The organism is Cupriavidus sp. 30B13, from assembly GCF_049059565.2.
In the GTDB taxonomy this organism is placed as follows: domain Bacteria; phylum Pseudomonadota; class Gammaproteobacteria; order Burkholderiales; family Burkholderiaceae; genus Cupriavidus.
On the sequence record NZ_CP188223.1, the window covers coordinates 836,426 to 947,462 of the forward strand.

The 111,037-nt window shown below is 69.3% G+C and carries 103 protein-coding genes, 1 tRNA gene and 2 pseudogenes (2 of these 106 cut by a window edge); 37 read left to right on the forward strand and 69 right to left on the reverse strand.

All coding sequences use genetic code 11. The features are described from left to right. The 14 genes from ruvB to ACKI2N_RS04020 all read right to left on the reverse strand — a co-directional run. A protein-coding gene (gene ruvB, locus ACKI2N_RS03955) for a Holliday junction branch migration DNA helicase RuvB (RefSeq protein WP_420995963.1) crosses the window boundary here: on the reverse strand, window positions 1–248 show its 5' end (the start). The gene continues 808 nt to the left of window position 1, outside the view; only the first 248 of its 1,056 coding nucleotides appear in the window; the start codon lies at window positions 246–248; its stop codon lies off the left edge, out of view. Window positions 249–350: 102 nt separating this feature from the next. After that, on the reverse strand, window positions 351–932 hold the full coding sequence (ruvA, locus tag ACKI2N_RS03960; RefSeq protein WP_420995965.1) for a Holliday junction branch migration protein RuvA: 582 nt from the start codon (window positions 930–932) through the stop codon (window positions 351–353). Between the two features lie 57 nt (window positions 933–989). Then, on the reverse strand, window positions 990–2,198 hold the full coding sequence (locus ACKI2N_RS03965; RefSeq protein WP_420995967.1) for a glycerophosphodiester phosphodiesterase: 1,209 nt from the start codon (window positions 2,196–2,198) through the stop codon (window positions 990–992). 72 nt (window positions 2,199–2,270) lie between these two features. Next, window positions 2,271–2,816: a crossover junction endodeoxyribonuclease RuvC gene (gene ruvC / locus ACKI2N_RS03970; RefSeq protein WP_420995968.1), complete on the reverse strand. Its 546-nt coding sequence runs from the start codon at window positions 2,814–2,816 to the stop codon at window positions 2,271–2,273. 802 nt (window positions 2,817–3,618) lie between these two features. Continuing rightward, window positions 3,619–5,193: a bifunctional phosphoribosylaminoimidazolecarboxamide formyltransferase/IMP cyclohydrolase gene (gene purH / locus ACKI2N_RS03975; protein ID WP_420995969.1), complete on the reverse strand. Its 1,575-nt coding sequence runs from the start codon at window positions 5,191–5,193 to the stop codon at window positions 3,619–3,621. A 16-nt stretch (window positions 5,194–5,209) separates the two neighbouring features. Further along, window positions 5,210–5,443, reverse strand: coding sequence for a Fis family transcriptional regulator (locus ACKI2N_RS03980; RefSeq protein WP_017225335.1), 234 nt, complete (start codon window positions 5,441–5,443; stop codon window positions 5,210–5,212). Beyond that, on the reverse strand, window positions 5,440–6,531 hold the full coding sequence (dusB, locus tag ACKI2N_RS03985) for a tRNA dihydrouridine synthase DusB (RefSeq protein ID WP_420995970.1): 1,092 nt from the start codon (window positions 6,529–6,531) through the stop codon (window positions 5,440–5,442). Before dusB ends, ACKI2N_RS03980 begins: the two co-directional genes overlap by 4 nt. Before the next feature lie 197 nt (window positions 6,532–6,728). Next, window positions 6,729–7,970, reverse strand: a complete 1,242-nt coding sequence (locus ACKI2N_RS03990) for a UbiH/UbiF/VisC/COQ6 family ubiquinone biosynthesis hydroxylase (protein WP_420995971.1) — start codon at window positions 7,968–7,970, stop codon at window positions 6,729–6,731. After that, on the reverse strand, window positions 7,951–8,430 hold the full coding sequence (locus ACKI2N_RS03995) for a hypothetical protein (RefSeq protein WP_420995972.1): 480 nt from the start codon (window positions 8,428–8,430) through the stop codon (window positions 7,951–7,953). Before ACKI2N_RS03995 ends, ACKI2N_RS03990 begins: the two co-directional genes overlap by 20 nt. After that, a complete protein-coding gene (locus ACKI2N_RS04000; protein WP_420995973.1) occupies window positions 8,427–9,809 on the reverse strand; it encodes an aminopeptidase P N-terminal domain-containing protein in 1,383 nt (460 codons plus the stop codon). Before ACKI2N_RS04000 ends, ACKI2N_RS03995 begins: the two co-directional genes overlap by 4 nt. Before the next feature lie 63 nt (window positions 9,810–9,872). Continuing rightward, window positions 9,873–10,613, reverse strand: a complete 741-nt coding sequence (murU, locus tag ACKI2N_RS04005) for an N-acetylmuramate alpha-1-phosphate uridylyltransferase MurU (RefSeq protein WP_420995974.1) — start codon at window positions 10,611–10,613, stop codon at window positions 9,873–9,875. Between the two features lie 83 nt (window positions 10,614–10,696). Then, complete coding sequence (locus ACKI2N_RS04010; protein WP_420995975.1) at window positions 10,697–11,035, reverse strand: AzlD domain-containing protein; 339 nt, start codon at window positions 11,033–11,035, stop codon at window positions 10,697–10,699. Window positions 11,036–11,045: 10 nt separating this feature from the next. Then, window positions 11,046–11,828: an AzlC family ABC transporter permease gene (locus ACKI2N_RS04015; RefSeq protein ID WP_420995976.1), complete on the reverse strand. Its 783-nt coding sequence runs from the start codon at window positions 11,826–11,828 to the stop codon at window positions 11,046–11,048. Then, a complete protein-coding gene (locus ACKI2N_RS04020) occupies window positions 11,828–12,862 on the reverse strand; it encodes an aminoglycoside phosphotransferase family protein (protein WP_420995977.1) in 1,035 nt (344 codons plus the stop codon). The genes ACKI2N_RS04015 and ACKI2N_RS04020 overlap by 1 nt, the downstream gene beginning before the upstream one ends. 155 nt (window positions 12,863–13,017) lie before the next feature. On the opposite strand from ACKI2N_RS04020, the gene ACKI2N_RS04025 reads away from it, so the two are divergent. From ACKI2N_RS04025 to trpS, 5 genes are all read left to right on the forward strand, one after another. Continuing rightward, window positions 13,018–15,426 carry an LPS-assembly protein LptD gene (locus ACKI2N_RS04025; protein WP_420995978.1) on the forward strand — a complete coding sequence of 803 codons (2,409 nt, stop codon included), beginning with the start codon at window positions 13,018–13,020 and terminating at the stop codon, window positions 15,424–15,426. A gap of 9 nt (window positions 15,427–15,435) precedes the next feature. Then, the gene (locus tag ACKI2N_RS04030; RefSeq protein ID WP_420996013.1) at window positions 15,436–16,938 is read left to right on the forward strand and encodes a peptidylprolyl isomerase; all 1,503 of its coding nucleotides are present in this window, start codon (window positions 15,436–15,438) and stop codon (window positions 16,936–16,938) included. 41 nt (window positions 16,939–16,979) lie between these two features. After that, a complete protein-coding gene (pdxA, locus tag ACKI2N_RS04035; protein WP_420996014.1) occupies window positions 16,980–18,026 on the forward strand; it encodes a 4-hydroxythreonine-4-phosphate dehydrogenase PdxA in 1,047 nt (348 codons plus the stop codon). A gap of 27 nt (window positions 18,027–18,053) precedes the next feature. Continuing rightward, window positions 18,054–18,875: a 16S rRNA (adenine(1518)-N(6)/adenine(1519)-N(6))-dimethyltransferase RsmA gene (gene rsmA, locus ACKI2N_RS04040; protein WP_420995979.1), complete on the forward strand. Its 822-nt coding sequence runs from the start codon at window positions 18,054–18,056 to the stop codon at window positions 18,873–18,875. A gap of 152 nt (window positions 18,876–19,027) precedes the next feature. Further along, window positions 19,028–20,050, forward strand: a complete 1,023-nt coding sequence (gene trpS, locus ACKI2N_RS04045) for a tryptophan--tRNA ligase (RefSeq protein WP_420995980.1) — start codon at window positions 19,028–19,030, stop codon at window positions 20,048–20,050. A gap of 20 nt (window positions 20,051–20,070) precedes the next feature. Here the strand turns inward: trpS and ACKI2N_RS04050 are convergent, their stop codons facing one another. The 9 genes and pseudogenes from ACKI2N_RS04050 to ACKI2N_RS04090 form a co-directional block, all read right to left on the reverse strand. Beyond that, window positions 20,071–20,925 carry a DMT family transporter gene (locus ACKI2N_RS04050; protein ID WP_420996015.1) on the reverse strand — a complete coding sequence of 285 codons (855 nt, stop codon included), beginning with the start codon at window positions 20,923–20,925 and terminating at the stop codon, window positions 20,071–20,073. Between the two features lie 55 nt (window positions 20,926–20,980). Further along, entirely contained in the window at window positions 20,981–21,388 is a 408-nt protein-coding gene (gene gloA / locus ACKI2N_RS04055; RefSeq protein ID WP_029044337.1) for a lactoylglutathione lyase, read from the reverse strand. 226 nt (window positions 21,389–21,614) lie between these two features. Then, window positions 21,615–25,118 (reverse strand): ImcF-related family protein, encoded by a 3,504-nt coding sequence (locus ACKI2N_RS04060; protein ID WP_420995981.1) that lies wholly within the window; start codon window positions 25,116–25,118, stop codon window positions 21,615–21,617. A gap of 77 nt (window positions 25,119–25,195) precedes the next feature. Continuing rightward, window positions 25,196–25,483: a PAAR domain-containing protein gene (locus ACKI2N_RS04065; protein WP_081651641.1), complete on the reverse strand. Its 288-nt coding sequence runs from the start codon at window positions 25,481–25,483 to the stop codon at window positions 25,196–25,198. 97 nt (window positions 25,484–25,580) lie between these two features. Next, a complete protein-coding gene (locus ACKI2N_RS04070) occupies window positions 25,581–26,846 on the reverse strand; it encodes a hypothetical protein (RefSeq protein ID WP_420995982.1) in 1,266 nt (421 codons plus the stop codon). 257 nt (window positions 26,847–27,103) lie between these two features. Further along, window positions 27,104–28,003 (reverse strand): T6SS immunity protein Tli4 family protein, encoded by a 900-nt coding sequence (locus tag ACKI2N_RS04075; RefSeq protein WP_420995983.1) that lies wholly within the window; start codon window positions 28,001–28,003, stop codon window positions 27,104–27,106. Between the two features lie 323 nt (window positions 28,004–28,326). Continuing rightward, a complete protein-coding gene (locus tag ACKI2N_RS04080; RefSeq protein WP_420995984.1) occupies window positions 28,327–29,226 on the reverse strand; it encodes a T6SS immunity protein Tli4 family protein in 900 nt (299 codons plus the stop codon). Then, window positions 29,223–29,921, reverse strand: coding sequence for a hypothetical protein (locus tag ACKI2N_RS04085; protein ID WP_420995985.1), 699 nt, complete (start codon window positions 29,919–29,921; stop codon window positions 29,223–29,225). The genes ACKI2N_RS04080 and ACKI2N_RS04085 overlap by 4 nt, the downstream gene beginning before the upstream one ends. 25 nt (window positions 29,922–29,946) lie before the next feature. Further along, a pseudogene (locus ACKI2N_RS04090) lies at window positions 29,947–30,510 on the reverse strand (contractile injection system protein, VgrG/Pvc8 family); the annotation flags it as partial. A 152-nt stretch (window positions 30,511–30,662) separates the two neighbouring features. On the opposite strand from ACKI2N_RS04090, the gene ACKI2N_RS04095 reads away from it, so the two are divergent. Further along, complete coding sequence (locus ACKI2N_RS04095) at window positions 30,663–30,995, forward strand: hypothetical protein (RefSeq protein ID WP_420995986.1); 333 nt, start codon at window positions 30,663–30,665, stop codon at window positions 30,993–30,995. Between the two features lie 80 nt (window positions 30,996–31,075). Here the strand turns inward: ACKI2N_RS04095 and ACKI2N_RS04100 are convergent, their stop codons facing one another. The 13 genes from ACKI2N_RS04100 to ACKI2N_RS04160 form a co-directional block, all read right to left on the reverse strand. Then, the gene (locus ACKI2N_RS04100; protein WP_420995987.1) at window positions 31,076–31,948 is read right to left on the reverse strand and encodes a M48 family metallopeptidase; all 873 of its coding nucleotides are present in this window, start codon (window positions 31,946–31,948) and stop codon (window positions 31,076–31,078) included. Then, the gene (locus ACKI2N_RS04105) at window positions 31,945–32,697 is read right to left on the reverse strand and encodes a lysophospholipid acyltransferase family protein (protein WP_420995988.1); all 753 of its coding nucleotides are present in this window, start codon (window positions 32,695–32,697) and stop codon (window positions 31,945–31,947) included. The genes ACKI2N_RS04100 and ACKI2N_RS04105 overlap by 4 nt, the downstream gene beginning before the upstream one ends. 33 nt (window positions 32,698–32,730) lie before the next feature. Beyond that, window positions 32,731–33,309 carry a D-glycero-beta-D-manno-heptose 1,7-bisphosphate 7-phosphatase gene (gene gmhB, locus ACKI2N_RS04110; protein WP_420995989.1) on the reverse strand — a complete coding sequence of 193 codons (579 nt, stop codon included), beginning with the start codon at window positions 33,307–33,309 and terminating at the stop codon, window positions 32,731–32,733. Between the two features lie 27 nt (window positions 33,310–33,336). Next, entirely contained in the window at window positions 33,337–35,469 is a 2,133-nt protein-coding gene (gene glyS, locus ACKI2N_RS04115; protein WP_420995990.1) for a glycine--tRNA ligase subunit beta, read from the reverse strand. Window positions 35,470–35,505: 36 nt separating this feature from the next. Beyond that, window positions 35,506–36,150: a hypothetical protein gene (locus ACKI2N_RS04120; RefSeq protein ID WP_420995991.1), complete on the reverse strand. Its 645-nt coding sequence runs from the start codon at window positions 36,148–36,150 to the stop codon at window positions 35,506–35,508. Beyond that, the gene (gene glyQ / locus ACKI2N_RS04125; RefSeq protein WP_420995992.1) at window positions 36,147–37,106 is read right to left on the reverse strand and encodes a glycine--tRNA ligase subunit alpha; all 960 of its coding nucleotides are present in this window, start codon (window positions 37,104–37,106) and stop codon (window positions 36,147–36,149) included. The genes ACKI2N_RS04120 and glyQ overlap by 4 nt, the downstream gene beginning before the upstream one ends. 507 nt (window positions 37,107–37,613) lie before the next feature. Then, a complete protein-coding gene (gene lnt, locus ACKI2N_RS04130) occupies window positions 37,614–39,203 on the reverse strand; it encodes an apolipoprotein N-acyltransferase (RefSeq protein WP_420995993.1) in 1,590 nt (529 codons plus the stop codon). Beyond that, the gene (locus ACKI2N_RS04135) at window positions 39,200–40,072 is read right to left on the reverse strand and encodes an HlyC/CorC family transporter (RefSeq protein WP_420995994.1); all 873 of its coding nucleotides are present in this window, start codon (window positions 40,070–40,072) and stop codon (window positions 39,200–39,202) included. The genes lnt and ACKI2N_RS04135 overlap by 4 nt, the downstream gene beginning before the upstream one ends. Before the next feature lie 119 nt (window positions 40,073–40,191). Then, complete coding sequence (gene ybeY / locus ACKI2N_RS04140) at window positions 40,192–40,953, reverse strand: rRNA maturation RNase YbeY (RefSeq protein WP_420995995.1); 762 nt, start codon at window positions 40,951–40,953, stop codon at window positions 40,192–40,194. Window positions 40,954–40,957: 4 nt separating this feature from the next. After that, window positions 40,958–41,956, reverse strand: coding sequence for a PhoH family protein (locus ACKI2N_RS04145; RefSeq protein ID WP_420995996.1), 999 nt, complete (start codon window positions 41,954–41,956; stop codon window positions 40,958–40,960). 76 nt (window positions 41,957–42,032) lie between these two features. After that, window positions 42,033–43,385 (reverse strand): tRNA (N6-isopentenyl adenosine(37)-C2)-methylthiotransferase MiaB, encoded by a 1,353-nt coding sequence (gene miaB / locus ACKI2N_RS04150; RefSeq protein WP_420995997.1) that lies wholly within the window; start codon window positions 43,383–43,385, stop codon window positions 42,033–42,035. 93 nt (window positions 43,386–43,478) lie between these two features. Further along, complete coding sequence (locus ACKI2N_RS04155) at window positions 43,479–43,877, reverse strand: hypothetical protein (protein ID WP_420995998.1); 399 nt, start codon at window positions 43,875–43,877, stop codon at window positions 43,479–43,481. Window positions 43,878–43,985: 108 nt separating this feature from the next. Continuing rightward, on the reverse strand, window positions 43,986–45,674 hold the full coding sequence (locus ACKI2N_RS04160; RefSeq protein ID WP_420995999.1) for a ClcB-like voltage-gated chloride channel protein: 1,689 nt from the start codon (window positions 45,672–45,674) through the stop codon (window positions 43,986–43,988). Window positions 45,675–46,036: 362 nt separating this feature from the next. Here ACKI2N_RS04160 and ACKI2N_RS04165 point away from each other — a divergent pair, with 362 nt between their 5' ends. Together ACKI2N_RS04165 and ACKI2N_RS04170 are read left to right on the forward strand one after the other, a co-directional pair. Then, window positions 46,037–47,644, forward strand: a complete 1,608-nt coding sequence (locus ACKI2N_RS04165) for a DEAD/DEAH box helicase (protein ID WP_420996000.1) — start codon at window positions 46,037–46,039, stop codon at window positions 47,642–47,644. A gap of 22 nt (window positions 47,645–47,666) precedes the next feature. Further along, on the forward strand, window positions 47,667–48,719 hold the full coding sequence (locus ACKI2N_RS04170; RefSeq protein WP_420996001.1) for a serine/threonine protein kinase: 1,053 nt from the start codon (window positions 47,667–47,669) through the stop codon (window positions 48,717–48,719). Between the two features lie 52 nt (window positions 48,720–48,771). Here ACKI2N_RS04170 and ACKI2N_RS04175 read toward each other — a convergent pair whose 3' ends face one another. Continuing rightward, window positions 48,772–49,209, reverse strand: coding sequence for a universal stress protein (locus tag ACKI2N_RS04175; protein WP_420996002.1), 438 nt, complete (start codon window positions 49,207–49,209; stop codon window positions 48,772–48,774). A 335-nt stretch (window positions 49,210–49,544) separates the two neighbouring features. On the opposite strand from ACKI2N_RS04175, the gene ACKI2N_RS04180 reads away from it, so the two are divergent. Next, complete coding sequence (locus tag ACKI2N_RS04180; protein ID WP_420996003.1) at window positions 49,545–49,694, forward strand: hypothetical protein; 150 nt, start codon at window positions 49,545–49,547, stop codon at window positions 49,692–49,694. A gap of 105 nt (window positions 49,695–49,799) precedes the next feature. Next, window positions 49,800–50,223, forward strand: a pseudogene (locus ACKI2N_RS04185) (carboxymuconolactone decarboxylase family protein). 169 nt (window positions 50,224–50,392) lie between these two features. Here the strand turns inward: ACKI2N_RS04185 and ACKI2N_RS04190 are convergent. From ACKI2N_RS04190 to ACKI2N_RS04200, 3 genes are all read right to left on the reverse strand, one after another. Further along, window positions 50,393–50,623: a hypothetical protein gene (locus ACKI2N_RS04190; protein ID WP_420996004.1), complete on the reverse strand. Its 231-nt coding sequence runs from the start codon at window positions 50,621–50,623 to the stop codon at window positions 50,393–50,395. A gap of 208 nt (window positions 50,624–50,831) precedes the next feature. Further along, window positions 50,832–51,200: a hypothetical protein gene (locus ACKI2N_RS04195; RefSeq protein WP_420996005.1), complete on the reverse strand. Its 369-nt coding sequence runs from the start codon at window positions 51,198–51,200 to the stop codon at window positions 50,832–50,834. Between the two features lie 131 nt (window positions 51,201–51,331). Continuing rightward, window positions 51,332–52,243, reverse strand: a complete 912-nt coding sequence (locus ACKI2N_RS04200; protein WP_420996006.1) for a DMT family transporter — start codon at window positions 52,241–52,243, stop codon at window positions 51,332–51,334. Window positions 52,244–52,425: 182 nt separating this feature from the next. Between ACKI2N_RS04200 and ACKI2N_RS04205 the strand changes: the two genes are divergently transcribed. After that, window positions 52,426–52,896: an Lrp/AsnC family transcriptional regulator gene (locus ACKI2N_RS04205; RefSeq protein ID WP_029044072.1), complete on the forward strand. Its 471-nt coding sequence runs from the start codon at window positions 52,426–52,428 to the stop codon at window positions 52,894–52,896. A gap of 123 nt (window positions 52,897–53,019) precedes the next feature. Here the strand turns inward: ACKI2N_RS04205 and mdcH are convergent, their stop codons facing one another. From mdcH to mdcA, 7 genes are read right to left on the reverse strand one after another with little or no spacing between them, the layout of a single operon-like run. After that, a complete protein-coding gene (mdcH, locus tag ACKI2N_RS04210; protein WP_420996007.1) occupies window positions 53,020–53,964 on the reverse strand; it encodes a malonate decarboxylase subunit epsilon in 945 nt (314 codons plus the stop codon). Further along, entirely contained in the window at window positions 53,961–54,653 is a 693-nt protein-coding gene (locus tag ACKI2N_RS04215) for a malonate decarboxylase holo-ACP synthase (RefSeq protein WP_426990460.1), read from the reverse strand. Before ACKI2N_RS04215 ends, mdcH begins: the two co-directional genes overlap by 4 nt. Further along, on the reverse strand, window positions 54,646–55,497 hold the full coding sequence (gene mdcE, locus ACKI2N_RS04220) for a biotin-independent malonate decarboxylase subunit gamma (protein ID WP_420998506.1): 852 nt from the start codon (window positions 55,495–55,497) through the stop codon (window positions 54,646–54,648). Before mdcE ends, ACKI2N_RS04215 begins: the two co-directional genes overlap by 8 nt. Further along, entirely contained in the window at window positions 55,494–56,345 is an 852-nt protein-coding gene (locus ACKI2N_RS04225; protein ID WP_420998507.1) for a biotin-independent malonate decarboxylase subunit beta, read from the reverse strand. The genes mdcE and ACKI2N_RS04225 overlap by 4 nt, the downstream gene beginning before the upstream one ends. Continuing rightward, on the reverse strand, window positions 56,342–56,680 hold the full coding sequence (locus tag ACKI2N_RS04230; RefSeq protein ID WP_426990462.1) for a malonate decarboxylase subunit delta: 339 nt from the start codon (window positions 56,678–56,680) through the stop codon (window positions 56,342–56,344). Before ACKI2N_RS04230 ends, ACKI2N_RS04225 begins: the two co-directional genes overlap by 4 nt. Then, window positions 56,681–57,628, reverse strand: a complete 948-nt coding sequence (locus ACKI2N_RS04235; RefSeq protein WP_420998509.1) for a triphosphoribosyl-dephospho-CoA synthase — start codon at window positions 57,626–57,628, stop codon at window positions 56,681–56,683. After that, on the reverse strand, window positions 57,628–59,286 hold the full coding sequence (gene mdcA / locus ACKI2N_RS04240) for a malonate decarboxylase subunit alpha (RefSeq protein WP_420998511.1): 1,659 nt from the start codon (window positions 59,284–59,286) through the stop codon (window positions 57,628–57,630). Before mdcA ends, ACKI2N_RS04235 begins: the two co-directional genes overlap by 1 nt. Before the next feature lie 389 nt (window positions 59,287–59,675). Here mdcA and madL point away from each other — a divergent pair, with 389 nt between their 5' ends. Both madL and madM read left to right on the forward strand, forming a co-directional pair. Then, the gene (gene madL / locus ACKI2N_RS04245) at window positions 59,676–60,080 is read left to right on the forward strand and encodes a malonate transporter subunit MadL (protein ID WP_420998512.1); all 405 of its coding nucleotides are present in this window, start codon (window positions 59,676–59,678) and stop codon (window positions 60,078–60,080) included. Window positions 60,081–60,090: 10 nt separating this feature from the next. Next, the gene (gene madM / locus ACKI2N_RS04250; RefSeq protein WP_420998513.1) at window positions 60,091–60,867 is read left to right on the forward strand and encodes a malonate transporter subunit MadM; all 777 of its coding nucleotides are present in this window, start codon (window positions 60,091–60,093) and stop codon (window positions 60,865–60,867) included. Window positions 60,868–60,877: 10 nt separating this feature from the next. Here the strand turns inward: madM and ACKI2N_RS04255 are convergent, their stop codons facing one another. The 3 genes from ACKI2N_RS04255 to ACKI2N_RS04265 form a co-directional block, all read right to left on the reverse strand. Continuing rightward, window positions 60,878–61,351 carry a DUF302 domain-containing protein gene (locus ACKI2N_RS04255; protein ID WP_420998514.1) on the reverse strand — a complete coding sequence of 158 codons (474 nt, stop codon included), beginning with the start codon at window positions 61,349–61,351 and terminating at the stop codon, window positions 60,878–60,880. Between the two features lie 3 nt (window positions 61,352–61,354). Then, the gene (locus ACKI2N_RS04260) at window positions 61,355–62,275 is read right to left on the reverse strand and encodes a LysR family transcriptional regulator (protein WP_420998516.1); all 921 of its coding nucleotides are present in this window, start codon (window positions 62,273–62,275) and stop codon (window positions 61,355–61,357) included. 110 nt (window positions 62,276–62,385) lie between these two features. Beyond that, window positions 62,386–63,564: a thiolase family protein gene (locus ACKI2N_RS04265; protein WP_420998517.1), complete on the reverse strand. Its 1,179-nt coding sequence runs from the start codon at window positions 63,562–63,564 to the stop codon at window positions 62,386–62,388. Between the two features lie 187 nt (window positions 63,565–63,751). Between ACKI2N_RS04265 and ACKI2N_RS04270 the strand changes: the two genes are divergently transcribed. After that, window positions 63,752–64,549 carry an IclR family transcriptional regulator gene (locus ACKI2N_RS04270; protein ID WP_420998519.1) on the forward strand — a complete coding sequence of 266 codons (798 nt, stop codon included), beginning with the start codon at window positions 63,752–63,754 and terminating at the stop codon, window positions 64,547–64,549. A gap of 230 nt (window positions 64,550–64,779) precedes the next feature. On the opposite strand, the gene ACKI2N_RS04275 is transcribed toward ACKI2N_RS04270, so the two are convergent. After that, window positions 64,780–65,577 carry a crotonase/enoyl-CoA hydratase family protein gene (locus ACKI2N_RS04275; RefSeq protein WP_420998520.1) on the reverse strand — a complete coding sequence of 266 codons (798 nt, stop codon included), beginning with the start codon at window positions 65,575–65,577 and terminating at the stop codon, window positions 64,780–64,782. A gap of 253 nt (window positions 65,578–65,830) precedes the next feature. Here ACKI2N_RS04275 and ACKI2N_RS04280 point away from each other — a divergent pair, with 253 nt between their 5' ends. From ACKI2N_RS04280 to ACKI2N_RS04310, 7 genes are all read left to right on the forward strand, one after another. After that, window positions 65,831–66,316, forward strand: coding sequence for a MarR family winged helix-turn-helix transcriptional regulator (locus ACKI2N_RS04280; protein WP_426990467.1), 486 nt, complete (start codon window positions 65,831–65,833; stop codon window positions 66,314–66,316). A gap of 5 nt (window positions 66,317–66,321) precedes the next feature. Beyond that, window positions 66,322–68,397: an FUSC family protein gene (locus ACKI2N_RS04285; RefSeq protein WP_420997768.1), complete on the forward strand. Its 2,076-nt coding sequence runs from the start codon at window positions 66,322–66,324 to the stop codon at window positions 68,395–68,397. Window positions 68,398–68,452: 55 nt separating this feature from the next. After that, window positions 68,453–68,662: a DUF1656 domain-containing protein gene (locus ACKI2N_RS04290; protein ID WP_420997698.1), complete on the forward strand. Its 210-nt coding sequence runs from the start codon at window positions 68,453–68,455 to the stop codon at window positions 68,660–68,662. Continuing rightward, window positions 68,659–69,606, forward strand: a complete 948-nt coding sequence (locus tag ACKI2N_RS04295) for an efflux RND transporter periplasmic adaptor subunit (protein WP_420997699.1) — start codon at window positions 68,659–68,661, stop codon at window positions 69,604–69,606. Before ACKI2N_RS04290 ends, ACKI2N_RS04295 begins: the two co-directional genes overlap by 4 nt. After that, complete coding sequence (locus ACKI2N_RS04300) at window positions 69,603–71,057, forward strand: efflux transporter outer membrane subunit (protein ID WP_420997700.1); 1,455 nt, start codon at window positions 69,603–69,605, stop codon at window positions 71,055–71,057. The genes ACKI2N_RS04295 and ACKI2N_RS04300 overlap by 4 nt, the downstream gene beginning before the upstream one ends. Window positions 71,058–71,113: 56 nt before the next feature. After that, window positions 71,114–71,947 (forward strand): MetQ/NlpA family ABC transporter substrate-binding protein, encoded by an 834-nt coding sequence (locus ACKI2N_RS04305; protein WP_420997701.1) that lies wholly within the window; start codon window positions 71,114–71,116, stop codon window positions 71,945–71,947. A 176-nt stretch (window positions 71,948–72,123) separates the two neighbouring features. Continuing rightward, the gene (locus ACKI2N_RS04310; RefSeq protein WP_420997702.1) at window positions 72,124–72,711 is read left to right on the forward strand and encodes a DsbC family protein; all 588 of its coding nucleotides are present in this window, start codon (window positions 72,124–72,126) and stop codon (window positions 72,709–72,711) included. A gap of 44 nt (window positions 72,712–72,755) precedes the next feature. On the opposite strand, the gene ACKI2N_RS04315 is transcribed toward ACKI2N_RS04310, so the two are convergent. Both ACKI2N_RS04315 and ACKI2N_RS04320 read right to left on the reverse strand, forming a co-directional pair. Further along, the gene (locus ACKI2N_RS04315) at window positions 72,756–73,403 is read right to left on the reverse strand and encodes a hypothetical protein (protein ID WP_420997703.1); all 648 of its coding nucleotides are present in this window, start codon (window positions 73,401–73,403) and stop codon (window positions 72,756–72,758) included. 216 nt (window positions 73,404–73,619) lie between these two features. Continuing rightward, window positions 73,620–75,035: a PLP-dependent aminotransferase family protein gene (locus ACKI2N_RS04320; protein ID WP_420997704.1), complete on the reverse strand. Its 1,416-nt coding sequence runs from the start codon at window positions 75,033–75,035 to the stop codon at window positions 73,620–73,622. Between the two features lie 206 nt (window positions 75,036–75,241). Here ACKI2N_RS04320 and cyoA point away from each other — a divergent pair, with 206 nt between their 5' ends. The 8 genes from cyoA to ACKI2N_RS04360 all read left to right on the forward strand — a co-directional run bounded on the left by cyoA (window position 75,242) and on the right by ACKI2N_RS04360 (window position 84,331). Continuing rightward, complete coding sequence (gene cyoA / locus ACKI2N_RS04325; RefSeq protein WP_420997705.1) at window positions 75,242–76,315, forward strand: ubiquinol oxidase subunit II; 1,074 nt, start codon at window positions 75,242–75,244, stop codon at window positions 76,313–76,315. A gap of 3 nt (window positions 76,316–76,318) precedes the next feature. Continuing rightward, window positions 76,319–78,295 (forward strand): cytochrome o ubiquinol oxidase subunit I, encoded by a 1,977-nt coding sequence (cyoB, locus tag ACKI2N_RS04330; RefSeq protein ID WP_420997706.1) that lies wholly within the window; start codon window positions 76,319–76,321, stop codon window positions 78,293–78,295. A 3-nt stretch (window positions 78,296–78,298) separates the two neighbouring features. Beyond that, entirely contained in the window at window positions 78,299–78,922 is a 624-nt protein-coding gene (gene cyoC / locus ACKI2N_RS04335; protein ID WP_420997707.1) for a cytochrome o ubiquinol oxidase subunit III, read from the forward strand. Further along, window positions 78,919–79,293, forward strand: a complete 375-nt coding sequence (cyoD, locus tag ACKI2N_RS04340; RefSeq protein WP_420997708.1) for a cytochrome o ubiquinol oxidase subunit IV — start codon at window positions 78,919–78,921, stop codon at window positions 79,291–79,293. Before cyoC ends, cyoD begins: the two co-directional genes overlap by 4 nt. 216 nt (window positions 79,294–79,509) lie before the next feature. Next, the gene (locus tag ACKI2N_RS04345) at window positions 79,510–80,475 is read left to right on the forward strand and encodes a tripartite tricarboxylate transporter substrate binding protein (protein ID WP_420997769.1); all 966 of its coding nucleotides are present in this window, start codon (window positions 79,510–79,512) and stop codon (window positions 80,473–80,475) included. Window positions 80,476–80,498: 23 nt separating this feature from the next. Then, window positions 80,499–81,299 carry an enoyl-CoA hydratase/isomerase family protein gene (locus tag ACKI2N_RS04350; protein WP_420997709.1) on the forward strand — a complete coding sequence of 267 codons (801 nt, stop codon included), beginning with the start codon at window positions 80,499–80,501 and terminating at the stop codon, window positions 81,297–81,299. 4 nt (window positions 81,300–81,303) lie between these two features. After that, entirely contained in the window at window positions 81,304–83,433 is a 2,130-nt protein-coding gene (locus tag ACKI2N_RS04355; protein WP_420997710.1) for an acetate--CoA ligase family protein, read from the forward strand. 94 nt (window positions 83,434–83,527) lie between these two features. Further along, entirely contained in the window at window positions 83,528–84,331 is an 804-nt protein-coding gene (locus ACKI2N_RS04360; protein ID WP_420997711.1) for an IclR family transcriptional regulator, read from the forward strand. Between the two features lie 15 nt (window positions 84,332–84,346). Here ACKI2N_RS04360 and ACKI2N_RS04365 read toward each other — a convergent pair whose 3' ends face one another. The 3 genes from ACKI2N_RS04365 to ACKI2N_RS04375 form a co-directional block, all read right to left on the reverse strand. Next, a complete protein-coding gene (locus ACKI2N_RS04365; RefSeq protein WP_420997712.1) occupies window positions 84,347–85,081 on the reverse strand; it encodes a cysteine hydrolase family protein in 735 nt (244 codons plus the stop codon). Window positions 85,082–85,208: 127 nt separating this feature from the next. Further along, window positions 85,209–85,799, reverse strand: coding sequence for a TetR family transcriptional regulator C-terminal domain-containing protein (locus tag ACKI2N_RS04370; protein WP_420997713.1), 591 nt, complete (start codon window positions 85,797–85,799; stop codon window positions 85,209–85,211). A 119-nt stretch (window positions 85,800–85,918) separates the two neighbouring features. After that, window positions 85,919–86,212, reverse strand: a complete 294-nt coding sequence (locus tag ACKI2N_RS04375) for a hypothetical protein (protein WP_420997714.1) — start codon at window positions 86,210–86,212, stop codon at window positions 85,919–85,921. Between the two features lie 242 nt (window positions 86,213–86,454). On the opposite strand from ACKI2N_RS04375, the gene ACKI2N_RS04380 reads away from it, so the two are divergent. Further along, the gene (locus tag ACKI2N_RS04380; protein WP_420997715.1) at window positions 86,455–87,063 is read left to right on the forward strand and encodes a response regulator transcription factor; all 609 of its coding nucleotides are present in this window, start codon (window positions 86,455–86,457) and stop codon (window positions 87,061–87,063) included. 59 nt (window positions 87,064–87,122) lie between these two features. Here ACKI2N_RS04380 and ACKI2N_RS04385 read toward each other — a convergent pair whose 3' ends face one another. Both ACKI2N_RS04385 and ACKI2N_RS04390 read right to left on the reverse strand, forming a co-directional pair. Continuing rightward, window positions 87,123–89,168 carry a diguanylate cyclase domain-containing protein gene (locus tag ACKI2N_RS04385; protein ID WP_426990475.1) on the reverse strand — a complete coding sequence of 682 codons (2,046 nt, stop codon included), beginning with the start codon at window positions 89,166–89,168 and terminating at the stop codon, window positions 87,123–87,125. Continuing rightward, window positions 89,165–89,332, reverse strand: coding sequence for a hypothetical protein (locus tag ACKI2N_RS04390; protein ID WP_420997717.1), 168 nt, complete (start codon window positions 89,330–89,332; stop codon window positions 89,165–89,167). Before ACKI2N_RS04390 ends, ACKI2N_RS04385 begins: the two co-directional genes overlap by 4 nt. Before the next feature lie 479 nt (window positions 89,333–89,811). On the opposite strand from ACKI2N_RS04390, the gene ACKI2N_RS04395 reads away from it, so the two are divergent. From ACKI2N_RS04395 to ACKI2N_RS04405, 3 genes are all read left to right on the forward strand, one after another. Continuing rightward, window positions 89,812–93,126 (forward strand): response regulator, encoded by a 3,315-nt coding sequence (locus ACKI2N_RS04395; RefSeq protein ID WP_420997718.1) that lies wholly within the window; start codon window positions 89,812–89,814, stop codon window positions 93,124–93,126. Between the two features lie 180 nt (window positions 93,127–93,306). Beyond that, on the forward strand, window positions 93,307–94,494 hold the full coding sequence (locus ACKI2N_RS04400) for an HD-GYP domain-containing protein (protein WP_420997719.1): 1,188 nt from the start codon (window positions 93,307–93,309) through the stop codon (window positions 94,492–94,494). Window positions 94,495–94,503: 9 nt separating this feature from the next. Then, a complete protein-coding gene (locus ACKI2N_RS04405) occupies window positions 94,504–95,118 on the forward strand; it encodes a response regulator transcription factor (protein WP_420997720.1) in 615 nt (204 codons plus the stop codon). Window positions 95,119–95,642: 524 nt separating this feature from the next. Here the strand turns inward: ACKI2N_RS04405 and ACKI2N_RS04410 are convergent. Then, entirely contained in the window at window positions 95,643–98,024 is a 2,382-nt protein-coding gene (locus tag ACKI2N_RS04410; protein ID WP_420997721.1) for a PAS domain S-box protein, read from the reverse strand. A 437-nt stretch (window positions 98,025–98,461) separates the two neighbouring features. Here ACKI2N_RS04410 and ACKI2N_RS04415 point away from each other — a divergent pair, with 437 nt between their 5' ends. Further along, a complete protein-coding gene (locus tag ACKI2N_RS04415) occupies window positions 98,462–98,815 on the forward strand; it encodes a hypothetical protein (protein WP_420997722.1) in 354 nt (117 codons plus the stop codon). A 78-nt stretch (window positions 98,816–98,893) separates the two neighbouring features. On the opposite strand, the gene ACKI2N_RS04420 is transcribed toward ACKI2N_RS04415, so the two are convergent. From ACKI2N_RS04420 to ACKI2N_RS04465, 10 genes are all read right to left on the reverse strand, one after another. Continuing rightward, the gene (locus tag ACKI2N_RS04420; RefSeq protein WP_420997770.1) at window positions 98,894–100,123 is read right to left on the reverse strand and encodes a DUF2252 family protein; all 1,230 of its coding nucleotides are present in this window, start codon (window positions 100,121–100,123) and stop codon (window positions 98,894–98,896) included. Window positions 100,124–100,384: 261 nt separating this feature from the next. Then, on the reverse strand, window positions 100,385–100,852 hold the full coding sequence (locus ACKI2N_RS04425) for a hemerythrin domain-containing protein (protein WP_420997723.1): 468 nt from the start codon (window positions 100,850–100,852) through the stop codon (window positions 100,385–100,387). After that, window positions 100,794–101,339 carry a low affinity iron permease family protein gene (locus tag ACKI2N_RS04430; RefSeq protein ID WP_420997771.1) on the reverse strand — a complete coding sequence of 182 codons (546 nt, stop codon included), beginning with the start codon at window positions 101,337–101,339 and terminating at the stop codon, window positions 100,794–100,796. The genes ACKI2N_RS04425 and ACKI2N_RS04430 overlap by 59 nt, the downstream gene beginning before the upstream one ends. A 301-nt stretch (window positions 101,340–101,640) precedes the next feature. Then, the gene (locus tag ACKI2N_RS04435) at window positions 101,641–101,904 is read right to left on the reverse strand and encodes a hypothetical protein (RefSeq protein ID WP_420997724.1); all 264 of its coding nucleotides are present in this window, start codon (window positions 101,902–101,904) and stop codon (window positions 101,641–101,643) included. A 135-nt stretch (window positions 101,905–102,039) separates the two neighbouring features. Beyond that, on the reverse strand, window positions 102,040–102,852 hold the full coding sequence (locus ACKI2N_RS04440; RefSeq protein ID WP_420997725.1) for a hypothetical protein: 813 nt from the start codon (window positions 102,850–102,852) through the stop codon (window positions 102,040–102,042). 360 nt (window positions 102,853–103,212) lie between these two features. Further along, window positions 103,213–103,289, reverse strand: a tRNA-Met gene (locus ACKI2N_RS04445). 191 nt (window positions 103,290–103,480) lie between these two features. Further along, a complete protein-coding gene (locus ACKI2N_RS04450) occupies window positions 103,481–105,181 on the reverse strand; it encodes an MFS transporter (RefSeq protein ID WP_420997726.1) in 1,701 nt (566 codons plus the stop codon). 257 nt (window positions 105,182–105,438) lie between these two features. Further along, window positions 105,439–105,798 carry a DUF4212 domain-containing protein gene (locus tag ACKI2N_RS04455; protein ID WP_420997727.1) on the reverse strand — a complete coding sequence of 120 codons (360 nt, stop codon included), beginning with the start codon at window positions 105,796–105,798 and terminating at the stop codon, window positions 105,439–105,441. Further along, a complete protein-coding gene (locus ACKI2N_RS04460; RefSeq protein ID WP_420997728.1) occupies window positions 105,795–107,387 on the reverse strand; it encodes a sensor histidine kinase N-terminal domain-containing protein in 1,593 nt (530 codons plus the stop codon). Before ACKI2N_RS04460 ends, ACKI2N_RS04455 begins: the two co-directional genes overlap by 4 nt. Before the next feature lie 88 nt (window positions 107,388–107,475). After that, entirely contained in the window at window positions 107,476–108,162 is a 687-nt protein-coding gene (locus ACKI2N_RS04465) for a response regulator (RefSeq protein WP_420997729.1), read from the reverse strand. A 309-nt stretch (window positions 108,163–108,471) separates the two neighbouring features. On the opposite strand from ACKI2N_RS04465, the gene recA reads away from it, so the two are divergent. The 3 genes from recA to ACKI2N_RS04480 all read left to right on the forward strand — a co-directional run. After that, on the forward strand, window positions 108,472–109,539 hold the full coding sequence (gene recA / locus ACKI2N_RS04470) for a recombinase RecA (protein ID WP_420997730.1): 1,068 nt from the start codon (window positions 108,472–108,474) through the stop codon (window positions 109,537–109,539). Between the two features lie 116 nt (window positions 109,540–109,655). Continuing rightward, window positions 109,656–110,123 (forward strand): recombination regulator RecX, encoded by a 468-nt coding sequence (gene recX, locus ACKI2N_RS04475; RefSeq protein ID WP_420997731.1) that lies wholly within the window; start codon window positions 109,656–109,658, stop codon window positions 110,121–110,123. Window positions 110,124–110,484: 361 nt separating this feature from the next. Next, window positions 110,485–111,037 carry the 5' portion of a DUF2889 domain-containing protein gene (locus ACKI2N_RS04480; protein ID WP_420997732.1) on the forward strand. Its footprint extends 122 nt past the window's final position, so only the first 553 of its 675 coding nucleotides appear in the window; the start codon lies at window positions 110,485–110,487; the stop codon falls past the right edge of the window.

Sequence of the window (111,037 nt, forward strand, 5' to 3'; positions counted from 1 at the left end):
TGCGCCAGCGTGGTCTTGCCCAGCCCCGGCGGCCCGAACAGCAGCACGTGGTCGAGCGCCTCGCGGCGGTTGCGCGCGGCGTGCATGAAGATGTCGAGCTGGCCGCGCACCTTTTCCTGGCCGACGTATTCGTCGAGCAGCTTGGGGCGCAGCGCCCGCTCGAAGGCCTCCTCGTTGGGGGAGGCGGTGGTGGGGGCGATCACGCGGTCGCTGCCGCGGTCGGGGACCAGCTTGTCGGTTTCGATCATGGATGTGCTACGGACGAAGTGGCTCGATTGTAGCCCCTGCGGGCCGGGCGCCCGGTGCTTTGCCGGGGCCGCTCAGCGCCTGCCGGGGTCCGCCGCGGCCGCTCAGCCCTTGGAGAGCGACTTCAGCGCCAGCTTGATGCCGTCCGACACGCCGGTGCCGGCCGGCACCTGCTTGATGGCCAGCGCGGCTTCCTTCTCCGAGTAGCCCAGCGCCAGCAGCGCGTTGAGGATGTCGACGGCGTTGTCGTGCACCGGCGCGCTGCCGGGCGCATGGCCGAGCTCGGCGCCGAGCTTGCCCTTGAGCTCGAGCAGCAGGCGCTCGGCCGTCTTCTTGCCGATGCCCGGCACGCGCGTCAGGCGCCCGGCCTCCTGCAGCGTGATGGCCTGCGCCAGCTCGCCGACCGACATCCCCGACAGCACGGCCAGCGCCATGCGCGCGCCGATGCCGGTGATCTTGATCAGCTCGCGGAAGGCATTGCGCTCGGTGGCGGTGCCGAAGCCGTACAGCAGGTGCGCGTCCTCGCGCACGATCTGCTGGGTCAGCAGCGTGACCGGATGGCCCACCGCGGGCAGGTTGTAGAACGTGCTCATCGGCACGTCGATCTCGTAGCCGACGCCGTGGCAGTCGACCAGCAGGTGCGGGGGATTCTTCTCGATGAGGGTGCCGGCGATGCGTCCGATCATGGTGTCTGGTGTGTGCGGCGAAAGCGAAAGTGGCCGCCAGTGTAGCCGAGCGGCCGGCTAGCGTCCCTGCGTGTCGACGGCGCGGCGGCCCAGCGCCGGGTCGTCGGTGAAGAAGCCGTCGATGCCGGCGGCCAGGAAGGCCTGCACCTCCCGCACCATGCCGCCCGAGCTGCGCGCGGCATCGTCGCCGCCCGTGCGCAGGTTGCGCGGCAGGAAGCTGTTTTCCGGGCGGAAGGTATAGGGATGCACCAGCAGCCCGGCGGCATGGGCGTTGCGCACCAGGGCGGAAGGCGTGCCGAGGTTGCCGTTGGCGTCGCGCGGCACCACGCTGGACTTCTCCGGCGCGATGCCGCCGGCATAGCTGGCCACCTCGCGCAGGCCGATGGGCGTCATCATGTCGGCGTAGGTGCGGGTGTCGCCGGCCAGGCGCCAGTCGGCGGGCCGGCCGCGGGCGCTGCCCATCAGCTGCACCAGCTTCACGTTCGGCATGCCGGCGCCCAGGCGCTGGCGCAGCTCGCGCAGGTTGCCGCTCTCGAACGACTGCACGTACACCGGCGCGCTGCGCGTATAGGGGTGCGCGCGCAGCGTGGCCACCAGCTTTTCCTCCAGCGGCAGGCCGATGCCGCGGAAATAGCTCGGATGCTTGGTCTCCGGGTACAGCGCGATCACGCGCCCGCCGCGCTGCGCGGCCTTGGCCACCAGCTCGATGACTTCGTCGAAGGTGGGGATCTCGAACTGGTCGTCGTACTGCGCGTTGGCGCGGCGCAGCTGCGGGATGCGCTCGCGCGCGCGCAGCGTCTTCAGTTCGGCCAGCGTGAAGTCCTCGGTGAACCAGCCGTCCAGGCGCTCGCCGTCGATCACCTTGATGCGCTTGCGGCTGGCGAACTGGGGCAATGCCGAGACATTGGTGGTGGCGCCGATCTCGTTCTCGTGGCGGGCCACCAGCACGCCGTCGCGCGTCATCACCAGGTCCGGCTCGACCGCGTCGGCGCCATCCTCGATGGCGCGCGCGTAGGAGGCCAGCGTATGTTCCGGGCGCAAGGCGCTGGCGCCGCGATGCCCGATCACCAGGGCCTTGGGCGCGGCCGGCGCCGGTGCCGGCGGTGCGGCGGGAGCCGGCGCCGTGGCCACCGGCGGCGGCGCGGCGCAACCGGCCAGGATCGCCGCGGCCAGCGCTGGCAGCAGCGCGGCCAGGGAGGGCCGGCGCGGATGGTGCGCACGCCAGGAAGCGCGAAGGAAACGGACGTCGGCGGGCAGGCGGAACATGGGCATCCTCGGGCAGGCAACCGCCCGATTGTAAGCGGTCCCGGGGGCGGCGGCCTTGCGCGGCCCGCTTGATCAGCCGACCAGCCGGCCGCGCCGCACGCGCATGCCCTTGCGCACCAGTTCGGGCGCGAGGCCCGTGAGCGCGCCCAGGGTATTGCTGCCGTTGGCGTGGCAGATCGCCACGCCGAGCGCGTCGGCCGCGTCCGAGCTGGGCCGGCCGTTCAGGCTCAGCAGGCGCATCACCATTTCCTGCACCTGCTCCTTGTTGGCGCGGCCGTAGCCGACCACCGCCACCTTGAGCTGCAGCGCGGTGTACTCGAACACCGGCAGGCCCTGGCCCACCAGCCCGCAGATCGCCGCGCCGCGCGCCTGGCCCAGCAGCAGCGTGGATTGCGGGTTGACGTTGACGAACACCTTCTCGATCGCGGCGCAGTCCGGCGCATAGGTGCGCGCCACCTCGCTGATGCCGTCGAACAGCGTCTTGAGGCGCGACGGCAGGTCGCTCTCGCCATCGCTCTTGATGGTGCCGGAGGCGATGTAGCTGAGCTTGCTGCCGTGCTTTTCGAGCACGCCGAAGCCGGTGGTGCGGAGGCCGGGGTCGATGCCGAGGATACGCATGGGATTTGGGGTGTCTGCTTGCGATCTGGCCGCGTGGCTTGGAGAGGGTGTCAGTATGACATTGCTTTGTGAGGTTGCGCCGGGGTGGTCAGGTGGGCGGCGGCTATGCCGTGTGGCTTGGTCACTCAGGATTTGCCGGCGGCGTTGGCGGTTGAACCCAACGGCCATATGACATCCCCGCTGCGCGGGGCTGCCAGTCACTTTCTTTTGTCTGAAAAGAAAGTAACCAAAGAAAGCAGACTCCTGGGCGGAGGGCCAGACCCTTGGCACGGTGCCCGTGTTTTGGTGGCGGCAGGGCGTGGATGTGGTTCTTGAGCTGGCATCTGCCGTTACCGGCTCAAGCGGCCACGACATAGCATCCCCGTGTTTTCGTGGTGGGCGCGGTGGCCCAGGGCGCGGGTGTCGGCGGGTACTCTCGTGCCGGAGCCACCGCGCCCATCACGAAACCAGCACCGTCCCTATGCCGTGTGCATGCGCCCCGGTCGCGGCAGCAGCCTGAAGGGCCTGGGCCGACGCCATCATGCAGCGCCACCACGAATCGAACACCATCCGCAATGCCGTAGGCGAGCAACCTGGTAGCGTCAGCAGTCTCATCGAAGCCAACGCCCGCACCACGAAACCACTACCAGATATAAGGTCTGAGCGCCCGGCCCCCCTGCAAGGGGTCTGCTTTCTTTGGTTACTTTCTTTTCAGACAAAAGAAAGTGACTGGCAGCCCCGCGCAGCGGGGATGTCATATGGCCGTTGGGTTCAAACGCCAACGCGGCCAAAAAAAAACCGCCCGTCGCTCAAATCAGGCCAATCAATGCCTGAAATGCCGAGTCCCAGTCAACACCATCGCGATATTCCTCTCGTCCGCGGCCGCGATCACTTCGTCGTCCCGCACCGAACCACCCGGCTGGATCACGCACGAAGCGCCCGCGTCCACCACCACGTCGAGGCCGTCGCGGAACGGGAAGAAGGCGTCCGACGCCACCGCCGAGCCGGCCAGCGTCAGGCCGGCGTTCTGCGCCTTGATGCTGGCGATGCGCGCCGAATCCACGCGGCTCATCTGGCCGGCGCCGACGCCCAGCGTCATGCCGCCGCCGCAGAACACGATGGCGTTGGACTTGACGAACTTGGCCACGCGCCAGGCGAACATCAGGTCGTCCATTTCCTTCGGGGTGGGATGGCGCTTGGTCACCACGCGCAGTTCTTCGCGCTGCACGTTCCTGGCGTCCGGGCCCTGCACCAGCAGGCCGCCGCCGACGCGCTTGAAGTCATACTGGTTCACGCCCTTGCCGAGCGGGATTTCCAGCAGGCGCACGTTCTGCTTGGCGGCGAACACCGCGCGCGCGCCGGCCGTGAACGACGGCGCGATCAGCACTTCGACGAACTGCTTGGCCACCGCCTGGGCGGCGGCTTCGTCCAGCTCGGCGTTGAAGGCGATGATGCCGCCGAAGGCCGAGGTCGAGTCGGTCTTGAAGGCCTTCTCGTAGGCTTCCAGCGCGCTGGCGCCCACCGCCACGCCGCACGGGTTGGCGTGCTTGATGATGACGCAGGCGGCGCCGTAGGCGGCGTCGAACGACTTGACGCATTCCCAGGCGGCGTCGGCGTCGGCGATGTTGTTGTACGACAGTTCCTTGCCCTGCAGCTGCGCGTAGTTGGCCAGCGCGCCGTCGAACGGCTTGAGGTCGCGGTAGAACGCGGCCGACTGGTGCGGGTTCTCGCCGTAGCGCATTTCCTGCACCTTCTCGAAGGCGAGGTTGAGCGTCTGCGGGTAGGCGCTGCGGGCCTGGTGCGACTTGTCGGCGCCGAGGCTGGTCAGGTAGTTGGTGATCGCGCCGTCGTACTGCGCGGTGTGCGCGAACACCTTGGTGGCCAGGCGGAAGTTGGTGTCGTAGCCCACGCTGTTGGCGTTGGCGCGCATTTCGGCCAGCACCGGCGCGTAGTCGGCCGGGTCCACCACCACGGTGACGTCGCGGTGGTTCTTGGCCGCCGAGCGCAGCATGGTGGGGCCGCCGATGTCGATGTTCTCGATCGCGTCCGGCAGCGTGCAGTCGTCCTTGGCCACGGTCTGCTGGAACGGATACAGGTTGACCACCAGCAGGTCGATGGTGGGGATGTCGTGCTCGGCCAGCGCCGCCATGTGCTCGGGCAGGTCGCGGCGCGCCAGGATGCCGCCATGCACCTTGGGGTGCAGCGTCTTGACGCGGCCGTCGAGCATTTCGGGGAAGCCGGTGTAGTCGGCCACTTCCGTGACCGGCAGGCCGGCTTCGGCGAGCAGCTTGGCGGTGCCGCCGGTGGAGAGCAGCGCCACGCCCAGCGCGTTGAGCTCGCGGGCAAAGTCGACGATGCCGGTCTTGTCGGATACGGAGAGGAGGGCTTGCTTGATCATGGCTGTGGGGAACGCTTCAAAGTAAACCGTGCTGCTGCAGTTTCTTGCGCAGCGTATTGCGATTGATGCCCAGGTAGGCGGCGGCGAGCGACTGGTTGCGCTCGGCGCGCGCCATCACTGCCTCCAGCAGCGGCCGTTCGACGGCCTCGAGCACCATGTTGTACATGTTCGACGGCTCTTCGCCGTCCAGGTCGCGGAAATAGGCACTCAGGCTGTCCCGAATGCACTGGTCGATAGCGTTGCGGCTCATGCGGCAAGCAACTCCCCGTTCTTGTTGTTGTTCGACTCGTTGCGGTCGTCTTGGTCTGCGCCCGGGCCGGCCGCGCCTTCGTCCACGTAGACCAGGCGGTCCGACAACAGCGCCTGCTCGTCGAAAAAGGCATTGACGGCGGCGAGCTGCGCGGTGCTGCTGTCGAGCGTGTTCATGCGGTGGCGGAACAGGTTGGCCCCGGCGAGTCCGCGCGTGTACCAGGCGATGTGCTTGCGCGCGGTGCGCACGCCGGTGAACTCGCCGTAGAAATCGTAATGGTCTTCGAGGTGCGCGTTCATGATCGCGCGGATCTCGGCCACCTCCGGCGGCGGCAGCAGCGCGCCGGTGGCGAGATAGTGCCCGATCTCGCGGAACAGCCAGGGCCGGCCCTGCGCCGCGCGGCCGATCATGATGGCGTCGGCGCCGGTCACGGCCAGCACGTGCTTCGCTTTCTGCGGCGAGTCGATGTCGCCGTTGGCGACCACCGGGATCGAGACCGACGCCTTGACCGCGGCGATGGTCTCGTACTCGGCCTCGCCCTTGTAGAGGTCGGCGCGCGTGCGGCCGTGCACGGTCAGCATGCTGATGCCGGCGTCCTGCGCGAGGTGCGCCACGCGCAGCGCGTTGCGGTTCTGGCGGTCCCAGCCGGTGCGGATCTTGAGCGTGACGGGCACGCGCGGATCGACCTCGGCCACGGCGGCGACCACCGCGCGGACGATGCGCGCCACCAGCGGCTCGTTCTGCAGCAGGGCCGAGCCGGCGGCCACGTTGCACACCTTCTTGGCCGGGCAGCCCATGTTGATGTCGATGATCTGCGCGCCGCGCTCTACGTTGTAGCGCGCCGCCTCGGCCATCATCGCCGGCTCGGCGCCGGCGATCTGCACCGCGATCGGCTCGACCTCGCCCGTGTGATTGGCGCGGCGCATGGTCTTCTCGCTCTTCCACAACTGCGCATTGGAAGCGACCATTTCCGACACCGCGTAGCCCGCGCCCAGCCGCTTGCAGAGCTGGCGGAAGGGACGGTCCGTCACGCCGGCCATGGGCGCGACGAACAGGTTGTTGCGGAGCTGGTGCGGTCCGATTTGCACGATAGAGACTGGCGCGGGCCGGCAAGGCAGCCCGCAACGAGGCAAAAATGAAAATGGCATGCCCTGCCGAAACAATGCTCGGCGGCTTCCAGGGGCATGTGCGAGGGCAGGATTTTACCGCCAAACCGGGCGGGTTGCTTAAGTTTTGAGCAAATAATCGCAAGGGCGGGGCGCGCCCGGCATGGCCCCGGGCGGCGCTACCGCCGCATCCCGTACATCATCTGCCGCGCCAGCGCGTCCTTGAGCGGCCCGATGCAGGCCAGCGCCGCCAGCGAGGCGCCGCGCGCATGCGCGGCCAGCGGGTAGGACACGCTGAACAGCCGCGGCAGCAGGTCGGTCACGCCGATGGTCACGGCGCGGTCCAGCCGCTGCTGCCGGGCGAATGCCTGCAAGGCCTGCGGGCTGCAGTCCGCGCGCAGCGCGGCGCCCAGCGCGAACGCATCGCGCAGCCCCAGGTTCAGGCCCTGGCCGGCCACCGGATGCAGCGTCTGCGCCGCATTGCCGACCGCCACCACGCGGCCGTCCACCGTCACCTGCGCGGCATGGAGCCCGAGCGGGAAGGCATGGCGCTTGCCGAGCGCGGTGAAGCGGCCCATGCGCGTGCCGAACGCCTGTTCCAGCTCGGCGAGGAATTCGGCGTCGGGCAGGGCGAGGCGGCGCGCCGCCTGTTCCGGCGGGCAGCACCACACCAGCGCGTAGCCCGGCTCGCCGTGCTGCTCTTCGTAGGGCAGCAGCGCCAGCGGGCCTTCTTCGGTAAAGCGCTCCCAGGCCCAGCCCGGCTGCGGGCGCGAGCAGATCACGTGGGCGATGATGGCGGTCTGGCCGTAGTCGCGCCGGAACACCGGGGTTCCCCGCGCGCCCTGCACGGCCTTGTCGGCCTGCTGGTGGAACAGGCCGCCCTCGGCCTGCACCGCCAGGCGCGCGGCGAAGGCGGCTGGCTGCTGCTCGTGCGCGTGGCCGCTCAGGCGGACCAGCCCGGCGGGATCGCCATGCTGCCCGATGTGGTCGATGCGGGTGTCGTAGGCGCGCACGAGGCGCGCCGCGCCGCCGGGGACGGACTGCGCGGCCGCGGCCAGCGCGCGCTCGAGCGCGCCGCACAATTCGCCGTAGCGCACCACGTAGCCGAGCGCCGGCACGGCGTAGTCGTCGCGATGCAGGCGCACATGGCCGAAGCGGCCGCGCTGCGACACGTGGATGTGTTCGATCGGCGTCACCGCGCGCGGCCAGGCGCCGATCTGCTCGAGCAACTGGCGGCTGCCGTGCGAGAGCGCGATGGCGCGCGGGTCGCGCGCCGCGCGCGCCGGCGTGGCGGCATCGATCAGCGCCACCCGCCAGGGGCTGGTGCGCAGCAGCAGGCAGGCCAGCGCCAGGCCGACCGGGCCGGCGCCGACGATGGCGATATCCGCGTCCATGGCGCCGTCAGTGCTGGCCGGGTTCATGCGTGCCGCCTGCCTCGCCGGCATCGTCCGCGGCCGGCCCGGCCTGGGCGCCGCGCTTCCACAGGTTGGCGTCGGTGCGGTGCTTGCCGGCCGCGGCGTCGCGCAGCGCGTTGTCGAGCTTGGGCTGGCTGAAGCCGGGCAGCGCCTGCAGGCGCTCCACCAGCGCGGCGTGGTTGACCGCGTTCATCGGCACCACGCAGCCTTGCGGCGCGCCCTCGGCGGCGTCGCCGACCAGGATCAGCCAGGCATTGCCGGCCCACGGTTCGCGGTCGGAGACCCGCACCACCACGCGCTCCAGCGCGTCCCACTCGACTTCCTCGCGCTGGCCGTCGGGACGGTGCACCACCACGCGGTCATCGTAGAGATTGATCACGAACGGTTGCGACGGATCGTAGCTGCGCGCGCGCGGGGCGTGGGCGCGGCTGCCGCCGGGCAGGACCTTGCGCAGCCAGCCGATCATCGCGCACCTCCCGCCTCGCTCATGAGCGCTTCGATTTCGTCGGCCTTGACCGGCACGCCGCGCGTGATCAGCTCGCAGCCGCCGGCGGTGACCACCGCGTCGTCCTCGATGCGGATGCCGATGTGCCAGAAGCGCTCGGGCACGTCCGGCGCCGGGCGCACGTAGATGCCGGGCTCCACGGTCAGCACCATGCCGGGCTCGAGCGGGCGCCACGGGCGCTCGCCTTCGGCCGGCGCGGCGCCCGGCACGCGGTATTCGCCGACGTCGTGCACGTCCATGCCCATCCAGTGGCCGGTGCGGTGCATGTAGAACTGACGGTAGGCGCCGCTGGCCAGCACGTCGTCGACGCTGCCGCAGCGGCCGGCGTCGAGCAGGCCGGTGTCGAGCATGCCCTGCGCCAGCACGCGCGTGGCGGCATCATGCGGGACGTTGTAGGGCACGCCGGGGCGGGTCTCGGCGATGGCGGCTTCCTGCGCGGCCAGCACCAGGTCGTAGAGCTCGCGCTGGGCCGGCGAGAAGCGGCCCGAGACCGGGAAGGTGCGGGTGATGTCCGAGGCATAGCCGTCGAGCTCGCAGCCGGCGTCGATCAGGCACAGGTCGCCGTCGCGCAGCTCGGCAGGGCCGGCGCGGTAATGCAGCACGCACGCATTGGCGCCGGTGGCGACGATCGAGTTGTAGGCCACGCCTTGCGCGCCCTGGCGGCGGAATTCGTAGAGCAGCTCGGCTTCGAGGTGGTATTCGCGCAAGCCCTGGCGCGAGGCGCGCATGGCGCGCACGTGCGCCTGCGCCGAGATCTCGCCGGCGCGGCGCATCACCGCGAGCTCGCTGGCATCCTTGAACAGGCGCATCTCGTCGAGGATGGTGCGGATGTCGAGCGCCGTCGCCGGCGCGGTCACGCCGGCGCGGCCCTGCATGCGCACGGCGTCGAGCCAGCGGCGCACCTGCATGTCGGTGCGGGCGGCGGCGGCCAGCGGGTAGGCCACCACGGCGTGGTTGGCCAGCAGCGGCGGCAGCAGCGCGTCGATCTCCTCGACCGAGTGCGCCTCGTCGAAGCCGAAGGCGGCCTGCGCGCCCTGCGGGCCGTAGCGGAACCCGTCCCAGATCTCGCGCTCTTCGTGCTTGGGGCGGCAGAACAGGATGCTGCGCTGCGGCCCGGAGGCCGGCGCCACCAGCACCAGCACCGCTTCCGGCTCGGTGAAGCCGGTCAGGTAATAGAAGTAGCTGTCGTGGCGATAGGGATAGTCGCTGTCGCGGTTGCGGATGGCTTCCGGGGCGGTGGGCAGGATCGCCACGCCGCCGCCGGCGGCGCGCAGCTGCTGCAGCACGCGGGCGCGGCGGTCATGACAGGCGGAAAGAAGGGCGGGGTCGGGAGCGGTCATGTGTGTGGCCACGTGGATGTTTGGGGGAAACAGGCTCGATTCTACGCCGCCGCTATCGGCGGGTCAGCGCGGCGGCACCGGCGCCGCGCCGGTCGCGGCGCGCAGGGCGGCGTCCAGGCTGGCGAGCTGGGCCGGGGTGCCGACGTTTTCCCAGGCGCCGTCGAAGCGCTCGCCGCTGGCCAGGCCGGCGGCCACGGCGGCGCGGTAGTACGGCGTCATGGCGACCTTCCGGCCGGGCTCGATGGCGGTAAACAGGCGTGTGTCGTACAGGCCGATATTGCCGAAGGTCAGGCTGGGCGCGCCGGGCGCGCCGGCGGGATGCAGCACGCCATCGGCGCCGAGCGCGAAGTCGCCGCCGGGATGGAACGGCGGGTTGGGCACCATCACCAGGTGCATGCGGGGCTCGGGCGCGCCGGCCATGGCGCGCGCGCGCGGCAGCAGGGCGCGATAGTCGAAGTCGGTGAAGATGTCGCCCGACACCGCCAGGAAGATGTCGCCGCGCGCCGGCGCCGCGCTCAGCAGCGGCAAGGCCCGGGCGATGCCGCCGGCGGTTTCCAGCGCGCTGGCCTCGGCCGAGTAGGCCAGGCGCGCGCCGAAGCGGCTGCCGTCGCCGAGCGCGTCCTCGATCTGCTGTCCCAGCCAGGCGTGGTTGATGACGATGTCGGTGAAGCCGGCGCGCGCCAGCGCCTCGATCTGCCAGACGATCAGCGGCTTGCCGCCGGCCGGCAGCAGCGGCTTGGGGCAGGCGTCGGTCAGCGGGCGCATGCGGTCGCCGCGCCCGGCGGCGAAGATCATGGCTTTCAAGGCAGGCTCCGGTGCTGTCACGGATGTGCGCGCGGATGGGTTCGCGGGGGCATTCACGGGGGCATTCACGGCTACGCTGGCATTCATTGCGGGAGCCGGTGCAGCCACCAGGTCAGCCCGATCAGCGTGGCCATGCCGCCGGCGATGGTCCAGCCGACACTGCGCGTGCGCGCGGCAACCACGATGGCCACCAGGCCGGCCAGCAGCCGCGCATTGTCCAGGGCCAGCGCGAGCTGCCCGTCGCGCATCAGCAGGTCGGGCGCGATCAGCGCCGACAGCATGGCCGCCGGCACGAATTGCAGCGCGGTGCGGAACCACGACGGCAGCCGCACCCGGCCCTCCACGGCGATGAAGGACAGGCGGATCAGAAAAGTGGCGAGGCCGGCGCCAAGGAACACCAGCAGCAAGGTCATCTGGTTCATGGGACACCCCTCATGCGGCCGGCTCCGTGGCGCCGCGCCCGGGCTCGCCGCGGTGATTGCGGCCATTGCGGCCATTGCCGCCGCGCAGCAGCATGCCGGCGGCGATGCCGCCCAGCGCCGCCACCATCAGGCCCAGCTTGTGCGGCATGCCGAAGCAGGCCACCGCCAGCGCGCTGGCCACCAGCGCCGCGGCGGCGTGCGAGCGGTGCCTGATGCCGGGCACGATGATGGCGATGAAGGTCAGCGGCAGGAAGAAATCGAGCGGCCAGTCGCGCGGCACCTGCGTGCCGACCAGCACGCCGGCCAGCGTCGAGACCTGCCAGCTTGCCCACAGCGAGAAGCCCGCGCCGAAGAAGAACCAGTGGCGGTAGCGCCGGTGCGCGCCGTCGTCGGCCAGGCGGCGCGTCATGGCGGCGAACGCCTCGTCGGTCAGCAGGTAGGCCACCAGCGCCTTCCAGCGGCGCGGCAGGTGGGCCAGCGCCGGGGCGACGGTGGCCGAGTAGAGCGCATGGCGCAGGTTGACCATGGCCACCGTGACGGCGATCAGCATGGCGGGCGTGCCGGCCGCCCACAGCTGCGTGAGGATCATCTGCGAGGCGCCCCCGAACACGATCGCGCTCATGGCGCAGGCCAGCCATGCCGGCATGCCGGCGTTCACCGCCAGCACGCCGTAGATCAGGCCGAACGGCACCACGCCGAGCAGCATGGGCGCCAGCGCCCGCACGCCGGCCCACCATTCGCCGCCGCGGGTGATGACGGGCACGGCGGCGGGCGCGCCTTGCGCGGCGGCCATCAGAAGGTGTAGCCGACCGGGCGCTCGACGCCGTCGAGGGCGTCGAACAGGCGTACCAGCTTGCGCAGCTCGTTGTAGCGGCCGGCCACCTGGCGCGCGTACTTCAGCACCAGCGGCAGGTTGGCCAGGTAGCCGTCCTTGCCGTCGCGATGGTACAGGCGGGCGAAGATGCCGAGCACCTTGAGGTGGCGCTGCAGGCCCATCCATTCGAAGTCGCGGTAGAAGTCGCCGAAATCGGCGGCCACCGGCAGGCCGGCCTTGCGGGCGCGCTCCCAGTAGCGGATCAGCCAGTCGAGCTGCTCTTCTTCTTCCCACTCGATATAGGCATCGCGCCACAGCGAGACCGCATCGTAGGTGATGGGGCCGATCACCGCGTCCTGGAAGTCCAGGATGCCGGGATTGCCTTCGCCGTCGAGGACCATCAGGTTGCGCGAGTGGTAGTCGCGGTGCACGTAGACCTGCGCCTGCGCGAGGTTGTTGGCCAGCAGCGCCTGCATCACCTCGGCCAGCCCTTCCTGCTGTGCCGCGGTGAGCGTGGCGCCGAGATGCCTGGCCACGTACCACGCGGGGAACAGGTCGAGTTCGCGCTGCAGCAGCGCCTGGTCGTAGGCGGGCAGCGTGCCGGGGCGGGTGGCCGCCTGGATGCGCACCAGCGCCGCGGCGGCGTCGCCGTAGAGCTGCCGCGCGCTGGCGGCGTCGAGCCGGGACAGGTAGGTGGTGTTGCCCAGGTCGCTCAGCAGCAGGAAGCCTTGCTCCAGGTCCTGCGCCAGCACCTTGGGCACGGTCACGCCGGCGGCGCCGAACAGGGCCGCCACATGGATGAACGGACGGCAGTCTTCCTGCGCGGGCGGCGCATCCATCACGATCACGCTCGGATGGGCCGGGTTGCCGGTGCGGGCGCGGAAGTAGCGGCGGAAGCTGGCGTCGGCCGATGCCGGCACGCACGAGGCGGGGTCGATGGACCAGGCCGGGCCGAGGCCGGACACCCAGAGTTTGAGCTGGTCGAGACGTGGGTCGAGAAGATGCGCTGCCATGCCGGAAAGGGAGAATACGATGCCCCGTATAATACCCGACCAGCACCGGGCCCCGGGGCGGCCCCAGGCGGGCTTCCCTTGCCCTGAAAGCCTGCTCCGGCGGCGGTTGGCGGCCACTGGACCGCCGTCGCCGCTCTGACCCACGACCCGCTCGCATGACCGAACAACGACGATCACCGAACCAGAAGGCAAGCAAGACATCGGCGCGACTGCCCGGCAGCGCTCTGCGCCCGCTCGTGTTGGCCATGGCCGGCTGGTCGGTTTGCGCGCAGGCGCAGACGGTGGGGTCGGCCATCCCGGACCTGCCGGTCGCCGAGCCCGCCGCCGAGCAGGTGCCGGAGGTGCCGCCGGTCTCCGGCGAACTGGTGCCGCGCCTGGCCGAGCCGGGCGGCACCAAGGCCCAGCCGGCGGCCCCCGACGAGAACCCGCCCACGTTCGTCTCGGGCGACCGCATGAACGGCTATAACCAGCGCGGCGTGGAGCTCGAGGGCAATGCCGAGCTGCGCCGCGGGGGCGGCGTGGTCAAGGGCGACAAGCTCACCTACGACCAGGACAGCGACGAGGCCTTCGTGCACGGCAATGCGCGCGTGGCGCGCAGCGGCTCGCTCGCGGTGGGCCCGGAAGCCCGGCTCAAGGTCGAGGCCAACGAAGGCTACATGCTGTCGCCGGACTATTACTTCCGGCAGACCGGCGGCTCCGGCAAGGCCGAGCGCATCGATTTCCTCGACAAGAACCTCAGCACGATCCAGCACGCCACCTACACCACCTGTTCGCCGGACAACGCGGACTGGTATTTCAGCGCGCGCCAGCTCGACATCGACAACGACCGCGAGGTCGGCACCGCCTACGGCGGCGTGCTGCGCTTCTTCGACGTGCCGATCCTGGCCGCGCCGGTGCTCAGCTTCCCGCTCAACAGCGACCGCCACAGCGGTTTCCTGCCGCCGCTGTTCGGCTACAGCTCGACGTCCGGCCTGGACCTGACGGCGCCGTACTATTTCAATATCGCGCCCAACCGCGACCTCACGGTCTTTCCGCGCGTGGTGAGCTCGCGCGGCTTCCAGCTGGGCGAGGACTACCGCTATGTCGGCAACGGCTACAGCGGGCGCATCCGCGGCGAATTCCTGCCGGACGACCAGAAGACCAAGACCAACCGGTGGTCGTACTCGATCCAGCATTCGCAGACGATCGCCACCGGCCTGGCCGCGTATGTGAACGTCAACAAGGTTTCGGACGCGCAGTATCCGAACGACCTGAGCCGCTCGGTGGTGCAGGCCACGCAGCTGCAGTATGTCCAGGAAGGGGGCATTACCTACAACTGGCAGGATTTCTCGCTGCTGGCGCGCGTGCAGAAGTTCCAGACGCTGCCGCCGAGCGGGGCTTCCTACGAGCGCGTGCCGCAGTTGAACGGCAGGTACACGCGCTATGACCTGGGCGGCTTCGACATCCAGGTGGAGACCGACTTCAGCCGCTTCCGCATCCCGGTGTCGGCCGGCAGCGCGCAGCAGCCCGAAGGCGACCGCCTCTTCATCCAGCCGTCGATCAGCTACCCGATCGTGCGGCCCGGCTGGTTCGTCACGCCCAAGGTGTCGTTCAACGCCACCCAGTACCAGATGGAGCCCGGCACGACCGCGCCGGGCACGCCCAACACGCTGAACCGGACCGTGCCGACCTTCAGCGTGGACTCCGGCATGACCTTCGAGCGCGACGCGCCGACCGTGAGCCGGCTGTTCGGCGTCAACTACGTGCAGACGCTGGAGCCGCGCCTGTTCTACGTCTACACGCCGTTCCGCGACCAGAGCCTGTTCCCGCTGTTCGATACGGTGCAGTCGGACTTCGGCTACGGCCAGATCTTCAGCGAGAACCCGTTTACCGGCTATGACCGCATCGCCGACAACAACAAGATCACCGCCGGCGTGACCACGCGCCTGATCGAAGCGGGCACCGGGATCGAGCGTTTCCGCGGTACCATCGCGCAGCGTTTCGACCTGACCGGCCAGCGCGTGCAGATCAGCGGCACGGACCCGGTCGGCAAGGCCGGCTATTCCGACCTGCTGGCGGCGGCCACGGTCCAGCTGTTCCGGGGCTATTATCTCGATACCGGGGTGCAGTACAACCCGGACAGCAACCGTGTGATTTATTCGAATATCGCCTTCTCGTGGCGCCCCGAGGCACGCAAGACCTTCAACATCGGCTACCGCTACCGCCGGCCGACCTCGGTGACCGACGATACCGCCATCGACCAGCTCGAACTGTCGAGCCAGTGGCCGCTCACCCAGCGCACCTACGGCATCGGCCGGGTGGCGTTCGACATGAGCGCGAGCCAGCTCGTCGATGCGCTGGCCGGCGTCGAATATGCGGCGGACTGCTGGGTCGGACGTGTGGTCTACCAGCGTTTCCGCAACACCACGAACGGCTACACCGGACGGATCTTCCTCCAGGTGGAGTTCCGCGGGCTGTCCAAGATCGGCTCCAACCCGCTGGATATACTGCGGCTGAACGTGCCGGGTTATGAGCCCGTCACCGCCAGCCCGGTGATTCCATCCCAGCTCGACCATTACGAATGACGGACCATGATGAAACGTCAAGAAAGCAACGCGTTCTCCAACCTGCCGTCCGGCCTGACCGGCTGGCATAGCCTGCTGCTGAGCGTGCTGCTGGCCGCTTTCGCGCTGCCCGCCGCGGCGCAGCTCAAGGCACCCGGCGCGCAGCGCGCCACCGGCATCTTCATGCCCCAGGCGGGCGCCGGCAGCGCCCCTTCGCCGAGCCAGCCGGCCCTGGGCGTGACGCAGCCCGGCGCCAGCGCCCAGCGTTCGCAACTGGTGGACGAGGTGGTGGCGATCGTCGACAGCAGCGTGATCACCCGGCGCGAGCTGCTGGATCGCGCCGACGAGATCGAAGGGCAGCTGCGCGCGGCCAACCGGCCGGTGCCGGCGCGCGCCGACCTGCTGGGCGAGGTGCTCGAGCGCCTGGTCATGGAGCGCGTGCAGACGCAGGCCGCGCAGGAAGCGGGCATCAAGGTGACCGACCAGGAAGTCGACCGCGCGGTCGAGTCGGTGGCGCAGCAGAACCGCATGAGCGTGACCGACCTGCGCTCGCAGGTCGAGCGCAGCGGCATGACCTGGACCAAGTACCGCGACGAACTGCGCAAGCAGGTGCAGGTGATCCGCCTGCGCGAGCGCGAAGTGGATTCCAAGGTCCAGGTCTACGACGGCGAGATCGACAACTACCTCGCCGCGCGCGGCGGCCAGGGCGCCGCCGCCAGCGGCCCCACCGAATACAACGTCGCCCAGATCCTGGTGCGCGTGCCGGAAGACGCTTCGGACGCCCAGAAGGCCGCGCTGCGCGCCAAGGCGGAGGACCTGCTCAAGCAGGTCCAGGGCGGCGCGGACTTCGCCCAGCTGGCGAAAGCCTCCGACGCCCCGGAAGCGGCCCAGAGCGGCTCGCTCGGCTTTCGCGAGATCGGCCGCCTGCCGGCGCTGTTCGCCAACGCGGTGCTCGACCTCCAGGTGGGCGCGGTGGCGCCGCAGGTGATCGAGAGCGCCAACGGCTTCCACGTGCTCAAGCTGGTGGCCAAGCGCACCGCGCCGGCCGCGGCGCCGAGCCCGGCGGCCAGCGAGCGCATCGCCCAGACCCAGGTGCGCCATATCCTCATCCGTACCGGCCCCAACATGCCGGAGGCCGAGGCGCGCCGCCAGCTGTCCACCCTGCGCGACCGCATCACCCACGGCGGCGACTTCGCCGACGCCGCGCGCCGCTTTTCCCAGGACGGCTCCGCCTCCAACGGCGGCGACCTTGGCTGGGTGTCGCCGGGCGAACTGGTGCCCGAGTTCGAGCAGGCCATGGGCCGGCTGCGCCCGGGCGAGATTTCCGAGCCGGTGGTCAGCCAGTTCGGCGTGCACCTGATCCAGGTTCTCAACCGCCGCGAAACCGAGATCACCCCGGAAAAGCAGCGCGATTTCGCCCGTGCCGAACTGCGCGAGCAGAAGATCCGCGCGGCTTATGAAGATTGGCAGCGCCAGCTGCGCCAGGCGGCCTACGTGGAATACCGCGTCAACCGCCAGCGCTCCGAGAATTGACGGACCGCAGCGCCGCGCGCATCGCCGCCCCCATCGACCCCATGCCCGAGCCGCTCGCGCTAGCCATCACCACCGGGGAACCTGCCGGCATCGGCCCCGACATCACCGTGGGCGCCCTGCTGCAGATGGCCGGCGAGTATCCGCAGGTGCGCTTCCACGTGATCGGCGACGCGCGCCTGCTGGCCGCGCGCGCCGCCGCGCTCGGCGTGGCGCAGGCGTGGGCCCGCCGGCTGGCGGACGGCAGCGTGGCGAGCGCAGACATCGCCCTGTCGGTGCCATGCCAGGCCGGCCGGCTCGACGCCCGCAACGGCGACTATGTGCTGGCCCTGCTGGACCATGCCATCGACGGCTGCATGCCCGGCGCGGACGGCGCCGCGCGCTATGCCGGCATGGTCACGGCGCCGGTGCAGAAGAGCACCATCAACGATGCCGGGGTGCCGTTCACCGGCCATACCGAATACCTCGCCGAACGCGCCGGCGTGCCGCGCGTGGTGATGATGCTGGCCGGACCGCAGCCGGCGCACGCCAACGCCGTGCTGCGCGTGGCGCTGGCCACCACCCACCTGCCGCTGCGCGCGGTGCCCGATGCGCTAGACGTGCCCATGCTGGTGCAGACGCTGGCCATCGTCGACGCCGACCTGCGCCGCCACTTCGGCATCGAGCGCCCGCGCATCCTGGTGACCGGGCTCAATCCCCACGCCGGCGAGAGCGGCCACATGGGCCGCGAAGAGATCGACGTCATCATCCCCGCGCTGGCCGAGGCCACCGATGCCGGCATCGACGCGCGCGGGCCCTATCCGGCCGACACGCTGTTCCAGCCGCGCCATCTCGACGGCGCCGACTGCGTGCTGGCGATGTACCACGACCAGGGGCTGGCGCCCCTCAAGTACGGCACCTTCGGGCACGGCGTCAACATCACGCTGGGCCTGCCCTTCATCCGCACGTCGGTCGACCACGGCACGGCGCTCGACCTGGCCGCCAGCGGCCGCGCCGAGCACGGCAGCATGATCGAGGCGATCCGCAATGCCATCGTCATGGCCGGACACGCGGCCGGCCGCCCGCGCGCCGTGCCGGCGGCAACCCGCTGAGGCCCGACCGGAGCCGACGAGAGAGCTATGCGTTCCAACGTACACCAGGGCCATGTGGCCCGCAAACGATTCGGGCAGAACTTCCTGGTCGATGACGGCATCATCCACGGCATCGTCAGTGCCATCGACCCGCAGCCGGGCGACACCCTGGTCGAGATCGGGCCGGGCCTCGGCGCGCTGACCCAGCCGCTGCTCGAGCGCCTGCCGCAGATGCAGGTGGTCGAGCTGGACCGCGACCTGGTCGAGCGCCTGCGCCGCCGCTACGGCGAGCGCCTGGCCATCCACGCCGGCGACGCGCTGGCCTTCGACTTCGGCAAGCTGCACGAAGCCGGCAAGCCGCTGCGCATCGTCGGCAACCTGCCGTACAACATCTCGAGCCCGCTGCTGTTCCACCTCGCCGCCTTCGCCGACCTCGTGCGCGACCAGCATTTCATGCTGCAGAAGGAAGTGGTGGAGCGCATGGTGGCCGAGCCCGGCAGCAAGGCCTTCGGGCGGCTGTCGATCATGCTGCAGGTGCGCTACCACATGGAGCATGTGCTGGACGTGCCGCCGGCCTCGTTCAACCCGCCGCCCAAGGTCGATTCCGCCGTGGTGCGCATGATCCCGTGGCCGCGCCAGGCGGACGGCCAGCTGCGCTCGCCGTACCCGGCCTGCGACCTGACCGTGCTGGGCGACGTGGTCGCCGCGGCGTTCTCGCAACGGCGCAAGGTGCTGCGCAACACGCTGTCGATGCTGCGCGACCAGGTCGATTTCGATGCGCTGGGCTTCGACCTGAGCCGGCGTGCCGAGGAAGTGCCGGTGGCCGACTATGTCGGGCTGGCGCGCCAGCTCGAGCTGCCTGCCGCGTGAGGCCCGCGGCATCGACCGACAATCGACCGATCTAGCGACCGACATAGCTACCGATACATCCACCGATCCCGACTTCGGCCGCCGCGGCGCCGCCGGCAGGCGCATCTTCCCGCCGGACCGCTGCGCGGCGCCACCACTTCCAAGGAAATGCCATGACTAGCGAAACGCAGGCGCCCACGCGCAAGGTCATCCTCACCGGCGACCGTCCCACCGGCCAGCTCCACCTCGGCCACTACGTCGGCTCGCTCAAGAGCCGCGTGGCGCTGCAGGATTCCCACCAGCAATACCTGCTGCTGGCCGACACCCAGGCCATGACCGACAACGCGCACGATCCCGACAAGGTGCGGCGCAACGTGCTGGAAGTGGCGCTGGACTACCTGGCAGTCGGCATCGATCCGGCCAAGACCACCATCACGGTGCAGTCGCACCTGCCGGCGCTGGCGGAACTGACGCTGATGTACCTGAACTTCGTCACGGTGGCCCGCCTCGAGCGCAACCCGACCATCAAGGAAGAGATCCAGGCGCGCGGCTTCGGGCGCGACATTCCGGCCGGCTTCCTGTGCTACCCGGCCGCGCAGGCCGCCGACATCACCGGCTTCAAGGCCGAGGTGGTGCCGGTGGGCGAGGACCAGGCGCCGCTGATCGAGCAGACCAACGAGATCGTGCGCCGCATCAACCACCAGGTCGGCCGCGACGTGCTGCCCGAAGCCACGGCGCTGATCCCGCGCTTCGGCCGCCTGCCCGGCGTCGACGGCAAGGCCAAGATGAGCAAGTCGCAAGGCAACGCGATCCCGCTCGCGGCCACGCCCGAGCAGATCAAGGAAGCGGTCATGCGCATGTACACGGATCCGAACCACCTCAAGGTGTCCGATCCGGGCCAGGTGGAAGGCAACGTCGTGTTCACCTACCTCGACGCCTTCGACGAGGCGGTGGACGAAGTGGCGGAGCTGAAGGAACACTATCGCCGCGGCGGCCTCGGCGACATGGTGCTCAAGCGCCGGCTCGAGGGCGTGCTGCAGGCGCTGCTGGCGCCGATCCGCGAGCGCCGCGAAGCGCTCGCCAGGGACCCGCAGCACGTGTTCGACATCCTGCGCCACGGCACCGAGCAGGCGCGCGGCATCACCCAGCGCACGCTCGACGAGGTGCGCGACGCGCTCGGGACGTTCCGCTTCTGAGCGGGGCCCGGCGCGCCGCCTCAGGCGCGCCGGTTCACCAGCACGATACCGGCCAGCACCAGCACCGCCGCCGCCGCGAAGCGGATGCCCACCGCATCGTGCATCAGCACCACGCCGAACGCCACGCCGAACAGCGGCGTCAGGAACGAGAACACCGACAGGCGCGAGGCCAGGTACTGGCGCAGCAGCCAGAACCACGTCAGGTAGCTGGCGAAGGCGATCAGCACCGATTGATAGAACAGGCTCGCCAGCACCAGCCCGTCCACCCGGGCCTGCTGGTGCTGGCCGGCGCCCAGCGCCATCGCCAGCAGCATCACCGCCGACACCGCCAGCTGGTAGAGCAGGGTCTTGCTCGGCGCCGCCGCGGCCAGCCTGCTGGCGCGCACCACCACCGTGGTGGCCGCCCACAGGAAACCCGCCAGGATGCCGAGCGCATCGCCGGCCAGGGTGCTGCCGCCATGCGCGGCCGGCGCCGCGATGCCGTCGGCGAACGCCAGCGCCATGCCGCAGAAGGCCAGTCCCACGCCAAGCCATTGCCCGCGGCGCAGCCGCTCGCCGGGCACCGCCACATGCAGGCCGAGCGCCGTGAAGATCGGCGCCGTGTAGAGGAACACCGCCATGCGCGAAGCCGTGGTGTGGCCCAGCCCGACGAAGATGCAGAAAAACTCGCTGCCGAACAGCAGGCCTGCGACCAGCCCCGGCCCCAGCGTGCCGTCGCGCGTCCACAGCGGCACCCGGCGCCACGCGGCGAAGCCGAACACCAGCAAGGCCGCCACCGCCGAACGCACGCCCGCCTGCAGCACCGCGCCCATCAGCGGCGCGGTCACCTTGATCACCACCTGCTGCAGTCCCCAGACCAGGCACAGCAGCACCATCAGGCCGACGGCGGTGCCGTCCAGCGGACGGCGGCTCGGGCTCGGCGCGCTCACCTCAGGGGCGGGCCGCGTCGCGCGTGGAGTGGCGCTCGATCAGCTCGATCTTGTAGCCGTCCGGGTCTTCCACGAAGGCAATCACCGTGGTGCCGCCCTTGACCGGGCCAGCCTCGCGCGTGACCTTGCCGCCGGCCGCGCGGATGCGCTCGCAGGCAGCCGCCGCGTCGTCGGTCTCCAGCGCGACATGGCCGTAGGCCGTGCCCATCTCGTACTTGTCGACGCCGTAGTTATAGGTCAGCTCCAGCACGGCCGTCTCGGACTCGGGGCCGTAGCCGACGAAGGCCAGGCGGTACTTGTATTCGGGGTTGTCGCTCTGGCGCAGCAGCTGCATGCCGAGGATGCGGGTATAGAAGTCGATCGAGCGCTGGAGGTCGCCGACGCGGAGCATGGTGTGGAGGAGACGCATTTTTGGGGGTTTGTTGGTGGGGGAGAGGGCGTATTTTAAACGGGTTAGGGGGAGGGGGTTTGCTGGGGGTACAAAAGAACGAAACCCCATGGGCACCACGCTAGAGATTTTTATTACCGTCCTCCCCAGCCAGTAATTTCCGGGGAATTCGAGCGCTGCCCATTCTTGCTTCCAGGAATCACACGGTGTGATTTCTGGTGGATCCTCGTTGTCTTCCCCGTTCGCCCTACCTGCGCGGGGCCGAGGCGGCACGCGGTACCACCTGCGGTTCACGGCCCACGAAGATGCGCGACGGCAGCACAAAGCCCCGCAGTGCCAGCATCTCCAGCGGTCCCTGGCCGACTTCGGTACGCATCTGATAGCGGATCGGATAGGCCATCTCTGTTTGCGGTGGCAGCCTCGCGGCACGCTCCGTCAGGCTGTCAGCGTCGGCAGCGGTCGGCTCAAGCTCGCTGATTGTCGGCCCCTTGGTGTCGGGCGTGCCTCGCCAGGTCAATTGATAGACGGCGCTGTCCAGCGGCTCGACGTGCGCGCGCTCCAGCATCCGCACGAAGCCAAAGCGGCCGCCGAACTCATAGCTCTTGTTGGTGCCAGCCTTCTCGGTCTGCCATTGCAGCCGCGTGCCCAGATCCTGCAGATTGTTGGCCGGCCAGTTCATCGCCTGCCAGGTCTCGCGCTGGTTGTAGTAGTGCAGCTTCTGGCCATCGACGGTCAGCAGCGTGTCGGTCAGGCCCGGTGTCGGGATTGGCTTGAACTCGAACCGGTACTGCGGCTCGCCTTGCGCCAGCAGGCGGGTGGCGATGCGCTGCAGGGCATTGACCGCCTTGAGGAAGGCCGGATCGAAGGCCAGCGCCTGGCCGCCGGTAGCTGCTGGCACCCATTGATCGCCCTGCAGTTCCAGCACGCCGGCCAACTGCGTGCCGAGAAACGCCCCGATCACGCCGGTCTGCGGGCGCAGGAAGCGCGCCAGTTCCGGCAACGAGGCATCGTTGGCGCTGTCGGCGAACGGATAGCGCCCGGCGAACGATTTGCCCCAGGCCATGGCAATGCCCTGCCGCCAGGCGTCGTTCAGGCTCGCCTGCGCGGGTTGCAGCACGGTTTGCGTGGCCTGCGCGATCGGGCGCACGAACAACGTCTCGCCCATGCCCGCCCACTGGTTGCCCAGGCTCGCGGCGATCAGTTGCGCATAGGCCTGGGTGTCGGCCAGCTCCGAACCCTTGCCCTGAAAGAGCGCCTGCGCCATCTGCCGGGCCTGCGCGTCGGCATCGGCGCTGTTGCTGACCTGCTGCAAGCGCAGGCGCAGCGCCGTCGCGCGGTCGAGAAAACGTTGCAGGCTCAGGTCGCTGCTGCTGCCCGCATTGGCGGCCTGGCCTTGTCCCACCAGCCGCAGCACCGGCCCGAAGGCGGCGCCCAGCGGCCCCGCCGCGTCCGGCTTGATCGCCTCGGGTCCCGCCGCCTTCTTGCCCAGCAAATCCTGGGCCTTGGCCACCAGCGTGTCCGACAGCGAATCCCTGTGCGCGCCGGCGCCGCCCTGGTACTCGAGCGACTTCATCAGCGCGATCACCGGCGACTGGCGCGCATCGGCCATCAGCTTGAGCTGATCGATGGCGGCCGGCAGCGTGGGGGCGGGCTCCCATTGCAGGCTGTTCATGAAGCCCTGCCAGCGGTCTGCATAATCGGCAAAGTACCGCTCGCCCAGCGCAGCCTGCAGGACCTCGGCGGAGCGGCCTTCCGTCGACGATGCCTGGGCCTTGCCGCCGGTCAGCACCCAGTCGCTGGCGACCTCGCTGCGCCTGGCGGCGGCCTCGATCGCGGGAGCGACATAGCCCTCGTAGGCCTGGCGCGTGAAGATGCCGGGCACGATCGCGGTGGCGCGCACCAGCCCGCGGGGATCGGCGCCGGCCGTCAGCGAGACCAGGGTGGCGTCCGGATACTTGTTGCCGCCGTTGTTCGCGAAGGCGTTGAGGATGCCCTGGTAGATGGTGTCCTCGGCGTTGCGCTCCCCGATCACCGCCAGCAGCGTCTGGCGAGCGCCGGCCACCAGCTCCGGGCGGGGTTCGATGCGCCAGTCCGGGTTCGCCTTGAGGTGCTGCGCATAGAACCTGAGCAGGCGTTCGGCGAGGTCCTGCCGCTCGCCCGGCGTGATGCGGGCATCGGTGGACCAGTGTCGTACCAGTCGGGGAGCCAGGAAGGCCGGCTCGGCACGCTCGGGGGTGGCCAGCATCAGGTAGGTCTTGAGTCCTTCGTGGCCGCCCAGCGCCCAGCGGCTGGTCTGCTCATCCAGCGCGTCGGTGCGCATCTGCGCGAGGTCCACCAGCGCCGCCTCGAGGTCCTGCTGGACCGGCGTCGCCAGCAAGCGGCGGCTGGCCTGCGCGTAGGGCTTCCACAGCGCGGCCAGCACCTCACGGTCGCGGTTCAACCCGAAGCGGGCCGCGAGCGGCGCGTGATGCCGGGTGCGGTATTCGTAACGCTCGATCTGCTGCTGCAGGGCAAGCAGTGCGCGCAGGCGTTCGGCGGCATTGGGGGCCGATTGGATGCCGGTCACGGCCCGCCCGGCGACATGCATGTCGCGGCCATTCAGTACGCCAGACACCAGCATGCCGGCACTCCACAGGCCGATGGCCGTCAACGCCAGAGTGGAGAACACCGTGACCGGGTGCCAGCCGATTCGGCGGCCGCGCTGGCGGCGAGCGGCCTCGCCCAGATACTGCCAGAGGGGCAGGCCGGCGCTGGCCTCGTCGTCCGCCTCGGCGACAGCCGGGCCAGGATACGGCGCGAACACGATGCCGCTGAGCGGGAGGTGTCGGCGCTGGTTGCCATGCATTGCTGCGACCCAGCCGGCCAGCGCGGGGCCTCGCGTATCGAGCCGCTGGGACAACGTCCCCATATAGCTGTCGTGGCCGTTCTGGATCAGTTGCTCCACGCTGCGGTCCACGAGTTGGTCGCGCAGAGACTGCAGCGCGTTGCCGATGGCGGTGGCGTCCGCACCGCGCGGCAACTCGCATCCGATCACCGGTGTATCGCGGTTGGTGATCACATCCGTCTGGGCGACATCGAGCAGATAGACCGGGGCAGACCAGTGCAATACCTCGGCGATGCGAGCCAGGCGGAGACCATAGGGCAGGGTACTCCCGCGTGGCTTGGGCAATTGGGCCTCGCCGTCGGTCACGAGGACCACGGCATCGACCGGGCGGCGCCGGCGCAGTTTGTAGAGTTGCCGGAGCCTGGTGGCATCCGGCTGGCCGCTCTCATCCGTCCTGCTCCACAGCAGCACCGCGTCAGGGGTGATCAGCCAGCCTGGCTCGGCAAGATCAGGAAGGAATTTGGCAATGGCATGGTCATCGCCGGTTAGAAGTAGCCAAGGTTGGCGATAGTGCCAGCGAAGACCATATTGCTGCCTCCCTGTCTGACGAAATCGCACCAAAGGGTCCAATGTCACATTCGTTCGACCATCGACGGCAACAATGCTCGCTTGCGTTGTACCAACCATCTCCGACGTTCGGGATCCCAGCCACCTTCTCAGCCCATTCAGTGCGTCCCACCAGCGGCTCACGCGATCAAGCGATGCGAGAATGGCTAGCACGAGCGTGCCAACAGCCACCGCCGATAGCCAATAGCTTCGCGCTTCAGGCGTCTTGATGCCTATGGACTCACCCCATAGCCAGACGGCACCGGCAATCAACAGGGCAAGAACGAGTATCGAGACCAGGTCGATCCGCAGCTTCTTCATTGTTTGGCGAATATCCTCATGCTCGCGTATCGAGCCTATCTGGAATGGTCGACGTGAACGTCACCTGTCCTGTGAACCTAGACATCCATATACGATGAGCGCTGTGACGGCATCAGCCGCGGACTCGGCTCACAGCCACAGACACAAAGGTCATCGCTCAAAGCCGCTTGTCGCGCGTCAGGCCCCGTCATCACCAATCGCGGACCAACGCAAACGATCCGCCCCATCGTCTTGCAGACTGGACACCACACCAGATCATTCTCATAGGCCTGCTCACGGCCGCCCAGCATGTCTCCACCGTCACCGCCCACAACGACTCCACCCAGCGTGGTGAAATCTCCTTTCGTGATGTCGTAACGTCTCACCAAAATCCGCTCCCTATGCATCGTCCTCCGAAACTCTGAAGCGCCAACGAACCAACCGCCTTGGCAGCTTGACCATGGATCACGGCCAAGCCGCTATCTAGACTGGCCCCGTTTCGAGCGATTGCCTTCGAATGACCGCGACATCCACACCGCCCGGCTCGCCGACAAATACAAGCTGGTTTGGAGCGTCGCCGGACAGCGTTCCCGCCGAACACGCGATTGCGAGCCAAGCTGCTGCTGTCCCGGCATGTCCTACGGTCTGATCGAGATCTATGGGCTGTGCGCCGAGTCCCATCTTCATGGCCTCGCTGTGCAGAGCGCCAGCCTTTGCCGCGTCGAGACCGGTCCGCCAGACACCCTTGATGCCCGCAGCCGTGATATCGCCCCATTTAAGAGCATGTGACAAGACGTCGTTCGACTGTTCAAAAGGGCCGTGTACTGGACGATGGAGGTTTGCCTGACGCATCACGGCCAACCTGCTTGCTGGTTCGTCTGGCATGAGCAGGATCGCCACGCCCGCCTCGGCCGCGCCAGCGGGCGGCGTGGCGCTCAGCACCGGATGCAGTTGAATGGCTACGATCAGCCTCGCGTGGCGTTCGCCCTGGCCAGCAATCTCGTCGAGCCAGCCATCGAGAACACGAAGACCGGTCGGCTCAGTCTCTTCGACAATCTCCATGGCTCGAAACCGACGTTCTTGCCAGGCTTTCCGCCAGAGCGCCACATAGTCCTGCCTTCGCAATCCACCCGAGACCCAAAGACAAATGCCCAGACCAGTTTGCAGAGGCAACGCTCGAATTTGTACTGAAAGCTCGTCAAGCAGCTCTGAATACAGCCATCGCGTCACCTCGCAATGGCGCACCTCGTCTCTCTCTTTTCCACCGGGCACAAGCTGTACGCCAGGCACCTCCAGCCAGCGAGCCCTCACCGGATCGCCTTCGCTGGCGATGGGCTCCCGAGTAGCGATCCTGACCGTACCAGCCTGTATGCCGGCCAGTGCGTTCTCATTCCGATCCGACGAGATCCGATGAGCCGCGCCGAGCACCGCCAGCGGACGCGCCGCCATAGCAAAAACGTGCGCGTTGTACCTGCGAATCGCTTCGTTGCGCATCAAAACGTCGAGCTTGCGGCCCTCATGGTGACCATACCGGCGCAGCACTATCCAGGCAGGCAGCCCCAAGGGGAAAAGGGCCAGGGTTAGCCAGAATCTCCATGTGTGCGTCGGCAAATGCTTCGGCCATAACAGGAGAACCGCCAATGCGCCTCCCAGTGCCATGGCAAGGAACGCGATCGCCCATACCACTCGCGACGGCCGCGTGGTCATCTCCGGCTCTTCTGTCGGCAGCAGCGAGAAATCAACAGCCATGTCCTGCTCCGGTCATTCCGTGCCAAACAAGACGAGGGGACGTGCCGCAAGCGCATGCGCGCGGTGACACCTGCCTGCGGCAGCATCGCGGGATTCGTAGCGCTTCTGATGAACTGAAGGGAAAACCTCTTCGCACAAATAGCGCATGGCTTCCGCTACCGAAAGGTGAGAGGGCGAAGCAAGCGAATGCTCCGAAGCCAGCATCGACACCGGCGAGGCTGTCATTGCCAGGAGCATGCGGCGGCGAGAGAACTTGCTCATACGGCCCCCGGGCGCAAACGCAGTGAATCCACTACGGCATCCCACAATTCCAGTGCTTCCTCGTCGCTGGCGAACGATTCCTTGTTGGTGAGGTAAGCGCTCTCGCCGACCTGCAGCGACACATTCAGGTTGGGCTCGGCCAGGGAGTCCGCTTTTCCCGGCGCTTCCCATTTGAAACCGTAGGTTCGCTTACCGTCCTGTGTGCCGGCCACCAGGATTTCATCGGCCTCGATGGGGCCAACCGGACGCGCGCGGTTGCGCAATTGGGTGACACCGGCTACGGTGCCCAGCAGTCCAGCCAGGATGCCGCCGGCACGCTTGCGCAGGCCGGGTTCCACGCTGCGTTGCACATATGAAGTAACCGTCAACGATACATCGGGCTTGCCGGCCAAGCGAATGATCATTGCCCAGCTTTCGAAGTTCAGATCATTGTCTATCAAGATCGCATCGCTTGCCGCATAACCAATGCCAGTTGGAATTTCCCCTGTTGGAATCTCCCGCCATTCTCGGGATAGTTCATCTCGAACGGACAAAGCCGATTCTCGACGACTTGGCGATACGCTCCCCGAGTAAGCCAAGGTTCTGGTTCCGGCCAAGAAATAGGTGTCAAAGCGATACAATATGTCACTCGTTGTCTTGTTCCACGAAATCAATGTGACTGAGCCATTAGCATGCGGTACCCGTTCGATAAACATGCTGCCATGTTTATCGTGCTTTGTTGCTCGCAATGCCTGTTCCCGTCGAGCAATCAGATTGTCAAAATCCCCCCGTGTCTGAATTTCTCGTAATGGTTCAATTCTCACCTCGTTGTACTTATAGCTCTCGACAGTTCGCACATCCGCTGGTAATTCGACCAGATGTCGACCAATCGCACGAGTTTTCCATCCCTCCTTCATGCTGACTCCCTTCTTTGTGCCATTGCATCTGTCAGATAATCTTGATGATCCCAAGCGTCATGGCTATCGGCAGAGGCGAGAAATCAATCGTCATGCAGCGCTCGCAGAGGACAAGAGAATGTGTGAAAAAGCCGCGCGTAGTGGCCACTCACCAGCACCTTCGTGGCGCTTCTGGTGAACTGAAGGGAAAACCTCTTCGCACAAATAGCGCATGGCTTCCCGTACCGAAAAGTTGGAGGGCGAAGCAAGCGAATACCTCGAAGCCAGCATCGACACCGGTGCGGCTGTCATTGCCAGGAGCATGCGGCGGCGAGAGAACTTGCTCATACTGCCCCCGGGCGCAAACGCAGTGAATCCACCACGGCATCCCACAATTCCAGCGCTTCCTCGTCGCTGGCGAACGATTCCTTGTTGGTGAGGTAAGCGCTCTCGCCGACCTGCAGCGACACATTCAGGTTGGGCTCGGCCAGGGAGTCCGCTTTTCCTGGCGCTTCCCATTTGAAACCGTAGGTTCGCTTACCGTCCTGCGTGCCGGCCACCAGGATTTCATCGGCCTCGATGGGGCCAACCGGACGCGCGCGGTTGCGCAATTGGGTGACACCGGCTACGGTGCCCAGCAGTCCAGCCAGGATGCCGCCGGCACGCTTGCGCAGGCCGGGTTCCACGCTGCGTTGCACATATGAAGTAACCGTCAACGACACATCGGGCTTGCCGGCCAATTGAATGACCATCTCCCAGCTTTCGAAGTTCAGATGCTTGTCCACCAAGATCGCATCGCCTGCTGTGTAGCCAATGCCAGTTGGAGTTTCCCCCTCTGCAATCTCATGCCACTTTCGGGATAGATCAGATCGAACGGACAATGCCGATTCGCGGCGGCTTGGCGATACGTCTCCGGAGTACTTCAAGAACACTGATCCCGCAGGGAAATAAGTATCGAAGCGATAGAGAATAGTCGAATCCGGAGCTTCCCATGAAATTAGTGTTACCGAGCCATTGGCATGTGACACGCGTTCGATAAACATGCTGCCATGCTTATCGTGCTTAGCCGCGCGCAATGTCTGCTCTCGCTGAACAACCAGCTCGTCAAAGTCCGCCTGAGTCTGAACATCTGGCAACGGTTCAATCTTCACTTTATTGTACTTATAGCTCTCGATCAGCCTTGCATCACCTGGAACGTTTATCAGATGCCGCCCAATAGCACGGATTTTCCATCCTTCTTTCATGCTGACTCCTTCTTGTGCCACTGCGCCTGCTGGGCGATCTTAATGACGGCGAACATCGTGGAATAGAGCGAGCGCAGATGCTTGTCGCCATAGCTCCCCTGATGGTCGTAGCAAAATTTACTATTTCGCTCCCCCCGATTGCCCTGCCCATGTGCAAAGCTCAATGCAATACCGGCCTTCCTAGGCGCCGCGCCAGAGAGGTCCGGCACAGTACCGTCGCCAGGGCAATCTGGGGTACCAATCGTTAGGCTCAGCCCGCTTGACGTCCTCAACTTGCCATTGCCATCGTCGCCAACGATGTTGATATTGCTCGGCTCATGCGCTCCAATGTCGCCCCCCTCCCAGGCTACCTCTCCCCAAGTGAAGCGGTTCTTGCTCGCCATTACGCCCGTGCCGAACATTCCGCCTTTGTCACTGTCGGCATCGCGCCTCCCTTGGGCGCCGTAGTGAGCAAAGGTCGGCGTCTTGTATCGTTTCTCGATCGCACGGTGGAATACTCGAACGCGCTCAACTGTCCGGCTTAATGCATCTCGCGGAGTACTCTCGTCTGGTATGAATCCATCGTCATCTTGCGCGTTGACCTCCTTTCCCGCCGGATTCATCAACCCCAAATTCGCATCCGGCACCAACCCATACCACGCCGGCGACAGATAGATCTCGCTATCGGGATCGCCATTGATAGGCAGCGGCGTCATGACGTCAGCGCCGGTCTTCTTGGGTGAAATAGCAGTACAAGCCCTCCTGCTCCATCAGCAGCCGGATATAGTCCCAATCCGACATCTGGTACTGCATGCGGAAGGCGTGCGCCGGGTATTTGCGGCGCGTCTTGAAGACGAACTGGTGGCCCTTGAGGTCGTGGCGGCGCAGGATGGCCTCGATGATCTGCGGTGCGGTCTGCTGCTGGTAGATGCGGCTGGCCCGCGTGAGCCGTAGCCGCGCGACCAGCGGCTCGACCACGATTTCGTAGCCGCGGAAATCCCGGGTCTGGCGGGTCTTGGAGAAGCGCGTGATGCAGCCGGCAAACTTGCGCGGCTCGCTGCCGTCGGCGGGATCGATCACGAAGGTTGCGTCTTTGCCGAGATAGCCGGCCCGGTCAAGCTCGAGCGGGTGCGTCAGCTGGATGGTGACGGCATAAGGCTCGCCCATCCGCTCCACCGCTTCGAAGGACACCACCGACAGTGCGGCAACGCTGGCCGTGCCGGGGACTTCCAGAAAATACGCTTGCTGCCCGGTGGTCAGCGCGCGAATGCCGGTTGCTTCGAATTCATCAAGAACTGCCGCCATTGCTGTTCACTCCGTTCTTGCCATGCCATTACGCTTGGTTCTTCGTGCCGGATTGAACGTTTCCCGCTGCAAATGACAAATGACGCGATACGTTGTGTTCGTGGCACGTTATCGCTGCGCCAATCACCAAGTGACAACACAGCAAATCAAGCTTGATGATAGAAGTGACGATCGAGAGAATTCAATCGGAAGAATCTCATTTTCCTGGAGAAAATTCGGAATTCATAATTAAAGGAAATCGAATCTCCAATGAATACCCAATACGCAAAGACGTGCGGGTCGAATGCAGACACATCGGCGATGCCTGTGTATTGACATTTGTTCGCAATGTGTGGCGCGAGAGCGACGCTGCCGCGTTCCTGGTGCAGGGTTGGTTTAGCGGCGCGCAGAGAAAGTGGCCCGCATGGGGCAGATCCCAAGATCGACCTGGCTTGTCATGTATCGCGAGCAGCAAGGCGCGGCGTGCGGGCAGGGCGCTGGTCTGATATGCGGCTGTCGGGGAACCTGGCGCCTTGGCAAGCAGGGCGCACGGCGGGGAGGGGCCAGACGCGCGCGGCCGCGCATCTCAAAAAGTCGGCAACAACTCCGGCGGATGCGCCCGCAACTGCGCCCTCGCATCCCGGAACTCCGGGAAGATCGACGCCACCGTGTCCCAGAACCTCGGGCTGTGATTCATCTCCTTGAGATGCGCCAGTTCGTGCGCCGCCACATAGTCGATCATCGACATCGGGAAATGCATGAGCCGCCAGTTCAGCCGGATCTTGCCGTCCGCGGTACAGCTGCCCCAGCGCGTGGCGGCGGAGGTCAGCGCGAAGGCGCTGTGCCGCACGCCGAGTTTTTCTGCGTAGTGGTCCAGGCGCTGCGCCAGCAGCCGCCGGGCCTGGTGCTGCAGCCAGCCTTGCACGCGGTCCTTGATCTGTTGCTCGTCGGCGTGCGGCGGCAGCGCGAGGTGCAGGACGCGGGTGTCGGCGTCGAACAGCAGGATGCCGGCCGGCGATTCGAGCTGCAGCGTGATGGGCTGGCCAAGGAAGGGCAGGCTGGCGCCTTCGCGCCATTGCACGGTGGGCAGCACGCGGCGGGCTTCGCGGTGGCGCCATTCGCCGAGCTTGTTGAAGATCCAGCGCTGCTTCTCGAAGATGGCGGACTCGATGTCGGCCAGGGTCACCCAGCGCGGCGCGGTGATGGACAGGCCGCGGTCGTCCACGGTGAAGCCGATGGTCCGGCGCGACGAACGCTTGAGCGTGTAGTGCACGCTGCGTTCGCCGACCTGCAGGCGCCGGGCGTTGGGTTGCGGCAGCGGCCAGGGCTGGGCGCTGGGCAGGAGGGGCTGCGCCGGTGTGCATCCGCCCGGCGCCGTGCCCTCGCCCGCGAGGGCGTCGGACAGCGGCAGTTCCATCTGGGAACCAGGGGCGTCGGGGGATTGGCGCAGCAATTTCATGCGGGCTCGCGGCTCCGGTAGCTCTGGGCGTCGATTCTACGCATATCTTGCTCGATCCACGTCTCGACTTCCTGGTTGACCTGGTCGGCGGTCTTGTTGGCCGAGGAAATCGGCTTGCCGACCGAGACCGTGATGGTGCCCGGATACTTCAGGAAGGAGTTGCGCGGCCACAGGCGGCCGGAGTTGACCGCGAGCGGCACCACCCACGCGCCGGTCTCCACCGCGAGGCGCGCGCCGCCGCTCTTGTAGCGGGGCTTTTCCATGCCCGAGGGCGTGCGCGTGCCTTCCGGGAACATGATGATCCAGGCGCCTTCGGCCAGCCGCTCGCGGCCCTGGCGCACGGCCGAGGCGAACGCGCGGGTGCCTTCCTTGCGGTTGATGTGCACCATCTTGAGCATGCCCAGGGCCCAGCCGAAGAACGGCACCATCAGCAGTTCGCGCTTGAACACGAAGCACATCGGCTTGGGCATGGTGGCCACGTAGGCCACGGTTTCCCAGGCCGACTGGTGCTTGGACAGCACCACCACCGGCTTGTCGAGCACGCTGTCGAAGTTCTCGTAGCCTTCGAAGCGGTAGCGGATACCGCAGATCAGCGTGGCGGCGGCGATCACCAGCCGCGGCCAGCCGCGCACGAAGGCGTAGCGGCGGTTGGCGCTCATGAACGGAAAGGCGATGAAGCACGCGCAGGCGTAGGGCGGCGTCAGCACCAGCAGGTACAGCGCGAACAGCAGGGAGCGAAGAAAGATCATCGGTGCGGGAAAGGGCGAAAGGGCGCAGGGGATTCAGGAGGCGGCCAGGCGCGGGGCGCCGTCGCCGGTGAGCAGCCAGCGCGCGAACGCGCGCAGGTCATCGTGGACCAGCGTGCCCGCCGGCAGGCCGCCCTTGGCCAGGGTCTGCTGGCCCTTGCCGGTGAGCACCAGGTGCGGGGCGCAGGCCACCGCCACGCCGGCTTCGAGGTCGCGCAGCGAGTCGCCCACCAGCGGCACGCCCTTGAGTTCCACGCCGAAGCGCTCGGCGAGCTGTTCCAGCATGCCGGGCTTGGGCTTGCGGCAGTCGCAGCCGTCGGCGGCGGTATGCGGGCAGAAGAACACCGCATCGACGCGGCCGCCCAGGTTGGCCAGCGCCTTGTGCATCTTTTCATGCATGGCGTTGAGCGCGCTCATCTCGAACAGGCCGCGGCCGATGCCGGACTGGTTGCTGACGATCACCACGCGGTAGCCGGCCTGGTTGAGCGAGGCGATCGCCTCCAGGCTGCCTTCGATGGCGATCCATTCGTCCGGCGTCTTGATGAACTGGTCGCTGTCGAGGTTGACCACCCCGTCGCGGTCCAGGATGACGAGCTTGGGCGGAGTCTGCGGCATGATGGCCTCCCGGTACGGTGCCGCTGCTTACGCGGCGAGCTTGGAGATGTCGGCCACGCGGTTGGCCAGCACGTGCAGCGAGGCCAGCAGCGCCAGCCGGTTGGCGCGCAGCTGCGCGTCCTCGGCCATCACCATGACGTCGTTGAAGAAGCGGTCCACCGCCTCGCGCAGCTGCGCCAGGTCGCGCAGCGCGGCGGCGAAGTCGCCGCTGGCGAAGGCGGCCTCCACCTGCGGGCGCGCGCTTTCCACGGCGGCATGCAGCGCGCTTTCGGCGGCTTCCTGCAGCAGCGCGGGCTGGACCTGGCCCACCGGCTCGCTGTTCTTGCGCAGGATGTTGGTGATGCGTTTGTTGGCCGCGGCCAGCGCCTCGGCCTGCGGCAGCGCGGCGAAGGTGCGCACGGCTTCCAGGCGCGCCAGGATGTCGTCCAGGCGCTGCGGGCGCTGGCTCACCACCGCTTCCACTTCGTTTGTGGTGTAGCCCTTGTCCTTCAGGTAGCCGCGCAGGCGGTCGTAGAGGAAGTCGGCGATGGCGTCCGGTGCGGGCTTGACCGCGGCGATGCCGGCGAAGGATTGCTGCGCGACCTGCAGCAGCGTGTCCACCGTCAGCGGCAGCGGCGTTTCCACCAGCATGCGCAGGATGCCCAGCGCGTGGCGGCGCAGCGCGAACGGGTCCTTCTCGCCGGTGGGCGACAGGCCGATGCCCCAGATGCCGACCAGCGTCTCGAGCTTGTCGGCCAGCGCCACGGCCAGGCTCACCGGACCGCCCGGCAGCGCGTCGCCGGCAAAGCGCGGGCGGTAGTGTTCGGAGCAGGCCAGCGCCACTTCCTCGGCCTCGCCGTCGTGGCGCGCGTAGTAGGTGCCCATGGTGCCCTGCAGCTCGGGGAACTCGCCCACCATGTCGGTCAGCAGGTCGGCCTTGGCCAGCTCGGCGCCGCGCATGGCGGCCGCCTTGTCCACGGCGATGCCGGCCGCGGCCATCGCGTCGGCGATGTGCCCGGCGATCTGCTGCAGGCGCTGCACGCGGTCGAGCTGCGAGCCGATCTTGTTGTGGTAGACCACGCTGCCCAGCTGCGGCACGCGCGAGGCCAGGGTCTTCTTGCGGTCCTGGTCGAAGAAGAACTTGGCGTCGGCCAGGCGCGGGCGCACCACGCGCTCGTTGCCGGTGATGATGGACTGCGGCGTGTCGGTGGCCAGGTTGGAGACGATCAGGAAGCGGTTGCGCAGATGGCCGGCGGCGTCGGTCAGCGCGAAGTACTTCTGGTTGGTCTGCATGGTCAGGATCAGGCATTCCTGCGGCACTTCGAGGAAGGCTTCCTCGAAATGGCAGGCGTAGACCACCGGCCATTCCACCAGCGAGTTGACTTCGTCGAGCAGGGCGTCGGGCATGATGACCTGGTCGGCGCCGGCCTGCTCCAGCAGCGCGGCGCGGATGCGCTCGCGGCGCTCGGCGTAGCTGGCCAGCACGCGCCCCTGCGCCTCCAGCACGGCGGCGTACTCGCCGGCGTGGGCGATCTCGATCGCGCCGGCCGACAGGAAGCGGTGGCCTTGCGTGGTGCGGCCGGCCTGCAGGCCCAGCGCCGTCACCGGCACCACCTCGGCGCCCAGCAGGGCGACCAGGCGGTGCGCGGGGCGCACGAAATGCACGGTGCTGCCGTCCGGGCGCTGGTAGCTCATCACCTTGGGGATGGGCAGCTTGGCGATGGTGTCGTCGAGCGCCGCCTGCAGGCCCGCGACCAGCTCCGCGCCGCGCGCGGTGTAGCGGTAGAAGAAGGCGTCGGCCTTGCCGTCGGAGGCGCGCTCCAGACCCTGCCAGTCGATCGACTCCACGCCCACCGACCGGGCCAGCGCGGCCAGCTTCTTGGCCAGCGGGGGCGTGGGCTCGCCGTTGGCGTCGAGCGCCACCGACAGCGGCAGCACCTTTTCGCGCTGCTCGCGGTCGGGCGCGCTGCGGCGCACGCGGGTCACCTGCGCGGCCAGGCGGCGCGGCGTGGCGAACGCGGTCACGGCCGCGCCGTCACCCAGCAGGCCTTGCGCCGAGAGGCCGGCGAACAGGCCCTGCGCGAAGGCTTCGCCCAGGCGCGCCAGCGCCTTGGGCGGCAGCTCTTCGGTAAACAGCTCGATCAGCAGCGTATCGTTCGAATCGGTCAGGAGTTGCGACATGAATCGTTTCCAGCAAGTTGGGGCACGCGCTGCGCGTCAGCAGCGCGGTGCGGTAGTGGGTTCTACGCCGGACAGCAGCCACAGGCCGTTCTGCTGGCGGAATTGCAGCGTGGTCGCCGCGCACTGCGTGTCCGCGGCGGGGCTGCTGCCGCGCGCGCCGGATGCGCCGGCGGCCTGGCGCGGCGCGAAGAAGCGCGCATCGAGCCGGCGCAGGCGCTTGTCGTAGCGGATCTCGTCGATGCGGCCGCTGACCCAGAAATCGATCCGGGGCGGCAACTGCGCCGCCGAATAATAGGTCCTGACCTGGCGCTTCACGCGGCCGTTGACGGTCTGCGTCTCGGTCCAGGTCAGCGGGTAGCGGATCGCGCTCTCGTAGGCACGCAGCGGCACGCGGTGCCAGCCCAGGTCCTTGGAGCCGGACAGGTCGCACGAGAACGTGCGCACCAGCTGGGTCCACTGGTCCAGCGCGTTGTTGGGGCCGAACGCACCATGCCAGTGCCGGTCGATGGCCTGCTGCAGCGCCTGCGGGTTGGCCTCGCACACGTTGGACAGGTCGGCCGGCAGGTACAGCACCTGCGGGCTTGGCACGGGCACGGTGGCGCCGGCCGCGCCATGCGCGGCCAGGGCCAGCACCGCCAGGGCAGCGCCCCGGCGCCAGGCGCCGCGCGCGGTGAGCGTCATGCGGCGGCCCCGCGGTCGCACATCGGGAAGCCGAGCGCCTCGCGCGATTCGTAGTAGGCCTGCGCCACCGAGCGCGACAGGTTGCGGATGCGGCCGATGTAGGCGGCGCGCTCGGTGACCGAGATCGCGCCGCGCGCGTCCAGCAGGTTGAAGGTGTGCGCGGCCTTGAGCAACTGCTCGTAGGCGGGCAGCGGCAGGCGCCTGGCGGCCTCCGTGGCGGGCGCGTCCGCTGCGGCTTCCTGGCCTTCGGCGGTGCCCATCAGGCGCCTGGCCTCGGCTTCGTGCTCGGCGAAATGGCGGAACAGGATCTCCGCGTTGCTCTGCTCGAAGTTGTAAGTGGACTGCTCCACCTCGTTCTGGTGGTACACGTCGCCGTAGGTCAGGCGGCGGGTCTTGCCGTTTTCTTCCCACTCGGTCCAGACCAGGTCGTAGACGTTCTCGACCTTCTGCAGGTACATCGCCAGCCGCTCGATGCCGTAGGTGATCTCGCCGGTGATGGGCTTGCAGTCGATGCCGCCGACCTGCTGGAAGTAGGTGAACTGGGTCACCTCCATGCCGTTGAGCCAGACCTCCCAGCCCAGGCCCCAGGCGCCGAGCGTGGGATTCTCCCAGTCGTCCTCGACGAAGCGGATGTCGTTCTGCTTCAGGTCCAGGCCCAGCGCCTCGAGCGAGCCCAGGTACAGCTCCAGGATGTTCTCGGGCGCGGGCTTGAGCACCACCTGGTACTGGTAGTAGTGCTGCAGGCGGTTGGGATTCTCGCCGTAGCGGCCGTCCTTGGGACGGCGCGACGGCTGCACGTAGGCGGCGCGCCACGGCTCCGGCCCTATCGCGCGCAGGAAGGTGTGCACGTGCGACGTTCCGGCGCCAACCTCCAGATCGATGGGTTGCAAGAGTGCGCAACCCTGCCGGTCCCAGTAGGACTGCAGGGTGAGGATCATTTGTTGGAAGGTCAGCATAGGCGAAGACGGCAAAGACGACGGCGAAGACAAGTAGGGGCCCGCATGTGGTGCTCGATCACGCAGGGCCGGCAGGCAAGGGCTGGCGCGGTGGCGGCAAAAGTCGCCGGCGCGCCGCACGGAGTTCGTGCCAAACCCTGAATTCTATCGGTTTTTTCCGCCAGGCCCGCCATCGGCACGGCCCTTGCATGGGTTGCCGCGCCGGCGGGGCGTTTCGGGCGGTGTCGGCGTTGCGCAACGAATCGGGTAAACACCGAAGCCCCCTAAAGGCCCGGGCGATACTGGTCGATAGCGTTTTTGTATACAGTATTAGGCAGAGTTGCGCGCGGCGCTGTCGTCGCCGTCGTAGCAGCCGAAGCATCCGAATCCATCCACACGGACATCCACACGGGGACACTGGTCATGTCGCTTCTTTCTCGCAAGCCCTATCTCGTCGCCATCGCCGTGATGATCGCCGCGGCGGTGCTGTCCGCCGTGGCGGGCGTATCGGCTTAGCCGCTTAGCCGCTTAGCCGGCCAAGCGGCGCGCGCGCCGCCGCCAGGCGGCAGCCGCCAGCACCAGCAGGCAGCCCGCCAGCACCGGCGCGTTGCCCCAGCGCACGAACGGCGTGAAGCCCTGCGTGCCCTGTACCGTGGCCGCCAGCGTGCCGACCGTGAAGGTAGGCAGGCGGCCGGTCACCACGCCGTCGGGCGCAACCACGGCGGTCATGCCGGTGTTGGTCGAGCGCAGCATCGGGCGGCGCGTCTCCAGCGCGCGCATGCGCGAGATCTGCAGATGCTGGTCCAGCGCGATGGTGTCGCCGAACCACGCCAGGTTGGTCACGTTGGCCAGGATGTTGGCCGGCACCCGCTGGCTGCGCAGGGTCTCGGCGATTTCCTCGCCGAACAGATCCTCGTAGCAGATATTGGGCGCCACCATGATGCCGCGCACCGGCAGCGGCGCCTGGTCCAGCCCGCCGCGGCGGAAATCCCCGAGCGGCATCTTCATCATGTCGACGAACCAGTGGAAGCCGAACGGGATGAACTCGCCGAACGGCACCAGGTGGTGCTTGTTGTAGCGGTAGAGCTGCCGGGTCAGCGGGCCCAGCCCGAACACGCTGTTGGTGAAGTCCACCGGCGAGTCCGCGCCCGCCGCGCCGAACAGCACGGTGGTGCCGCTGGCCGCGCTGAAGTCGCGCACCGCCACGGCGACGTCCACCGGCAGGTCCTGCAGGATGACCGGGAACGCCGTCTCGGGCGTGACCACGAGGTCGGCCGGGGCGGCCGTGATCAGGTCGCGGTACAGTTCGATCGAGCGCTGCACGCCGGCCGGCTCGAACTTGATGTCCTGCGCCACGTTGCCTTGCAGCAGCCGCACCTTGAGCGGCTCGCCGGCCGGCGTGGTCCAGGCCAGCGGCGCCAGCGCCGCGCCGGCCAGCGGCAGCGCGGCGGCAGCCGCCAGCGCGAGCCAGCCGCCGCGCCTGTGGCTGCCGCCGCGGCCGAGGCCGCGCACCGCCGCCGCCAGCAGCGCGGCCACCGCGCCGGCCAGCGCGCCGATGCCGTACACGCCCACCAGCGGCGCGAAGCCGGCCAGCGGGCCGTCGCTGTGGGCGTAGCCGCTCGCCAGCCACGGGAAACCGGTAAACACCACGCCGCGCAGCCATTCCGACAGGCCCCACGCCGCGCCGAAGGCCAGCGGCATCAGCCATGCCGAAGCCCTGGCGCGCGCGCCCAGCCAGTGCCAGGCCGCGGCGGCCAGCGCCGGGTAGAGCGAGAGATAGGCGGCGAACAGCAGCACGGCCAGGATCGCCATCCAGGCCGGCATCTCGCCGTAGACGTGCATGCTGATATAGAGCCACCACACGCCGGACAGGAACCAGCCCAGGCCGAAGGCATAGCCGGCGGCGGCGGCGCTGCGCGCGCGCGGCGCGTCGGCGACCAGCGCCACCAGCCCGGCCAGCGACAGCAATTGCAGCCACCACCAGGTGTGCGGCGCGTAGGCCTGCGTGTGGGCCACGCCGAGCACGGCGGCCAGAAGCAGGCGCGGCAGGCTGGCGCCGCGCGCGCGTTCGCGCCCGGCCGCGTCCGCGCCGGTCCAGGCCGGGGACCCGCGCCTCATGCGCCGTCCACGTCGGGCAGGGAAGAGGGCGCCTCGCGGCGCACCAGCAGCAGGTGCACCTGGCGGGCGTCGGCGCGCAGGACCTCGAAGCGCATCGGCGGCAGCACCACCACCTCGCCGCGATGCGGCACGTGGCCGAGGTGGTTGCTCAGCAGGCCGCCCACGGTGTCCACGTCCTGGTCGGAGAACTGGGTGCCGAAGACCTCGTTGAACTGCTCGATCTCGGTCAGCCCGTGCACGCGCCAGCCGCCGTCGGGCAACTGCACGATATTGTCGTGGTCCTCGTCGAGGTCGAACTCGTCCTCGATGTCGCCCACGATCTGTTCCAGCACGTCCTCGATGGTGACCAGGCCGGCGACGCCGCCGTACTCGTCCACCACCATCGCGATGTGGTTGCGGTTGATGCGGAACTCGCGCAGCAGGATGTTCAGGCGCTTGGATTCGGGGATGAAGACCGCCGGGCGCAGGGTCTCGCGCAGGTCGAACTGTTCGTCCGTGTAGTAGCGCAGCAGGTCCTTGGCCAGCAGGATGCCGATGACGTTGTCGCGGCTGCCCTCGTAGACGGGGAAGCGCGAGTGCGCGGTCTGCCGCATGAAGGGGATGAAGCTGTCCGGCGCGTCGGCGATGTTGACCATGTCCATCTGGCCGCGCGGCACCATGATGTCGCGCGCGGTCAGCTCGGAGACCTGGAACACGCCCTCGATCATGGAGAGGGAGTCGGCGTCGATCAGGTTGCGGGCGTGCGCATCCTGCAGCACCGTCAGCAGTTCAACGCGGGATTCTGGCTCGGGGGAAATGAAATCCGAGAGCCGTTCGAGCAGGGATCGGGGTCGGTCGACTGGCTTCGAACTGGGATAAGGGTCGTTCATGGCGCGGCGAGCGCGTGGTGGAGATCGGTCAAAGGATACACCAAAAGAGTTTGCGTTCCGTGACAGCGCAAGGCCGTGCGGCGCCGGGGGCGCACCGCGCGGCCCGGCGCGGCACGGGCTCAGGCGGCCTGGCCGCGCACCAGGTACGGGTCGGCGAAGCCGAGCGCCTGCAGGGTCTCGGTTTCGATCGCCTCCATCTCTTCGGCCTCGGCGTCGTCCTCGTGCTCGTAGCCCTGGGCGTGCAGCACGCCATGCACGATCAGGTGGGCATAGTGCGCTTCGAGCGGCTTTTTCTGCTCGCGTGCTTCCTGCTCCACCACGGGGCAGCACAGCACGATGTCGCCGCTGACCGGGTCGTCCTCGTGCTCGGCATAGGCAAAGGTCAGCACATTGGTGGCGTAGTCCTTGCCGCGGTAGCTGCGGTTCAGGCTGCGCCCCTCTTCCTCGCCGACGAAGCGCACGGTCAGCGCCGCGTCGGCGTACAGCGCCGACTTCACCCAGGTCTGCACCTTGCGCTGCGTGGGCAGGCCGCGGCGGGCGCGCATGCCGTCGCCGTATTGCAGCGCCAGTTCCAGCTCGGGCGGCGTGGCCGGCGTGCCGGTGGTGGTGACCAGCGGGGTGGCGGTCACCGCCACCGAGAGCGCGTCGTGGTTGTCCGGGCGCACCAGCAGGCCGGCCTGCTGGCGCTCGTCGGTGTGCTCGGCCAGCAGCGCGAGCACGCCGTCGGCGGCCTGCGACAGGTCCACGGTAAGGCTGCGGCCGTCGGCCAGCTGCACGCGCAGCGCGTGCGCCTGCGTCCTGCGCGCGCGCCCATCGGCGTCGAACAGGATCAGGCTGGCGGCGGCGGTCTTGGCGGTCTTGGTATCGGTGTTCACGGTCATTCGGTCAGGCATCCCGGTGCTGGGCATGGTATTCGTCATAGGCATCCACGATGCGCGCCACCAGCGGATGGCGCACCACGTCGATGCTGGTAAAGCGCGTCATGGCCACGCCGCGCACGTCGCGCAGCACGTGCTGCGCCTCCACCAGGCCGCTTTTCTGGCCGCGTGGCAGGTCGATCTGCGTGGTGTCGCCGGTGATCACCGCCTTGGAGCCGAAGCCGATCCGCGTGAGGAACATCTTCATCTGCTCCGGCGTGGTGTTCTGCGCTTCGTCCAGGATGATGAAGGCGTGGTTGAGCGTGCGCCCGCGCATGTAGGCCAGCGGCGCGATCTCGATCATCTGGCGCTCGAACATCTTCTGCGTGCGGTCGAAGCCGAGCAGGTCGTAGAGCGCGTCGTAGAGCGGGCGCAGGTAGGGGTCGACCTTCTGCGCCAGGTCGCCGGGCAGGAAGCCAAGGCGCTCGCCGGCTTCCACCGCCGGGCGCGTGAGCACGATGCGCTTGACCGCGTCGCGCTCGAGCGCGTCCACCGCGCAGGCCACCGCCAGGTAGGTCTTGCCGGTGCCGGCCGGGCCGATGCCCAGCGTCAGGTCGTGGCCGAGGATGTTGCGCAGGTAGTCGCGCTGCATCGGCGTGCGGCCCTGCAGCCCGGTGCGGCGCGTGTGCAGCACCGGCGAGCTGTCCTCGCCGCTGCCGGCCTCGGCGGCCTCGGCGCCGTCGGGCACGTAGCCGCCGTGCGCGGCCGACTGGCGCGCTTCCACCAGGCCGAGCTGCACGTCGTCGATGGACAGCGCGCCGCGCGCCTGGTTATAGAAGCGCTCGAGCGCCGCGGCGGCCTCGCGCGCGTAGGCGCCGCGCACCGTCATGCGGTGGCCGCGGCGCTGGATGGTGACGTCGAGCGCCTGCTCGATCTGGCGCAGGTTCTCGTCCAGCGGCCCGCACAGGTTCTGCAGGCGGGTGTTGTCGTCCTTGGGGGCGACGAATTCGGCTGAGGGGATCTTCATCTGGGCGGTCTTGTTCTTGTCGTTCCGGTCGGCATGAGTGCGGCATGGGCGCGGCGTGGCGCGGCGTGGTGCGTCCTTACTGGCGCACCACGAGCTCGCCGCGCAGCGAGTGCGGGAAGGCCTCGGTGATGGCCACCTCCACCATCTCGCCCACCAGGCGGTCGCGGCTGGCCTGCGGCACGCCCGGCAGCGCGAAGTTCACCACGCGGTTGTTCTCGGTGCGGCCGTGCAGCTCGGTGGGGTCCTTGCGCGCCGGGCCTTCGACCAGGATGCGCTGCACCGTGCCGACCATGCCGCGGCTGATGCGCTGCACGTTTTCCTCGATGGTGGCCTGCAGGTGCTGCAGGCGCCTGAGCTTGACCTCGTGCGGCGTGTCGTCGGACAGGTTGGCCGCCGGCGTGCCGGGGCGCGGGCTGAAGATGAACGAGAACGAGGTGTCGTAGCCGATCTCCTCGATCATCGCCATCAGCTTGCCGAAGTCGGCGTCGGTCTCGCCGGGGAAGCCGACGATGAAATCCGACGACAGCGACATGTCCGGGCGGATCGCGCGCAACTTGCGGATGATGCTCTTGTACTCCAGCACGCTGTAGCCGCGCTTCATCGCCATCAGGATGCGGTCCGACGCATGCTGCACGGGCAGGTGCAGGTGGTTGACCAGCTTCGGGCAGCGTTCGTACATCTCGATCAGGCGCGCCGTGAATTCCTTCGGGTGGCTGGTGGTGTAGCGGATGCGCTCGATGCCGGGGATCTCGGCCACGTACTCGATCAGCAGCGCGAAGTCGGCGATCTCGCTGGTGCCGCCCATGGCGCCGCGGTAGGCGTTGACGTTCTGGCCCAGCAGCGTGACTTCGCGCACGCCCTGCCCGGCCAGCCCGGCGACCTCCGCCAGCACGTCCTCGAACGGGCGCGAGACTTCCTCGCCGCGCGTGTAGGGCACCACGCAGTAGCTGCAGTACTTGGAGCAGCCTTCCATGATCGAGACGAAGGCGCTCGGGCCTTCCACGCGCGCCGGCGGCAGGTGGTCGAACTTCTCGATCTCGGGGAACGAGATGTCCACCTGCGAGCGGCCGGTCTGGCGGCGGCGGGCGATCATGTCGGGCAGGCGGTGCAGGGTCTGCGGGCCGAACACCACGTCCACGTAGGGCGCGCGCTGCACGATGGCGGCGCCTTCCTGGCTGGCCACGCAGCCGCCCACGCCGATCACCAGTTCTGGCTTGAGCGCCTTGAGCGCCTTCATGCGGCCCAACTCGGAGAACACCTTCTCCTGCGCCTTCTCGCGCACCGAGCAGGTGTTAAAGAGGATCACGTCGGCGTCCTCGGGGTTGTCGGTCTTCTCCAGGCCGTCGGCGGCGTGGAGCACGTCCACCATCTTGTCCGAGTCGTACTCGTTCATCTGGCAGCCGTAGGTTTTGACGAAGATCTTTTTCATGGTGCCGGTCTCAGTGGTTTACCTGGGGGCATCAGGGTTTGGGGGGACGAATGCGTCGGGCGGCGCGGCGGCATGCCGCCGCGCCGACGGCGCTCATTGCACCGTCTTGTCTTTCTCTTTCTGCTCCTGCTCGCTCAGCACCCAGGCCGTCAGCAGCTGGCCATAGAGGTCGAGCCTGAAGCGCACCGGCAGCTTCTGGCCGGCCACCGCCGCCACCGTCAGCAACTGGTTGTCGGTGCCGAACAGCCGCAGCCCGGGCGCCACGCCGACGGTCTTGCCGTCGAGCGTGGCCGACTGCGGCGCGCTGGCCGACGGCGCGGCCAGCACCAGCCTGGCCCGGGCGGCGTCCGCGGGAATCACCCGCAGCGGCGTCTGCGCCAGCGCGCCGGCCGGCAGCGCGGCGGCGGCCAGCGAGGCGGCCAGCAGGCCGGCACGGATGGACAGGGCGAACGAGGCGAACGGGGCGCGGCGCGCGGCGCGGTTGGCTGGCATGAAGGCTCCGGCGTGGGGTCGGGAACGGGGCAGGACAGGTTCGGAAAGCACAGGACAACCCGCCATTCTACCCGCTCGCGCCGCCGCCAGCGTCCGGCAGGCAGGCCGCTAGAACAGGCTGGATGCCTCTTGCAGCACACGTTGCTTGGACACCGTGCCCATCAGTTCCCGCCCGGCCGCGTCGCGCACCAGCGGGATGCGGTTGAGCGCGTGGCGCGTGAACAGCTGCAGCGCGTCGGGCAGGTGCGACTCCGGCGTCAGCGTGGGGAAATCGCGCTCGCACAGCGCCAGCAGCGCCGCGCCGGGCTGCTCGCGCAGCGCGCGCTGCACCGCGTGGATCGACAGCGCCCCGAGCAGGCGGCCGTCCGGGCAGGTGACGTAGAGATAGCGCGTGCCGGTCTCGGCGAACTTGTCGCTGGCCTGCGCGAGCGTGGCCTCCGGGCCGATGGTGGTGTCGGTCGGGTCGCACAGCCCGGCCAGCGTGAGCGCGCGCGCGCGCTCGGCCGCGGCCGAGGCCTGCGTGCGCTCGGCCACCACGCTGTAGAGCGACAGCGTCTGGCAGCGCGAGGCGGTGTAGTACGCCGCCGCCGCGCCGATCATGCCGGGCAGCAGCAGCGCCGGCGCCAGCGTCATCTCGAACACCATCAGCACCGACATCAGCGGCGCCTGGCTGGTGGCGGCCAGGAACGCGGCCATGCCCACCAGCGGCAGCAGCGGCGCGCCGCCGCTGCCGGGCACGGCCGGCGCCAGCAACTGGCCCAGCGCCGCGCCCACGAACAGCGACGGCGTGAACACCCCGCCCACCGCGCCCGAGCCCATGCTCAGCACGGTGGCCAGCAGCTTGGCCAGCAGCACCGCCGCCAGCGACACGCTCAGCGGATGCGCCAGCAGGATCGACTGGATCGTGTAGTAGCCGTTGCCCACCACCTCCGGCACCCAGATCGCCAGCACCCCCACCAGCGCGCCGCCCAGCGCCAGGCGCGGCACCAGTCCGCCGGGCACGCGCGAGAAGGCGCCCTTGGCCAGCGCCGACGCGCGCATGAAGCCGGCGCCGGCCACGCCCGCCAGCACGCCCAGCAGCGCGGCGGCCAGCAGCATGGGCGGCTGCAGCAGGTCGGACGGCACGCTCAGGCCGGGGTAGAGCGGCTGCAGGCCGCCGTGCATCTGGCTGACCACGGTGCCCGCCACCGAGGCCAGGAACAGCGGCATCAGCCGCTGCACCGCCACCGCGCCGAACACCACCTCGGCGACGAACACCGCCGCCGAGAGCGGCGTGTGATAGACCGAGGCCAGCCCGGCCGCGGCGGCGCAGGCGGTGAGCATGCGCCGCAGGTTGGTGTCGCCGTCCGGCCCCGGGCGCCCGCGCGCCGACGGGAACACCGAGCCGCACAGCGCGGCCAGCTGGATCATGGCGCCTTCCTTGCCCACCGAGCTGCCGGTGACGATGGAGCAGAACGAAGACAATGCGCGCAGCAGGGTGATGCGCACCGGCAGGCGCCCGGTGCCGCTGGCCACCGCTTCCATATAGTCGGAGACGCCCGGCCGGGCCGCGTTGAGCCGCGCCGCGGCGCTCAGCAGCAGGCCGGCCACCACGCCGCCGAGCGTCGGGATCGCCACGCGCCACGCCAGCGCCAGCCCGGCGAACACGGTGACGATATCGGCACGCGTGCCGAACATGACCAGTCCGCTGGCGTCCAGCGCTTCCTTGAACAGGGTGGTGACGATGGCAGCGGCGATCCCCACCGGGATGGCGGTGAAAAGCGTGACTTCCTGGTCTTCGATGAAACGGAACCGCATCGTGTCTGCATCCGGGGGCAAGGGGGAGGATGCGCCGCCTGCCGCCCGCGCCGCGGCCACGGGCCAGGCGGGGCAAGGCTTGGCTGGCAGCATCATAGCGCGGGTGCGCCGCTTTTTTTTTCAGGGCTGGCCCGCAGGCCTGGCAACGGCTGCCCGGCGCGTGCCGCCGCCGGGCAGCCGCGCAAACCGGTCCGGTCCCTGCGCGCAAACGCCAGGCTGTTACACTAGCGGTCTTTCCTCCAAAGAAGCGGGGGCAGTCGCCTCGCTTCGCCGGTCGTGTTTGCCGGTTTTCGGTTTTCTCACTCACGTCGCCCCCGCGATTGGCGCACCGCGTGCGCAAAGGGCGGCCGAAGCGTCAATTCATGTCTTTTTCCGAACTTGGCTTGTCCGACAAGCTTGTGCGTGCCGTGGCCGATCAGGGCTATACCACGCCGACCCCGATTCAAGCGCAGGCGATTCCCGCCATCCTCAAGGGGGGCGACCTGCTTGCCGGCGCGCAGACCGGCACCGGCAAGACGGCCGGCTTCACGCTGCCGCTGCTGCAACTGCTGTCCGAATCCCCGGCCGGCCGCGAACCCGCGCGCGGCCAGCGCGTGCCCGTGCGCGCCCTGGTCCTCACGCCCACCCGCGAGCTGGCGGCGCAGGTCGAAGAAAGCGTGCGCAACTACGGCAAGTACCTCAAGCTGCGCTCGATGGTGATGTTCGGCGGGGTGGGCATCAACCCGCAGATCGAACAGCTCAAGCGCGGCGTCGACATCGTGGTGGCCACGCCCGGCCGCCTGCTCGATCACCTGTCCCAGCGCACCATCGATCTCTCGCACGTGGAAATGCTGGTGCTGGACGAAGCCGACCGCATGCTCGACATGGGCTTTATCCACGACATCCGCAAGATCCTCAACGTGCTGCCGCCGAAGCGCCAGAACCTGCTGTTCTCGGCCACCTTCTCGGACGAGATCCGCGGCCTGGCCGACCGGCTGCTCGACAACCCGGCCTCGATCGAGGTGGCGCGCCGCAATACCACCGCCGAAACGGTGGCGCAGCGCGTCTACCCGGTGGACCGCGAGCGCAAGCGCGAACTGCTGGCCCACCTCGTGCGCGAGCACGACTGGCACCAGGTGCTGGTGTTTACGCGCACCAAGCACGGCGCCAACCGCCTGGCCGAGCAGCTCGACAAGGACGGCCTGTCGGCGCTGGCGATCCACGGCAACAAGAGCCAGTCGGCCCGCACGCGCGCGCTGACCGAGTTCAAGGCCGGCACGCTGCGCCTGCTGGTGGCCACCGACATTGCCGCGCGCGGCATCGACATCGACCAGTTGCCCCACGTGGTCAACTACGACCTGCCCAACGTGCCCGAAGACTATGTGCACCGGATCGGCCGCACTGGCCGCGCCGGCGCCGAGGGCGAGGCGATCTCGCTGGTGTGCGTGGACGAGGCCGGCCTGCTGCGCGACATCGAGCGCCTGATCAAGCGCCAGATCGAAAAGACCGTGCTGCCGGGCTTCGAGGTCGACCCGTCGATCCCGCCCGAGCCGATCCAGAAGGGCCGGCAGGCCCGCGGTCCGGGCAACGGTGCTGGCGGCGGCGGTGGCCGTGGCCGCGCCCCGGCCCCCGCGGGCGGCGGCCAGCCGCGCGCGCGCGCGCCGGAAGGCGGCGAGCGCCAGCAGCAGCGTCCGGCCCGCGCGCCGCAGGGCCGCGGCGCAGCCGCGCCGGCCGGCGCCGAAGGCCAGCGCCGCGCGCCGCAGCCGCAGGGCCAGCGTCCCGCGCAGGGCGGCGGCCGTCCGGCGCAAGCCGGCCAGGGCGCGCCGCGCAACGGCCAGGCCAACGGCAACCGTGCCGCGGGCAATGGCGGTGGCGGTGGCAACGGTGGCGGCGACGTCAACGGCAATGTCGCGCAGCCGCGCGGCGGCCAGGGCCGCCGTCCGGCGCCGCAAGCCGCCCTGCTGGGCGGCCAGCGCAAGACCGGGCGCTGATCCCCCACGGCGGCCACGCACCATGTCCAGCTCAGGCTTCGATCTTCCGGCGACGGGCCACGGCGTCGATGACGGCGGCGTGCCCTATGCCGGCCTGACGCCGGACCTGCTGCTCGATGCGCTGGAAGCCGCCGGCTTCCAGCCGGACGGCCGCCTGCTGGCGCTCAACAGCTACGAGAACCGGGTCTGGCAGGTCGGCATCGAAGACAGCGCGCCGGTGGTGGCCAAGTTCTACCGGCCGGGCCGCTGGAGCGACGCCGCCATCCTGGAAGAACACGCCTTCGTGCAGCAGCTGGCCGATGCCGAGATCCCGGCGGTGCCGGCCATCGCGCGCGACGGCCATACGCTGCTGGCGCACGCGGGTTTCCGCTTCGCGGTGTTCCCGCGCTGCGGCGGGCGCGAGCCCGAGCTCGACCGCGCCGACACGCTGACCTGGCTCGGCCGTTTCATCGGCCGCATCCACGCGGTCGGCGCCACCCGGCCCTACGCCGCGCGCCCGGCCATCGACGTGGACACCTTCGGCGTGGCCCCGCGCGACTGGCTGCTGGCGCAGGACTGCATTCCGCACGACCTGCGCCCGGCCTGGGAGGCCGTGGCGGCGCTGGCCATCGACGGCGCGCGCCGCTGCTACGAGCGCGCCGGCGAACTGCCGCTGCTGCGCCTGCATGGCGACTGCCATCGCGGCAACGTGCTGTGGATAGAAGAATCGCAGGCCGGCGTCCGTCCGCCCGGCCCGCACTTCGTCGACTTCGACGACAGCCGCATGGGCCCGGCGGTGCAGGACCTGTGGATGCTGCTCGAAGGCGACCGCGCCGCGATGCAGGGCCAGATGGCCGACATCCTGGCCGGCTACGAAGACTTCGCGGAATTCCATCCGCGCCAGCTCCACCTGATCGAGGCGCTGCGCACGCTGCGCCTGCTGCACTACAGCGCCTGGCTGGCCAGCCGCTGGCGCGACCCCGCCTTCCCCGCGGCCTTCCCGTGGTTCGGCACGGCGCGCTACTGGCAGGACCGCATCCTCGAGCTGCGCGAGCAGGTCGCGCTGATGGACGAGCCGCCGCTGTGGCCGGTCTGATCCGGCCGGCCTGAGCCGCTCGCCGGCAGCGCCGGCTCCCTGATGTCTTGCCTTACTTCTTGCCCGGCGCCTTGACCAGCACCACCGGGCACGGCGCATTCGCCAGCACCCGCCCCGCCACCGAACCGATCACCGCGTCGAAGAACGAGCCGCGCCCGTGCGTGCCCATGACGATGCCGTGCGCGTCCACGCCGGCGGCATAGGCGACGATGCGCTCCGGCGCGAAGCCGTGCAGCGCGTGGCGCTCGAAGGCGATGCCGCCCGCGGCGAGAATGTCCGACACCGACTTCATGGCCTTGTCGCTTTCCTCCTGGTGCCAGGCGTCGATGGTCTCCTTGTTGACGAAGGCGCGCACCTGTCCGGTGACTTCCGGGGTCACGTGCACCACGTGCACGGTAAAGCCGCCCTGCAGCAAACGGCCCTCGACGATGAAGCGGGCGGCGGCATCCGCAAAGGGCGAGCCATCGGTGGCAAGCACGATATTGGTCATGGCGGCGATCTCCTGGTTGGGCAACGATTGTCCTGGCGTGGCTGCGCCCGGCGCGGGTCCCGGCATGAAAGGCATGGACTGTCGGGGGCGGCCATTGCGGGCATCATGGCACCGATGGGAAGTGCCCGCCAGGATCCAGATCAAATTAGGTCGATTCTTATTCCTCTGGTTCGCCGCCTCTCGCCTCTCGCCCTCGTTGCTGCCGTCCCGCCACGCCCGGCACCGCTTTTTTAGGCTTTCTTTGCGCCCGGCCCCCCGCATCGATGCGCCGTTTTGACGCCGCGGCCCCTACGCTGCAGGCAGGAACACTCCGCCGGGCTCCCCGGCCTGCCGTCATGTCGATCTGGATCTTTTACCGCCTGGCGATCGGCGCCCTGGCCATGCTGGCGCTGGTGCTGCTGTTCGCCGTGGAATACGGGCTCGCGAACGCCATCGCGCGCAGCGAACATGGCTTCGCGCAGGGGCCGGACGAACAGGGGCCATAGCCGGCGCGGCCGCCGCGTGGACAAGCTGCCCGCCGCGGTTCAGACTGCCGGTTCCCGCCGCCGGCCCCGCCGCCGGCGCGGCAACCGGAAAAGGAGAAGCGAGCGATGACGCAAGACACAAGCGATGACGTGCCGCCGCCGGCCTACGCGCGCACGCCGGCCTTCGAGGCGGGGCGCCAGGTCCGCGCGGAAGTCATGGGAGCCGAGTACGTGGAGCGCGCCTTCGACGCGGCGCGGCGGCAAGGCGATACCGGCCTGCAGCAACTGGTCACGGAATACGCCTGGGGCACGGTGTGGACGCGCGAAGGGCTGGACCGCAAGCAGCGCAGCCACGGTGTCGATGCTGATCGCGCTGAACCGCCCGCATGAATTGAGCGGGCATCTGCGTGGCGCGCTCGCCAACGGCGTGACGCCGCGGGAGTTGCGCGAGCTGGTGGTGCACAGTTCGGTGTATTGTGGCTTTCCGGCGGCGCTCGACGCGGGCCGCAAGCTGGCGGAAGTGCTGGAGGCGGCCGGGGTCCAAGACTGACCGGCGCCGGCGGCAGGCGGGCAACGGAGCGTCGCGTGCGCGGCCGCTCAGCGCTGCAGCACCTGCGCCGCGAAGCCGGCCAGATAACCGCTGCCGATGCAGGCGGCCAGCCAGCCGGCCAGGATGAGGGCGCTTTCCTTGATCGTCATGGCATGCTCCGCGCGGTGGCTCAGACGGCGAAGCCGAACGGATATTCGTTCACCACGGTGCGGGCGCCATCGCTGAAGGCGCTGGTGTTGCGCGCGCCGTCGGCATAGGTGTCCGTGCCGCGGTGCACGTAGCCGTAGTCGTCGCCGGCATGGGTGCCGCGCGCGTCGGCGGCAAAGGCGGAATTCAGCGAAAGCAGGGCGGCGCCGGCGAGGGCGGCGGCAAGCAGCAGGCGGGCGGTGGTGATGGTCATGGCGGATCGCTCTTTGTTGAAATTGGCAGAAGCGTTTGCGCTTCCATGTGACAAAGAATAGATCCGGGAAGCCGTCCCGATGCGGTGCTGGCTCGTATTCGATGTTCAGGAAATTTGAATGTCCATCCGGACGGTGGAGCCATGCCTGCAGGCCATGTGCCGGCGATGGCCGCCGGCCCGGCGGTCAGCGCCCCCGCGCCGGCGGGCTTCAGCGGTGCCAGTCGCGCCCGTGCCCGTGCCCGTGCTCGTGCCGCTCATGGCCGCGGTTGTCGTGGTGGTCGCGCCAGCGCTGCTCGCGCCATTCGCGCTCCCGCCAGGCCCGTTCGCGCCAGCCCGGGCCATAGTAGCCGGGGCCCACCACCACGGGACGCGGCGCGACGTACACGGGCGCCGGCGCATAGACCGGCGCGGGCTGGTAGACGGGGGCCGGCTGGTACACCGGCGCCGGCGCGACGTACACCGGCGCGGGCACGCCGATGCCGATGTCCACGTTCACGTGCGCGCTGGCCGCGCCCGAGGCCAGCGCGGTGACAACCGCGGCGGCGGCAAAAGTGAAAAGGGTGGCGATGTTTCGCACGAGGCGGCTCCGGTTGGCAAGTGGCTGCACTTTAACCGGCCATGCCGCCGCCAGGTATTAGCGGCCCAATACAACTGTGTCGGGGTGTAACGTCCACGCCGCGTTCACGGCCGCGCCGCGCGCCGCAGGCGCTACGCGCTGCGCCACGGCATGCGCCGGCCCAGCCACGGCGCCAGCGCGGTGGTGGCCACGCCCAGCGCGATCAGCGCCAGCCCGGCCGACAGGTCCGCCGAGATGCGCTCGTGGAAGGCAGCGGCGGAGACGACCAGGCCGATCACCGGCACGCACAGCATGGCCACCGAGGTGGCCGCCGGCGGCAGCGCCTGCGTCATGTTCAGCACCACGATGAAGGTCAGCGCGGTGGCCAGCGGGCCGGTGTAGAACAGCAGCGGCCAGATCTCCGGGATGGACAGGAAGTGCGGCGCGCCGTCGCGCAGCAGCGCCAGCAACACCAGCGGCACCGAGGCCACGGCGGTCTCCCAGGGAATCATGTCCGCGCCCAGGCGCACCGCGCGGTTGGCGCGCAGCTGGATGATGCTGAGCGACCACGCCAGCGAGGCGCCGAGCAGCATCACCAGCCCCACCACCGTATGCAGTTGCCAGCCGCCCAGCGCCGGCGCCACCATCAGCGCGATGCCGGCGTAGCTCAGCCCGGTGGCGATCCATTGCGGGCGCGACAGCCGCTCCTTGAGCACCAGCGACGACAGCGGGATCACCCACACCGAGGTGGCATAGGCGATCACCGAGGCGCGCCCCGGCGGCACGTACTGCAGCGCCCACAGCGCCAGCGCGGTGAAGGCCGCCATCTGCAGCAGGCCCACGCCGATCACCAGCGGCCATTCCCGCCGGCCCGGCAGCCGCAGCCGGCGCAGCAGGCCCAGCACCAGGAAGCTGATCGCCGCGGCCGAGACGAAGCGCGCGGCGGCGAACCACAGCGGGCTGACGTGTGCCAGGCCCAGTTTCATCACCGGCCAGTTGCCGCCCCAGATCGCCACGGCGCAGGCCAGCGGGACAAACCGGCGCCATCCTTGTTGTGCTTGCATGCTTCGACTCGTATTGCTGTGCTGCCAGTCCGGAAAAGTCCTTTTCGCCCCGCGCGCGAACGCGCCGCGGCGACCTGGAAAGTCTACGTTCTGGTGCGCCGCAGCAAAAGCCGAACTTCGCTGCATGCGCCGGGCATGGCGGCATAGAATGCTGTCATTCGACAAAACCGGAGCGCAACGTGCTGGAAGACCTTGAGCTGGACGCCACCGACATCCGCATCCTCAACGAGCTGCAGCGCGACGCCAGCCTGACCAACGTGGAACTGGCCAGCCGCGTGAGCCTGTCGCCGTCGCCGTGCCTGGCGCGCGTCAAGCAACTGGAAAAGCGCGGCGTGATCTCGCGCCGGGTGACGCTGCTCGACGCGCGCCGCCTCGGGCTGAAGGTGGTGGTGTTCATCCAGGTCTCGCTGGACAAGCAGCGCCGCGAAAGCCTGGACGTGTTCGAGCGGCGCATCGCGGCGCTGCCGCAGGTGATGGAGTGCTACCTGATGTCGGGCGACGCCGACTACCTGCTGCGCGTGATCGTGCCGGACGTGGAAGCGCTGGAGCGCCTGATCATCGACCAGATCACCCGCATCCCCGGCGTGTCGAACATCCGCTCGAGCTTCGCGCTCAAGCAGGTGCTGTACAGCACCGCGCTGCCGCTGGCTTAGACGTCGCGTCAAAAAGACCCTGGCGCCGTTGCGGGGCGAGGCAAGTACTACGCAAGTACTACTTGCGCCGTCTGCGGCCGCGCGCCTGGCCAGGACCGCTGCGCTTCATCTTGACGCAGCTTCTTAGTCCCGCCCCGGCTGCCGGGCGGCTTCCCGCGCGCTGAGCGCCACCACGCTGTCGAGGCGCGTGTCGGCGCAGGCCACGGCGATGCCGTCGCCCGGCAGCAGCGCGGCCAGCCGCGTGAGCACGTTGCCGGGCGGCATTTCCACCGCCAGCCGCACGCCGCATTCGCGCGCCAGCAGCATGGTCTCGTGCCAGCGCACCGGCACCGCGAGGTTGCGCGCCAGGTCCGTTGCGATGCGCGCCGGGTCGCGCAGCTCGCGCGCCGCGCTGGCGCTGAAATATCGCAGGCGCGGCCGCGCCACGGCCACGCCGGCGAAGGCGCGCTCCAGCCCGGCGGCCTGCGCATCGAGCAGCGCGCAGTGCGAGGGCACGCTGATGGCCACCGGCTTGGCCGCGTGCGCGCCGGCGGCCAGCGCCAGCGCCGCCACGCGCGCCATGGCCGCCTCGGCGCCGGCGATCACGATCTGCATCGGCGCGTTGAAGTTGGCCAGGTAGACCGGCGAGGCCGGCGCGCACACCTGCGCCACGATGCGTTCGAGCGGGCCGCGCTCCAGCCCGAGGATGGCCGTCATGCCGTAGCCGCGCGGATAGGCCTGTTCCATCAGCCGCGCGCGCAGCGCCACCAGCCGGACGGCGTCGGCATGGTCCAGCACGCCCGCGCACACCGCCGCCGCGTACGCGCCGATGGACAGGCCCGCCACCGCATCGGGCCGCGCGCCTTCGGCCAGCAGGCAGCGCGCCATCGCCACGCCGGCGGTCAGCAGGCAGAGCTGCACGGCCACGGTGGAGGCCAGCGCCGCCGCGCTGTCCAGCGCCAGCACGTCCTCGCCGAGCGCCGCGCTGGTCTCGGCCACGGTGGCGCGCGCGGCCGGGTGGTCCGGCAGCGCGTGCAGCATGCCGGGCCGCTGCGCGCCCTGGCCGGGGAAGGTGAACAGCGTGCTCATGGTGCCCGTGGGCGCGCCGCCGGCGCCAGCCACGGGTCGTCGCACATGACGGGGCCGTCGGCCGTCTTGAGCAGCACGCGCCCGCCGGTGCGCGCGCGCTCGCGCAGCGCGAACGCCCCGCGCGGGGTGCCGACCTGGATGTCGAGGCGCGGGTCGCCGAGCAAGGCCGCCAGCATGCGCTCGGCATGCGGCGCGAGCGGCGCGGCGGCGGTGACCAGCAGGTCGAGATCGCTGCCTTCGTGCAGCAGGTCGAGGCCCGACGCCAGGCTGAAGCCCACGCTGCCGGTCACGCCCCAGTCCACCTGCATGGCGTCCAGCACCGGCGCGGCGCGCGCGAGCGCCGCCAGCGCGGGCAGCGCCGCGCGGCGGGGATGATCGTGCCAGCGCGCCTGCCGCGCGATCATGCGCGGCGTGACGGCGCGCGCCACCTGCGCGGCGGGCAGCCACGCGGCATGGCGCTGCGCGCGCGTGGCGCCGCGCAGGCCCACCGGGATGCGGCCGTCCGCGCCGGCGCGGGCGCGCCGCACCACCAGCGGCGCCTGCGCCAGCCATGCGGCGCTCGCCCACGCGGGCAGCGCGCCGGCCGCGTGGCCGGCGACGAAGGCGGCGGGGTCGGCGAGCCACAGCAGGTCGTGCGGCAGCGGCGCGGGTCCGTCCATGGCGTGCGCGTGCGCGGGGCCGTCAGTCATCCCATTGCCGCGCCAGCACTTCGCGCACGCGGCTCGAGGCCTGCCGGTTGGGCCCGCCCAGGCGGCTGCGCAGGTCGCGCTGCGGATCGGCCAGGATGTCGGCGAGCGCGGCCCGCAGCGCGCCCCGCACGGTGTCGAGGTCGGCCGCGTCGGGCTGCGCCGCGCGGTGCACGCGGATGCGCCGCCACAGCAGGCCGAGCGTGGCGTAGCTGCCGATGTCGTAGGCCATCGGCGGCACGCTGGCGGCAAAGGCTTCCAGCTCTTCCACGCTGCGCATGGTGATGCGCGCGGCGGCCTGCTTGCCCATGGCGTGGACTTCCACGCCGGCGTCGTCGAGCGCGAGCAGGCGGTTGGCCTGGTAGCCGTGCGCGAGGAACGCGCCCGACATGGCATGCCCGACCAGCAGCGCGATGACCGGGTGGCCCTGCAGCCGCGCGGCGGCATAGGCGTCGGCGGCGCCGGCCAGCGACTGGTGGATGCCGAACGCTTCCTCGCGCCGGCCATAGGCCTGGCTCGGCGTGTCGACCACGGCGACGATGGGCCGCTTGGCGGCGGCGTCGCGGTCGGCCTGCACCGCCTCGTGCACGGCGCGCGCCAGCGACCAGCCTTCGATCACGCCGGCCTCGCCGTGGCGCGCGCGCGGCCAGGCGCTGGCGGGATCGGGCACCAGCGCGATGAAGCGCGCCGCGTGGCCGTCGAGCGTGGCGTCGGCCACCTGCACGCTGGCCGGATAGCCGTCCACGCGCGCGGCGTTGCCGCTGAGCGCCGCCAGCCAGGTGGCGCCGCGGCTGACGGGCGGGTTTGCGGTCAGGGTTGCGGTCGGGGTTGCGGTTGCGATAGTCATGACGCGGCTCCGTCGGCATAGATGGCGCGCACGGTCTGCGGCTGCGGCTGATGCGCCGGATCGTACGACCGCAGCCGCTCCAGGTAATGCGCGTAGCGCTCGCTGCGGTGCGTGGCCGGCGGCCCCGCCTCCAGCAGCGCGCGCACGGTGGCGCGGATCGCCGCGCTGTCGTCTTCCACGTAGCGGTCCGCCAGCCCGGTGGCGATGCGCTGCTCGCCGCCGGTGAAGCTCCAGATGAACGGGCGGTCGCGCGAATCGTATTCGGCCACGCCGGCTTCCTGCTCGATCACGGCCGGGCCGTTGAGGCCCAGCCGCGCCTCGCGCGTGACCACCAGATAGCTGCACAGCCCGGCGGCGATCGACATGCCGCCGAAGCAGCCCACCTGCCCGGCGATCACGCCCACCACCGCCTGGTAGCGGCGCAGGTCGGCGATGCCGGCGTGGATCTCGGCGATGGCGGCGAGCCCGAGGTTGGCTTCCTGCAGGCGCACGCCGCCGGTCTCGAACAGGATCACCGCGCGCGTGGGCACGCCGCGGCGGTTGTCCTGCGCGGCCAGCTCCAGCGCGCCGGCGATCTTGGCGCCGCCGACCTCGCCCAGGCTGCCGCCCTGGAACGCGCCCTCGATGGCCAGCACCACGGCAGGCTGGCCGCCGATGCGGCCCTTGGCCACCACCACGCCGTCGTCGGCCTGCGGCACCACGCCCTGGCGCTCCAGCCACGGCGACACCAGCTGGTCGAACGGGCCGGCCAGTTCGCGCACGGCGCCGGCATCGAGCAGCGCATGGGCGCGCGCGCGCGCGCCCAGCTCGACGAAGCTCTCGCGGTTGAGCAGCGACGGATGGTTCATGGCTGCTCCTTGCTGCTGTTGCTGTCGTCGCCGCGCGAGGAGGCATCCAGCGCTTCGAACGCCTCGGCCAGGCGCATGCCCACCACGCCCGGCGTGGCGCCGAAGTCATGGATGCGGATGCGCATGGCCGCGCGCTGCTCGGCGCCGAACACGCGCGCGAGCTGGGCGTCCCACACCTTGCCGTAGCCGTCCACCGAGGTGGTGACGTCGATCACGGTGGTGCCGGCGCTGCCGGGCTCGACCATGACCTCGAGGTCGCCGGAGCCGACCACGCCGACCAGCACGCGCCGGCCGGCCGGCGCACCGGCGGGGTATTCGAACTGAAGCTGTTCCATTTACTTGTCTCCTTGCAGGCTGGCGGGGGCGCCATCGAGGGATGCCATCGCCAGCGGCAGGCGGTCGAGAAAAAAGGTGGCGGCGAGCAGGTCGGCGGCGCCGCCGGGCGAGGCGTTGCAGGCCAGCATGCCGGCCTCCAGCGCGCGCAGCAGGCGGCGCCCGGCCAGCGTGGCGATGCCGCCGGCGCGCAGCACCTGCGCCGCGCCGGACTGCATCAGCGCCAGCCCTTCGCGCCCGGCGCGGGCCAGCACGCAGGTGTCGTCGAGCCGGCTCATGATCGCCAGCAGCGCGTTGACGCGCGCGCTCGGCTCGGCGTCGCCGCGCGCGCGGCTGCGCCGCAGCTCGGGCAGGCCCGCGCGCAGCACGTGCGGAAAGCCGGCCTGCGCCTGGCCGCGCGCGCCGCGCACGCCGTAGTCGAGGCAGGCGCGCTCGCCCTTGTGGCCGGTGCGCGCGGGACCGTGGCGGTCGGGCAGGCGCGCCACCGCGCCGGCGGTGCGCGCCACGGCATGGGCGGGGAAAGCGGGGAAAGCGGGGTGGGCGGCGCGCGGCGCGTCCGCCCGCCGGTGCCAGCCGGCCGCGCCCACCAGCAGGCCCAGGCTCCAGATGGCGCCGCGGTGCGTGTTGACGCCGCCGGTGGCGCGCATCATCGCGGCCTCGGCCTCGCGGCCCAGCGCGCCGAGCGTCTCGCGCAGCGCCACGCCGGGCCGCGCGGCCTGCAGGCCGGCGCCGGCCATCGCCGCGAAGGCGGGATGCAGCGCGCGCGCCGAGCGGCGCATCAGGTCCAGGTCGAGGTCGGCATGGGCGCCGCTGCCGCGGCCGTCCACCAGGCCGGGCTTGGGCGATAGCGCGGCCTCGTCGAGCAGCGCGGCCACGGCGAGGTCGGCCAGCGCCACGGCGGCGGGAGCGTAGCCGGCGCCGCGCGGCGGGAGCAGGGCGGGGCTTGCCATCACCAGCTCCTGAAGCGTGCCGGCGGCTGGTACAGCCCGCCCGACCAGTCGACCAGGTCGGCCATGCTGCGGGCCGCCAGCAGCGAGCGCGTGGCCTGGCTGCGCTGCACGCCGAGGTCCTCGGGCAGCGCGATCAGGCCGTCGCTGCGCATGCGGCGCGTGGTGCCGGTGTCGTGGCGCAGGCCGATCGGCGTGACGCCGGCCACCGCCGCCAGCATGGCGCGGCGCTCTTCGAGCGAGCGCGCCTTGTACAGGTAGGCGATGCCTTCCTCGGTCAGCACGTGGGTGACGTCGTCGCCGTAGATCATCACCGGCGCCAGCGGCATGCCGCTGTCCCTGGCCACCTGCACCGCGTCGAGCGATTCGACGAAGGTCGGCTTGCCGCCGGCCTGGAAGGTCTCCACCATCTGCACCACCAGCTTGCGCCCGCGCGCGAGCGGGTCTTCGGTTTCGATCAGGTCCAGCCACGCGGGCGTGGCATGGCGCCGGCCGCCCGGGTTGTGGCCCATGTTGGGCGCGCCGCCGAAGCCGGACAGGCGCCCGCGCGTGACCGTGGAGGAATGGCCGTCGCCGTCGATCTGCAGCGTCGAGCCGATGAACAGGTCCACCGCGTACTGGCCGGCGAGCTGGCAGAACGCGCGGTTGGAGCGCAGCGAGCCGTCGGCACCGGTGAAGAAGATGTCCGGGCGCGCGGCCACGTAGTCCTCCATGCCGAGCTCGCTGCCGAAGCTGTGCACGCTCTCGACCCAGCCGGACTCGATGGCGGGGATCAGCGTGGGATGCGGGTTGAGCGTCCAGTACTTGCAGATCTTGCCCTTGAGGCCGAGCGACTCGCCGTAGGTGGGCAGGATCAGCTCGATGGCCGCCGTGTTGAAGCCGATGCCGTGGTTGAGCGACTGCACCTTGTGGCGCTCGTAGATGCCGCGGATCGCCATCATCGCCATCAGCACGTGCACCGGCTTGATCAGGCGCGGGTCGCGCGTAAACAGCGGCTCGCAGAAGAAGGGCCGGTCGGCCTGCACCACGTAGTCGATCCACGAGCCGGGGATGTCCACGCGCGGCAGGCCGGCGGGGTCGTCCACGATCTCGTTGACCTGCGCCACCACGATGCCGTCGCGGAAGGCGGCGGCTTCCACCAGCGCGGGCGTGTCCTCGGTGCTGGGGCCGGTGTAGAGGTTGCCGTCGCGGTCGGCCTTGTAGCCGGCGATCAGCACGATGTCCGGCGTGAGGTCGACGTAGAGCCGCGCGTACAGCTCGATATAGGTATGGATGGCGCCGATCTCGAGCTGCCCGTCTTCGAGGAACTGCGAGATGCGCAGGCTCTGCGCGCCGGCGTAGGCGAAGTCCAGCTTGCGCGCGATGCCGCGCTCGAACAGGTCCAGGTGCTCGACCCGGCTCACGCTGGGGATGATCATGTGCAGGCCGTGCACCTTGGCCGGGTCCACCGCGGCCAGCGAGCGCGAGAGGAAATCGGCCTGCTTCTGGTTGTTGCCTTCGAGCACCACGCGGTCGCCCGGCGCGGTGATGGCTTCGAGGAACGGGATGATGTCGGCGGCGGGGACCACGCGGCCGCTGGCGAAGGCCGCGCCGCGCGCCTGGCGCTGGCGCTTGCCGGCGCGGCGGGTGTCCCATTGTCGGTCGGTCACTGGATTCGGCATCGCGTCTGCCCTGTGTGGTGGCTGGGGATGTCACAACCATAGGGGACCGGCGCGGCGCAAGCAATGACGCCCGGCGCGCCATCGTTACTCCCCGGGTAAGTGTGGCCGGCTGCCTGCGCGCGCTGTGCGGGTGCGGGGGACGCGGGCGGGCGCCGGCCGCGCGGCGCGGCATGCCGGAGGGGCGTCACTTCCGGCCGCGGCGGCGCCGCGCGCCGTTAATGCCAGGCTAACGATTCGCGCGCGGGGTTGATTGATGGGAGCCGGCGGCCGGCCTAAGGTAGACCGTGACGGAAGCCCGCACGGCGCGGCGCGTTCCGGACACCCCCTGACGGACACCCCTAAAACAGCCTGCGCGCAAGCACGCCGGCAGGCCATCTGGAGACAGCACCATGATCATCTACGGAACCGCCTTGCTGGCGGTCTGCCATCTTGTCGGCCTGTTCCTCGGCGAACTGCTCGGCGTGGCCATCGGCGTCAAGGCCAATGTGGGCGGCGTGGGCATCGCCATGCTGCTGCTCATCACCATCCGGCTGTGGCTGCACGGGCGCGGCCTGCTGCCCCGGGAGACCGAGGCCGGCGTGGGTTTCTGGGGCGCGATGTATATCCCCGTGGTGGTGGCGATGGCGGCGCAGCAGAATGTGGTCGCCGCGCTGCGCGGCGGGCCGGTGGCGCTGATCGCCGCGTTCGGCGCGGTGCTGGTGTCGGCCTGCTGCATCGCCGTGCTGAGCCGCACCGGCGATCACGCGCCGCTGCCGCCGATCGATGCCGACGGCGCCGCCGTCTCCACGCACTGAGGGGCCGGCCATGACGCATTCCATCCCGCACATGTTCCAGGCCGTGCTGCTGCAGAACGGCCTGGTCACGGCTTTCGCCGCGGTCGGCATCATCATGTGGCTGTCGTCGCGGCTGTCGCGCTGGCTGACCTTCGGCCGCGTGCACGGCTCGGCCATCGCCATCGTCATCGGCCTGCTGCTGGCCTACTACGGCGGCATCGTCACCGGCAAGGAAAAGGGCCTGGCCGACATCTCGCTGTTCTCCGGCATCGGCCTGATGGGCGGCGCCATGCTGCGCGACTTCGCCATCGTCGCCACCGCGTTCGAGGTGCAGGTCACGGAAGCGCGCAAGGCCGGGCTGGTGGGCGCCGTCTCGCTGCTGCTCGGCACCGTGCTGCCGTTCATCGTGGGCGCGGCGGTGGCGCGCGCGTTCGGCTACAGCGACGCGGTCAGCATGACCACCATCGGCGCCGGCGCGGTGACCTACATCGTGGGGCCGGTCACCGGCGCGGCGCTCGGCGCCAGCTCCGACGTGATCGCGCTGAGCATCGCCACCGGCCTCATCAAGGCCATCATCGTGATGGTGGGCACGCCGATGGCGGCGGGCTTCCTCGGCCTGAACAACCCGCGCGCGGCGATGGTGTTCGGCGGGCTGGCGGGCACGGTCAGCGGCGTCTCGGCCGGGCTGGCCGCCACCGACCGCCGGCTGGTGCCCTACGGCGCGCTGGTGGCCACCTTCCACACCGGGCTGGGCTGCCTGCTCGGGCCGTCGCTGCTGTTCCTCGCCACCAAGGCGGTGGTGGGCTAGCGCTTTCTTGTCACGGCGCCTGCCCGGCGACGGCGCGCAGCAGCGCGGGCGTCGCCGCGAGCGGCGCGAGCAGGGCCGCATCGACGCCGTACCGGGGCCCGATGGTCGCGCTCACGTCCTCGTAGTCGATGTGCGTGGCGTGCTGCGCATCCTCCCAGATCACCGCGCGCAGCGGCAGCGCCAGCGCCGCGTGCGGATTCGCTGCCATGACCGGCGTGCCGGCCCCGGGATTGCCGAACAGCAGCAGCCGGGTGGGCCGCAGCGCCATGCCGGCGCCGGCCGCGGCCGCGCTCTGGTCGATGTCGGCGAACAGCGTCACGCCGCGCGCGGCCAGCGCGTCCTTGAAGCGCGCCACGGTGGTCTGGAAATCGTATCGGCTTTGCAGGGTGAGCACCTCGGCCGGACGGGCGGCGGGCGGTTCGGCGTGGACGGTCATGGCGGAAGTCATCCAGAAAGCGGTCAGGAGGGTGGCGCGCAGCATCATGGCTCAGTTGTCTTCGCGCCCGCGCATGGCCAGCCGGCACACCGCGGCCAGCGCCAGCAGGTTGGGGTCGCGCTCGCGCCGGCGCAGGAAGCTCAGGCCGATGCGCTGGCGCAGCCGGTATTGCGGCGACAGCGGGATCAGCGCCACCTTGTGCGGCAGCATGTCGCGCACGCGCCCCGGCAGCAGCGCGTAGCCGACGCCGCCGCTGACCAGGTTCATGAGCGAGAAGATGTCGCCCACCTTCATCACCACGTTGGGCGTGAAGTCGGCGATGCGGAAGGCGTCCACGAAACCCTGGAAGGTGATGAAGCCTTCGCTGAGCGAGACGAAGGACTCGTCGCGGCACGCGCGCAGGTCCACCGACGCCTGCCGCGCGTAGTCCGAATCGGCCGGCGCGGCGAAATAGATCTCGTCCTCGAACAGCGGGATCGACTCCACTTCCGGATCGGGCTCGGGCACGGCCATCAGCGCGGCGTCGATGCCGCCCTGCTTGAGCTTGAACAGCAGGTCGGCGTTGGAGCCCAGCACCAGTTCGGCCTGCAGCGCAGGGCGCCGCACCTTGATGCCGATCACCACCTCCGGCACGGTGCGGATGGTCAGCGAATAGAGCGAGCCGATCTTGAGGTGATCGGCGGAATACCCGGCGGCCTCGCGCGTGGCGCGGATGCCGTCGGACATGGCCTTGATCACTTCGGCGGCCACTTCGGCCAGCACGTGCGCGGCCTCGGTGGGCAGCAGGTTGCGGCCTTCGTGGCGGAACAGCGCGCAGCGCATGCCTTCCTCGAGCGAATGCAGCGCGCGGTGCACGCTGACGGTGCTCACGTCGAGCGCCTCCGCCGCCTTGGCGAGGCTGCCCGTCTCCATGTAGGCGAGCAGCACTTCGAGCTTGCGGAAGGTGATTTCTTCGTTGATGCGGTTGCGCATGGGGAGGCGGCCATGCCGCGTGCGGTGGCGACGCGGACCATGATAACCAGATTCGCCGCGGCCCGGCGTGGCGCACTCGGGCGCGTGTGGGGTGGGGCGGCGGCGCGGTCTCAGAGCCGCTCGATGATGGTGGCGTTGGCCATGCCGCCGGCCTCGCACATCGACTGCAGGCCGTAGCGGCCGCCGCTGTCTTCCAGCGCATGCAGCATGGTGGTCATCAGGCGCGCGCCCGAGGCGCCGAGCGGATGGCCCAGCGCGATCGCGCCGCCGCGCGGGTTCAGCCGCGCGGGATCGGCGCCGAGCGCGCGCTGCCAGGCCAGCGGCACGCAGGCGAAGGCTTCGTTGATCTCGTAGTGGTCGATCGCGTCGAGCCGCAGGCCGGCCTTGTCCAGCGCGCGGCGGCTCGACGGGATGGGCGCGCTCAGCATGGTGAGCGGGCTGTCGCCGCAGGCGTCGAAGGCGACGAAGCGCGCGCGCGGCTTCAGCCCCAGCCGCGTGGCGGCGCGCTCGCTCATCAGCAGGATGGCGGCGGCGCCGTCGCTGATCTGCGAGGCATTGCCGGCGGTCACGTGCCAGCCGATCTGCGGGAAGCGCCGGCCCAGCGCGGCATCGTGGAACGACGGCGCCAGCGCGCCCAGGCGCTCCACCGAGGTGCCGGGGCGGATGGTCTCGTCCTGCCCGACCAGCCCGGCCGGCGTGCGGATCGGCAGGATCTCGCGGCGGAAGGCGCCGCTCTCGCGCGCCTGGTGCGCGCGCTCGTGCGACTGCGCCGCGTAGCTGTCGAGGTCATGGCGCGACAGCTCCCACTGCGCCGCCACCAGCTCCGCCGCCACCCCCTGCGACACCAGCCCCGGCGCGTAGCGCGCCTCGAACGACGGGCCGTAGGGATTCTGGCCGATGCGCCCGGAGCCCATCGGCACGCGGCTCATCGATTCGATGCCGCAGGCGATCACGATGTCGTAGGCGCCCGCCATGATGCCCTGCGCGGCAAAATGCACGGCCTGCTGGCTGGAGCCGCACTTGCGGTCGATGGTGGTGGACGGCACGTGCTCGGGAAAGCCGGCCGCCAGCCACGCCACCCGGCCCGGCGTGGCGGATTGCTCGCCTACCTGGCTCACGCAGCCGGTGATGACGTCTTCCACCAGCCCGGGGTCGAGCCGGTTGCGCTCCACCAGGCCGCGCAGCACCTGCGCCAGCAATTCGGTGGGATGCAGTTCGGTGAAGGCCGAGCCGGGCTTGGAGCGGCCGAGCGGGGAACGGATGGCGTCGACGATGACGGCTTGCTGCATGAGATGTCTCCGAATATGTTGGAATGAGACGCCCGGCTCGAAAAAACATGGCGGGCGGCGCGCACTGCGTGCGTCGTATGCCAAAAAATTCTACAACGAAATCAAAAAAATGATTGACGGTATTTTTATATGAGACAGAAAATATGAAAATCGAGACAACGGTGCCGAAAAAACAAAGATGCCTGCCATGAGTGATCTGTCCCCCGGGCTGGCCGAGCAGGACGGCGAAGCGCGCCTGGTGAGCGCGCTGGCGCGCGGCGTGGGCATCCTGGGCTGCTTCTCGCCCACCTTGCAGGAACTGAGCGGCAAGGAACTGATGGAGGCCACCGGCCTGCCCAAGCCCACGCTGTTCCGCCTGCTCGACACGCTGTGCGAGCTGGGCCTGCTGCGCTATTCCGAGCGCCTGTCCAAGTACGTGCCGGGCGCGGGCCTGCTCAACCTGGCCGCGCCGGCGCTGGCGCGCATGACCGTGCGCCAGCTCGCGCGCCCGCTGATGCAGGAGCTGGCCGACCATATCTGCGGCCAGGTCGAGCTCACGCTCGGCCTTGGCCACGGCCTGACCTACGTGGAGATCGCGCAGGGCGCGGGCAGCAAGGTGTTCCGTCCCGAGGTGGGCATGCGCGTGTCGCTGTCGCGCACGGCGTCCGGGCGGGCCTATCTGTGCTCGATGCCGGCCGCCGAGCGCGATGCCTATCTGGCCCAGGTCCTGGCGCAGGACCCCGCGCGCCACGACTGGCTGCGGGAGCGCCTGGACGATGCCGGGCGCGACCTCGACGAGCACGGCTTCTGCCGCGGCCACCGCGACCTGCACCGCGAGATCGAGGCCATCGCCGTGCCGATGCGCGCGCGGCGCGACGGCGAGGCATGGATCTTTGCCGCCTCGGTGCCGGTGTTCAGCCAGCAGAGCAAGCAGCTCGCGGAAGACCTGGGGCCGCGGCTGGTGACCCTGGTGCGCAGCGTGGAGGCGTCGCTCGGCACCACATAGGGCAGTGCCACGGGTTTCACAGAAGACACGCGGTCGTGGCGAACCATGCACGCATGGGCTGAACGATATCCTCAAGCTGCGGCGTGGGCGGGGCATGGATGGATGCGCGCGTGGGCAAGATCTTCGGCGGCAGCAACGAGATCGTGCGGGAGATCATCGCGCGGACGCTGCAGCGGCTGGCCGGGGAGGGGACTTTCCTGTCCTCTCTTCCGCTCCCCCGGCGGGCCCCTTCAGCTGCCGGTGAACTGCGGCGCGCGCTTTTCCAGGAAGGCCGCCACGGCTTCCTTGTGGTCGGCGGTCTGGTGCGACAGCGCCTGGAACCCGGCCGACAGCTCCAGCAGCGTGTCCAGCCGCGTGTGCATGGCTTCGCGCATCAGGCGCTTGGCCAGCCGCACGGCGTGCGGCGGGTTGGCGGCGACGCGCGCGGCGAGTTCGTTGGCGACCGGCAGCAGTTGCTCGGCCGGCACCACGCGCGAGACCAGGTTCCACTCCAGCGCCTGCCGCGCGTCGATGACGTCGCCGGTGAAGGTCAGCTCGGCCGCGCGCGACAGGCCGACGATGCGCGGCAGCAGCCACGCGCCGCCGTCGCCGGGGATGATGCCGAGCTTGACGAAGCTCTCGGCGAAGCGGGCCTGCTCGGAGGCGATGCGCATGTCGCACATGCAGGCCAGGTCCAGCCCCGCGCCCATCGCCGCGCCGTTGACGGCGGCGATCACCGGCACTTCCAGGTTGAACAGCGCCAGCGGCAGCCGCTGGATGCCGCAGCGGTAGTCCTGGCGGATTTCCATGCCGGGCACCGTGCCCGAGGCCTGGCGTTCCATGTCGCGGATATTGCCGCCCGACGAGAACGCGGTGCCGGCGCCGGTGATGATGACCGCGCGCACGCTGTTGTCGCGGTGGATGCGGTCGATGGCCGCGAGGAAATCGGCCACGGCGGTGTTGCCGGTGAGCGGGTTGCGCCGCTCGGGCTCGTCCATGGTCAGGGTCACGATGTGGCCCTGCTGCTCGTAGCGCAGGAAGCTGGTCATGCGGGTCTCCTTTGTCGGTGCCGCGTCCCCCGATGGGACGGCCCGGGTTGTGGCAAGAGGCTAAGGGAGCGCCTCCATCGGTGTCCAATATTCAATTCGCCAAAGGTGATATGCGCGATGTATCGGGCGGGCGGCGGTGCGGCGGCGTGGGCGACGCAGCACATGATGCCGGCGCCGCCTAAGCCCATATTGCCGAAATGGTTAGCAGAATAATAGTTTGCAACCTAACTATATGGTTGCTATCATTCCGCTCATGCCCCCGATCGACGCCCTCCGTTTTGCCTTTACCGGCCAGCTCATGCTGGCCGGCCGCCAATGGCGCCACATCTCCCAGGGCGCCGTGACCGCCTACGGCATTTCCGCCGCGGCAGCCGGACCGCTGCTGTTCATCCGCCGCCTCGGCGGCGGCGTGCGGCAGGTCACGCTGGCCGACTACGTGGGACTGGAAGGCGCTTCGCTGGTGCGGCTGGTCGACCAGCTTTCCGCCGCGGGCCTGGTGCGCCGCGAGGTCGACGCCAATGACCGCCGCGCCAACGCGCTGTGGCTGACCGACGCCGGCGAGGAACTCGCCACCAAGATCGAGGCCGACCTCAAGCAGGTGCGCGCGGACGTCTTCGCGGGTCTCACCGAGCAGGATTTCGAAGGCGCGCTGCGCGTGCTCGACGCGCTGTCGCGCGCCGCCGCCGCGGCGGGCGGCAACGCCGGCAACATCGCCCTCCCCGGCAGCGCGGAGTCCTGACCGCGATGATGACCTGGCCTTCCGGAAGAGACTGGCTCTTTTCCTTCAAAGCTTTCGTGGCCGCCATGCTGGCGCTGTTCATCGCGCTCTACCTCGGCCTGCCGCGCCCGTACTGGGCGATGGCTTCCGTCTATATCGTGGCGCATCCGCTCACCGGCGCGACCCGCTCCAAGGCGCTGTACCGCGTGCTCGGCACGCTGCTGGGCGCGGCGGCTTCCGTCGCCATGGTGCCCACGCTGGTCAACGAGCCGGCGCTGCTGATGGCGGCGGTGGCGGTGTGGACCGGCGTGCTGCTCTACGTGGCGCTGCTGCACCGCACGCCGCGCAGCTACGTCTTCATGCTGGCGGCCTACACGCTGCCGCTGGTGGCCCTGCCTTCGGTGAACGATCCCGGCGGCATCTTCGACATCGCCGTGGCGCGCGCCGAGGAAATCTGCATCGGCATCCTGTGCGCCAGCGTGGTGGGCTCCCTGCTGTTCCCGGCCAACGTGGCCATGGTGCTGCGCCAGCGCTCCGCGCAGTGGCTCGCCGACGCCGCGCTGTGGGCCACCGACATGCTGTGCGCGGATGCCGCCGCCAAGGTCTCGCGCCACCAGAGCCGGCACCGCCTGGCGGCCGACATCCTGGCGCTGGACCAGCTCATCAGCCAGCTTTCCTACGACACCGAAACCGCCGCGCGCGTGCGGCAGGCGCAGGAACTGCGCGGGCGCATGACCATGCTGCTGCCGGTGCTGTCGTCGCTGGCCGCGGTGGTGGAGGCCCTGCACCAGAACCCGGCCGGCATGCCCGAGCGGCTGTCGCGCAACATGGCGCGGGTGCAGAAGTGGATCGCGGGCGGCGCGCAGGCGCCGCTGCCCGGGCTGGAACTGCCGCAGGCGTCGCCGCTGGCGGACGCGCAGGCCCGGCTCGACGCGGCCCGGCCCGGACAGGGCCCGGACTGGCACGACGCGCTGGCCGCCACCGCCGAGGGCCGCCTGCGCGAGCTGATGGAGCTGTGGCAGGACTGCGTCGCCTTGCAGCGCCGCATGGGCGCGGCCGAGCCGGAGGCGGAGTGGACGCCGGCGTTCCGGCGCTGGGAAGTCGGCGCCGCGCGCCACTACGACCACGGCATGCTGCTGTTTTCCACCGTGACCGTGGCGCTGGCCATCTTCACCATGGGCATGCTGTGGATCTGGACCGGCTGGGCCGACGGCGCGGGCGCGGTGGCGCTGGGCGCGGTGGCGTGCTGCTTCTTCGCGGCGCTGGACGAGCCCGCGCCGATGATCCATTCGTTCTTCACCTGGAACGTGGTGTGCCTGGTGATCGCCACCATCTACCTGTTCCTGGTGCTGCCCAACGCGCATGACTTCGAGATGCTGGTGCTGATGTTCTCCGCGCCCTACCTGGTGATCGGCGTGCTGATGGCGCAGCCGCGGCTGGCCCTGATCGGCATGCCGCTGGCGGTGATCACGGCCAACGACATCGGCATCCAGGGCGCGTACAGCGCCGACTTCCAGGCCTTCTTCAACGGCAACGTGGCCGGCATCGCGGGCATCCTGTTCGCGCTGATCTGGACCCTGGTGTTCCGCCCGTTCGGCACCAAGGTGGCGGCGCGCCGGCTGGTGCGCGCGAGCTGGGACGACATTGCCCGCAACGCCACCGGGCGCGCGCCCGGCGAGCACGCCCACCTGCGCGCGCGCATGCTCGACCGCCTGGCGCAACTGGTGCCGCGGCTGGCCGCCAGCGAGAGCGAGCTGTCCACCGACGGTTTTTCCGAAGTGCGCGTGGAGCTGAGCACGCTCGCGCTGCAGCGCGAGATGCCGGACCTGGCGCCGGACCACCAGCATGCCGTGCGGCGCGTGCTGCATGGCGTGGCCAGCTATTACCAGGCGCGCCTCGACGCGCGCGCCGACGCTCCGCCGCAGGTGCTGCGCGAGCGCATGAGCAAGGCCATCCGCGCCGTCGCCACGCGCGCCGACCATGCCTCGCGCGAGGCGTTCGCGGCGCTGGTGGAAATGCACGTGGCGCTGTTCGCCGCGGCGCCGCCGGCGCCGCTGCCGGCCCAGGCGGCCCAGGCGGTCAGTCCGGCGGGGAGCCCGTGATGGTCATGGCAATGAACGATGCAACGAACAACGGTTACCCACGCGGAGGCGCGCAATGAGCGGCGAGATCGACGTCTACGGCGTGTTTGTCCCTAGCCTGCTGGCCTGGATGCTGGTGGCTTTCCTGATTACCGCCTGCGCGCGCGCCGTGCTGGCGCGCACGGGCTTTTACCGGCTGGTCTGGCACCGGTCGCTGTTCAATCTGGCGTTTTACGTGATCGTGCTGGGTGGCGTCGTCTACCTGGTGCATCGGCTGCAGTCATGAAACTGAATCTTCGTACGCTCGGACCTGTCGTCCTTACCCTGGTCGTCACCGCGGTCGCGGTGGTCGTCGTCAAGCACCTGTGGGATTACTACACCACCGCGCCGTGGACGCGCGACGGCCACGTGCGCGCCGACGTGGTGCAGATCGCGCCCGACGTGTCCGGCCTGGTGACCAAGGTGCTGGTCAAGGACAACCAGCTCGTGCAGCGCGGCCAGCCGCTGTTCGAGATCGACCGCGACCGCTTCGCGCTGGCGCTGGCGCAGGCCCAGGCCACGCTGGCCGCGCAGAGCGCCACGCTGGCGCAGGCGCGGCGCGAGTCGCGGCGCAGCCAGACGCTGTCGGAAGTGGTGTCCAAGGAAGTGGTGGAAGAGGGCCTGGCCAAGGTCCAGCAGGGCGAGGCCGCCGTGCAGCAGGCGCAGGCCGCGGTCAACCTGGCGCGCCTGAACCTGGACCGCACCAGCGTGCTCAGCCCGGTGGACGGCTACGTCAACGACCGCCTGCCGCGCCTGGGCGACTACGTCACCACCGGCCGCCCGGTGCTGTCGATGGTCGACGCCGGCTCCTTCCACGTGGAAGGCTATTTCGAGGAAACCAAGCTGCACGGCATCCACATCGGCAATCCGGTGGACATCCGCATCATGGGCGAATCGCGCGTGCTGCACGGCCACGTGCAGAGCATCGCCGCCGGCATCGAGGACCGCGACCGCACCAACGGCTCGAACCTGCTGCCCAACGTGAACCCGACCTTCAACTGGGTGCGGCTGGCGCAGCGCATCCCGGTGCGCATCGTGCTGGACGAGCCGCCGCCCGACCTGCGGCTGGTGGCGGGCCGCACCGCCACCGTGTCGGTGCGCGAGACGGGCGCGCAGGGGCGCGCGCCAGGGCAGGACGGCGGCAAGGCCGCGCCGGCCGCGGCCGCGGCCAGCCAGGGAGCGGCACGATGAACGCGCTGCGCCTGGCCCTGCTGCCGGCGCTGGTGCCGCTGCTGTTCGCGTGCACCACGGTGGGCCCCGACTACCGCGTGCCGGACGATGCCGCCATCCATGCCCCGGCCGCCAACGGCGCGCTGCTCGGCACCGACAGCGCGGCCGTTTCCATCGGCGAGGTGCCCAACGACTGGTGGCGCCTGTACGACGATCCGAAGCTCGACCAACTGGTGCAGCAGGCGCTGGCCGCCAACACCGACCTGCGCGTGGCCTCGGCCAATCTCAAGCGCGCCATCGCGGTCTATCACGAGGTGGAGTCGGAAAACCTGCCGCAGGGCGCCGTCGGCGCCAGCGTGGCGCGCGGGCAGATCGCCGGCGAGCCGCTGCTGCACGAAGAGAAGATCCCGGTGTTCAACTTCGGCGACGTGGGGCTCAACGTCTCCTACCTGATCGACTTCTTCGGCAAGCTGGCGCGCGCGGACGAAGCCGCGCTGGCCGGCGCGCAGGCCAGCGCCGCCGCGCTCGACCAGGCCCGCGTGGTGGTGGCGGCCGAGACCGTGCGCGCCTATGTGCAGGGCTGCGCCGCCACCCACGAGCTCGAAGTGGCCGAGCACCAGCTCGCGCTGCAGAACCGCGGCGTGGAGATCGCCCGCAAGATGGTCGAGGCCGGCCGCGGGCAGCCGGTCGACCTGCTGCGCGCCGAGGCCCAGTCCGACGCGCTGCGCGCCAACTTGCCGCGCTTCAAGGCCGAGCAGGACGGCGCGGCCTACCGCCTGGCGGTGATGCTGGGCAAGCCGCCCAGCGCCGAGTCGCGCGCCGAGTATGCCTGCCACGAGGAGCCGCGCCTGACCCGGCCGCTGCCGGTGGGCGACGGCGCCGCGCTGCTCAAGCGCCGGCCCGACGTGCGCCAGGCCGAGCGCGAGCTGGCCGCGGCCACGGCCAAGATCGGCGTGGCCACGGCGGACCTGTACCCGTCCATCAGCATCGGCGCGTCGACCGGCCTGAGCGGCATTCTCGACCACCTCGGCCAGGGGCAGACCGCGCACTGGACCGTGGGCCCGCTGATCACCTGGAACCTGCCGACCAACGGCACGCGCGCGCGCATCCATGGCACCGAGGCCGGCGCCGAGGCCGCGCTGGCGCATTTCGACGGCGTGGTGCTCAAGGCACTGCGCGAGACGCAGACCGCGCTGAGCAGCTACACGCGCGAACTGGAGCGCGCCAGCGCGCTGCGCGATGCGCGCGACAAGGCCGGCGAGGCGGCGCGCCAGAACCGCCAGCTCTACCAGGCCGGCCGCTCGCCGTACCTGTCCAGCCTCGACGCGGACCGCACGCTGGCCAGCACCGACGCCCAGCTGGCGGCGGCGCAAAGCCAGGTCGCGCTGGACCAGATCAATCTGTTCCTCGCGCTCGGCGGCGGCTGGCAGGGCGCGCCCAAGGTCGAAGCGCATACAATGAGCGAGCGCTGAGCCGGCCTGCCATCGGCCGGTCCGGCCGGCCGGTCTTTCATTATTCGAAGCACAACATGGCAATGACTTCTTTCCCGTATTCCCGTTTTTCCCTCGCCAGGACGCTGGCCGCCGCCGCGGCCGCGCTCGGCATCGCCGCCTCAGGCGCCGCGCTGGCGCAGGAGCAGACCGTGCGCCTGGGCACCGTGAGCGGCCCCGACGCGCAGGTCTGGCAGGTGGTCCAGAAGGTGGCCAGGCGCAACGGCCTCGACGTCAAGATCGTGGAGTTCAACGACTACGTGCAGCCCAACGCCGCGCTGGACGCCGGCGAGCTCGACGCCAACAGCTTCCAGCACCAGCCGTATCTCGACAGCCAGATCAAGCAGCGCGGCTACAAGATGGTGAGCGTCGGCTACACCTATATCTCGCCGCTGGGCATCTACTCGCAGAAGCTCAAGTCGCCCAAGGACCTGCCGCAGGGCGCCAGGGTTGCCGTGCCCAACGACCCGTCCAACGAGAACCGCGCGCTGCTGCTGCTGGCCGCGCAGGGCGTGATCAAGCTCAAGCCCGGCGTGGGCAGCAACGGCGTCAACGCCACGCCGCTGGACGTGAGCGAGAACCCGAAGAAGCTGAAGATCGTCGAACTCGACGCCGCGCAGCTCGCGCGCGCGCTGCCCGACGTGGCCGCGGCCGTGATCAACACCAACTACGCGCTGGCCGCCGGCCTGCAGCCGCAGCGCAACGCCATCGCGCTGGAAGACATCCACAGCCCCTACGCCAACATCATCGTGGTGCGCACGCAGGACAAGGACAAGCCGTGGGTGAAGAAGCTGGTGGCCGCGTACCAGTCCGAGGAAGTGCGCCAGTTCATGAAGAACGAGTTCAAGGGCGCGATGGTGCCGTCGTTCTGAGGCGGCGGGGGCTGGCGGCCGCGGCAGCATGCGCCGGCGCCGGCCCTCTCCCCCCAGGGCGCACTCAATTTAGGACTTATCCTAAATACGGCGCAGTTCCCTGCACGTACACTGGGAACCGATGCGCACGGGCCGCCGCGGCCCGTGCCGGAACCGCCCCTCCACCATCGGATGCCATGTACGGAAAACTCCTCCTCCCAGCCCTTCTCGTCCTTGCCCTCGGCGCCTGCGGAAAGTCCGCGCCCGACGCGCAGGGCACAGCCCCGGCGCCGGCCGCCGCGCAGCAGGCCGCCACGCTTTCGGTCGACGCCATCGCCGCGGCCACCAAGGGCTTCAGCGCCGGCAATCTGCTCAGCGCGAAGAAGGTCTACATCTTCTTCGATCCGCAATGCCCGCATTGCGGTGAGCTGTGGAAGGCCGCCGCGCCGCTGATGTCGTCGGTGCATTTCACCTGGATCCCGGTGGCGCTGCTGACGCCGGAGCGTTCCGCGCAGCAGGGCGCGGCGCTGCTCGACAGCAAGGATGCCGTGAAGACCATGGACAGCCACGAGGCCACGCTGGCGACCGCGCAGCGCGGGCTCGATACCGCCGGCATGCAGATCCCCGCGCAGGCGCTGGCGCAGGTGAAGGCCAATACCGAATATTTCCTGGGTCTGGGCATCACCAGCGTGCCGTTCGCCGTGTTCGCGGGAGAGGGCGGGCAGGTCCAGACCATCGAAGGCGCGTTGTCCACCGATGCGCTGAAGGCCCGCCTGGGTGTCTGAGAGATAAATCCGAGGCGCGCGGCGAAATGCCGCACCGGCGCCGGCTAGCGGGCCGCCGCCCGCGTTGCCGGCGTGGCGCCGGCCAGCCCGGCCGCGCCGCTCCAGTAGACCCAGCTGCGCTTGCGCCGCAGGCGTTCCAGGTAGTCGCTCTCGAAGCCGCGCGGGAAACGGTTCGCGGCGTGCCGCGCGGCTTCCTGCAGGCCCGCCGCTTCCCACACCCGGATCGTGCCCGACGCAAGCCGGCCCGCCATGCCGAGGTCGAAGTAGGGCACGGCCAGGCCGAGGTGGTGGCGCGACTGCGACACGCTGGCGGTCCAGTCGCGCATGGCGTCGGCCAGCGCCAGCAGTGCCGCCGAGAACGACTGCCGGGTGCGCGCCATCAGCATGCGGCCGCTGAGCACGCCGTCCACCAGATCGCGCTGCGCATCCGACAGTTGCGCGCGCTCGAAGGTCCCCAGCGCGGGATGGTGCGCGGCCAGCAGGCGCAGGCAGTCGGCCAGCCCGGTGGCGCCTTCGTCGCCGATGGCGAGCGCGGGGCAGCGCGGGTCGGCGTCGGTGAGCAGCGGCAGCACTTCGGCCGCATGGCGCGGCGAGGCCAGTTCATGGACGGTGTGCGCGATGCCGGCGTCCTGCATGAACAGCGCAAGCGTGGCGCAGGCCGGGCATCCTTTGGAAACGAACAGTTGGTACATCGCAGGGACGAGACATCCCGTCCGCCCGGCACCGCGGTGCCGGCGGGGAGAGATGTCGTTCGGGAGGGAGGTCTGGACAGGCGGACTTTACGGCCGCGCCGCGCGCGCGGAAAGAATCAGATCCGGCGAATATGACCGGATCAGCGCGGCCGGATCGGCGCAAGCCGCCGCTTCCCCGCGGCACTCCCCGCGGCACTCCTGCTGCTTCGTGCCCCGCTACACCACGATCGCGCGGTGCGGGCGCGGCATGCGCGCCAGCAGGTCGGCCAGCTTCTTCAGCGCCAGCGCCAGCCGCGCGCGCTCCTTGACGCCGCCCAGCGAGATGCGGATCGCGTTGGGCGGATTGGGCCCCGCGTGGAACGCGTCGGAGGCGGTCACGCGCAGGTCTTCGGCGTGCGCGGCCTGGGTCAGCTCGCGCGAAGTCCAGTAGCTCGGCAGCAGGTGCCACATGTGGATGCCGGCCGACGGCGGATGGCCGAGGCTGCCCAGCACGCCGCGCGCGAGCGCCAGGCGCGCGGCGCATTCGGCGCGTATGTCGCCCAGCAGCGCGAGCGCGGTGCCGTCATGCACCCACTGCGTGGCCAGCGCGGTGGACAGCGGCGTGGACATCAGCGCGAACGAGCGCAGCGCCGCCAGCACGGCATCCTGGTCGGCGGCGGGCGGCGTGACGAGATAGGCCGTGCGCAGGCCCGGGCTCAGGCATTTGGACAGCGTGGCGATGTAGTAGACGTGCGCGGGCGAGTAGTTCGCCAGCGGCGGCGGCGCGTGCGGCGTCAGCAGCCAGTACGGGTCGTCCTCGATGATGGCGATGCCGCGCTGCTCGGCCACGCGCGCGATGTCGCGGCGGCGCTGCGCCGGCATGGTGCGGGCGTTGGGGTTCTGCGAGGTCGGGTTGAGGTAGGCCACGCGCGCGCCGTGTTCGCGGCAGGCCGCTTCCAGCGCGTCGGGGCGCATGCCCTGGTCGTCCGCCGCGGCGCTCACCACCTGGCGGCCGAGCTGCTCGGCGGCCAGCCGCAGGCCCGGGTAGCACAGCGGCTCGGTGACGATGGCGCCGCCGGGCGGCGTGAGCGCGAGGATCAGCGCGGCCAGCGCGGCCTGCGCGCCGGGGCAGGCGATCAGCCGCGCGGGCGCCACCTCGTCCAGCATCGGCGCCAGCCACAGCGTGCCGGCGGCCTTGTCGGGCTGGCTGCCGCCGCCGAGCTGGTAGGTCATCAGCAGGTTGGCGTCGGTGCGCAGCAGCACCTGCGACATGCCGCGCCGCAGCAGGTCGTCGAAGTCCAGCCCCTCGGGCGGCGGCGGCACGTTCATGCTGAGGTCCACCATCTGCGCCAGCTCCACCGTGGGCGCGGCGACGAAGGTGCCGAGCGCGCCGCGCGCCTCCACCAGGTGGCGGCGCTTGGCTTCGGCCAGCGCGCGGGTCACGGTGGTGAGGTCCACGCCGAGCAGTTCGGCGAGCTGGCGCTGGGGCGGCAGGCGGTCGCCCGGATTGAGCCCGCCGTCGGCCACGGCCTGCTCCATCGCCGCCACCACCTGCAGGTAGCGCGCGCCCTTGCCGCGGCGGAAATCGGGCAGCCACGCCGGCCGCGCGGGCGCTTCCCTGACTGGCTCTCGTGGGGTGGATTTGCTAGGCATAAACCCTCGTTGTATGGCTTTTGTCTTACCTTAATATCCGGCACCGCATCGCATTAAGCCATACATTGAGCCGTTTTGTATGCCCTCCCGCCTTCGTGGCGGCCGTCGCTCGCAGCAAGCCCTCGCCCCGATGTATTCCGCGTGCCGTGGCATTCCGTCCCGACAAGTGCATAGGTTATGTGGTGCATAACTAAGGTGATCCAGATATGCGCAAATCGACGGCCGGGCCAGCCATGGCGATCCGGCGCCCCCTACATGCCCGGGCAAAGGCGTGGGCCGGCAAGCTGCCGGGCTCCGCGCTGGCCTGCGGCGCCGCCGCGGCATTGCTGCTGAGCGGCTGCTCGATGGAACTCTTCTCGCCGAAGGGCGCCATCGGGCACCAGGAGAAATCGCTCATCGTCATCTCGCTCGCGGTGATGCTGATGGTGGTGATCCCGGTGATCTTCCTCACGCTGTATTTCGCCTGGCGCTACCGCGCCTCCAACACGCGCGCGACCTACGCGCCGAAGTGGGCGCACTCCACCGCCATCGAAGTGGTGGTGTGGAGCATCCCGTGCGTGATCGTGATCTTCCTCGGCATCCTGATCTGGGACACCACGCACAAGCTCGATCCGTACCGGCCCATCGAGGCGGCCGCCGAGCCGGTGGAGGTGGAGGTGATCGCGCTGAACTGGAAGTGGCTGTTCATCTATCCGCAGTACGGCGTGGCCTCGCTCAACCAGCTGGCGATTCCGGTGGACACGCCGGTCAGCTTCAAGCTGACCGCCGAGTCGATGATGAATTCCTTCTTCATCCCGCAACTGGGCAGCCAGGTCTACGCCATGGCGGGCATGCAGACGCGCCTGCACCTGATCGCCGACACGCCGGGCGTGTACCTCGGGCAGTCCGCGGCGTACAGCGGCGCGGGCTTCTCCGACATGCACTTCAAGACCTTCGCCACCTCGCGCGCCGACTTCGACCGCTGGATCGCGCAGGCGAAGCAAGCCGCGCAGCCGCTCGACGAAAAGACCTACCGCGCGCTCGAGCGTCCCAGCAGCAAGGACCCCGTCACGCTGTACTCGAGCGTGGCGCCGGCGCTGTTCGCCGGCGTGGTGGACAAGTACATGAAGGGCGGCGATCCGGTCTGCCGCGCGAACAGCCCGGCCACGCTGGAGACGGCGTCGGAGCCGCCTCCGACGTTGCCTTCGGCGTCGCCGTCGACGCCCGTCCCCCGGGACCTCTCGCAGGCCTCCATCCCGGCCAACCTCCCGCGCTCCGGCGCCACGGCCACGGAGCTATAAGCCATGTTCGGAAAACTCAATCTCGACGCCATCCCGTACCATGAGCCGATCATCATGGGCACGCTGGTGGTGGTCCTGCTCGGCGGCGCCGCGCTGCTGGGCGCCATCACTTACTTCGGCAAGTGGAAATACCTGTGGACCGAGTGGTTCACCTCGGTGGACCACAAGAAGATCGGCGTGATGTACATCATCATGGCGCTGGTCATGCTGCTGCGCGGCTTTGCCGACGCCATCATGATGCGCGTGCAGCAGGCCCTGGCCTACGGCGACGCGGCCGGCTACCTGCCGCCGCACCACTACGACCAGATCTTCACCGCGCACGGCGTGATCATGATCTTCTTCGTGGCCACGCCGTTCATCCTCGGCCTGATGAACGTGATCGTGCCGCTGCAGATCGGCGCGCGCGACGTGGCCTATCCGTTCGTCAACTCGCTGAGCTTCTGGCTGTCGGCGGTGGGCGCGGTGCTGGTGATGCTGTCGATGTTCGTCGGCGACTTCGCCGCCACCGGCTGGGTTGCCTATCCGCCGCTGTCGGAGCTCGGCTACAGTCCGACGGTGGGGGTCGACTACTACATATGGTCGCTGCAGATATCGGGCATCGGCACCACGCTGACCGGCATCAACTTCATCGTCACCATCCTGCGCATGCGCGCGCCCGGCCTGAACCTGATGAAGATGCCGGTGTTTACCTGGACCGCGCTGATCACCAACATCCTGATCGTGGCGGTGTTCCCGGTGCTGACCGCGACGCTGGCGCTGCTGACCGCCGACCGCTACCTGGGCATGCATTTCTTCACCAACGAGCTTGGCGGGAACGCCATGATGTACATCAACCTGATCTGGGTGTGGGGCCACCCCGAGGTGTACATCCTGATCCTGCCGTGCTTCGGCGCGTTCTCGGAAATCATCTCCACGTTCTCGGGCAAGCCGCTGTTCGGCTACAAGTCGATGGTGTACGCCACCTCGTCGATCGGCGTGCTGTCGTTCTTCGTCTGGCTGCACCACTTCTTCACCATGGGCTCGGGCGCCAACGTCAATGCCTTCTTCGGCATCATGACCTCGATCATCTCCATCCCCACCGGGGTGAAGCTGTTCAACTGGCTGTTCACCATGTACCGCGGGCGCATCCGCTACCATTCCTCGACGCTGTGGACCATCGGCTTCATGGTCACCTTCGCGGTGGGCGGCATGACCGGCGTGCTGCTGGCGGTGCCGGGCGCGGACTTCGTGCTGCACAACAGCCTGTTCCTCGTGGCCCACTTCCACAACGTCATCATCGGCGGCGTGATCTTCGGCTGCCTGGCGGCGATGAGCTTCTGGTTCCCCAAGGTGTTCGGCTTCACCCTCAACGAGCGCTGGGGCAAGATCTCGTTCTGGTGCTGGCTGGTGGGCTTCTACCTGGCCTTCATGCCGCTCTACGTGCTCGGCTTCAAGGGCATGACGCGCCGGATGAACCACTACGCCAACGTCGACTGGCATCCCTACCTGGTGGTGGCGCTGTGCGGCGCGGTGATCATCGGCGCCGGCATCGTGGCGCTGCTGGTCCAGCTGTTCGTCAGCGTGCGCGACCGCAAGCAGAACATGGACCCCACCGGCGACCCGTGGGACGGCCGCAGCCTGGAATGGGCCACGGCCTCGCCGGCGCCGTTCTACAACTTCGCCCACGTGCCGCACATCACCTCGCTCGAGCAGCACTGGGACGACAAGGAAAACGGCCGCGCCTACGTGCAGCCCGCGCGCTACGAGGACATCCATATGCCGAAGAACACCGGCGCCGGCATCATCATCTCCGGCTTCAGCCTGGTGCTGTGCTTCGCACTGGTGTGGCACATGTGGCCGGTGGCGATCGTCTCGCTGGCCTGCGTGATCGGCACCTTCATCCTGCGCAGCTACGACCGCGACGTGGACTACTACGTGCCGGCGGCGGAAGTCGAGCGCATCGAGAACTCGCGCTACGCGAAGCTGCAGGAGGCGGCATAAACCATGAGCAATACCATGACTGCCCACGCGCACCCGCATTCGCACGCGGCGCACGACCACGCGCATCACGACGACGGCACCACCACCACGCTCGGGTTCTGGATCTACCTGATGAGCGACTGCCTGATCTTCGCGGTGCTGTTCGCGACGTTCGGCGTGCTGGTCGCCAACACCGCCGGCGGCCCGAGCGGGCGCGAGCTGTTCGAGCTGCCCTTCGTGCTGGGCGAGACCATGCTGCTGCTGCTCAGCAGCTTCACCTTCGGCGTGGCGATGCTGTACATGCACTCCGGGCGCAGCCACCTGGTGGTGCGCTGGCTGGGCGTGACCTTCCTGCTCGGCGCCGCGTTCATCGCGATGGAGCTGTACGAGTTCACCGAGCTGCTGCACCGCGGCGCGGGCCCCGGCGTGAGCGCGTTCCTGTCCTCGTACTTCACGCTGGTCGGCACCCACGGCCTGCACGTGACCTGCGGCCTGGTGTGGATCGCCGTGATGATGCACCAGCTCAGGCGCTTCGGGCTGGACGGCATCACCAGCCGCCGCCTGAACTGCCTGAGCATGTTCTGGCACTTCCTGGACCTGATCTGGATCTGCGTCTTTACCTTCGTCTACCTGCGTGAGTTCGTATGAAGAGCAAGCACCTTCACCCGGCCGGCGCCGCCGATGCCGCGCACGGCAGCTTCAAGGGCTACGTGGCCGGCTTCGCGTTGTCGGTCCTGCTGACCTTCGCCTCGTTCGGCGCGGTGATGCTGGACGTGGTGCCGCGGCACCTGGGCCTGACCGCCATCGTCGTGCTGTGCGTGGCGCAGCTGCTGGTGCAGCTCGTGTTCTTCCTGCACATGGGCACCGCGCGCGACCAGCGCCAGAACACGGCCATCTTCATCTGCAGCGCGCTGCTGATCGCCATCATCGTGGCCGGCTCGCTGTGGGTCATGCATAACGCCAACGTCAACATGATGCCGACGCAGATGTCGATGGAACGGGCCAAGATGCGCGACTAGCGGCCGCGCCCGCCCGGCGCCGCGCGGCCGTCAATTCCGCTCAACGGAATTGACGGGCTGCAATGCGGGGCGCGCGGGCCTATTCTCGTCTCCAACAAACGGGGCATCGCGGCGGTCGTGCGCGATGCCCCGGATTCCAAGGAGACGACAGTGCAGTATTCCCTTCCGCCTTTCCTTCCGCCTTTCCTTCCATTGGCCCTGCGCGCCGCCGGCAGACTGGCGACGCTGGCCGCCGGGCTCGCCCTCGGCGCCGCCTGCCTGCCGGCCGCCGCCACCGCGGCCTTTCCCGACAAGCCCATCCGCATCGTGGTGCCGTTCTCCCCGGGCGGCGGCACGGACCTGATCGCGCGCACCATGGGCGTGGCCATGTCGCAGGACCTCGGCCAGCCGGTGGTGGTGGACAACAAGCCCGGCGGCGGCACCATCATCGGCACCGACAACGTGGCCAAGAGCGCGCCGGACGGCTACACGCTGGTGATGGCGACCTTCGCCCACGCGGTCAACCCGAGCCTGCAGCCCAAGCTGCCGTACGCCACCGACAAGGCGTTCGCGCCGGTGGTGCTGGTCGGCCGCTCGCCCAACGTGCTGGTGGTGCGGCCCGACAGCCCCTACAAGACCGTGCAGGACCTGATCGCCGCGGCCCGCGCCAACCCCGGCAAGATCTCGTTCGCCTCGCAGGGGCCCGGCACCTCGGCGCATCTCGCCGGCGAGCTGTTCAAGAGCCTGGCCAGGGTCAACCTCAACCACATTCCCTACCGCGGCGCTGGCCCGGCCATCACCGACCTGCTCGGCGGGCAGGTGGACCTGATGTTCGCCACCGCCTCGGCGGTGGGCAACCTGCTGGAGTCCGGCAAGCTGCGCGCGCTCGGCGTGACCAGCGCGCAGCGCTCGGCCAGCGCCGACCTCGCCAGGGTGCCGACCATCGCCGAGAGCGGCGTGCCCGGCTATGTGGCGGAGAGCTGGTACGGCCTGTTCGCGCCGGCCGGCACCCCGGCGCCGGTCATCGCGCGCCTCAACGCGGCGGCCAGGAAAGCCGTGGCCACCTACGCCTTCCGCAAGCGCGCCGAGTCCGAGGGGCTGATCGTCAGCCCCGGCACGCCGGACGAATTCGGCCGCTACGTGCACGGCGAGCAGGCGCGCTGGAGCCAGGTCGTCAAAGACGCAAAGATCACTCTCAACTAAACCGAGCCGCAGCCAGACCCATCATGACCGACTATTCCTTCATCGAGCTGGAAACCCAGGACGGCGTCGCCGTGCTGACCCTCAACCGTCCCGACAAGCGCAACGCCATCACCGACGACATGCGCAGCGAACTGATCGACGCGCTGGAGCGCGTCACCGCCGAGCGCAGGATCCGCGCGCTGGTGCTGACCGGCAACGGCAAGGGCTTCTGCGCCGGCGGCGACGTGGCCGGCATGCAGAAGCGCATGGACGCGCCGCAGGGCGAGGTCGGCTTCAACGGCTGGGCGCGCCAGCAGCGCGTGCACCACTCGGTGGCGCTGCTGCACGACATGCCCAAGCCGACCATCGCCGCCGTCAACGGCTCGGCCGCCGGGCTGGGCGCCGACATGGCGATGGCCTGCGACTTCGTGATCGCCTCCGAGAGCGCCAGCTTTGCCTGGTCCTACATCCACCGCGGGCTGATTCCCGACGGCGGCGGCATGTATTTCCTGCCGCGCCGCACCGGCCTGTCCAGGGCCAAGGAACTGATCTTCAGCGGGCGCAAGGTGGATGCCGCCGAAGCGCTGCGGCTCGGCATCGCCGACCGCGTGAGCACGCCGGACGCGCTGCTGGTCGATGCGCGCAACTGGGCGGCGCAGCTCAGCCACGGCTCGCCCACCGCGCTGGCGCTCGGCAAGTCGATCCTCAACCAGAGCTTCGAGCTGCCGGCCGGCCAGGTATTCGCGCAGGGCAGCCAGGCGCAGGGCATCTGCTACACCAGCAGCGAGCACCGCGAGTCGGTGCTGGCTTTCCTGAACAAGACCGCGGCCGCGGCGAAGGGCTGACGCGATGGCATCCGATCTGATCGACGCCGTCGGCGCGTCCCCCTCTTCGGCCATCGCGCGCCTGGTCAAGCCGCGCAGCGTGGCGGTCATCGGCGCCTCGGCCGATCCGGCCAAGACCTCGGGCCGCCCGGTTTCCTACCTGACGCGGCACGGCTTCGGCGGCGCGATCTACCCGGTCAACCCGAAGGTGGACACCATCGGCGGCATCCGCTGCTATCCGGACATCGGCTCGCTGCCCGAAGTGCCGGACGTGGGCATCGTGCTGCTGGGCGCGGAGCGCGCGCAGCATGCGGTGCGCGAGCTGGCCGCGCGCGGCACCGGCGCGGCCATCGTGCTGGCCAGCGGCTACACCGAGACCGGCGCCGAGGGCGCGCGCCGCCAGGCGGAGCTGCTGGAGGCCGCGGGCAGCATGCGCTTGCTCGGGCCCAACACCATCGGGCTGGTCAACCTGACCGACAGCATCCCGCTGTCGGCCAGCGGCGCGCTGGAGATGGAGCATTTCCCGGCCGGCAGCATCGGCGTGGTGTCGCAGAGCGGCGGCATCCTCGGCGCCTTGCTGTCGCGCGCCGCGGCGCGCGGCATCGGCTTGTCCAAGCTGGTCTCCACCAGCAACGAGGCCGACCTCGACCTGGCCGACTTCGTCGACTTCCTGGCCGACGACGAAGCCACCCGCGTGATCGCGCTGTACGTGGAAAGCGTGCGCGACCCGGCGCGCTTCCGCGCCGCCGCGCTCAAGGCGGCGGCGGCCGGCAAGCCGGTGGTGGCGTTCAAGATCGGCCGCTCGGAGGCCGGCGCGCGCGCGGCCGTCTCGCACACCGGCGCCATGGCCGGCGCGGACCGCATGTACGACGCGCTGTTCCGCCAGGTCGGCGTGATCCGCGCGCAGACCTTCGCCGACCTGATCGACATCCCCGCCGCGCTGGCGGCCGGCCGCGTGCTGCGCGGCCGGCGCGTGGCGGTGCTGACCTCGACCGGCGGCGCCGGCACGCTGGTGTCCGACAGCCTGGGCGTGTCCGGCTTCGAGACCCCGCCGCCCGACGAGGCCACCGCGGCCAGGCTGCGCGCGCTGCAGAACGGCGACCATGCCGCGCTGGACCGCAACCCGATCGACGTCACGCTGGCCGGCCTGCAGCCCGACCTGCTGCGCGCTGCCATCCGCACGCTGCTCGACAGCCCGGGCTACGACGCCGTGGCGGTCATCGTCGGCTCGTCCGGCCTGGCCATGCCGGACCTGATGGCCGATGCCATCCGCGACTGCCTGCCGGGCAGCGACAAGCCGGTGCTGGCCTACGTGAGCCCGCACGCGCCGCACGTGGCCGCGGTGCTGAACCAGCGCGGCGTGCCGGCCTTCAGCGCGCCGGAGAGCTGCGCGGCGGCGTTCGGCGCGATGCTGGCCGCCGCGCGGCTGCGCGGCGCGCCGGCGCCGGTGGCCGCGCCGGCGGTGGCCGCCGCCGGCATCGACGACCTGCCGGCGGGCTCGCTGGACGAGGCGCAGGCCAAGGCGCTGTTCGCGCGCTTCGGCCTGCCGTCGGTGCGCGAGACGGTGGTGGGCGACGGCGCGCAGGCGGAAGCCGCCGCGCGCGCGCTCGGCGGGCGCGTGGTGCTGAAGATCCTGTCGTCGGAGATCACGCACAAGAGCGACATCGGCGGCGTGGCGGTCGGCGTGGCGCCGCAGGACGTGGCGGCGCGGCTGGCGGCGATGCGCGCCGAGGTGGCCGGCCATACCGGCCGCGAGCCGGACCGCTTCCTGGTGCAGGAGATGGTGGGCGGCGGCGTCGAGATGATCCTCGGCCTGCACCGCGACGCGCTCGGCACCGCGGTGCTGCTCGGCATGGGCGGCGTCACCGCCGAGCTGTTCCAGGACACCACCATGCGCCTGCTGCCGCCGGGCGGCGCGCTGTCGCAAGAGGAGGCAGCCGGCATGGCGCGCGAGCTGAAGACGTGGCCGCTGCTGGACGGCTACCGCGGCCGCCCGAAGGCGGACGTGCAGGCGCTGGCCGATGCCATCGTCGCCTTCTCGCGCATGGCCGCCGCGCTGGGCGAGCGGCTGGTCGAGGCGGAGATCAACCCGGTGTTCGTGCTGCCGGCCGGGCAGGGCGTGCGCGCCGCGGACGGCGTGGCGCTCATCGCCTAGCTCGCGCGCGGGGCCGGTCTGTGCCAGACTGCTGCCCTTGGCGCCGCATTTCCGCTGGCCGGAAATGCGGCGCGCCACGCCATCGGAGGCCGCAGTGGATTCGGAGGATGCCAGCAGCCGTGCCCGCGGCCGGCCTGCCAACCAGCTCGCCAACCGCTCGCTGGAGCGCGGCATTGCCTTGCTGCGCGCCTTCCGCCCGGGCTCCGAGGTGCTCGGCAACGGCGAGCTGGCCGAGCGCACCGGGCTGGCGCGCTCCACCGTCAGCCGCCTGACGCAAAGCCTGGTCGACACCGGTTTCCTGCAATACGATCCCGACCTGCGCGCCTACCGCCTCGGCGTGCCGGTGCTGAGCCTGGCGCACGCCATGCGCACCGGCTCCGCCGTGCTGCACCTCGCCGCGCCGATGATGCGCGAACTGGCGCAGGCCGAGCACATCAATGTCGGGCTGGCGATGGCCGACCAGGACGAGATGGTCTACCTGGAATCGATCCGCTACAGCCGCAAGGCGTCGCTGCGCAACGTGGTGACCGGCCAGCGCGTGCCCATGCCGCTGACCTCGCTGGGCCGCGCCTGGCTGGCGGCGGCCCCCGCGCACGAGCGCGAGGCACTGATGCGGCAGTTCCGCCAGCGCTTTCCCGCGCACTGGCCCGAGCTGGAGGCGCAGATCCTGGCAGCCATCGAGCATGTGCAGCGGCACGGCTGGTGCGCGGCGAGCTGGCAGCCCGAGGTCGTGGCGCTGTCCACGCCCATGCAGCTCGGCCACTATCCCCTCCACGTGCTCAACGTCAGCACGTCCACGCGCGCGGGCGTGGACGAGGCCAGCCGCGAGCTCAAGCCGCACCTGATGCGGCTGGCGGCGCAGGTGCGGCAGGCGTTCGGGCAGTCGCGGCCGGACTGAGGTTCGCCGGCGGCGCTACCTCAGTTGGGCGACGGCCTCCTCGGTGGTCCACAGTGCGTGCGCGAGGAAGCGATAGTTGATGATGGCGGCGAGGTAGCCATCCCCGTCCGGCAGGCGCGGGCCGGCGGTGGCGTCGCGGACCACGGCGACCTCGAAGCCTTGTTCGAGCAGTTCGCGCAGATGCGATTCGATGCACAGGTTGGCCGCCATGCCCGCCAGGACGATCTGCGAGACGCCCTTCTTGCGCAGCTGCAGCACGAGGTCGTTGGTCTCGGGGCCATAGACCTTGTGCGGCGAGGCGATGATGGTCTTGCCGTCGAGGATGTAGGGCTTGTACTCCTCCAGGAAGTCGGCGCCGGAGCCGGCGAAGCCGTCGAGGGTGAGGGGGCCCTTGCGGTCGAACATGCAGATGCTGTGCATGACCTTTTCGAGCGGGCCGCCGAAGTGCCATTCGTGATCGTGCGGATAGTAGTAGTGCGGCGACACGGCGACCGTGATCGCGGCCGACTTGGCGGCCCGGAACAACCGCCCGATATTGGCGACCGTGCCGTTTTCCTCGATGCTGGGGCCGAATATCGCCCAGCTCGCGCCTTGCGGGCTGAGGAAGTCGTTCTGCGGATCGACCACCAGCAGCGCGGCCTTGGCGAGGTCGAGCCTGAAGCCGGTCGGCGGCAAGGCGGGGTCGCGGGGATCGGCGTAGGGGCTGGCGGCAGCGTCGTGGTTCGCTTCGGGTTGGCTTTGGTTGCTCATGGCATCCTCTGTGGGTTGAGACCGGCCGGTATCGGCTGGCATCGACCGGTATCGGCTGGTGGATCGGGGACAAGCGCGGTGGCCGTTTTTATAAATGACCAGTCGCTTTATAAAAACGAGAAAAAAATCAGCGAAGCAGGCGCGGCAAGACCTCCGTCTCGAAACGCGCGAGGGCGGCGCCGCTCTGCTCGACCTTGCCGCGCATCACCGCGCCTTCGAACGCTTCGACGAGGATCGCGGCAAGCATGTCCGGGTCTTCGCCGGCCGCCAGGTCGCCGCGCTCCTGCGCTTCGCGCAGGCACGCGCCGAGGGCGGCTTCCCAGCGGCGCAGCAGGGCGGACAGCACCTGCCGCGTTTCCGCGCTGCCGTTCGACAGTTCCAGCGACAGGTTACCGATCAGGCAGCCCAGCGTGAAATCATGCCGGCGGTGGTCTTCGGACAGGGCCCGGAAGAATTTCGCCACGCGCGCGAGCGGCCTGGCCCGCGCGTCGTACAGGAGCGGCCCGTGCCGGGCCTCGATCGACAGCCAGTACCCTTCCAGGATCTCGCCGGCAAACGATTCCTTGCTGTCGAAGTAATTGTAGAAAGAGCCCTTGGGCACCTCGGCGGCGGCCGTGATGTCCTGCACGCCGCATCCGTTAAAGCCCCGCTCGAGCACGACATCGCGCCCCGCCGACAGCAGCCGGGTACGGACTTCGGGATTGGCGGGTCTTGGCATGGCGCGTTTCGCTACGGGGTGGGATGGGTTGTAAGATAGTCGGTCATCTATTTATTGTCAATCGCAAACGCGCGTCTTGCGCGATACCGCCGCCTGTCGGGCAGGCGCCACCCGGGGCGTCAATGCCGGGTGGGCCGGCACCAGGGACCGGAGGGGCTCGCCGACGAAAGTTCATGCAGCACCTGCCGGTGCAGGGTGTCGAACGTGGCGGCCTCGGCATGGAACAGGAAGCCGCCGTCGGGCATGCGCGAAACCAGCCGGAAGGCGGGCACCGCGGCGAAGATGGCGATATGGAGGCGGTCGTTGACCACCACCACGCCCGGCATGCCCGGCTCGTCGGTGTGGGACAGGCATGGAATGCCCAGCCGCTCCAGCTGGCGCCGGACCCCTTGCGCGCTGACGACGCCTTCCATGCGAATGCCCTCCGGGTGCAAGGTACGCGTCGATGATCGGAATGCGCAGTGTCGTGCGCAAGAGTAGAAGTACTCAATGGCCGCGCGCCGCGCCATGCGCCGGAAGAGGCGGCCAGGCTGGCCCGCGCCGGCGTGGCGCCACATTAGAAAAGTTTCTCTAAACCGGTGCGGCCCCCGATGCCACGCCAATCTTTCCCCCCTTATGATGGGAAACCTTGTGATGAGTGTTCTGGAGTGCGTCGATGGTTTGGGGAGAGCAGGTCGTATTCGTCCTGGACGACGACGAAACGATGCTGTGGCTATACCGGGAACTGCTCCGGAAGCCTGGCATCAGCATCCGCACGTTCGCTTCGGCGGGCGACTTTCTGTGCGCATACCGGCCCGGGCCGAGCGAGTGCCTGGTGTGCGACCTGCGCATGCCGGAGATCGGCGGCCTGGACGTGCAGAGGCGCTTGTCGGAGACCGGCATCAGCCTGCCGGTCATCTTCGTGTCCGGCCATGCGGAGGTGCCGTCGGTGGTGCAGGCCATGAAGGTGGGCGCCTTCGATTTCCTGGAGAAGCCGGTCGACGGCGAGCGCCTGCTGTCGGTGGTCTCGGCGGCGCTGCTGCACAGCCGGTCGCTGCATGCCGCGCGCATTACGATGGCCGCGCGGCACGCCCGGCTGGCCTTGCTGTCGCGGCGCGAGCGCGAGGTCGCCGAACTGGTGGCGACCGGCAAGTCCAGCCGTGCCATCTCGGAGGAGATGGGCCTGAGCGTGCGCACCGTGGAGAACCACCGGGCGCGCCTGACCGAGAAGCTGGCGGTCGGCTCGGTCGCCGAGCTGGTGAAGCTGCTGCACGCCTCGGCGTAGGCGGCGCCGGCCCGGAAGGCGGCTCGGAAAGCGGCCCGGAAGGCGGCTCAGAAAGCGGCTCAGAAGGCGGGGCGGGCCAACGCGGACGCCGCCGCGGCGCCGGCCGCGCCGGCGATGGAGAAACGCGCGCGGCCCTGTTCCTTGGCCCGGTAGAGCTGTTCGTCGGCGGCGCGCATCAGCGCGGTCTCGTCGGCCGGCTCGCCGAAGTAGACGGCCACGCCGATGCTGGCGCGCACGTTGAGCTGCGGGCCGCCGTCGAGCCGGTAGGTGGCGCTGGTCGCTTCCAGGATGGTGATGGCGACCGCGGCCGCGTTCTTCGCGTGCCCGATGCCTTCCAGGATGGCGGCAAACTCGTCGCCGCCGAGCCGCGCCACGGTGTCGCTCTTGCGCACGCATTGCTGCAGGCGCCGCGAGAAGTCCTGCAGCAGCCGGTCGCCCGCATGGTGGCCATGGTTGTCGTTGACGTCCTTGAAACGGTCCAGGTCGATGAACAGCAGCGCCATGGGTTCGTCCGTGACCCGCGTGCGCGCCATCGCCGAGCGCAGCCGGTTCTCGAAGCCGCGCCGGTTGTAGAGCTGCGTCAGGTGGTCCCGTTGCGAGATGTGCGCGAGCTCGATCGCCTCGAGCTTGCGGGCCGTGATGTCCTGCGCATAGATGTGGACACCGAGCACGGTGCCGTCGGCGAGATTGCGCTCCGGCTGGTAGCGGATCTCCAGGAAGCGCAGTTCGGATTCGAGAGATTCGATCTCGAAGGTCACGGTCTTGCCCGCCATGGCCTGGTGCAGGAAGGGCGCGATGCGAGCATAGGTGGCCGCGCCCAGGATCTGGCCGGCGGTGCGCCCGAGAATGGCTTCCTCGGCGAGGCCGTGCAGCCGCATGAAGGCGGCATTGACGAAGGTGTAGCGCTCGGCGGTGTCGACGAAGGCGACGACCATCGGCAGGTTGTCCGCCACGGTGCGCAGGCGGGCCTCGTTCTGGCGGATGCGGTCGCCGCCGGCCTGGACCGCCGACATCAGTTGCCGGAACTCCCGCGCCAGCCCGGCGATCTCGTCGCGGCCGCCGGCGTCGAGCCGGGCATAGGCGGCCGGGTCGTCGGCGCTGGCCCTGACCACGTAGTGCAGCACCGTGAGCGGGCGCAGCAGCCAGTGCACCGCCAGCCAGATCAGCAGGGCCGCCAGCAGCAGCGCGCCGGCGCTCAGCGCGACCAGGCGCCGCTGCATCTCGCGCAGCGTCGAGAACGCCTCGGCGGCCGGCGTGACGGCCAGCAGCGTCCAGCCGGTGGTGGACAGCTGCCAGCGCGAGACGACCGGCTGCACCGGATCGAGGAATTCGATGCCGGAGGTCCGGGCGCCCAGCCCGCAGTCTTCGCGCGGCGCCGGCAGCGCCGGACGGCGCATGACCATCGACGGCAGCGGATGCTGGATGTAGACCCGGTCGTGGCTGGAGACCAGGCAGTAGAAGCCGGTCTCCCCGAGCCGGTTGTGCCCGATCTCGACCAGGAAATTGGATTCCTGCAAGTTCAGCCAGCCGCCCAGCGCGCCCTGCAGCGCATGGTCTTTCCCCAGCACCGGCGCGACCACCAGAACGCCCGCGGCGCCATTGCTGCGCGAGTGGATCGGCTCGGAAACCACCGGCTGCAGGGTGCGCGAGACGCGCGCGAAATATTCCCGGTCGAGGATGGAGTACGGCACCCGCCGGTTGGGCAGCGAGCTGTAGGTGAGCATGCCTTGCGCGGTGGCGATGAAGAAGTCGTTGAAGGTCGCCGGCACCGGCAGCCGCTGCTTGACGAAGGCGGCCAGCTCGCCCTGCGGCAGGCCCATCAGCCCGTCGAGCTGGGGCGCGATGTGCATGAGCACCGCGATGCGCTCCTCGATCAGGTGGTCGGTCTGCTCGGCGACGATCCGGACCACGGAGTCCTGCTGGCGCTGGAGCGTGTTGCGCAGGTCGCGGTAGGCATACGACATGGAGGCCAGCGCCACGCAACTGCACAGCACCAGCGCCACCGCGCCGGTCAGGAGCGTGATCTTGGTCCTGAGCGACCACACCATGCGCCCGCGCCGGAAGCGGCGCGCGGCGCGCGGGGGCGCGGCCTCGCGGCGGGTCATGGCCCGGCCGCCGCGGCGGCCCGGCCGCCGAGCGTGCGCCGCGGCCAGTCGTCGTAGCCGGGCAAAGTGCTCCCGCCGGCGAGGAGCCATTCGCCGATACGCCGCCGGTGGCCGGCGCCGCGATCGCCGTCGCCCGGATAATACGGCTGCCGCTTCTTGACCATGGTGATGCACCCGCTCCTTCTTCAGCTTCCCGTGCCGGTGTGTCCACGCTGCCCATGGCTGGCCCGCGTGCCCGGCGCTGCTTCGTCCCGCAGCTTGTCCGTCGGAGAATATGGCGGTTGCTGCGCCCGCGGAAAAGAGTAGTAATACTCATGACACGCCAGCCATTTTGCCGGGCATGCGCATGCGTGCGGAGATCGCCGGCGGGGCCGGGCGCACTGCTCGCCGCTTGCGTGGCGCAGGCGGCGGATCCCGTTTTCTGCATAGGTACTTTTACTCTTGTGGCGGCGGCGCGCCGTCCACGAAAATGCCGCCACGGCGGCATGCCGCGCTACGGGCGCGGGCACCTGCGCCGATGCCTTCCGGCGCGCCGGCCATTGCCCGGCGCCTGCCTGTCCCGCGGCCTGCCACCCCGGCACCCGCCGCTGCGGCCGTGCCATGTTCCGCCACGCGGATTCCCCCGTTTGCCTCACGGAAAGTCATGATGGTTATTGCGCGTGCGCTGTCGTCGGTCAGGAGAGTTTTCCGCAGGGAAAGCGGCTCCATCGTGGCGACGACCGTCGTCGCGGTCGTGCTGCTGGTGGTGTCCTGCATCCACGTGCTTAACCTGCTGGAGCAGGAGGTCAGGGACCAGACCGCGATGTACCGCCGCTCGACCATGGAGGCCGTCATCCGGATGGCGGCTTCGATGGAGCAGGACAGCGCCGACCGGATCCGCACCATCGTCGAGGCGCAGTATCTCGTGCAGATGGCCAAGCGGGTGATGCGCGCGCCGGACGACGTCTCCGCGCGCATCGAGTTCGACGCGTGGATCACCGCGATCTACAAGAGCCGCGGCTTCGAGGGCTACAGCCTGATCTCGCCCGGCCAGGTCATCGTCGCCGCGAGCAGCGTCCTGTACATATCGGCGCCGGTCGCCACGCCCGCCGCCAGGCGGGCGGTGGCGCACGCGATGGCCTCCGGCATCGGCATCACGCGGCCCATCGCCGCGCCCCTGCCGATCGACGGCAACGGCGCGCAGTATCCCGCCGGCACCCTGTTCCAGCTCATTTGCGCCGCGATCCACGACGAGAGCGAACTGGTCGGCACCTTGTGCCTGCGCACCAACCCGACGCTCAGGCTGTTCGAGATCCTGCGCTCGGGCTGGGTCGGCAAGACCGGCAACGCGTATGTGATCGATGCCGACGGGCGCCTGCTCTCGCCGAGCCGCCTGGCCGGCGACGTGCAGGTCCCGGAGGCGGCCAGGCGCGGCGCGCCCTACGGGCTGTGGGCGCGCCTGCCGCTGCGCGTGCAGCCCAGGCAGCGCACGCTCGGCAGCGACGGCTCCACCGCGCTGACGCGGCTGGCGGCGCACCTGCTCGCGGACAAGCGCGGCACCACGCCGGTACTCGACCACTACGCGGACCTGCGCGGGCACAACGTGATCGGCATCGGCCGCTGGCTGCCGAACTCGGACATGGGCATCATCGTCGAGCAGGACGCCGCCGAGTCGTACCGCTTCCACGACCTGGCGCGCAACGCCATCATCGGCCTGACTTCCATCTCGGTATGCCTGATCGTCGCCCTGACCGCGGTGCACTGGCGCAGCCGGCGCCACGCCGCCGAGAACGAAGACCGCTGGCAGGCGTTCCGCAAGCACGTGCCGATCGGCTTCTCGTACACCACGCCCGGCGGCACCGTGATCATGGCGAACCGCGCCTACGGCACCGCCACCGGCGCGGACGAGGAATGGATCGTCGGCAAGAACGCCTGGGAAGCCATCGCCGACCCGCTCGGCTCGGAGATCTGCCGCTCGGCGCACCAGTTCGTGATGGCGTCGGGGCAGCCGCAGGAGCAGGTGCATACGCTGAAGAACCCGCGCGGCCAGAAGCGCGTGTACCACCTGCTCAAGTTTCCCGTGCTGGCGGGCGACGACAGCCGCATCGCGGGCATCGGCACGGTGGTGACCGACATCACCGAGTCGGAGAGCAACCGACGCGCTCTGGAGGCGCTGACGGCCAACCTGGAGCAGAAGATCAAGGACCGCACGCAGGAGCTGGACACGGCCCGGGAGGTCGCCGAGAGCGCGGCGAGGGCGAAGGCGCAGTTCCTGGCCAACATGAGCCACGAGATCCGCACGCCGCTCAACGGCATCATCGGCATGACGCACCTTGCCCAGCGGACGCGGGACGGCCGGCGGCTGGAACACTATCTCGGCCGCATCGCCACCGCCGGCAGGCACCTGCTCGGCGTGGTCAACGACGTGCTGGATTTCTCCAAGATCGAGGCCGGCAAGCTGACGCCGCAGCCGTATCCGTTCGAGCTGTCGCAGACGCTCGAGCATGTGGCGGGGCTGTTCCTCGAGCGGGCCACCTCGAAGAACATCGTCATCACGGTGGACATACAGGATGCCGTGCCGGAGTTCCTGGTGGGCGACGCGCTGCGCATCGGCCAGATCCTGATCAACTTCGTCGGCAACGCCGTCAAGTTCACCGACAGCGGCCGGGTGACCTTGCGCGTGCGCGCCCGCTATGTGTCCCGCGGCGAGGCGCGGCTGTCGTTCGACGTACAGGACTCCGGGCTGGGCATCGAGCCGCACGTGCTGTCGTCGCTGTTCACGCCGTTCCACCAGCTCGACGGCACCACCGCGCGCCGTTTCGACGGCGCGGGGCTGGGGCTGGCGATCTCGAAGAGCCTGGCCACCATGATGGGCGGCACCGTGTCCGTGGCCAGCGAGCCGGGCGTGGGCAGCACGTTCTCGCTCGACATCCTGCTGGCGCGCCAGGAGCGCTGCGCCAGGGCCGACAGTTGCGCCGCCGCGTTCACCACCGCGTGGCACAAGCTGCACGGCGGCCACGCGGGCGCGCCGGCGCCCGAGGCCGCGGCGTATCCCGCGGCGGCGCGGCCGGCGCCGGCCTGTGACGCCGGTCACGCCGGTCACGCCGGCCACGCGCCGGGCGGCGAGCAGGCCGCCGCCGCGCGGTGGCTGGGCAAGCGGGTCCTGGTGGTGGAGGACAACGAGATCAACCAGGAAGTCGTGAAGGCGATGCTGGAACTGGAGGGCATCGACGTGGTGGTGGCCGGGGATGGCGAGACCGGCTTGTCGGCCATGTCGGCGGCGCCGTTCGACCTGGTGCTGATGGACGTTCACCTGCCCAAGCTCGACGGCTTCGAGGTGGCCAGGCGGCTGCGCTCGGACGCCCGCTACGCGGCCATCCCGATCCTGGCGTTCACGGCCAACGCGACGCTGGAAGACCGCGAGCGCTGCCTGCGCAGCGGCATGAACGACCATATCGCCAAGCCGGTCGATCCCGCCCTGCTGCACGCGATGCTGGGCCGCTGGCTGTCGGCGTCGCCGGACGCGCCGCCGGCCGCCGCGGACGACCTCGCGCGCGCGCCGCACGTCGAGGCGGAGGAGGACACCATCCGCGCCTTGCGCGGTGTCGGCGGCCTCTCGGTCGAGACTGGCCTGCGCCATGTGATGGGCCGGCGGCAGCTTTACCTGCGCCTGCTGGAGCGCACGCTGGACGGCCGCCGCGACGCCGCCCGGCGCCTGCAGGATGCCGCCGCGCAGGGCGCGTGGCAGGACGCGCTGCTGCAGGCCCACGGCCTGCGGTCCATCCTCGCCACCATCGGCGCGAACGCGCTCGCGGGCCAATGCGGCGAGATCGAGAAGGCGATCCAGGCAGGCTGCCTCGACGCCGCGCGGCTGGCCGCGTTCGAGGCGGAGTACGGCGCCATGATGGCGTCGATCTGCCGCTCGCTCCCGCGGCCATGCACCGGCGCCGGCCGCGATGGCCGCGGCGCTGCTGAGTAGATCTACTCTTTCGGCGCCTCCGGCGGATTCGGACAATGGGCAACGGCAACGCCGGCCCGCCGCCCTGGCGGCGGCGGACGCCTTTTCCCGGATGTCCCGGACGCACGTCTTCCCCGGGCCGGCCAGCGTGCCCGGCGGCAGGCGGATACCACGGACCAGCGCAGTTGACCGACGACTCCCATGACCGCCGCCGCATTGCCTGCCCCATCGCCCGCCTCGTCGCCTGCCATGTCGTCCGCCGCGCCGCGCGCCTTGCCGACCGTGCTGCTGGTCGACGACACGCCCGAGAATATCTACGTCATCTCGGCGCTGCTCGATGACCTGTACGAGATCCGCGCGGTGGCCAGCGGCGAAGCCGCGCTGGAGGCCGTCAACGCGAGCGTGCCCGACATCGTGCTGCTGGACGTGGTCATGCCGGGCCTGAACGGCTACCAGGTCTGCCGGCGGCTCGCCGCGGACCCGGCCAGCGCCGACGTGCCGGTGATCCTGCTGACGGCGTCGCCCGAGACCGAAGGCGAAGCGCAGGGCTTCGAGGCCGGCGCGGTCGACTACATCGTCAAGCCGGTCAATCCGCGCGTGCTCCGCTCCCGGGTGGCGACGCACCTGTCGCTGCGCCTCGCCAACCGGCGGCTGCGCGAACGCGCGCTCGGGCTGCAGGACGAGCTGGTCCGGCGCGCGCAGGAACTGGCCCATGCGCAGGACGCCACCATCTGCGCGCTGTCCGCGCTGGTCGAGACGCGCGACAACGAGACCGGCGGGCACATCCACCGCACGCAGCATTACGTCAGGGCGATCGCGCAGACCCTGCAATGCACGGCCGATTTCCGCGCGGCGCTGACGCCGGAGGTCATCGAACTGCTGTTCAAGTCCGCGCCCCTGCACGACGTGGGCAAGATCGGCATCGACGACCGCATCCTGCGCAAGCCGGGACGGCTGACGCCGGCCGAGTTCGACATCATGAAGACCCACACCACCATCGGCGGCACGGCGCTGGCCGAGGCGCAGCGGCACTGCGGCGGGGGCGGCGCCTTCCTCAGGATCGCCAGCGAGATCGCCCGCTCGCATCACGAGCGGTGGAGCGGCGGCGGCTATCCGGACGGCCTGGCCGGCGAGGCGATTCCGCTCTCGGCGCGCATCATGGCGATCGCCGATGTCTATGACGCCCTCATCAGCGAGCGCGTCTACAAGGCAGCGCTGCCGCACGACGAGGCGATGCGGCTGCTCAGGGCGCAGCGCGGGCAGCATTTCGATCCGCGCGTGGTCGACGCCTTCGTCCGGGCGGAGCCGGAGATCCGCGCGATCGCGCGGCGCTACGCGGATGCCGGACCAAAGCATGGCGGGGCCGCGCCGGCGCCGGGCATTTCCTAGAGCGGGTGCATGCCGAGAGACGAAAAGACGATCCACATACTCGATGACGACGAGACGGTTCCCTGGCTGTACAGCAAGTTCCTGAGGATTCCCGACGCAGCATTCCGTACCTATACGTCGGCCGCGGCATTCCTGGCCGGCTACCGGCCGGCCCCGTGCGAATGCCTGATCTGCGACCTGCGCATGCCGGAGATGGACGGCCTGGAAGTGCAGCGGCAACTGCGCAATACCGGCATGAGCCTGCCCATCATCTTCGTGTCCGGCTTCGCCGAAGTGCCATCCGTGGTGCAGGCCATGAAGGTCGGCGCCTTCCACTTCCTCGAAAAGCCGCCCGATCCGGCGGAACTGCACCGGCTGGTGGTGGAGGCGCTCGCGCATAGCCGCACGCTGCACGCCGAGCGGGTCGCCAGCGCGCAGCGCAAGGCACGCCTGACCCTGCTGACGCCGCGCGAGCGCGAGGTCGCGCGCGAAGTCGCGCGCGGCAAGTCGAGCCGGCAGATCGCCGACGAGATGGGCGTCAGCGTGCGCACCGTCGAGAACCACCGCGCGCACCTGGCGGAAAAGCTCGGCGTGGCCTCGGTGGCCGAACTGGTCAGGCTGGTGAGCGGATTCGACGAAGACTAGACCGCCGCGGCAGGATAAAAAAACGGGCGACCCGCTTGCGCGGACCGCCCGGCGTCAAGTACGTGTACGGGGATGTGACACGGTGCGATTGGCGCCTCGCACACCTTGTATATCGGCCACGCGGCAGCCGGTTTTTCCCCCTACCTTGGCGGGGGGAAACGGCGCCGGCGGCGCCGGCGGCTCCGCGGCCCGCGCTTGCCCGCACGCGATTGAGTAGACTTACTCTTTTGCCGCGCGTCCGTCGCCGCGACAATTGCGTCGCAAGATCCGGCCCGGTGGCCGACGGGCCCCGATGCCTGCACAGATTCACCGGCGTCCGGCTCCGGCTGCTTCGCCTTGACCGCGAGGAAAGCGCGGACGGCGCCCGGCCAGGCGCAAACGGCGGGCATGGAAGCGGGAGCGGGGTGCATGCTTCCATGCAATGCGATCGATGTCCGCGAGGTACGGGGAAGCTCACGTTCGTGAGCTTCTTTTTTTCCTGCGCGGGCGGCCGCGCGGCGGCCCAGGTCCGTGGCGCCACGGTTTCACAAGCGCATTCCCAGCTTCCGGCACAGGTCTTCCACGTCGTAGGGCTTGCGCAGGGTGACCACGTTCGGCAACGCGGCCCGCTGCTCCGCGCCGAGAGGAACGTCGGCGTCCGACGCGACGACGATGCCCAGGCCGGGGCAGATCCGGCTCGCGCCGAGCGCCAGGTCGATCCCGGAGATGTCCGGCAGCTTCACGTCGGTGAACAGTACGTCGAATGCCCGCCGTTCGAGCATCTGCAGCGCGGACGCGCCATCCGCCGCCTCCGCGATATCGAGGCCCAGGCTGCGTAGCGTCTCGAGCGTGCTTGCCCGCAGCAGATCGTCGCCTTCGACGAGCAGCACCCGCAGTGGCCTGGGGTCTGCGGACCCGGCCGCCTGCGAGGGCAGGCGTTCGAAGAGCGCCCCGTGCAGCGTGTCCCGTTGCCGCTGGTTGTGGAGCACAAGCCGGATCTTGCGCGCCAGCGCTTCGCGGGAGTACGGCTTGCTCAGGAGCTGGACGCCCTCGTCGAGCCGGCCGGCGTGGACCACGGCATTTTCGGTGTATCCCGACGTGAACAGCACCGCGATGCGCGGCATGCGCTCGCGCGCGATGCGGGCAAGCTCCGGCGTGCGCAGGGAGCCGGGCATGACGATGTCGGTAAACAGCAGATCGAGGTGGACGCCGCTTTCGATGATGGCGAGCGCCGCCGCCGCGTCCTTCGCGGTCAGGACGCGGTAGCCCAGGTCCCGGAGCAGCGCGACCGCGGTGTCGCGCACGTCTTCGTCGTCTTCCGCCACCAGTATCGTTTCCCTGCCGCCCACCACCGGACTTGCATTGAGTTCGGCGATGCTGTCTTCCTCTCGCTTCACCCTCGGCAGGTAGATCCGCACGGTGGTGCCGTGGCTGACCTCGCTGTAGATCTTCAGGTGCCCGGCCGATTGCTTGACGAAGCCGTAGACCATGCTCAGGCCGAGCCCGGAGCCTTTGCCCTCCGACTTTGTCGTAAAGAACGGCTCCAGGATTCGCCCGATGAGCTCGGGCGGAATGCCGGCGCCGGTGTCGGTGACGGCAAGCATCACGTACTGGCCCGCCGCCACCTCGGCATTGTTCGCCGCATAGATGTCGTCGAGGGATGCGTTGCCCACCTCGATGGTGAGGCGGCCGTGGCCGTCCATGGCGTCGCGCGCGTTGATCGCGAGATTCAGGATGGCGTGCTCGACCTGGAACGGGTCGACGAACGTGTTCCACAGGCCACCCGAGGCCAGGGTCTCGACCTCGATGCCGTCGCCGAGCGCCCGCCGCAGCATGTCGTCGAGGCCGCGTACCAGCCGTCCCAGGTTCACCACCCGAGGCTCGAGCGGTTGACGCCGGCCGAAAGCAAGCAGTTGCGCAGTCAGCTTCGCGCCGCGCGCCACGCCCGCCAGCGCGTTGCGGACGCGCTGCGCCGGCGCGGCCATGTCGGCCACGTCCTGCGCCAGCAGTTGCAGATTGCCGCCGATCACCTGGAGCAGGTTGTTGAAGTCATGGGCCACGCCACCGGTAAGGTTGCCGATGGCTTCCATCTTCTGCGACTGGAACAGCGCGGCGTTGGCCCGTTCCAGGGCGTCGGCCGCCTGCTTGCGCTCCGTGATGTCGCGCGTGACCTTGGCAAATCCGACGTGCTTGCCGGCGTCGTCGTAGATCGCGTCGATGATGACATGCGCCCAGAAGGTCGTGCCGTCCTTGCGCACGCGCCAGCCTTCCTTTTCGAACCGTCCTTCTTTCGCGGCCAGGGCGAGCGCCCGCGCCGGCAGTCCCCGGGCGCGGTCTTCCTCGGTGTAGAAGCGCGCGAAATTGGTGCCGACGACTTCATCGCGCGTATACCCCTTGATGCGCTCGGCGCCCGCATTCCAGTTGGTGATCTCCCCGCTGGGCGAGATCATGTAGATCGCGTAGTCGGTGACGCCCTGGACGAGCAGGCGAAAGCGGTCTTCGCTCTCCCTGAGCGCGTCCTGCGCGGCCTTGCGCTCCGTGATGTCGCGCGTGATCTTCGCGAAGCCGACCAGCCTGCCGTCGGCGGCGCGGATGGGATCGACGACCACGCTGGCCCAGAACCGGGTGCCGTCCTTGCGTACCCGCCAGCCCTCGGCCTCGTATTTTCCCTCGGCGAGGGCAGTCGCCAGCGCACGGGCGGGCTTGCCTGCCGCCCGGTCTTCTTCGGTGTAGAAGAGCGAGAAGTGCTGTCCGATGACCTCGCTGGCGACATAGCCCTTGAAACGCTGGGCACCCGCGTTCCAGCTGTTGATGAATCCATTTGGGTTGAGCATGTAGATGGCGTAGTCGCTCACGTTCGAGACCAGCAGCTCGAAACGCTCGGCGTCGGTCAACCCGTCATTGATTCTGCCGTCTTCAAGAGTCATCGATTTCAGCCGGATTACCGGACGATCAGCGAGGGCAAGGTGCCTCCGGTCCATATAGTGCATCCATAGCGCGCGGAATGGCAAACCGCCTGCCGGGGCCGCATCGGGCGGGTGCTTTTGTCCTTCTTCCACAGGTCGGTAGGATTTGCACGCGCCCTGGCAAAGCGTGCCCTACGCCCTTGTCGCCGGCCCGGACACGGCAGAGAAGCGCTGCGCTTGGGGGCCGGTGCGCCGCGTTGCGCGCGGGCCGGCGGCACGCGGCAAGGAACGATTCTTGCGCGTCCTCCGTCATCGCAGTTCAGCGCCGGCAGGCAAACATGGACCGACAAGCAAGCTCCCGAGGCCACGCCGGTCTCCGCCACTGGATGACGTTGTGCGTTGCGGTCTGGCTAGGCGCTTGCACGTCAGCGCCTCCTTCTCCTTCCGCCACGCCGGCGATGGTCAAGGCGGGAAGGCTGGAGGAACGCGCCTTCCTCACGCAGGTCGATATGTCCGATCCGGGGGCGTACGACAACTACGGGGCGGTCGGGGTGGGCGCCGGCGGGTATTCCGGCGGCCGGGGCCGGGGCGGCAGCGTGGCCGGCGTCGGCCTGTCCTTCGACGTGACCAGCCTGTTCCGCCGGCACGAGCCGCAAATCGTCGACCTGTTTCAATACAAGGTGCGCGTTCCCGAAGGTATCGTCATGGTTGTCGCGCCGTCCGCTCCGGGCCTCACGGTGGGAGCGTGCGTGAGGGTCTTGTACTTCGATTCCGGGCACCAGCCTGAGCTGGTTCCGGCCGCCGATTGCTGATCGCCGATTGCTGATCGCCGACCGCCGGGCCGCGGCCGCGCATCGCCGGTGCCTCGGGACGCCGCCGGGCAGCCAGCCCTATTTGCCCTTTCCGCCCTGCATGGCGGTGGCGTAACGCCTGCAGTGCTCGAGGTAGGCGACTTCGTGGCAGGCAAGGAGCTCCATGACGCTGCTCCAGAGCCAAAGCGGGGCTTCGATGGTCTTCGAGCGCCGGCGGCGCAGCTCGGCGCTCCAGCCGCGCCGCTGCGCCGCATCCATCTGCCGCGCGTGCGCCCGGCCGACCACGGTGCCGAGATAGCGCGAGACCAGCCTGGCCTCTTCCTGCGCCAGCCGGTCCACGTCCAGCTTCAGGTCCTGCGGCAACAGCTCGCGCACCACCACCGAGCGGCCGCGCAATCTGGCCGCGCGCATGCGCCCGCCGAGCGCCGGCGAAAGGTTCAGGGCCCCTGTGGCGATGCGCTCCGCGTTGTCGCGCGGCGTCGCGGCGTCCGCGTAGCCAGGGGCGGCGGCCTTGGCGGCCTCCTTCAGGTCCATGAAGCAGAGGTCGTCGCCCGTTACCGTTCCGCCATCCACATCGAGAAGGACCGCATAACGCAGGCGGCCCAGCGAGCTGCAGCCCTTGACCCAGTAGGCGGCGTCCAGCATCGTCACGCGGCCGTCGTCGTCACGGCCGCGCAGGCTGGTGGCGAGGGACATCATCTCCGCCTGGCCGAACAAGTCGCGAAGTTCCCGCTCTTCTTCGGGGGCGAGGGGCCAAAAGCGGCTTCCGAGCGGAAGCGTGGGGCGTAGATCCTCGATGCGCTCCTTCGCCAGCTGCTTCCAGGAGCGGCGCAACGCCGTCTTCAATATGAGCTGCACCGAGGCTGGGCGATCGCTTGCGACCGATTTTTTCGTGGCGCGGCTGAACGCGCTTTCGTATCCGTCCGCGAGCGCCTCCAGCATGTGGACGGTCGTCAGCCCCGGCAGGTCCGAGCCACGCGCCGCCGTTGCCAGCGACAGCGCAAGACGAATGAGGTCATGGGCCGGGTTGCCGATGACGGTCTGGTCAAGATCGCGGATCTGGATTTCGACGCGGCCGCGGGTGTCCGCGACGGGACCCAGGTTGCCGGTGTGGCAGTCCCCGCAGATCCATACCGAGGGACCCTGGGGCAGGTCGCGCACGGCGGCGTCGTTCAGCCAGTCGTAGAACTGGAGGGTATTGCCCCTCACGTAAGCGTGAGCCGACCGCGCCATCTTGAGATTCCGCAGCCGGGCGAGCTTCTCCTGCCGTTCTTCCGGAGAGGGCGAGGTTGCCCGCCTGGCCCGCATGCGTTCGGTCTTCTTCACTGTCGCTCTCTCGCAAATGGGGCGCCCGGCGCCCCTGGCCATCGCCGCCGCAGACGCATTCCCGAGGACGGACCGCGGCAGGCCCGCCGCGGGTGACGGCATGCCCGGCAGCCACGCGCAAAAAAGAGGGGTAGACGGCAGGGAAGTCGCCTACCCCATGTAAAGGGCTCCGGGCAGGCCATCCGCAGCGCGCGCTCCGCCTGCGGCCGGACTCGACGGACTCGAGAATGCGGCTGCCCACATCTACGCGGTTGCCGAAACCAGTTCGTCCTTGCGCGAGGCCATCCGCCCGGCCACGTCGCGCAGATTGATCTTCGCCTTGATGACGGCCTTGAACATTTCGGTTTCTTCTTCTTCCACGTGGTGCCCGACGTATTCGGACAGCACTTTGTAGGTGGCTTCCATGACCTCGGCATCCGGCTGGCTTTCGAGGATGGCCATCAAGTCCTTGGCGACCTGGTGTTCGACCTTGGCCTCGTCCAGCATGTCGTCGATCTCGTCGGACATGTCGCGCAGCGATGGATAGAATATTTCCTCCTCGATCTCGGCGTGCACCGTCAACTGGCTGCACGTTTCCGCGGCGATGCTGCGTTTCCGGCTTTCGTCCTTCGCGCCCTCGAAGTCCTTGAAGAGCTTCTTGACCGCTCTGTGGTCATCCAGGAGCGCGCCCAGCGCTTGCCGTTGATCGGCGGGAATCTTCGATTTGTCCATGGTCATCTCCTTCGAGGGTTGAGTTGCCGCCGTCAGCCGCTTCGCTCGCGCGCTGTTTTCCCGCCTGGTTTTCGGCGGCTTCGTCCAGTGAATGGCTCACTTTGACGCCACCGTCCTTTTCGGCGAGTTCGGACAACTGGCGGTAGAAAGTCACCAGGCGCTTGAGTTCGCCTTCGTCGAGATCCTCGATGCACACCAGCCGGTTGCTGGCCAGCTTGTGCGAGGCGAGCAGCTCGTTCAGCTTCAGGTGTACCGCCATGGCATCCTTGTTCTGGCTCTGCTGGATCAGGAAGACCATCACGAAGGTCACGATGGTGGTGCCGGTGTTGATCACCAGTTGCCAGGTCTCCGAATAGCCGAACAGCGGCCCGGTGACGGCCCAGGCGGCGACAACGATGACGGCAAGCAGGAAGGCCACGGGCGAGCCCGCCCAGCGGGTGGCATGGCCGGCAAACCGGTCGAACAGGTGCAGCACCCGTCTCGACATGCCCGATGCTTCCGACGGCCTTCCGATGCTTGTGGGGTCACAGGCCATGGCGATGACGCTCCAGAATTGCGTGGCGGGGTCATGCACGACGGATTCGCCATGTCGCGCGGGGACGCGCGGGGAAGGCGCATGCGCTCGCGCATTCCATGCCATCCCTTGTCCAGACCTCAGGATTCATTGTGGCGGCCGTTGCCCCCGGGCAGTAGTGGGGGTCATCTGAGATTGCTGCCAGACAGCGCTTACAGCGCCGGCCCGGGCCGGCGACGGCGCGAGGCAAAAAAAAGCCGCTGGCCGGGAGGAGTCAGCGGCGTATAAAGACTCGCAGGCCATTCCCCGGCGAGCCGAAGCCAGAATAAATCTCGTCGCCATGCCTCGCCATCGTCTTTAGGGCTGGCGCGCGGGCAGCCGTTGGGATGGCTGGCGCAAGCGGGAGGGGCCGCTCACCGCGGAAAGATGGGCAGGTCTGCGCGAGCATGCGCGCGATGTGCGGGCCGATGCCGCTCGAAGCGCCGGAGATGAAAGCGGCCCGGCCTTGAAGATCGAATGGTGATTGGTGCAGGTTCATGGAGACGACTTCCCGGCCGTCGCCCATGAAGTGCCGGAAGTCGGACCATGCGAGCGGCGGTGTGGAAAGTCTAGGGCGCGCCGGACCGCGCGCCAACGGCGCGTTCCGCTGTGCGGTCCGGCGTTGCGTCGCGATTCAAGCCGCGTCGAAGAACGCTTCTGCGGCTACGTACCGGTCGAGGACGGGCATGAAGAGCCCGGCCTCCCAGCCCTCCAGCACTTGTCCGTCCGAAAGGATCATGAGCGGGGTCAGAGGCGTCGGCTTGCCTGGCAGCATGAAAAGGAATGCGATGTCAGCGGCGTTGCTGTCTGGGTAGGGCCGTGCCGCGGAAGCGCGTTCGCTCGTCTGTCCCGTTGTCGTCAAGTCGTGCCAGGCGTCCTGAAAATCGGGCGATCCGTAGAGCGCCTTCGAGACTGAAGCGGATTGCTTGTTCAAGCCCGTGGGGATGAGGTAATAGCTGATCCCGGCTTTCCGCAGATCCGCCTCCATATGGCGGCAATAAGGGCAATCCCAGGCTGCGTAGACGATCGCCACCGGCCTCGTCGTCCCCTTGATCAAAGGCCATTCGGACAACTTGATCTCGCGGACCATCGCCTTCTTGCGTTGCTGCAGGGACTCTTTCCGCATTGCGCGGGGCAGACCTTGCAGGCCAACGGGATTCGGCATGTTGATGCACCACTCCAGCTTCTCGTCGAAATAGCGAGGCAGCGCCCTGGGATTCCTGACAGCCCAGATCCCGGAGAATTGAGTCCGCTCCAATACATCCGCCGGGTACAAAGCGCCCGGCAGGCGCAACTTCACCAGCGTCTGCAAGCGCCTTGTCTCTTCATCGGGCGTACTCGCCGAAGCCGCCGGCGTGCTCGCGAGGAATTCGTCAGGGGAGGCGCATGCGCCCACGGCGGCCGCCGACAATGCCGTCAGGACTCTACGTCGGGTGAGGTCAATCATGAGATGTCAGCCTCTTGGTTGCCATCGTGGGGGAAGGGCACGGCCATGGATGAACGCCCGCGGGCCTGATGTACTGCGGCACGGTCGAAGTCAGGTGGCCGGGGCGGCAGTATATTGCGCGGACAAGCAGGCAGCTATGCGGCACGTGGCCGCACTCACGGAGAGCGCCAGGTACGGCGAGCGTGAAGAACCTGCGAAGCATTGGTGCCGACGCTGGACTCTCCGGAAGCCGGACTTCGGGAGGCCACAATGCAAAAGCCCCTTTCAGCCAGGCGGCTGAAAGGGGCTTTTGCACGATCTCGTACAGCTTTCCCGGCAACTCCCGACACGATAAACCCGCGGGAGCAGCCTGGAAGAATTTGGTGGCGAATCAGGGACTCGAACCCCGGACCTGCGGATTATGATTCCGTCGCTCTAACCGACTGAGCTAATTCGCCGTTGAAGACCGAAATTATACCTGCGCTTTCAAGGCTGTCAACACCTTCCGCGAAAAAGTTTCGAGCCATGCCCGATGGCCTGCGCCGGCGTAAAAAAAGCCGGCGGACCTTGCGGGCCCGCCGGCCGGAGCGACTGCTTACCGGATCAGTCCTGCCTGCGCATGCGGCCAGGCGACAGTCGTCGGCGTAGGTCAGTCGTCGGCGTAGATATCCCGGTCCTTGGTTTCGCGCACGAACAGGGAGCCGAGCACCAGGGTCACGCCGGCGATGATGATGGGGTACCAGAGGCCGTAGTAGATATTGCCGTTCTGCGCCACCAGCGCGAAGGAGATGGTGGGCAGCAGGCCGCCGAACCAGCCGTTGCCGATGTGATATGGCAGCGACATGGAGGTGTAGCGGATGCGGGTCGGGAACATTTCCACCAGCATGGCGGCGATCGGGCCGTACACCATGGTCACGTAGATGACCAGGATGACGAGGACCACCAGCACCATGATGGTGTTCATCTGCGCGGGGTCCGCCTTGGTCGGGTAGCCGGCCGCGGCCATCGAGCCGCCCACTTCCTTCTTGAACGCGGCGATCTGTTTCTTGCTGGCGTCGTCGAAGCTGTGGCCGGCGGAATCCAGCGAGGCGTTGAAGGCGTCGATCTGCTTGTCGCCGATCTTCACCGAGGCCACCGTGCCGGCCGGGGCTTCCACCACTTCATAGCTGGCGGAGGCTTGTGCCAGGGTCCGCTTGACGATGTCGCAGGAGCTGCGGAAATCGATTTCGCGGGCGATCGGGCTGCCCTGGAAGGAGCATTGCTTGGGATCGGCGGTGACGACGATCTGGGCGGTCTGCTGCGCGCGTTCCAGCGCCGGGTTGGCGTAGTGGGTGAGGGCCTTGAACAGCGGGAAGTAGGTCAGCATCGCCAGCGCGCAGCCGGCCATGATGATCCACTTGCGGCCGATCTTGTCGGACAGCGAGCCGAAGAAGATGAAGAACGGCGTGCCGATCACCAGCGCGCCCGCGATCAGCAGGTTGGCGGTGGTGGCGTCGACCTTGAGCACCTGGGTCAGGAAGAACAGCGAGTAGAACTGGCCGGTGTACCAGACCACGGCCTGGCCGGCGGTCAGGCCCACCAGCGCCAGGATCACGATCTTCAGGTTGCGCCACTGGGCGAACGCTTCGGTCAGCGGGGCCTTCGAGGTCTTGCCCTCGGCCTTCATCTTCTGGAAGGCGGGCGATTCGTTCATCGACAGGCGGATGTAGACCGATACCGCGAGCAGCAGGATCGAGACCAGGAACGGAATGCGCCAGCCCCAGTCGTCGAAGGCCGCGCCGGTCAGGTTGCGGCACAGCAGGATCACGATCAGCGACAGGAACAGGCCGAGCGTGGCGGTGGTCTGGATCCATGCCGTGTAGGCGCCGCGCTTGCCGTGCGGGGCGTGCTCGGCCACGTAGGTGGCCGCGCCGCCGTACTCGCCGCCGAGCGCCAGGCCCTGCAGCATGCGCAGCGCGATCAGGATGATCGGCGCCGCCCACCCGATGGTGTTGAAGCCTGGCAGCAGGCCCACGATGAAGGTCGAGGTCCCCATGATCAGGATGGTCACCAGGAAGGTGTACTTGCGCCCGATCATGTCGCCGAGGCGGCCGAACACCAGCGCGCCGAACGGCCGCACGATGAAGCCGGCGGCGAAGGCCAGCAGCGCGAAGATGAAGGCCGCGGTGGGGTCGAGCCCGGCGAAGAACTGCTTGGCGATGATGGCCGCCAGCGAACCATAGAGATAAAAGTCGTACCACTCGAAAACCGTGCCGAGAGAGGAGGCGAAAATCACCTTCTTCTCTTCGGCGGTCATTGCCGAACCCTGGGCGCTGCCGCCGGGCATCGCTACGTTCTGCGCGTTAGCCATTGTCTCCTCCGTTTTGAGATCGGAATCGTTCGGGTGGGCAGCGGGCACGCATGGCGCGGACACAGCGCAGCCACCGAAGTTCAATGGATTGTGGGAGGCGAAACTTACTGAGTTCTGACAATTTCCGCCCAGTTCGCCACTAAACGCTCGGGGTATACGCTAGGCGAAAAACGCGGCGGGATTGTTGCGGCGCGATGCGCCGTAGCCCGGCCGAAGCGGGGCGGAGCGTGCCTGGCATGGCGATGACGGTTTTCCTGCTATGCAGCATCCTGGCCGCCGCTTCCGGGCATGGGCGGGGCCGGCGCTTCCTTGCCAGCGATGCCGTCGGCGGGCTCGTCGGCTTCGTCGCCGGCCAGGTTCATGCGCCACGCGTAGAGCGCCGCCATCAGCACGTAGACGATCAGCGCGCCCTGCGCGCCGACCCAGAACGAGAAGGGCCAGCCGAAGAAGTCGAAGCGCAGTTCGCGCGCGAACCAGCTGACCACGAACGTGACCACGAACCAGATCGCCAGCAGCGCGGCGATCCAGCGCAGGTTGCGGCGCCAGGCGCGGCGCGCGGCCGGGGAGGGCAGGTCGGACGGCATGCGCTGGCCGGGCGGCGGGACGGCGCTGCTCATGCGGCATCCCCGGCGACAGGCCGGCGCAGCGTGACGCGGAAGCAGGCCCCGGCCAGGCGCGGCTCCGACTGGTAGACGTTGTCGACGATGGCGACGTCGCCGCCGTGCTGCTGCACGATCTCGCGCACGATGGCCAGGCCCAGGCCGCTGCCCTGGGTCTGCGTGCCCAGCACGCGGTAGAAGCGCTCCATCACGCGCTCGCGCTCGGCCACCGGGATGCCCGGGCCGGTGTCTTCCACTTCGAGGTAGGCGAACGGCTCGAAGGCGTCCGCGCGCACGCGCACGGTGGCGTGGCCGCCGGCGGGCGTGTAGCGGATCGCGTTGTCGATCAGGTTGTTCAGCATCTCGGTAAGCATCAGGCGGTTGCCCTGCACCATGACGGGATGATCGTCGGCGTCGACGCCGAGGTCGATGCGGCGCGCCCACGCCTGCTGCAGCCAGTCCTTGACCACGTCGCGCGCCAGCGCGCTCAGGTCCAGCGGCGCCATGCTGCCGGCGCCGGCCAGGTTCTCCATGCGCGCCAGCGACAGCAACTGCGTCACCAGGTGCGCGGTGCGCTCGGAGCTGCCGGCGATCTGCGCCAGCGACTTGCGCAGCTCCTCCGGCGTCTGCTCGCGCTGCGCCAGCTCGGCCTGCATGCGCAGGCCCGCCAGCGGCGTCTTCATCTGGTGCGCGGCATCGGCGATAAAGCGTTTCTGCGTCTGCACCGACATGTCCAGGCGCGCCAGCAGGTCGTTGAAGGACGCCACCAGCGGCGTGATCTCCTGGGGCGCGGCGTGCTCGTCGATGGGGCTGGTATCGCCGGGGTTGCGCGCGCGGATGCGCTGCTGGATCGCGTTGAGCGGCGCCAGCCCGCGCGTCAGGCCGAACCACACCAGCACCACCGCCAGCGGCAGGATCACGAACTGCGGCAGGATCACGCCCTTGATGATTTCGTTGGCCAGGCGCGCGCGCTTGTCCAGGGTCTCGCCCACCTGCACCAGCACCGGCTGCGTGTCGCCGCCGTGCTTGAGGTCGACGTAGGTATAGGCCACGCGCACGTCGTTGCCGGCCACGCGGTCGTCGCGCAGCGACACCAGCCCGGCGTGGCCGCGGTCGTCTTCGCTGGGCAGCGGCAGGTCGTTGTCGCCGGCCACGAACTCGCCGTGCGTGCCGACCACCTGGTAGTAGATGTTGTCGCTCTCGTCGGCGCGCAGGATCTCGCGCGCGGACAGCGGCAGCTGCAGCGTGACGCGCCCGTTGACCTCGCGTACCTGCTGCGACAGCACGATGGCGCTGGCTTCCAGCGAGCGGTCGAACGGCCCGTTGGCGATGGACTTCGCCACCAGGTAGGTCACGGCGATGCTCATCGGCCACAGCAGCAGCAGCGGCGCCAGCATCCAGTCCAGGATCTCGCCGAACAGCGAGCGCGGCGACGGGTGGCCGGCGCTGTCTTCGAGGTGCGGCAGCGCTTCGGCCAATGCTTCGTCGCCCAGGCCGGCATCGGTGGCGCCGGCGGCATCGGTGGCATCGGCGGCAGCGGGTTTGGGGGGCGGCGTGACGGGCCGTGCGGCCCGCGCGCGCCGCCGGGGCAGTCGCAGCAGGCTCATGGCAGAAGGGTGGGCTGGTCCGGGGCGCGGTGGCCGGGGCAGGGACAGGGTCAGGCGGCGAGCGTGGCGGGCGGCGTCTCCCGGTTTCCTAGTCGTGCACCGCGGCGACCTGGAATTTCTCCAGGCAATAGCCCAGGCCGCGCACCGTGGCGATGCGGATGCCGCCCACCTCGATCTTCTTGCGCAGCCGGTGCACATAGACCTCGATGGCGTTGTTGCTGACTTCCTCGCCCCATTCGCACAGGTGGTCCACCAGTTGTTCCTTCGAGACCAGCCGCCCGGTGCGGGTCAGCAGGATTTCCAGCAGCCCCACCTCGCGCGCGGAGAGGTCCAGCATCTGCTCGTTCAGGTAGGCGATGCGGCCGACCTGGTCGAACGCCAGCGGGCCGTGGTGCGTGAGCGTGGCGCCGCCGCCCGCGCCGCGCCGCACCAGCGCGCGCACGCGCGCCTCCAGCTCGGACAGGGCGAAGGGCTTGGCCATGTAGTCGTCGGCGCCCAGGTCCAGCCCCTTGACGCGCTCGTCCACGCCGTCGGCGGCGGTCAGGATCAGCACCGGCAGCATGGCGCCGCGCGCGCGCAGGCGCTTGAGCACCTCCAGGCCGGGCAGGCGCGGCAGGCCGAGGTCGAGAATGAGCAGGTCGAAGGCCTGGGTGGATAGCGCCGAATCGGCTTCCACCCCGCTGGCGACATGGTCGACGGCATAGCCGGAGTGGCGCAGGGAGCGCGTGAGGCCGTCTGCCAGCACGTCGTCATCTTCGGCGATCAGAATACGCATGGTTGTCTCCACCCAGGCTCGGCTTTGTCGCCCCTTTGCCACCAGGTGTTGCCGGCGGTGCGGGCGGGGCTTGCCAAGCATACTGTTTTTTTATACAGTACCCGCTTGTTCCGGTCGCGTTGTGCGCGGCCGGCATCTACCGGATTCTTACCGGATTTTTTATCGGATTTCTCCACTGTCTCTCATATTACGCGCCGCTGCCACGGGCAGGGCACGTACCGAGTCGGGCGGCGGAGCGGGCGAAAGCCCGCAAAAGCAGGCAGCGCGCCACATGCGGCCTATTTATACACCATTGACGGAAGGACGACCATGGATGACGGCAAGAAGGCGGGTGCTGGCGTAAGCGCCGAAAAGCAGAAGGCGCTGGCGGCCGCGCTGGCCCAGATCGAGAAGCAGTTCGGCAAGGGCTCGATCATGAAACTGGGCGAAGCCGAAATCGACCAGGATATCCAGGTCGTGTCCACCGGTTCGCTGGGCCTGGACATCGCGCTGGGCGTCGGCGGCCTGCCGCGCGGCCGCGTGGTGGAAATCTACGGCCCGGAATCCTCGGGCAAGACCACGCTGACGCTGCAGGTGGTGGCCGAGATGCAGAAGCTGGGCGGCACCTGCGCCTTTATCGACGCCGAGCACGCGCTCGACGTCAACTACGCCAGCAAGCTCGGCGTGGCCGTGGGCGACCTGCTGATCTCGCAGCCGGACACCGGCGAGCAGGCCCTGGAAATCACCGACGCGCTGGTGCGCTCGGGCTCGGTCGACCTGATCGTGATCGACTCGGTGGCGGCCTTGGTGCCCAAGGCCGAAATCGAGGGCGAGATGGGCGATTCGCTGCCCGGCCTGCAGGCCCGCCTGATGAGCCAGGCGCTGCGCAAGCTGACCGGCACCATCAAGCGCACCAACTGCCTGGTGATCTTCATCAACCAGATCCGCATGAAGATCGGCGTGATGTTCGGTTCGCCCGAAACCACCACCGGCGGCAATGCCCTCAAGTTCTACGCCTCGGTGCGCCTCGACATCCGCCGCATCGGCTCGATCAAGAAGGGCGACGACGTGATCGGCAACGAAACCAAGGTCAAGGTGGTCAAGAACAAGGTCTCGCCGCCGTTCCGCGAAGCCTTCTTCGACATCCTCTACGGCCAGGGCATTTCGCGCCAGGGCGAGATCATCGACCTCGGCGTGGACGCCAAGATCGTCGAGAAGTCCGGCGCCTGGTACAGCTACAAGGGCGAGAAGATCGGCCAGGGCAAGGACAACGCGCGCGAATACCTGCGCGAGAATCCCGACATCGCCGACGAGATCGAGAACAAGGTGCGCGAGACGCTGGGCGTGGCGCTGATGAACGGCACGCCGGCCGCCGCGGCGACCGCGGACGCGGAGTGAACGTCCGCGGCCGGGCGGCAGCGCCCCGGCGCTGAGCTCGCCCGATCCGGACCCTGGCCGGGGCGGCACGTGCATGCGGCACGGCCGCCCCGGTGTGCATTCGCGACGTCTCTTTCATGGCCACTCGTCCCCCTCTTTCCCTGAAGGCCCGCGCGGTCGGTTACCTGTCGCGCCGTGAGCACAGCCGGGCGGAGCTGGCCCGCAAGCTGGCCCCGCACGCGGAATCGCCCGAAGCGCTGGAACAACTGCTGGACGCGCTCGAGCGCGAGAACTGGCTGTCCAATGCGCGCTTCGTCGACAGCCTGGTGCACCGCCGCGCCAGCCGCTACGGCGCCGCCCGCGTCATGCAGGAGGCGCGCACCCACCAGCTCGGCGGCGACCAGCTGGCGGACCTGCAGGAGCGCCTGCGCGATTCCGAGCTGGAGCGCGGCCGCGCGGTCTGGCAGAAGCGTTTCGGCGCGCCGCCGGCCACGCCCGAGGAAAAGGCAAGGCAGATCCGCTTCCTGGTGGCCCGCGGTTTCTCCCGCTCGGTGGTGAGCCAGGTCATCAAGGGCGCCGACGAATGGCTGGACGGCAGCGGCTGAAGCCGCCCCGCCGCCGTTGTGCGGTCGCAGCAGGGAAGGTCGCAGCACGGCGCCGTCCTGCACCGCTACGGGGCGCATACCTGCTTTGCCAGTAGGCGTATTTGGCGCGCTCCGGCGCGCTTTGCGGCGGCCGCCGGAGCGCATTCCGGCGCGCTTTCCCGCACCGCAGCAGGCCGTCCGCCCGGCGACAATCGCCGGCAACAGCACTCCGCGCAGTTTGTTCCCGGCCAAAGTTGTGCGGCATGTTAAAATCCTGCGGTTTTCCGGCCCAGCCGTCCTGCCCGGGACTGCCAAGCCGCTCCTTGGTCGTACTTCGTCGCAGTTCTATTAGCCGCCCGTTCCCCCGCTCCAGCCTGGTGTTATGCCGCTTTCCCCGCCCGTCAACCGCTCCCTGCGCCATCGTCGTGCCATCACGGCAGAGGCCTATCTTAGGGACGATGGCCTGTGGGATATCGAAGCGCGCCTGACCGACACCAAGCCGCGCGACATTCCGCTGGCCGGCGGCGGCGTGCGTCCGGTGGGCCAGCCGCTGCATGACCTGTGGCTGCGCGTCACCATCGACCTGCGCATGAACGTGGTGGACGCCGATGCCTGCTCCGACTGGGTGCCGTATCCCGGCCAGTGCGACACCATCGGCCCGGCCTACCGCAAGCTGGTCGGGCTGAACCTGATGAAGGGCTTCCGCAAGGCCGTGCGCGAGCGCCTGTCCGGCGTGGCCGGCTGCACCCACCTGACCGAGCTGGCCGGCGTGCTGCCGACCACCGCGATCCAGGCCTTCGCCGGCGACGTCTTCAATATCCGCGACGCCGGCACCGAAGACACCAATCCCGAACCCCCTTACCAGTTGCACGGCTGCCATGCCCTGCATTTCGAAGGTGAGGTGGTGCGCCAGTTTTACCCGCGCTGGTATGGTC

Bases quoted from the DNA above. Each gene is read 5' to 3' on its own strand.
- ruvA (WP_420995965.1), bottom strand. From the start codon at position 932: ATGATCGGACGCATCGCCGGCACCCTCATCGAGAAGAATCCCCCGCAC.
- ACKI2N_RS03965 (WP_420995967.1), bottom strand. From the start codon at position 2,198: ATGTTCCGCCTGCCCGCCGACGTCCGTTTCCTTCGCGCTTCCTGGCGT.
- ruvC (WP_420995968.1), bottom strand. From the start codon at position 2,816: ATGCGTATCCTCGGCATCGACCCCGGCCTCCGCACCACCGGCTTCGGC.
- purH (WP_420995969.1), bottom strand. From the start codon at position 5,193: ATGATCAAGCAAGCCCTCCTCTCCGTATCCGACAAGACCGGCATCGTC.
- ACKI2N_RS03980 (WP_017225335.1), bottom strand. From the start codon at position 5,443: ATGAGCCGCAACGCTATCGACCAGTGCATTCGGGACAGCCTGAGTGCC.
- ACKI2N_RS03990 (WP_420995971.1), bottom strand. From the start codon at position 7,970: ATGAACCCGGCCAGCACTGACGGCGCCATGGACGCGGATATCGCCATC.
- ACKI2N_RS03995 (WP_420995972.1), bottom strand. From the start codon at position 8,430: ATGATCGGCTGGCTGCGCAAGGTCCTGCCCGGCGGCAGCCGCGCCCAC.
- ACKI2N_RS04000 (WP_420995973.1), bottom strand. From the start codon at position 9,809: ATGACCGCTCCCGACCCCGCCCTTCTTTCCGCCTGTCATGACCGCCGC.
- ACKI2N_RS04010 (WP_420995975.1), bottom strand. From the start codon at position 11,035: ATGAACCAGATGACCTTGCTGCTGGTGTTCCTTGGCGCCGGCCTCGCC.
- ACKI2N_RS04015 (WP_420995976.1), bottom strand. From the start codon at position 11,828: ATGGCCGCCGCGCAAGGCGCGCCCGCCGCCGTGCCCGTCATCACCCGC.
- ACKI2N_RS04020 (WP_420995977.1), bottom strand. From the start codon at position 12,862: ATGGCAGCGCATCTTCTCGACCCACGTCTCGACCAGCTCAAACTCTGG.
- ACKI2N_RS04025 (WP_420995978.1), top strand. From the start codon at position 13,018: ATGACCGAACAACGACGATCACCGAACCAGAAGGCAAGCAAGACATCG.
- ACKI2N_RS04030 (WP_420996013.1), top strand. From the start codon at position 15,436: ATGAAACGTCAAGAAAGCAACGCGTTCTCCAACCTGCCGTCCGGCCTG.
- pdxA (WP_420996014.1), top strand. From the start codon at position 16,980: ATGCCCGAGCCGCTCGCGCTAGCCATCACCACCGGGGAACCTGCCGGC.
- rsmA (WP_420995979.1), top strand. From the start codon at position 18,054: ATGCGTTCCAACGTACACCAGGGCCATGTGGCCCGCAAACGATTCGGG.
- trpS (WP_420995980.1), top strand. From the start codon at position 19,028: ATGACTAGCGAAACGCAGGCGCCCACGCGCAAGGTCATCCTCACCGGC.
- ACKI2N_RS04050 (WP_420996015.1), bottom strand. From the start codon at position 20,925: ATGGTGCTGCTGTGCCTGGTCTGGGGACTGCAGCAGGTGGTGATCAAG.
- gloA (WP_029044337.1), bottom strand. From the start codon at position 21,388: ATGCGTCTCCTCCACACCATGCTCCGCGTCGGCGACCTCCAGCGCTCG.
- ACKI2N_RS04060 (WP_420995981.1), bottom strand. From the start codon at position 25,118: ATGAAGAAGCTGCGGATCGACCTGGTCTCGATACTCGTTCTTGCCCTG.
- ACKI2N_RS04070 (WP_420995982.1), bottom strand. From the start codon at position 26,846: ATGGCTGTTGATTTCTCGCTGCTGCCGACAGAAGAGCCGGAGATGACC.
- ACKI2N_RS04075 (WP_420995983.1), bottom strand. From the start codon at position 28,003: ATGAAGGAGGGATGGAAAACTCGTGCGATTGGTCGACATCTGGTCGAA.
- ACKI2N_RS04080 (WP_420995984.1), bottom strand. From the start codon at position 29,226: ATGAAAGAAGGATGGAAAATCCGTGCTATTGGGCGGCATCTGATAAAC.
- ACKI2N_RS04085 (WP_420995985.1), bottom strand. From the start codon at position 29,921: ATGACGCCGCTGCCTATCAATGGCGATCCCGATAGCGAGATCTATCTG.
- ACKI2N_RS04100 (WP_420995987.1), bottom strand. From the start codon at position 31,948: ATGAAATTGCTGCGCCAATCCCCCGACGCCCCTGGTTCCCAGATGGAA.
- ACKI2N_RS04105 (WP_420995988.1), bottom strand. From the start codon at position 32,697: ATGATCTTTCTTCGCTCCCTGCTGTTCGCGCTGTACCTGCTGGTGCTG.
- gmhB (WP_420995989.1), bottom strand. From the start codon at position 33,309: ATGCCGCAGACTCCGCCCAAGCTCGTCATCCTGGACCGCGACGGGGTG.
- glyS (WP_420995990.1), bottom strand. From the start codon at position 35,469: ATGTCGCAACTCCTGACCGATTCGAACGATACGCTGCTGATCGAGCTG.
- ACKI2N_RS04120 (WP_420995991.1), bottom strand. From the start codon at position 36,150: ATGACGCTCACCGCGCGCGGCGCCTGGCGCCGGGGCGCTGCCCTGGCG.
- glyQ (WP_420995992.1), bottom strand. From the start codon at position 37,106: ATGCTGACCTTCCAACAAATGATCCTCACCCTGCAGTCCTACTGGGAC.
- lnt (WP_420995993.1), bottom strand. From the start codon at position 39,203: ATGAGGCGCGGGTCCCCGGCCTGGACCGGCGCGGACGCGGCCGGGCGC.
- ACKI2N_RS04135 (WP_420995994.1), bottom strand. From the start codon at position 40,072: ATGAACGACCCTTATCCCAGTTCGAAGCCAGTCGACCGACCCCGATCC.
- ybeY (WP_420995995.1), bottom strand. From the start codon at position 40,953: ATGACCGTGAACACCGATACCAAGACCGCCAAGACCGCCGCCGCCAGC.
- ACKI2N_RS04145 (WP_420995996.1), bottom strand. From the start codon at position 41,956: ATGAAGATCCCCTCAGCCGAATTCGTCGCCCCCAAGGACGACAACACC.
- miaB (WP_420995997.1), bottom strand. From the start codon at position 43,385: ATGAAAAAGATCTTCGTCAAAACCTACGGCTGCCAGATGAACGAGTAC.
- ACKI2N_RS04155 (WP_420995998.1), bottom strand. From the start codon at position 43,877: ATGCCAGCCAACCGCGCCGCGCGCCGCGCCCCGTTCGCCTCGTTCGCC.
- ACKI2N_RS04160 (WP_420995999.1), bottom strand. From the start codon at position 45,674: ATGCGGTTCCGTTTCATCGAAGACCAGGAAGTCACGCTTTTCACCGCC.
- ACKI2N_RS04165 (WP_420996000.1), top strand. From the start codon at position 46,037: ATGTCTTTTTCCGAACTTGGCTTGTCCGACAAGCTTGTGCGTGCCGTG.
- ACKI2N_RS04170 (WP_420996001.1), top strand. From the start codon at position 47,667: ATGTCCAGCTCAGGCTTCGATCTTCCGGCGACGGGCCACGGCGTCGAT.
- ACKI2N_RS04175 (WP_420996002.1), bottom strand. From the start codon at position 49,209: ATGACCAATATCGTGCTTGCCACCGATGGCTCGCCCTTTGCGGATGCC.
- ACKI2N_RS04180 (WP_420996003.1), top strand. From the start codon at position 49,545: ATGTCGATCTGGATCTTTTACCGCCTGGCGATCGGCGCCCTGGCCATG.
- ACKI2N_RS04190 (WP_420996004.1), bottom strand. From the start codon at position 50,623: ATGACCATCACCACCGCCCGCCTGCTGCTTGCCGCCGCCCTCGCCGGC.
- ACKI2N_RS04200 (WP_420996006.1), bottom strand. From the start codon at position 52,243: ATGCAAGCACAACAAGGATGGCGCCGGTTTGTCCCGCTGGCCTGCGCC.
- mdcH (WP_420996007.1), bottom strand. From the start codon at position 53,964: ATGAGCACGCTGTTCACCTTCCCCGGCCAGGGCGCGCAGCGGCCCGGC.
- ACKI2N_RS04215 (WP_426990460.1), bottom strand. From the start codon at position 54,653: ATGACTGACGGCCCCGCGCACGCGCACGCCATGGACGGACCCGCGCCG.
- mdcE (WP_420998506.1), bottom strand. From the start codon at position 55,497: ATGACTATCGCAACCGCAACCCCGACCGCAACCCTGACCGCAAACCCG.
- ACKI2N_RS04225 (WP_420998507.1), bottom strand. From the start codon at position 56,345: ATGAACCATCCGTCGCTGCTCAACCGCGAGAGCTTCGTCGAGCTGGGC.
- ACKI2N_RS04230 (WP_426990462.1), bottom strand. From the start codon at position 56,680: ATGGAACAGCTTCAGTTCGAATACCCCGCCGGTGCGCCGGCCGGCCGG.
- ACKI2N_RS04235 (WP_420998509.1), bottom strand. From the start codon at position 57,628: ATGGCAAGCCCCGCCCTGCTCCCGCCGCGCGGCGCCGGCTACGCTCCC.
- mdcA (WP_420998511.1), bottom strand. From the start codon at position 59,286: ATGCCGAATCCAGTGACCGACCGACAATGGGACACCCGCCGCGCCGGC.
- madL (WP_420998512.1), top strand. From the start codon at position 59,676: ATGATCATCTACGGAACCGCCTTGCTGGCGGTCTGCCATCTTGTCGGC.
- madM (WP_420998513.1), top strand. From the start codon at position 60,091: ATGACGCATTCCATCCCGCACATGTTCCAGGCCGTGCTGCTGCAGAAC.
- ACKI2N_RS04255 (WP_420998514.1), bottom strand. From the start codon at position 61,351: ATGATGCTGCGCGCCACCCTCCTGACCGCTTTCTGGATGACTTCCGCC.
- ACKI2N_RS04260 (WP_420998516.1), bottom strand. From the start codon at position 62,275: ATGCGCAACCGCATCAACGAAGAAATCACCTTCCGCAAGCTCGAAGTG.
- ACKI2N_RS04265 (WP_420998517.1), bottom strand. From the start codon at position 63,564: ATGCAGCAAGCCGTCATCGTCGACGCCATCCGTTCCCCGCTCGGCCGC.
- ACKI2N_RS04270 (WP_420998519.1), top strand. From the start codon at position 63,752: ATGAGTGATCTGTCCCCCGGGCTGGCCGAGCAGGACGGCGAAGCGCGC.
- ACKI2N_RS04275 (WP_420998520.1), bottom strand. From the start codon at position 65,577: ATGACCAGCTTCCTGCGCTACGAGCAGCAGGGCCACATCGTGACCCTG.
- ACKI2N_RS04280 (WP_426990467.1), top strand. From the start codon at position 65,831: ATGCCCCCGATCGACGCCCTCCGTTTTGCCTTTACCGGCCAGCTCATG.
- ACKI2N_RS04285 (WP_420997768.1), top strand. From the start codon at position 66,322: ATGATGACCTGGCCTTCCGGAAGAGACTGGCTCTTTTCCTTCAAAGCT.
- ACKI2N_RS04290 (WP_420997698.1), top strand. From the start codon at position 68,453: ATGAGCGGCGAGATCGACGTCTACGGCGTGTTTGTCCCTAGCCTGCTG.
- ACKI2N_RS04295 (WP_420997699.1), top strand. From the start codon at position 68,659: ATGAAACTGAATCTTCGTACGCTCGGACCTGTCGTCCTTACCCTGGTC.
- ACKI2N_RS04300 (WP_420997700.1), top strand. From the start codon at position 69,603: ATGAACGCGCTGCGCCTGGCCCTGCTGCCGGCGCTGGTGCCGCTGCTG.
- ACKI2N_RS04305 (WP_420997701.1), top strand. From the start codon at position 71,114: ATGGCAATGACTTCTTTCCCGTATTCCCGTTTTTCCCTCGCCAGGACG.
- ACKI2N_RS04310 (WP_420997702.1), top strand. From the start codon at position 72,124: ATGTACGGAAAACTCCTCCTCCCAGCCCTTCTCGTCCTTGCCCTCGGC.
- ACKI2N_RS04315 (WP_420997703.1), bottom strand. From the start codon at position 73,403: ATGTACCAACTGTTCGTTTCCAAAGGATGCCCGGCCTGCGCCACGCTT.
- ACKI2N_RS04320 (WP_420997704.1), bottom strand. From the start codon at position 75,035: ATGCCTAGCAAATCCACCCCACGAGAGCCAGTCAGGGAAGCGCCCGCG.
- cyoA (WP_420997705.1), top strand. From the start codon at position 75,242: ATGCGCAAATCGACGGCCGGGCCAGCCATGGCGATCCGGCGCCCCCTA.
- cyoB (WP_420997706.1), top strand. From the start codon at position 76,319: ATGTTCGGAAAACTCAATCTCGACGCCATCCCGTACCATGAGCCGATC.
- cyoC (WP_420997707.1), top strand. From the start codon at position 78,299: ATGAGCAATACCATGACTGCCCACGCGCACCCGCATTCGCACGCGGCG.
- cyoD (WP_420997708.1), top strand. From the start codon at position 78,919: ATGAAGAGCAAGCACCTTCACCCGGCCGGCGCCGCCGATGCCGCGCAC.
- ACKI2N_RS04350 (WP_420997709.1), top strand. From the start codon at position 80,499: ATGACCGACTATTCCTTCATCGAGCTGGAAACCCAGGACGGCGTCGCC.
- ACKI2N_RS04355 (WP_420997710.1), top strand. From the start codon at position 81,304: ATGGCATCCGATCTGATCGACGCCGTCGGCGCGTCCCCCTCTTCGGCC.
- ACKI2N_RS04365 (WP_420997712.1), bottom strand. From the start codon at position 85,081: ATGAGCAACCAAAGCCAACCCGAAGCGAACCACGACGCTGCCGCCAGC.
- ACKI2N_RS04370 (WP_420997713.1), bottom strand. From the start codon at position 85,799: ATGCCAAGACCCGCCAATCCCGAAGTCCGTACCCGGCTGCTGTCGGCG.
- ACKI2N_RS04375 (WP_420997714.1), bottom strand. From the start codon at position 86,212: ATGGAAGGCGTCGTCAGCGCGCAAGGGGTCCGGCGCCAGCTGGAGCGG.
- ACKI2N_RS04380 (WP_420997715.1), top strand. From the start codon at position 86,455: ATGGTTTGGGGAGAGCAGGTCGTATTCGTCCTGGACGACGACGAAACG.
- ACKI2N_RS04385 (WP_426990475.1), bottom strand. From the start codon at position 89,168: ATGACCCGCCGCGAGGCCGCGCCCCCGCGCGCCGCGCGCCGCTTCCGG.
- ACKI2N_RS04390 (WP_420997717.1), bottom strand. From the start codon at position 89,332: ATGGTCAAGAAGCGGCAGCCGTATTATCCGGGCGACGGCGATCGCGGC.
- ACKI2N_RS04395 (WP_420997718.1), top strand. From the start codon at position 89,812: ATGATGGTTATTGCGCGTGCGCTGTCGTCGGTCAGGAGAGTTTTCCGC.
- ACKI2N_RS04400 (WP_420997719.1), top strand. From the start codon at position 93,307: ATGACCGCCGCCGCATTGCCTGCCCCATCGCCCGCCTCGTCGCCTGCC.
- ACKI2N_RS04405 (WP_420997720.1), top strand. From the start codon at position 94,504: ATGCCGAGAGACGAAAAGACGATCCACATACTCGATGACGACGAGACG.
- ACKI2N_RS04410 (WP_420997721.1), bottom strand. From the start codon at position 98,024: ATGACTCTTGAAGACGGCAGAATCAATGACGGGTTGACCGACGCCGAG.
- ACKI2N_RS04415 (WP_420997722.1), top strand. From the start codon at position 98,462: ATGGTCAAGGCGGGAAGGCTGGAGGAACGCGCCTTCCTCACGCAGGTC.
- ACKI2N_RS04420 (WP_420997770.1), bottom strand. From the start codon at position 100,123: ATGCGGGCCAGGCGGGCAACCTCGCCCTCTCCGGAAGAACGGCAGGAG.
- ACKI2N_RS04425 (WP_420997723.1), bottom strand. From the start codon at position 100,852: ATGGACAAATCGAAGATTCCCGCCGATCAACGGCAAGCGCTGGGCGCG.
- ACKI2N_RS04430 (WP_420997771.1), bottom strand. From the start codon at position 101,339: ATGTCGAGACGGGTGCTGCACCTGTTCGACCGGTTTGCCGGCCATGCC.
- ACKI2N_RS04435 (WP_420997724.1), bottom strand. From the start codon at position 101,904: ATGAACCTGCACCAATCACCATTCGATCTTCAAGGCCGGGCCGCTTTC.
- ACKI2N_RS04440 (WP_420997725.1), bottom strand. From the start codon at position 102,852: ATGATTGACCTCACCCGACGTAGAGTCCTGACGGCATTGTCGGCGGCC.
- ACKI2N_RS04450 (WP_420997726.1), bottom strand. From the start codon at position 105,181: ATGGCTAACGCGCAGAACGTAGCGATGCCCGGCGGCAGCGCCCAGGGT.
- ACKI2N_RS04455 (WP_420997727.1), bottom strand. From the start codon at position 105,798: ATGAGCAGCGCCGTCCCGCCGCCCGGCCAGCGCATGCCGTCCGACCTG.
- ACKI2N_RS04460 (WP_420997728.1), bottom strand. From the start codon at position 107,387: ATGAGCCTGCTGCGACTGCCCCGGCGGCGCGCGCGGGCCGCACGGCCC.
- ACKI2N_RS04465 (WP_420997729.1), bottom strand. From the start codon at position 108,162: ATGCGTATTCTGATCGCCGAAGATGACGACGTGCTGGCAGACGGCCTC.
- recA (WP_420997730.1), top strand. From the start codon at position 108,472: ATGGATGACGGCAAGAAGGCGGGTGCTGGCGTAAGCGCCGAAAAGCAG.
- recX (WP_420997731.1), top strand. From the start codon at position 109,656: ATGGCCACTCGTCCCCCTCTTTCCCTGAAGGCCCGCGCGGTCGGTTAC.